The organism is Cyclobacterium salsum, assembly GCF_010119245.1.
Lineage (GTDB): Bacteria > Bacteroidota > Bacteroidia > Cytophagales > Cyclobacteriaceae > Cyclobacterium > Cyclobacterium salsum.
The window spans coordinates 633,474-715,737 of record NZ_WNKG01000002.1; the positions used below are offsets into that span (position 1 = coordinate 633,474).

The 82,264-nt window shown below is 44.9% G+C and carries 77 protein-coding genes (1 of these 77 running past the window's edge); 52 read left to right on the top strand and 25 right to left on the bottom strand.

The window, feature by feature from the left end; translation table 11 throughout:
• Window positions 1-645 carry the 5' portion of an NAD(P)/FAD-dependent oxidoreductase gene (locus tag GJS45_RS05240; protein ID WP_162340389.1) on the bottom strand. The gene continues 618 nt to the left of window position 1, outside the view, so only the first 645 of its 1,263 coding nucleotides appear in the window; the start codon lies at window positions 643-645; its stop codon lies off the left edge, out of view.
• A 158-nt stretch (window positions 646-803) separates the two neighbouring features.
• A complete protein-coding gene (locus GJS45_RS05245) occupies window positions 804-1,649 on the bottom strand; it encodes a 1,4-dihydroxy-2-naphthoyl-CoA synthase (RefSeq protein ID WP_262887930.1) in 846 nt (281 codons plus the stop codon).
• A 105-nt stretch (window positions 1,650-1,754) separates the two neighbouring features.
• On the opposite strand from GJS45_RS05245, the gene GJS45_RS05250 reads away from it, so the two are divergent.
• From GJS45_RS05250 to GJS45_RS05265, 4 genes are all read left to right on the top strand, one after another.
• Entirely contained in the window at window positions 1,755-2,828 is a 1,074-nt protein-coding gene (locus tag GJS45_RS05250) for an AMP-binding protein (protein ID WP_162340391.1), read from the top strand.
• A 50-nt stretch (window positions 2,829-2,878) separates the two neighbouring features.
• On the top strand, window positions 2,879-3,241 hold the full coding sequence (locus GJS45_RS05255; RefSeq protein ID WP_162340392.1) for a DUF2141 domain-containing protein: 363 nt from the start codon (window positions 2,879-2,881) through the stop codon (window positions 3,239-3,241).
• A 2-nt stretch (window positions 3,242-3,243) separates the two neighbouring features.
• Window positions 3,244-3,420: a hypothetical protein gene (locus GJS45_RS05260; RefSeq protein WP_162340393.1), complete on the top strand. Its 177-nt coding sequence runs from the start codon at window positions 3,244-3,246 to the stop codon at window positions 3,418-3,420.
• A gap of 153 nt (window positions 3,421-3,573) precedes the next feature.
• On the top strand, window positions 3,574-4,413 hold the full coding sequence (locus tag GJS45_RS05265; protein ID WP_162340394.1) for a universal stress protein: 840 nt from the start codon (window positions 3,574-3,576) through the stop codon (window positions 4,411-4,413).
• A gap of 59 nt (window positions 4,414-4,472) precedes the next feature.
• On the opposite strand, the gene GJS45_RS05270 is transcribed toward GJS45_RS05265, so the two are convergent.
• Window positions 4,473-6,200 carry a phospho-sugar mutase gene (locus GJS45_RS05270; RefSeq protein ID WP_162340395.1) on the bottom strand — a complete coding sequence of 576 codons (1,728 nt, stop codon included), beginning with the start codon at window positions 6,198-6,200 and terminating at the stop codon, window positions 4,473-4,475.
• 202 nt (window positions 6,201-6,402) lie between these two features.
• Between GJS45_RS05270 and GJS45_RS05275 the strand changes: the two genes are divergently transcribed.
• Together GJS45_RS05275 and GJS45_RS05280 are read left to right on the top strand one after the other, a co-directional pair.
• A complete protein-coding gene (locus tag GJS45_RS05275) occupies window positions 6,403-6,825 on the top strand; it encodes a hypothetical protein (RefSeq protein WP_162340396.1) in 423 nt (140 codons plus the stop codon).
• Window positions 6,826-6,986: 161 nt separating this feature from the next.
• A complete protein-coding gene (locus GJS45_RS05280) occupies window positions 6,987-8,453 on the top strand; it encodes a glycoside hydrolase family 99-like domain-containing protein (protein ID WP_235954611.1) in 1,467 nt (488 codons plus the stop codon).
• 54 nt (window positions 8,454-8,507) lie between these two features.
• Here GJS45_RS05280 and trpS read toward each other — a convergent pair whose 3' ends face one another.
• Complete coding sequence (trpS, locus tag GJS45_RS05285) at window positions 8,508-9,482, bottom strand: tryptophan--tRNA ligase (protein ID WP_162340398.1); 975 nt, start codon at window positions 9,480-9,482, stop codon at window positions 8,508-8,510.
• A gap of 69 nt (window positions 9,483-9,551) precedes the next feature.
• On the opposite strand from trpS, the gene GJS45_RS05290 reads away from it, so the two are divergent.
• The 4 genes from GJS45_RS05290 (at window position 9,552) to GJS45_RS05305 (ending at window position 13,793) form a co-directional block, all read left to right on the top strand.
• Entirely contained in the window at window positions 9,552-10,649 is a 1,098-nt protein-coding gene (locus tag GJS45_RS05290; RefSeq protein ID WP_162340399.1) for a DUF1573 domain-containing protein, read from the top strand.
• A 183-nt stretch (window positions 10,650-10,832) separates the two neighbouring features.
• Complete coding sequence (locus tag GJS45_RS05295) at window positions 10,833-11,804, top strand: tryptophan 2,3-dioxygenase family protein (RefSeq protein ID WP_162340400.1); 972 nt, start codon at window positions 10,833-10,835, stop codon at window positions 11,802-11,804.
• A gap of 3 nt (window positions 11,805-11,807) precedes the next feature.
• Window positions 11,808-13,397, top strand: a complete 1,590-nt coding sequence (locus GJS45_RS05300) for an NAD(P)/FAD-dependent oxidoreductase (protein ID WP_162340401.1) — start codon at window positions 11,808-11,810, stop codon at window positions 13,395-13,397.
• A gap of 21 nt (window positions 13,398-13,418) precedes the next feature.
• Window positions 13,419-13,793 carry a CoA-binding protein gene (locus tag GJS45_RS05305; protein WP_162340402.1) on the top strand — a complete coding sequence of 125 codons (375 nt, stop codon included), beginning with the start codon at window positions 13,419-13,421 and terminating at the stop codon, window positions 13,791-13,793.
• Here the strand turns inward: GJS45_RS05305 and GJS45_RS05310 are convergent.
• The 3 genes from GJS45_RS05310 to GJS45_RS05320 all read right to left on the bottom strand — a co-directional run bounded on the left by GJS45_RS05310 (window position 13,790) and on the right by GJS45_RS05320 (window position 16,651).
• Window positions 13,790-14,662, bottom strand: a complete 873-nt coding sequence (locus GJS45_RS05310) for a Brp/Blh family beta-carotene 15,15'-dioxygenase (RefSeq protein WP_162340403.1) — start codon at window positions 14,660-14,662, stop codon at window positions 13,790-13,792. The two genes, GJS45_RS05305 and GJS45_RS05310, sit on opposite strands and share 4 nt — an antisense overlap.
• Complete coding sequence (locus GJS45_RS05315) at window positions 14,649-15,815, bottom strand: lycopene cyclase family protein (protein WP_162340404.1); 1,167 nt, start codon at window positions 15,813-15,815, stop codon at window positions 14,649-14,651. The genes GJS45_RS05310 and GJS45_RS05315 overlap by 14 nt, the downstream gene beginning before the upstream one ends.
• Before the next feature lie 83 nt (window positions 15,816-15,898).
• On the bottom strand, window positions 15,899-16,651 hold the full coding sequence (locus GJS45_RS05320) for a bacteriorhodopsin (protein WP_162340405.1): 753 nt from the start codon (window positions 16,649-16,651) through the stop codon (window positions 15,899-15,901).
• 373 nt (window positions 16,652-17,024) lie between these two features.
• Between GJS45_RS05320 and gyrB the strand changes: the two genes are divergently transcribed.
• On the top strand, window positions 17,025-18,983 hold the full coding sequence (gyrB, locus tag GJS45_RS05325; protein WP_162340406.1) for a DNA topoisomerase (ATP-hydrolyzing) subunit B: 1,959 nt from the start codon (window positions 17,025-17,027) through the stop codon (window positions 18,981-18,983).
• A 113-nt stretch (window positions 18,984-19,096) separates the two neighbouring features.
• Window positions 19,097-21,223 (top strand): polyphosphate kinase 1, encoded by a 2,127-nt coding sequence (gene ppk1 / locus GJS45_RS05330; protein ID WP_162340407.1) that lies wholly within the window; start codon window positions 19,097-19,099, stop codon window positions 21,221-21,223.
• Window positions 21,224-21,230: 7 nt separating this feature from the next.
• On the opposite strand, the gene GJS45_RS05335 is transcribed toward ppk1, so the two are convergent.
• From GJS45_RS05335 to GJS45_RS05345, 3 genes are all read right to left on the bottom strand, one after another.
• Entirely contained in the window at window positions 21,231-22,133 is a 903-nt protein-coding gene (locus tag GJS45_RS05335) for a Ppx/GppA phosphatase family protein (RefSeq protein ID WP_162340408.1), read from the bottom strand.
• Window positions 22,134-22,275: 142 nt separating this feature from the next.
• Window positions 22,276-22,485, bottom strand: coding sequence for a hypothetical protein (locus GJS45_RS05340; protein ID WP_162340409.1), 210 nt, complete (start codon window positions 22,483-22,485; stop codon window positions 22,276-22,278).
• 81 nt (window positions 22,486-22,566) lie between these two features.
• Entirely contained in the window at window positions 22,567-22,842 is a 276-nt protein-coding gene (locus GJS45_RS05345; protein ID WP_162340410.1) for a DUF202 domain-containing protein, read from the bottom strand.
• Window positions 22,843-22,948: 106 nt separating this feature from the next.
• On the opposite strand from GJS45_RS05345, the gene GJS45_RS05350 reads away from it, so the two are divergent.
• The 10 genes from GJS45_RS05350 to nagA all read left to right on the top strand — a co-directional run bounded on the left by GJS45_RS05350 (window position 22,949) and on the right by nagA (window position 34,199).
• Window positions 22,949-23,845 carry a DUF3078 domain-containing protein gene (locus tag GJS45_RS05350; RefSeq protein WP_162340411.1) on the top strand — a complete coding sequence of 299 codons (897 nt, stop codon included), beginning with the start codon at window positions 22,949-22,951 and terminating at the stop codon, window positions 23,843-23,845.
• Between the two features lie 202 nt (window positions 23,846-24,047).
• Window positions 24,048-25,427: a TIGR00341 family protein gene (locus tag GJS45_RS05355; protein WP_162340412.1), complete on the top strand. Its 1,380-nt coding sequence runs from the start codon at window positions 24,048-24,050 to the stop codon at window positions 25,425-25,427.
• A gap of 567 nt (window positions 25,428-25,994) precedes the next feature.
• Entirely contained in the window at window positions 25,995-26,906 is a 912-nt protein-coding gene (locus tag GJS45_RS05360; RefSeq protein ID WP_235954613.1) for a helix-turn-helix domain-containing protein, read from the top strand.
• 150 nt (window positions 26,907-27,056) lie between these two features.
• Window positions 27,057-28,439: a glycoside hydrolase family 88 protein gene (locus GJS45_RS05365; protein ID WP_162340413.1), complete on the top strand. Its 1,383-nt coding sequence runs from the start codon at window positions 27,057-27,059 to the stop codon at window positions 28,437-28,439.
• Window positions 28,436-29,266, top strand: a complete 831-nt coding sequence (locus GJS45_RS05370; protein ID WP_162340414.1) for a sugar phosphate isomerase/epimerase family protein — start codon at window positions 28,436-28,438, stop codon at window positions 29,264-29,266. Before GJS45_RS05365 ends, GJS45_RS05370 begins: the two co-directional genes overlap by 4 nt.
• Window positions 29,267-29,282: 16 nt before the next feature.
• Window positions 29,283-30,425 (top strand): Gfo/Idh/MocA family protein, encoded by a 1,143-nt coding sequence (locus tag GJS45_RS05375; protein WP_162340415.1) that lies wholly within the window; start codon window positions 29,283-29,285, stop codon window positions 30,423-30,425.
• A gap of 12 nt (window positions 30,426-30,437) precedes the next feature.
• The gene (locus tag GJS45_RS05380; protein ID WP_162340416.1) at window positions 30,438-31,208 is read left to right on the top strand and encodes a 3-ketoacyl-ACP reductase; all 771 of its coding nucleotides are present in this window, start codon (window positions 30,438-30,440) and stop codon (window positions 31,206-31,208) included.
• A gap of 115 nt (window positions 31,209-31,323) precedes the next feature.
• Entirely contained in the window at window positions 31,324-31,551 is a 228-nt protein-coding gene (locus GJS45_RS05385; RefSeq protein WP_162340417.1) for a hypothetical protein, read from the top strand.
• Complete coding sequence (locus GJS45_RS05390) at window positions 31,548-32,969, top strand: sodium:solute symporter family protein (protein ID WP_162340418.1); 1,422 nt, start codon at window positions 31,548-31,550, stop codon at window positions 32,967-32,969. The genes GJS45_RS05385 and GJS45_RS05390 overlap by 4 nt, the downstream gene beginning before the upstream one ends.
• 21 nt (window positions 32,970-32,990) lie before the next feature.
• A complete protein-coding gene (gene nagA, locus GJS45_RS05395; protein WP_162340419.1) occupies window positions 32,991-34,199 on the top strand; it encodes an N-acetylglucosamine-6-phosphate deacetylase in 1,209 nt (402 codons plus the stop codon).
• On the opposite strand, the gene GJS45_RS05400 is transcribed toward nagA, so the two are convergent.
• Window positions 34,189-35,190 (bottom strand): Gfo/Idh/MocA family protein, encoded by a 1,002-nt coding sequence (locus GJS45_RS05400; protein ID WP_162340420.1) that lies wholly within the window; start codon window positions 35,188-35,190, stop codon window positions 34,189-34,191. The genes nagA and GJS45_RS05400 overlap by 11 nt on opposite strands.
• Window positions 35,191-35,599: 409 nt before the next feature.
• Here GJS45_RS05400 and GJS45_RS05405 point away from each other — a divergent pair, with 409 nt between their 5' ends.
• Window positions 35,600-37,000 carry a Gfo/Idh/MocA family oxidoreductase gene (locus GJS45_RS05405; RefSeq protein ID WP_162340421.1) on the top strand — a complete coding sequence of 467 codons (1,401 nt, stop codon included), beginning with the start codon at window positions 35,600-35,602 and terminating at the stop codon, window positions 36,998-37,000.
• 100 nt (window positions 37,001-37,100) lie between these two features.
• On the top strand, window positions 37,101-37,487 hold the full coding sequence (locus GJS45_RS05410; RefSeq protein ID WP_162340422.1) for a VOC family protein: 387 nt from the start codon (window positions 37,101-37,103) through the stop codon (window positions 37,485-37,487).
• 2 nt (window positions 37,488-37,489) lie between these two features.
• On the opposite strand, the gene GJS45_RS05415 is transcribed toward GJS45_RS05410, so the two are convergent.
• The 6 genes from GJS45_RS05415 to GJS45_RS05440 are packed head-to-tail and all read right to left on the bottom strand — an operon-like array spanning window position 37,490 to window position 41,507.
• Window positions 37,490-38,374 (bottom strand): DUF5777 family beta-barrel protein, encoded by an 885-nt coding sequence (locus GJS45_RS05415; protein ID WP_162340423.1) that lies wholly within the window; start codon window positions 38,372-38,374, stop codon window positions 37,490-37,492.
• Window positions 38,371-38,913 (bottom strand): YceI family protein, encoded by a 543-nt coding sequence (locus tag GJS45_RS05420; protein WP_162340424.1) that lies wholly within the window; start codon window positions 38,911-38,913, stop codon window positions 38,371-38,373. The genes GJS45_RS05415 and GJS45_RS05420 overlap by 4 nt, the downstream gene beginning before the upstream one ends.
• 6 nt (window positions 38,914-38,919) lie before the next feature.
• Window positions 38,920-39,291: a 2-polyprenyl-6-methoxyphenol hydroxylase gene (locus GJS45_RS05425; protein WP_235954614.1), complete on the bottom strand. Its 372-nt coding sequence runs from the start codon at window positions 39,289-39,291 to the stop codon at window positions 38,920-38,922.
• Entirely contained in the window at window positions 39,278-39,781 is a 504-nt protein-coding gene (locus tag GJS45_RS05430; protein ID WP_162340425.1) for a CHRD domain-containing protein, read from the bottom strand. Before GJS45_RS05430 ends, GJS45_RS05425 begins: the two co-directional genes overlap by 14 nt.
• A 9-nt stretch (window positions 39,782-39,790) precedes the next feature.
• Complete coding sequence (locus tag GJS45_RS05435) at window positions 39,791-40,984, bottom strand: outer membrane beta-barrel protein (protein WP_162340426.1); 1,194 nt, start codon at window positions 40,982-40,984, stop codon at window positions 39,791-39,793.
• On the bottom strand, window positions 40,956-41,507 hold the full coding sequence (locus GJS45_RS05440) for an RNA polymerase sigma factor (protein WP_235954615.1): 552 nt from the start codon (window positions 41,505-41,507) through the stop codon (window positions 40,956-40,958). Before GJS45_RS05440 ends, GJS45_RS05435 begins: the two co-directional genes overlap by 29 nt.
• Before the next feature lie 360 nt (window positions 41,508-41,867).
• On the opposite strand from GJS45_RS05440, the gene GJS45_RS05445 reads away from it, so the two are divergent.
• The 8 genes from GJS45_RS05445 to GJS45_RS05480 all read left to right on the top strand — a co-directional run bounded on the left by GJS45_RS05445 (window position 41,868) and on the right by GJS45_RS05480 (window position 51,676).
• Window positions 41,868-43,712: a rhamnogalacturonan lyase gene (locus GJS45_RS05445; RefSeq protein WP_162340427.1), complete on the top strand. Its 1,845-nt coding sequence runs from the start codon at window positions 41,868-41,870 to the stop codon at window positions 43,710-43,712.
• 68 nt (window positions 43,713-43,780) lie between these two features.
• Complete coding sequence (locus GJS45_RS05450) at window positions 43,781-44,029, top strand: hypothetical protein (protein WP_162340428.1); 249 nt, start codon at window positions 43,781-43,783, stop codon at window positions 44,027-44,029.
• 254 nt (window positions 44,030-44,283) lie between these two features.
• A complete protein-coding gene (locus tag GJS45_RS05455) occupies window positions 44,284-47,097 on the top strand; it encodes a DUF1553 domain-containing protein (protein ID WP_162340429.1) in 2,814 nt (937 codons plus the stop codon).
• Window positions 47,094-48,581 (top strand): DUF1501 domain-containing protein, encoded by a 1,488-nt coding sequence (locus GJS45_RS05460; protein ID WP_162340430.1) that lies wholly within the window; start codon window positions 47,094-47,096, stop codon window positions 48,579-48,581. The genes GJS45_RS05455 and GJS45_RS05460 overlap by 4 nt, the downstream gene beginning before the upstream one ends.
• Before the next feature lie 5 nt (window positions 48,582-48,586).
• The gene (locus GJS45_RS05465; protein WP_162340431.1) at window positions 48,587-50,038 is read left to right on the top strand and encodes a c-type cytochrome domain-containing protein; all 1,452 of its coding nucleotides are present in this window, start codon (window positions 48,587-48,589) and stop codon (window positions 50,036-50,038) included.
• A gap of 198 nt (window positions 50,039-50,236) precedes the next feature.
• Complete coding sequence (locus GJS45_RS05470; protein ID WP_162340432.1) at window positions 50,237-50,869, top strand: hypothetical protein; 633 nt, start codon at window positions 50,237-50,239, stop codon at window positions 50,867-50,869.
• A 116-nt stretch (window positions 50,870-50,985) separates the two neighbouring features.
• The gene (locus GJS45_RS05475; protein WP_235954616.1) at window positions 50,986-51,282 is read left to right on the top strand and encodes a hypothetical protein; all 297 of its coding nucleotides are present in this window, start codon (window positions 50,986-50,988) and stop codon (window positions 51,280-51,282) included.
• A 52-nt stretch (window positions 51,283-51,334) separates the two neighbouring features.
• Window positions 51,335-51,676, top strand: a complete 342-nt coding sequence (locus GJS45_RS05480) for a type II toxin-antitoxin system HicB family antitoxin (protein ID WP_162340433.1) — start codon at window positions 51,335-51,337, stop codon at window positions 51,674-51,676.
• 634 nt (window positions 51,677-52,310) lie between these two features.
• On the opposite strand, the gene GJS45_RS05485 is transcribed toward GJS45_RS05480, so the two are convergent.
• Window positions 52,311-52,496: a hypothetical protein gene (locus tag GJS45_RS05485; RefSeq protein WP_162340434.1), complete on the bottom strand. Its 186-nt coding sequence runs from the start codon at window positions 52,494-52,496 to the stop codon at window positions 52,311-52,313.
• A gap of 211 nt (window positions 52,497-52,707) precedes the next feature.
• Between GJS45_RS05485 and GJS45_RS05490 the strand changes: the two genes are divergently transcribed.
• The 8 genes from GJS45_RS05490 to GJS45_RS05520 all read left to right on the top strand — a co-directional run bounded on the left by GJS45_RS05490 (window position 52,708) and on the right by GJS45_RS05520 (window position 55,793).
• A complete protein-coding gene (locus GJS45_RS05490; protein ID WP_162340435.1) occupies window positions 52,708-52,929 on the top strand; it encodes an addiction module protein in 222 nt (73 codons plus the stop codon).
• The gene (locus GJS45_RS05495; RefSeq protein WP_162340436.1) at window positions 52,926-53,228 is read left to right on the top strand and encodes a type II toxin-antitoxin system RelE/ParE family toxin; all 303 of its coding nucleotides are present in this window, start codon (window positions 52,926-52,928) and stop codon (window positions 53,226-53,228) included. The genes GJS45_RS05490 and GJS45_RS05495 overlap by 4 nt, the downstream gene beginning before the upstream one ends.
• A gap of 117 nt (window positions 53,229-53,345) precedes the next feature.
• Window positions 53,346-53,615, top strand: a complete 270-nt coding sequence (locus tag GJS45_RS23800) for a hypothetical protein (RefSeq protein ID WP_235954617.1) — start codon at window positions 53,346-53,348, stop codon at window positions 53,613-53,615.
• A 26-nt stretch (window positions 53,616-53,641) separates the two neighbouring features.
• Window positions 53,642-53,905: a tyrosine-type recombinase/integrase gene (locus GJS45_RS24065; RefSeq protein ID WP_394366573.1), complete on the top strand. Its 264-nt coding sequence runs from the start codon at window positions 53,642-53,644 to the stop codon at window positions 53,903-53,905.
• 32 nt (window positions 53,906-53,937) lie between these two features.
• Window positions 53,938-54,192 (top strand): hypothetical protein, encoded by a 255-nt coding sequence (locus tag GJS45_RS05505; RefSeq protein ID WP_162340438.1) that lies wholly within the window; start codon window positions 53,938-53,940, stop codon window positions 54,190-54,192.
• Complete coding sequence (locus GJS45_RS05510) at window positions 54,183-54,482, top strand: type II toxin-antitoxin system RelE/ParE family toxin (RefSeq protein ID WP_162340439.1); 300 nt, start codon at window positions 54,183-54,185, stop codon at window positions 54,480-54,482. Before GJS45_RS05505 ends, GJS45_RS05510 begins: the two co-directional genes overlap by 10 nt.
• A 778-nt stretch (window positions 54,483-55,260) precedes the next feature.
• The gene (locus GJS45_RS05515) at window positions 55,261-55,494 is read left to right on the top strand and encodes a hypothetical protein (protein WP_162340440.1); all 234 of its coding nucleotides are present in this window, start codon (window positions 55,261-55,263) and stop codon (window positions 55,492-55,494) included.
• A gap of 2 nt (window positions 55,495-55,496) precedes the next feature.
• A complete protein-coding gene (locus tag GJS45_RS05520) occupies window positions 55,497-55,793 on the top strand; it encodes a type II toxin-antitoxin system RelE/ParE family toxin (protein WP_162340441.1) in 297 nt (98 codons plus the stop codon).
• A gap of 630 nt (window positions 55,794-56,423) precedes the next feature.
• Here the strand turns inward: GJS45_RS05520 and GJS45_RS05525 are convergent.
• From GJS45_RS05525 to GJS45_RS05535, 3 genes are all read right to left on the bottom strand, one after another.
• Entirely contained in the window at window positions 56,424-57,335 is a 912-nt protein-coding gene (locus tag GJS45_RS05525; RefSeq protein ID WP_235954619.1) for a serine hydrolase domain-containing protein, read from the bottom strand.
• Window positions 57,336-57,768: 433 nt separating this feature from the next.
• Window positions 57,769-58,914, bottom strand: a complete 1,146-nt coding sequence (locus tag GJS45_RS05530; protein ID WP_162340442.1) for a hypothetical protein — start codon at window positions 58,912-58,914, stop codon at window positions 57,769-57,771.
• A gap of 136 nt (window positions 58,915-59,050) precedes the next feature.
• Window positions 59,051-62,011 carry a DNA polymerase III subunit alpha gene (locus tag GJS45_RS05535; RefSeq protein WP_162340443.1) on the bottom strand — a complete coding sequence of 987 codons (2,961 nt, stop codon included), beginning with the start codon at window positions 62,009-62,011 and terminating at the stop codon, window positions 59,051-59,053.
• Window positions 62,012-62,650: 639 nt separating this feature from the next.
• Between GJS45_RS05535 and GJS45_RS05540 the strand changes: the two genes are divergently transcribed.
• Window positions 62,651-65,758, top strand: coding sequence for a SusC/RagA family TonB-linked outer membrane protein (locus GJS45_RS05540; RefSeq protein WP_162340444.1), 3,108 nt, complete (start codon window positions 62,651-62,653; stop codon window positions 65,756-65,758).
• A 20-nt stretch (window positions 65,759-65,778) separates the two neighbouring features.
• Window positions 65,779-67,311 carry a RagB/SusD family nutrient uptake outer membrane protein gene (locus GJS45_RS05545; protein WP_162340445.1) on the top strand — a complete coding sequence of 511 codons (1,533 nt, stop codon included), beginning with the start codon at window positions 65,779-65,781 and terminating at the stop codon, window positions 67,309-67,311.
• A 129-nt stretch (window positions 67,312-67,440) separates the two neighbouring features.
• Here the strand turns inward: GJS45_RS05545 and GJS45_RS05550 are convergent, their stop codons facing one another.
• On the bottom strand, window positions 67,441-68,319 hold the full coding sequence (locus GJS45_RS05550) for a ChaN family lipoprotein (protein ID WP_162340446.1): 879 nt from the start codon (window positions 68,317-68,319) through the stop codon (window positions 67,441-67,443).
• 130 nt (window positions 68,320-68,449) lie between these two features.
• Between GJS45_RS05550 and GJS45_RS05555 the strand changes: the two genes are divergently transcribed.
• Window positions 68,450-69,301, top strand: coding sequence for an oxygenase MpaB family protein (locus tag GJS45_RS05555; RefSeq protein ID WP_162340447.1), 852 nt, complete (start codon window positions 68,450-68,452; stop codon window positions 69,299-69,301).
• 6 nt (window positions 69,302-69,307) lie between these two features.
• On the opposite strand, the gene GJS45_RS05560 is transcribed toward GJS45_RS05555, so the two are convergent.
• Complete coding sequence (locus GJS45_RS05560; RefSeq protein WP_162340448.1) at window positions 69,308-70,039, bottom strand: SIMPL domain-containing protein; 732 nt, start codon at window positions 70,037-70,039, stop codon at window positions 69,308-69,310.
• A gap of 191 nt (window positions 70,040-70,230) precedes the next feature.
• On the opposite strand from GJS45_RS05560, the gene GJS45_RS05565 reads away from it, so the two are divergent.
• The 9 genes from GJS45_RS05565 (at window position 70,231) to GJS45_RS05605 (ending at window position 79,449) form a co-directional block, all read left to right on the top strand.
• Window positions 70,231-70,854 (top strand): hypothetical protein, encoded by a 624-nt coding sequence (locus GJS45_RS05565; RefSeq protein WP_162340449.1) that lies wholly within the window; start codon window positions 70,231-70,233, stop codon window positions 70,852-70,854.
• 63 nt (window positions 70,855-70,917) lie between these two features.
• Complete coding sequence (locus tag GJS45_RS05570) at window positions 70,918-73,371, top strand: heavy metal translocating P-type ATPase (RefSeq protein WP_162340450.1); 2,454 nt, start codon at window positions 70,918-70,920, stop codon at window positions 73,369-73,371.
• Window positions 73,362-73,544, top strand: coding sequence for a cbb3-type cytochrome oxidase assembly protein CcoS (gene ccoS, locus GJS45_RS05575; protein WP_162340451.1), 183 nt, complete (start codon window positions 73,362-73,364; stop codon window positions 73,542-73,544). Before GJS45_RS05570 ends, ccoS begins: the two co-directional genes overlap by 10 nt.
• 1 nt (window position 73,545) lies before the next feature.
• A complete protein-coding gene (ccoN, locus tag GJS45_RS05580; protein ID WP_162340452.1) occupies window positions 73,546-75,678 on the top strand; it encodes a cytochrome-c oxidase, cbb3-type subunit I in 2,133 nt (710 codons plus the stop codon).
• A 13-nt stretch (window positions 75,679-75,691) separates the two neighbouring features.
• Window positions 75,692-75,883, top strand: a complete 192-nt coding sequence (locus GJS45_RS05585; RefSeq protein WP_162340453.1) for a cbb3-type cytochrome c oxidase subunit 3 — start codon at window positions 75,692-75,694, stop codon at window positions 75,881-75,883.
• Complete coding sequence (locus tag GJS45_RS05590) at window positions 75,870-76,796, top strand: cbb3-type cytochrome c oxidase N-terminal domain-containing protein (RefSeq protein ID WP_162340454.1); 927 nt, start codon at window positions 75,870-75,872, stop codon at window positions 76,794-76,796. Before GJS45_RS05585 ends, GJS45_RS05590 begins: the two co-directional genes overlap by 14 nt.
• A 72-nt stretch (window positions 76,797-76,868) precedes the next feature.
• A complete protein-coding gene (gene ccoG / locus GJS45_RS05595) occupies window positions 76,869-78,284 on the top strand; it encodes a cytochrome c oxidase accessory protein CcoG (RefSeq protein WP_162340455.1) in 1,416 nt (471 codons plus the stop codon).
• 19 nt (window positions 78,285-78,303) lie between these two features.
• Entirely contained in the window at window positions 78,304-78,729 is a 426-nt protein-coding gene (locus GJS45_RS05600; RefSeq protein ID WP_162340456.1) for a FixH family protein, read from the top strand.
• A 6-nt stretch (window positions 78,730-78,735) separates the two neighbouring features.
• Window positions 78,736-79,449, top strand: coding sequence for a sulfite exporter TauE/SafE family protein (locus GJS45_RS05605; RefSeq protein ID WP_162340457.1), 714 nt, complete (start codon window positions 78,736-78,738; stop codon window positions 79,447-79,449).
• A gap of 19 nt (window positions 79,450-79,468) precedes the next feature.
• On the opposite strand, the gene GJS45_RS05610 is transcribed toward GJS45_RS05605, so the two are convergent.
• Both GJS45_RS05610 and GJS45_RS05615 read right to left on the bottom strand, forming a co-directional pair.
• A complete protein-coding gene (locus GJS45_RS05610) occupies window positions 79,469-80,440 on the bottom strand; it encodes a PorP/SprF family type IX secretion system membrane protein (RefSeq protein ID WP_162340458.1) in 972 nt (323 codons plus the stop codon).
• 10 nt (window positions 80,441-80,450) lie between these two features.
• Window positions 80,451-82,264: T9SS type B sorting domain-containing protein (locus GJS45_RS05615; protein ID WP_162340459.1), on the bottom strand; the 1,814-nt coding region annotated here is incomplete at its 5' end.

The following is an 82,264-nucleotide window of genomic DNA, read 5'->3' on the forward strand; positions in this document are numbered from 1 at the left end:
GAAGAAGATATCTCGCTCCTGTATGATTTTGTTTAGGGTGTCGGCAAAATCCTTCACCCCAAAAATCACCGTCCCGGGTGTGGCAAAGATGACGTTGGACTTTTTACGAAGTCCTTGCTTCCTCAGGTAATCCTCGGCCAGGTACATGATTTTTTGAGGGGCTCCTCCGCATTTGATGGGAGTGGCAGGCTGTGTGAATACAGCATTGCCTCCCTTGAAATTTCGCAGAACCTCCCAGGTATATTCCGGATCTACGTAATTGGAACAAACACCATCTTTTCCCAGGCTTTCTCTTAATCCTTCTATTCCATCCAGGTTCATGACCAGTCCGGGAGCGACCACCAGGTAATCGTAGGTGAACTGCCCGGAGGATTTGGTACCGACCGTTTTTTTCTCGGGATCAATCGATGTGGCGGCATCCTTTATCCAATCAACTCCTTCAGGAATGTACTCCGCTTCCTCCCGGATGGTCTTCTGCATATCAAAAGTGCCAGCACCTACCAAGGTCCAGGCAGGTTGGTAATAATGCTTGTCGGAGGGTTCGACGATTGCGATCTGTAGGTCCTTCTCTGCTCTTTTTAGCCGGGCAGCCACCATGATTCCTGCCGTACCTCCGCCTACAATTAAAATTTTATATTTCTTCATCAGTCTTTTTTGGTTAATTGTTGTCCCAAAAAACGAATAAATAGCGAATTATAATGTAATAAAGATCACAGAGGAATAAAGTAGCTGTAGCCGTCCTCACTGGAAACATTTACCGTCAAGCTATTAATTAGAGTAACTAGACCCATTTAAAACCGATACTAGGGGATCCATTTGATATGCTTGAAGTTGGGTTTTCTTTTTTCGAGGAAAGCGTCGCGCCCTTCTTTGGCTTCCTCTGTCATATAGGCCAGGCGGGTAGCCTCGCCCGCAAAAACCTGTTGGCCCACCATGCCATCGTCGGTGAGGTTAAATGCGAATTTCAACATTTTGATAGAGGTAGGAGATTTTGCCAGAATTTCCTGAGCCCATTCATAGGCCGTTTCCTCCAATGCTTCATGGGGAATGACCGCATTGACCATACCCATCTCATAGGCTTCCTGAGCGGTGTAGCTTCTACCCAAAAAGAAGATTTCCCGAGCTCTTTTCTGTCCCACCATTTTGGCCAGGTAGGCAGAGCCATATCCGCCGTCAAAACTGGTCACGTCTGCATCGGTTTGCTTAAAAAGGGCATGTTCTTTACTAGCCAGGGTAAGGTCACATATCACGTGCAAACTGTGGCCTCCTCCTACAGCCCAGCCAGGTACCACTGCTATTACGACCTTTGGCATAAACCGGATTAAGCGCTGTACTTCCAGAATATTTAGTCGGTGCATCCCGTCTTCGCCAACATATCCCTGTTTTCCCCGTGCCTTTTGATCCCCGCCACTACAGAAGGAATACACGCCGTCTTTGGGGGAAGGGCCTTCTGCAGATAGTAAAATCACGCCAATGCTGGTGTCTTCCCGGGCATCAAGAAAGGCATCATAAAGATCACTGGTCGTTTGAGGGCGAAACGCATTTCGTACTTCTGGCCGGTTAAATGCTATTCGGGCTACTCCTTCACATTTTCTATACGTAATGTCCTTGTATTCTTTTACAGTGGTCCAATGAGTCATTTTGAAGATGTTTTTTGTCTGCAAGATAACAGCCAATTGTCACATTTCAGAAAGAATTCCAGGTAGATTCTCGACCATGGGTGGATTTTTTAGTTATTTTACAAAAAAGCACTGATGATCATTTTTGGAAACAAAACCTATACTCCCGAGGAGATCAAGGCTGGCAAAAAAGGTAAGTTGGAACCTGAGTTTGTGACTGCTTTTGAATTTTGCCGGCAATGGCTGAATGGAACGCCCTGCTTTGATCTGCAAACTTCGGGATCCACAGGTGACCCAAAAACGGTACGGGTACACCGCAACCAAATGCTGGCAAGCGCTCAAGCTACCAGACGTTTTTTTGGTCTAAAAAAAGGGAGCCGAATGCTTTGCTGCCTGGATACAGGCAAAATTGCCGGAAAAATGATGTTGATTCGGGCATTGGAGTGGGAAGGCATACTAGTGGTTGTTCACCCAAAACAAAACCCTCTTGAAAATTTACTGGATTACCATTTTGATTTTGCTGCGATGGTCCCCCTGCAGGCGGAAGCCTGCTACGATCTTGCGGATAGCCGAAAAGCCCTAAATCAGATCGAGGTGTTGCTCGTTGGGGGAGCTCCGGTAAGTCCCGTACTTAGAGAAAAAATGAGGCAAATAAAGGGTAGGGTGTACCAAACCTACGGAATGACGGAGACGGTTTCGCATGTTGCCCTGGCGGATATGAAAGCCGATGGACCATTGGAATACCGGGCGCTTCCACAGGTAACGTTGAAGGTGGATAAGGAACAGAAGCTTGGTATTCAATCTCCCATGAGTGGCGAAGGCTGGCTTTTTACCAATGACCTGGTGGAAATGACATCTAGTCGCACCTTTATATGGAAGGGGAGGGCTGATTTTGTCATTAACTCCGGAGGAATAAAATTGTATCCGGAGTCGATTTTAGAGAAAATTAGCCCCCTGATTCAGGAGGTTTTTCCTAACAGAAATTCATTTCTTACCGGAATAGAGGATCCAAAACTCGGGCAGGCACTTACCCTGGTCATCGAAGGGGACGAGAATACTGAAAGCGCAAACCACCTGTTGAAAGCAGCAAAACGGCTATTACCCAGCTATCAAGACCCAAAATCCATCCTTTTTATACCCCACTTTTTGTTTACTTCTACTGGAAAAATAGATCAATTACGTACCTTAGCATTATGGGACAGGGATTGATTTGTTTGATTTTTGCATTCGGCATTCTAATGAATGGTGAAGGAAAAAAAATGGCGCTTCAAATCACAGTCCTTATCCCAGGCGAAACAGACGGATTGGTTCAGTTATTGGTTTTTGACTCCCCTTCCGGATTTCCGGATCGGCCATCCAAGGCCATTCGATCCACGTCAGAACGGATAAAATCTGGGAGGGCGGTATTTCGTTTTGAAGGGTTAAAGGAAGGTTTTTATGCCTTATCTGCCTTTCATGATACCGACGAAGACGGCAGGATGAGAAAATCACTTTTTGGCATTCCCCAAGATGCCTATGGCTTTTCCAATGATGCGCGCAAACCGTTTTCTGCGCCGACCTTCAAAGACGCTTCTTTTTACCTTCCGAAGACAGGAACTACGGTTGAATTTTCCCTTAAATGATTATGAATAAGTCCCTTCAAATTTCAGTTGCTTCTATTGGTCTGTTGGCAGCCCTCCTGTACATGCTTCATTTTTTCGGTGTGATTCATCACCCCTATATCCCTGCTATTAGTGGAGGCACCGTCATCGCTTCGTATTTGTTTGGCGTGTATGCCAGAAAGAAGCAGGAAAAGGAATAGAAAAGGGATGACAGGTCAGGAGCTAAAAATTGCTGCTGGAATCCTCTTTTATGACGTTTATCATATTCTTCATTGATCGAAGTAAGGAATAATACCCTTTCTGTTTCCTAACTTTAAACCATCAATCAATGCAAACCCTTCAACGAAACGGATATGAAAAAGCTATTGGTCCCCACAGATTTCTCGGCTTATGCCGACGCGGCCCTTGAGTTTGCCACACAACTGGCTAAAAAGCACGAAGCTGAAATTTTACTTCTGAATGTAGTTCTGACACCCGTAAACTGGACAAAATTGACCAAAGAGCAGGAAGCACTCTATCCGGATACGATGGAAGTTATCCATAAGGCAAAAAACGAATTGGCCGCTAGAGTGGCTAATGTGGAACAAGCGGGCGTAAAGATTAGCAAATCAATCCATTTTAGCGATGGAAAAGAACGGCTTATTCCGTTTTTGTCCTCCGAAAAAATCGACCTGGTAGTGATGGGTTCGCATGGTAAGTATGGTTTCAAAGCACATGTTTTGGGTTCCAATACCTACACTGTCCTGAGGAAGGCAGGCATACCGGTTTTTGTCGTAAAACCTGCTGAAGCCCCCTTTAGGTTTAAAAAGGTGGTATTGGCAACTGATTTCAAGGAAGCTTCAGGAAAGGCCTTCCAGACACTTGGAGATGCCATTCGTTTTATGGGGGCTACTCCCGAGGTATTATTTGTAAATACACCGGCCAATTTTATGGAAGATGCTCAAATAAAGCAATTAGGGGAAGAATTTTTAAAAAAATTCGCTTACTATTCCCATGATATTCATATCTATAGTGCATACAATGTAGAACGAGGAATCATACAGTTTGCACAGGCTGCAGAGGTAGATGCCGTGGCGGTGATTACTCATGGGAAAACAGATTTGCAGCAGTTGTTTTCACCTTCGGTAACCGAAAATCTAGTTACCTATTTGGATAAGCCTGTACTCAGCTTAAATGTAACAGCACTAGAATAATGAAAAGAGCCCCGTAAATTTTTAGGGGCTCTTTTCACAAGGGAACAGAATCGACTCGATTAGCCAAAAAACTGCTTTAGCGATTCAATTTTTTTGTCCAAAGAGGCTTCTGTAGCCCGGTAGGCTTCCCGGTTGGGCAGTTTTTCGTTTACAGAAATATAGTATTTAATTTTTGGTTCTGTACCGGAAGGACGTGCGGAAATTTTGCTTCCATCTTCCAGGAAAAACTGTATGACATTTGATTTTTCGAGGCCCAGCGGATGTTCCTTACCCGCTTTCATGTCATAGATTTTACTTTCCTGGACATCGACTATTTTAGCTACTTTGAGGCCATTAATGGAGGTAGGTTTGTTGGTTCGAAAGCCTTTCATCAATTCCTGAATTTGCTCCGCACCATCTTTCCCTTTTTTGGTAATGGAGATCAGAGATTCTTTATAGAAACCATATTTGACGTAAATCTCGGCCAAAACATCGATCAGACTCATTCCTTTTTGCCGGTAATAGGCCACGATTTCTGCCACCATGGCGCAGGCAGAGACACCATCTTTATCCCGAACAAAATCTCCAATCAGGAAACCATAACTCTCTTCGCCTCCCGCGATGAATTCTTTTTTCCCCTCGTTGGCCAGAATAATAGCCGCGATGTTTTTAAACCCGGTTAACACATCGTAGTAATCTACGTCAAAATCCCTGCTAATGACACCCAGTAAATCCGTGGTAACAATGGTACTTACGGTAAATTGCTTACCGGTAAGCCGGCCTTGTTCCCGATAAAGGTTCAGAAGATAATAGATGATAATGGCTCCGGTTTGGTTACCATTTAATAATTCAAATTCACCTTTTTCGTTGGGTATGACAGCGGCATACCGGTCACCATCCGGGTCACAAGCCAGCACCAATTCGGCTTTTACCTCCCTGGCCAGTTGGATGGACAGATCCAGTGCTTCCGCCTCTTCCGGATTCGGGTATTTTACGGTTGGAAAGGTGCCATCCGGTTCAATTTGTTCTTTGACTACATGTATGTTTTCAAAGCCAAATACCTTTAGTGCTGCCGGGACCATCTTGCCGGAAGCGCCGTGTATTGGGGAAAAGACAATGGTCATGTCTTTTTCAACAATGTTATTTTGAGGGGATAAACTGAGTTTCTTTACTTCATTCAGGTAAATTAAATCAAAATCCTCTTCGATATATTCTATGAGCTGGTCATTTTTGTCCCAGTTGACATCGTCTATGGATTTTATTTTCAGGACCTCGGTAATGATGTTCTTATCATGGGGAGCCACTACCTGTCCCCCGTCATCCCAGTACACTTTGTACCCATTGTATTCTTTAGGATTATGGGATGCGGTGACCATCACCCCACTTTTGCAGCCATAGTGTCGAATGGCGAAGGAAAGCATGGGGGTGGGGCGCATATCCCGGAAATAGCGTACGCCTATTCCATTTGCCGTGAGCACATTGGCTGTCGTTTCGGCAAACAACGTGTTATTGATGCGGGAATCATGGGTAATGGCAACCCGGATCTCCTCACTAGGAAAGTTATTTTTAAGGTAATTGGCCAATCCCTGTGTCGCCATTCCGATGGTATACACGTTTATGCGATTGGATCCAATGCCCATTACTCCTCTCAATCCTCCCGTGCCGAATTCCAAGTCCCGGTAAAAAGAATCAATCAACTCGGTAGGATCATCCGAATCGAGCAATGTTTGTATTTCTGCTTTACTCTGGGCATCCAGATTGCTATTAAGCCAGGATTGGGCCTTGCTGATGATGGCTGCATCTGTCATGGGTAAAAAAAGTTTTTTTGGTTTATAATTGAATGCCAAAATATAAGCATTAATATGGATTTCCGCCTACTTTGATTCCTGAATTTTGAATGGGAGTTGGTAGAAAATGGGGCCTTTCCAATTTTTAAATGCCCTTGTTGGAATATGTGCCCATATTCTCTACCTTCATATTTTCAAACACGCAAAACAGCTTTTAGCCTTTATGGATTTTGATAAACTTGACAAAGATCTTTCTACCATCGTAGAGTTACGCATTCGTTTGAGTAGTATCACTTATGCAGATCCGGATTATGATGAAATCGAAGAAGAACTTCACGATCTGGAGGACACGCTAAATGAGCAATATGGTGATGAACTGGAGAGTAAGTTAGAAGAGATCTACGCTACCCTGGCTTCTGACAATGACGTATTGCTGCCTTCGGCTTATCTAGCTAATAAATACATCCCCATGCAACCCGATGCCAGGGGAGTGGTCACCTACGATGTACAGGGTCCGGAAGGGGTGCCGGTCGAATCCGAGCAGTTTGACGGGCAGGATGTGAGAATCGCCCTGGTTCCCAACCCCGCCCGTTTCGTTATGGTAATCAATGGGCGTCCACTCAAAGACCTATGGCGGTCAAGATAGGGAAGGGCTCAAAAGCAGGCCATTTAACGTTTTGTTGAGGGTTTAGCAATTGTAAATTTACTCCTAATAAAATGCTTGCTACTGGCCGGGTTTTTATTCTATGTTTTTTTTTAATTCCGATTTTTTCCGGATGTCAGAGCTTTCTTAGTAATCGGAAAGGCATGGAAGCTTCATCGGTTGCTACCAACGAAGGACTGGAAACAGCGGCAATTCAAAATTCAGCTTCGTTTAATGTCGGTGTTTTTTATATGCCTTCCTGGAATGTATCCGGAAATGAAAAGCAAGATGTGGATAGTTTTTGGTCCTGTATACAGGGCAGGGAGAATTGTAGTTTTCTGACTGACAAAAGTGCCTGGGGTCCGCATGGGAGAATTTACACTTCTAGTTTTCCCTATGAAGGCCCCTACCTGGATAAAAAACCCATAGAAGCACTGAAGGGGTTTTACAAGAGAGATGATCCGGAAGTGGCACGAAAACAGTTGGATTATATGTATGATTATGGCATTGATTTTTTTGCCTATAATTGGTTTTTTGGCAGGCATTATTATTACCATAAAGACTTTGCTCCTCAGGCCGGGGTGTATTACCCTGAAGAGTGGCCGACGGACAAGTCACGGGATGGCAGGGTAGAAGTGCCCGGTGTGGAAGAATGGAATGACCAACTGGAGGTTTTATTGCAGGAGAATGCCAAAAGACCTAAAAATACGCAACTGAAATTTGCCTTAAACTGGTGTGACGATAGTGAGGACAGATGGACCCAATGGCTTCGCATGGCCTCTCCTCAAAACATTAACTCGCGTACTAATTATCCGGGAGAAACCCCTGATAAGGAATTGTACCTAAGAGTTCACGATAAAATTACCCTGCTTTGGATTGATAAGTATTTTCATAGGGATGATTACTTGAAGGACGAAACCGGAAGGCCTGTTGTCTACTTTTATTTTCCCCATGACACAGAAGCCAGGGCAAGTTATTACGGTATTGGGTTGGATGATTTAATCGAAAGGTCACAAGATTTGGTGAAAAAAGCGGGATTTCCCGGAGTGAAATTTATAGCAGTGACCTCTGGAGCCATGACCACTTCCCAAAAAGCCTATGCCATGCCGACCTCCTGGAAGCCACTGGATCCAAAGCAGCCCTGGCTGGGAGGAAAATATGCAGATCGCTTGCTTTTTCAGGATTATGTCCCTCGATTGAAAGCGTTGGGATTTGATGGGATGACGGCATATATGTATCATGATTTTTACGATCAGGATAATAAAAGTTATGCGGATATGCGGAAAACCTATCAGGGACACTGGGACAAATGGTCCAAGTATTATAAAAATGACGGTGAATTCGACTATCAGGTGCCGGTAGCAATGGGCTGGGACCGTAGACCGGCGGGAGGGACCTGGCCACAGCGGAGCGGTTTTCCAAGTGAGCCTTCCAAGGATAAGGTTATATCAGATAAATCATCCTTTAAGGTCAAACTTACAGCTGCCAAAAAGGTGTTAGTTGAAAATCAGGCAACAAATGGAAATACCTTGATGGTCTGTTGCTGGAACGAATACCTGGAGGGCAATCATATCGAGCCAACGGTGGGTCATGGGTTTGATTACCTGGAGGCGATTAGGGCGCTTTTTTAATTTTCGTAACGGGAGAGTGTTCCCCAAGTTGGAAGGCATGCTTCTTATGAATGCTTACTTGTATCCCAGGCGGTTTCTGATTTTATTTAATAATACCATCGCCGCAGAACGAGCCTTCTTTTCTCCTGCTTCTAGCTTGGCTTCCAGTTCGCGAGGGTGGCTCATGTAATAATTAAAAGTTTCTCTTTCTTTTTGGTATTTATCCAAAATTAATTCCATGAGTTCTTTTTTTGCATGGCCATAACCAAAATTCCCTCCAAGATAGCTATTTCTTAAGTTTTCAATTTGGGATTTTTCAGCGATCAAGCTATATAGGGCGAATACATTGCAGGTGTCAGGATTTTTTGGTTCTTCAAGCGGAGTACTATCTGTAACGATGGTGTTGATGTTTTTTTTCAGTAGTTTTTCAGGTAAAAAGATGTCAATGTAGTTATTATAGGATTTACTCATCTTTTGTCCGTCCGTACCTGGAATTGTTTTCACCTCTTCCGAGATTTTTGCTTCGGGTATGGTTAACAGGTCTTCCCCAATCCGGTGATTGAAGGTACTGGCAATATCTCGGGAAATTTCCAGGTGTTGGAGTTGATCTTTTCCTACCGGTACCAGATCTGCCTCGTAAAGCAAAATATCTGCTGCCATCAGAACCGGATAGGTAAATAGCCCCGCATTTACATCCGCCAGCCTGTCAGATTTGTCTTTGAAGCTATGGGCATTTGCTAACATGGGAAAGGGAGTAAAACAACTCAGGTACCAGGTAAGTTCGGTTACTTCCGGAATACGGGATTGGCGGTAAAAGACCGTCTTTTCGATATCCAAACCGAACGCCAGCCAGGCCGCAGCCACTGCATTGACATTTTCAATACGTTGTGCGGCATCCTTGATGGTGGTCAGGGAATGAAAATCCGCAATAAATATAAAAGACTCGTTATTATCTTTTCTGATAAGGTCTATAGCCGGCTGGATGGCGCCTAACACGTTACCCAAATGAGGTTTTCCCGAACTCTGAATTCCTGTCAATACTCTTGCCATTGCTGTATTTTTGGCGCAAATTAAGCAATTAAAGGAATAATATGTGGAAATTTAACGTTATTTGCAGGTATGAAGAGGACAATATTTTTATTGGGCATGTGCGGTTTTTTGTTTTCTTGTTCTGAGGATGTTAATAGTCAGGACGTTGCAGGAACTGGCTTGGCATGGGAAGAAAACCTTCAAACGCTGGGTGCTGTGTTGGCGGAAAACGGAGAGGCGACCGCAAATTTTTATTTTGTAAATAAAACCGATTCGTCGGCTTACATCAAGTCGGTAGAAACGGACTGCGGCTGCACCGTGGCGCAATATTCCAATGATACCCTTGCTCCGGGCAAGGTAGGATTGGTGAAAATCAACTATGATCCGCAATCCCGCGGTGGATCCTTCTCAAAAATGATCCTGGTTCGTACCAACGTGGATCCGCAAGGGGATTCCTTGTTCTTGGAAGGGGTTAATGTGCCTTATCCGCAAAATCCGGAAAACCACTATGAGGTTCGAAAAAATGGGCTTGGCTTCGTGTTTAAGGTAAATAATCTAGGCACCTTATTCACTGATGAGCCTAAAACGAAATACTTGGATTTTTTTAATTTCAATGATTTTCCGATTCAGCTAAATCAGATTCAAGAGCATCTTCCCGAATACATAGAGGCGCAAATGCATCCGAATATGGTGCAGGGTAACACCAGAGGAGTGCTGGCCATTACCTTCGATACCGCTAAAAAGAATGAGCTGGGCTTTATGGAAGAAGAATTTCGACTTGCTTTCCTTTCATCCGAGCGCTTCGAACTTCCCATCAGGCTGATGGCGACCGTACACGAGCACTTCGATCCGGTTCCGGTGGATCAGGTAGATCAGGTACCCAAATTAGACATTAGCGAGAGGGAGGTAGACTTGGGGAAAATCAGTTCAGGGAATACCCTTTCTAAAACGATTTCCCTACAGAATACAGGTTCCCAACCTCTAAATATCAGAAAGGTGGTATCCAATTGCGATTGCCTACGCTTTGAAATACCGGCCTACGACTTGAAAGCCGGAGCTGAAATCGAATTGAAGTTCACATTTGATCCGAAGGGAAGAAGAGGAATTGATCATAAGACCCTAACGTTTTTTAGCAATGATCCCTTGAACCCTACCCAAACGGTTGTCATAAAAAGCCGGATTGACTAAAATTTGGTTTGGTTTGCGGGTATCTGAAAAGGGTCAGATGGCCTGATCAATGGAAGTCTTGGGCTAATTTGGTGGTCAAATTTGTTATTTTGCAGATAATAGCAGAATTTTAACTCCCCGGAACCAAATCTTTTTTGGTTCCTCGCCAAGAATAATCAAAAGAAGCGTTACCGCCATACCTGCATGGAACAAGAGTATCCCAAAAAAGAAATCATAGAAAAAATTAAACTGCTGGAAGAGAAATTTCGATCTTCCGGTCAGGATTTATCTTCTTACCTGGAGGGGTTGCTTCACGCCGACTACCTAAACTACTGGGACTATATCAATCTGGATACCTTGCTTACCTTACAGCAGCCCCGTACCTCTTTCAGGGATGAAAAGATCTTTATTGTGTACCATCAGATTACGGAGTTGTACTTCAATCTCATTCTTTGGGAATTGGAACAAATGGCAGCAGAAAAAGAAATTAGCCTCTCTTTTTTCAAGGCCAGGCTGAAACGCGTGATCATGTATTTCGATTTGTTGATCGCTTCCTTTGCCGTGATGTGGAAGGGTATGGAGCGCGAGCAGTTTATGAAATTTCGCATGTCGCTGTTACCGGCCAGTGGGTTTCAAAGTGCCCAATACCGGATGATCGAAATCATGTGTACCGACATACAGAATTTAGTGTACCTGGAGGCCAGGGAGGATTACAAGGACATCAACCTGACCAGTATTGATTCACTTTTCGATATTCTGTATTGGCAATACGGTGCCAAGGAACTGGCTACCGGAGAAAAGACACTAACACTCAAATCGTTTGAACAAAAATACGGTCCCACACTCAAAGAGCTTATAGGCAAATTCAGGAAAAATAACCTTTGGAAAAAATACCTTTACCTATCTGAAAAGGATGAAGCCCTCACCGATCTAATGCGGGAACTGGATGAAAAGGCGAATGTTTACTGGCCCTTGGCGCATTATAAATCAGCGGTTAAATACCTCCAAAAAGATCCTATGGATATAGCCGCTACGGGTGGAACCAATTGGCAGAAATTTCTTCCTCCCCGATTTCAAAAGGTAATTTTTTATCCCGAACTATGGACGGACTCGGAAATGGATAACTGGGGGAAAAATTGGGTGGAAAAAGAGTTGTTGGGTGGTGTTTCCGGCTAAGTAATGAGAAAGGAACTAACGCTGGTACTCAGCCCGGAGGAAGCCTATCAGGACGCGGTTTTTCGTCAGGTAGTAGCCAAAGAAGCGGGTTTTGCTGATGATACGGAAGGGCTCATCATACGCCCCCTCCGAAGGTCCATTGATGCCAGAAGCCGAAGGGTGAAAATCAATGTGACGGTGGAAGTCTTTTCCGGAGAAAAGCCCCCTCCGATAATAGAAGCAGGAAAAACGTATCCCAATGTGCGAAACGCCGATCCGGTCGTGATCGTGGGAGCAGGACCGGCTGGCTTATTTGCAGCGTTGAGAGCCATTGAGCTGGGGGTGAAGCCCATCATTCTGGAACGGGGAAAAGATGTGCGTTCCCGAAGGCGGGATCTTGCCGCCCTGAACAAGCATCATTTGGTGGACCCCGATTCCAACTATTGTTTTGGAGAAGGAGGCGCAGGGACTTATTCAGATGGTAAGTTATACACCCGTTCAAAAAAGAGGGGGGATATCCGCAGAATCATGGAGATCCTCGTTTCCCATGGCGCCAAAGAAGAAATTCTCGTAGATGCCCACCCCCATATTGGTACCAATAAATTGCCTGCACTGGTGGTAAATCTTCGGCAAAGTATTCTGGATGCCGGAGGGGAAATTTATTTTGAGACCAAGGCATCGGATTTGATTCTGGAAAGGGATACCATTCGGGGGGTAGTTACCGCGGGCGGAGAAAAGGTTTTAGGCATAGGAGTCATTCTCGCCACCGGGCATTCCGCCCGAGACATTTTTCACCTGTTGGCAAAGCGGCAGGTATTTATTGAACCAAAGCCTTTTGCTTTGGGAGTAAGAGTGGAGCACGATCAAAATCTGATTGATAAAATTCAATACCATTGTCCGGTGGATAGGGGAAGTTTTTTACCCCCTGCGTCCTACAGCCTTGTCCAACAAACGATGTTGGAAGGAAAGCAGCGAGGGGTGTTCTCATTCTGCATGTGTCCCGGGGGATTTATTGTGCCGGCGGCAACCTCACCCGGTGAGATAGTAGTCAATGGAATGAGTCCCAGCCGTAGAGACGGGAAATTTGCGAACTCGGGTATGGTGGTAGCGGTAGAACTGGAGGATCTGGACGGGTACCATCAGCACGGACCGCTGGCAGCAATGGTTTTTCAGCAAGAAGTGGAGCAGGCTGCATGGGTCGCTGCCGGGAAAACGCAAGCGGCTCCGGCTCAGCGAATGGAAGATTTTGTGAGAAGTAAGGAAAGTAAGCAACTGTTGGCCAGCTCCTACCAGCCGGGTCTCCAAAGTACGGACATGCATGCGCTTCTACCGGCCTTCGTCAGCAAAAGGTTGAAAATGGCTTTACCATTAATGGATCAGCGGATGAAAGGGTATTTTACCAATGAAGCCCAGTTGATTGGGATTGAAAGCAGAACCTCTTCTCCGGTCAGGATTCCGCGGGATAAGCAGCTCTTAGAGCATCCCCAAATTCACCGCCTTTACCCTTGTGGTGAAGGTGCTGGCTACGCAGGAGGCATCGTCTCGGCAGCAATGGATGGCGAACGATGTGCGGAAATGCTTGTGGCCAAATACCACCGAACCAGGTTGGCCTGAATGTTGGGGTAAAAATAAGGTATGGAAGAAAATAAAAAGACAGTTATTCTCGGTGCCAGTCCGAATACCTCCCGGTATGCCTATGCGGCGGCCAGAATGCTTAGGGAAAACGAGGTTCCTTTTGTGCCTGTCGGTATCAAAAAAGGGCAGGTACTAGGTGAAGAAATTCTAAATATTCGGGAAAAGCCTAAAATAGAGGGTGTTCACACACTGACCTTGTATATCGGCCCCCAAAATCAACCAGAGTGGTACGACTACCTGATTTCCCTCCAACCGGAACGAATCATTTTTAATCCGGGAACAGAAAATCCGGAATTCTATGCCCTGGCGAAAAGCCAAGGGATCGAAGTATTGAATGCCTGTAATTTGGTAATGTTGAGCACGGGCCAATTTTAATCCTTATCGGATTCAAGGAATCGATTCATATACCAGACATGTGGGGCGGAAATAAGGGAGATTAAAACAAAAAACACGAAGATGATTTCCTCTACTTCGCTGCTTTTATAAAGGAAGGCGATTATCAATGCCATCCCTGCCAGGCTTAGCGTGGTAAACGGTATCATCCTGGAGATAAAACTTTTAAGTTTGTTTTTTCCAAAGTGTTTTTTCAAAGCTTGGAATTCTTCGCTCATACTGGGAAGGGCGTGCCAAAATCCAAAGTAGATTATAAAAGCCATCAGAAGGGGCAATTGGTAAAGTAATAGCCCCAGGCCCACCATTTCTACCGGAAAAAACAGCCATTTTCCTGACCTGTTCCGAAAAAACAGGAAGTTGCTTATCAGAAAACTTCCAGAGATGATATACCAACCAATGGATTTAAACGCCGCAATCGTTGCTATTTCCTCAAGGATTTTGCCCGTCTCATCGAAACTACCCCACAAGATCACACTTAGGTAAAAAAGACCGGTAAAAAAGTAGGTAGCTTTTTTATGGTACGTTAAGGGGGTTTGGATAAAATGACTTTGCCCAAAATGATACGCAGACATGATAATAAAAGCAATTAATGCCGGTAGGGGTAAAAGAATCCAAAGCGATAGATAAGCGAAAATGATCGCCAGGTATTTAAGGATGAAACGGATTAGGTTCTCTCTATTGATCCTGGGATTAGCAAGCAGATGATCCAAAGATCCATGGGGAATGCCCACCGTCACTAATACTAAGCCGATAAGAATCCATTCAAACGTCTCGTTTCCTTGAAAGAAAACCAGGTATGCCAAAGCAATAAAAACCCCCAGTACCTTACCGCTATTTTCAATGTTTCTCAAAACGAAGTAGGGATTTAATAAAAATGGAAAATTTTAACCTGGAAAGAAGCTTAAGTTCATGAATAAAACTGGTTTCTTCATTTAGAAATCGCAATATTTCGGGTCCGGAATTTTTTTCAAAAAGGTTGAAAAAAACTCGAGGGAGCTCATGGGGCCATTTTTTTGCAATGTTAAGAATGATATTATCGTAAAACGAGAATCTTATTTTCCTATTAAATAACAGGCTTGCTTGATCGGGTTTACTTTCAAGTGCTCTAACGATGGATGCACAGTGTTTTTGGATGGTATGAAAGGTGTAGCCGGTACTCGGTTTACTGCACCCCGCCAACGTTCCCAAATGGGTGATGTTTGGATGCTTGATTTTACTGAAAGCATAGGTGGTCATCGGAATACTTCCCGCTTCCTTGAAGGAAATTTCAATAGGTTCTTTACCCAATCGTTGTGAAATATAGCGTTGTAAAGCAAATTCCATCTTTTGAGCATCCAAATGCTCCGTTGTAAACACCGTGTACTCTATCAAAGCTTCCGTTGGTGAAAAGGGTAACAAATAAAAAAAATCGGTATCACCATTCGAATTGCCTAAAAAGTTCATCAACACAGCAGTGTCCGTTTCAAAGCAGGAGTTCTGGGTTTTTACTTGCCAACCCAGGAAAACCTGCCTGAGGATTCTGTTTTTTTCAGGTAATAGGGGACCATTAGGGATGCTATTAAAGATTTTTCTACCCAGGTAGGTTCCATTTTCCAAGGTGCTGACCGACACACTGGTAGCGTTATTTTCGGTAATAGAAGAAACCGAATCCAGTACGAAATGCACGTTGGGAAACAAACTGATTCGTTCCTTGATTTCCGAATAAAAGTCAGAAGATTTGATATGAAAGTAGTTGAGTGCACCGAGTTGTTTTTTCAACGTTTTTTTCCCCATACTGATACTGATATTTTGCCAGGAAACAATCGGAGAATTTTTCGGGTGAATGGAAAGCGGCTTTTCTGCCCAATAGCACCAGGTTCGGTCGTTGGTGTTTTTATTGGAACTGTCAATTACCAGGATCCGACTATTTTTGAGTTTACTTTCCAATAGGTGATAGACGAAACTCATTCCGGCACAGCCAAATCCTGTTATAATAAAATCGTAGGTTGAATTGGGAGTGATCATGAGTACGAACCTTAGGGTAGCTTATTTCAAGCTTATAAGAAAAAACAAACTGCCCCAATAGGTTAGGGCAGTTTGTAATACTTTTAGGCAGCTACTGCTTTCCTGTTCTTTGCCGTTTCAGCAATGGCGACAGAGTAGATCACCAATCCGAACCCGATTTTGTTAATGGCATCAGCCAGGTTATAAAACAAATCAATGCTGCTTACTTCAAAAGCTCCTGATAATAAGTTTCCTGGTAGTACCATGTACCCAATTGGATAAATAGACCATCCCAAGGTGATAAAAATTTTCAGAAGAAACATCGCATTGCTTAAAGCAGGGCTTTGAGACGTTTTAGCCAACTTTGCCACGTCCCCCGCAAATACTTCATAAACGATGTACAAATACCCCAATGTGGAAAGGATGCCCCACATGACGTTATTTTCGATCCCAGAAGTTTCCCCGATGAATCCCGTCACCAACATGATCAAAGAGGCGAGAATTAATTTAAACAAGGTGGATCCTTTTGCCCCGAAAGGCTTGGTAAGTAGATAAAACTCCACACACATCAAAGGGACCGTCAAGGTCCAGTCTACGTAGCGGAATGCCGTGGGACTCTGCCCTGTTTCGAGGTAGAAATCCCTCATGTAATAATAGTGGACGGCAGCAATACCCGTAATGAGTGCAGATACCAAAAGAGATGTTTTCCACTTTCCGTCCACTGATCCTCTTTCGACTAGGAAAAAGATAGCAGAAGCAAACATGGCCATGTAGCCGATGAAGAATGTGATGGCTACCGGGTCGCTGTTGATGATCTTTTCCAAACCGACCAATTCAGCTGTTAATACAACGTTCATAACTTTTCTTTAAGGTGAAATTTGATTAAAATGAATCCAATAAAATTCTAATGTGGACAACTTTTGCAGAATAATATTTGTTTAAATTTTAATCAGATACTCTAAACAAATGCGTGTAAAACACTGAAAAATAGTAGTGAACTGTTTAAAATAGTCATAGGGTTTTACAGGGGTAGGCTAATTTTTTTTCTGGTATTTTGGAATTTAATTTTTTGTTGGCCCTAAATAAAATAGGGGTGTTGTATTTCGTTTTAAGCTCAATTTACTTCTCCAAAAAGCTGGGTGCTATCGATTTTTTTTTGTAATATTGCAGGTTGATTATTGAATGAAAAAACTGCTTTTTAATTTAAAAAAAGGGCATTTGTAATAGGTTATGAGCGAAAAAAAAGAAGGAAATCGGAACGATTATTCGGCCCAAAATATTCAGGTTTTAGAGGGGTTGGAAGCGGTCAGGAAGAGGCCTGCCATGTACATTGGAGACATTGGGGTGAAGGGTCTTCATCATTTGATTTGGGAAGTAGTAGATAATTCCATTGATGAAGCCCTCGCCGGTCATTGCGATTCCATTTTTGTGACCATCGAGGAGGACAATTCGGTTACGGTAAAAGATAACGGTAGAGGAATTCCAACCGAGGTTCATACCAAAGAAAATCGCTCAGCTTTAGAAGTAGTAATGACGGTCCTTCATGCCGGAGGGAAATTTGACAAAGACACTTACAAAGTTTCCGGGGGACTGCACGGAGTGGGGGTTTCTTGCGTGAATGCACTATCGTCGTCATTGAAGGCCACTGTTCATAGAGAAGGTAAAATATTTGAGCAGGAATACATTCGGGGAGTACCCCAATACCCGGTACGAGAAAACGGAACGACTGAGAGCAGGGGAACACATATTCATTTCAAGCCGGATCACGAGATATTTCAAGTGCTTGATTTCAAGTACGATACGATTGCAACACGCTTAAGGGAAATGTCGTTTCTGAATGCGGGAATCCGTATTTATTTAAACGACCTGAGAGAAAAAGACGACGAGGGGAATTTTCGCTCAGACGAGTTCTTTTCGGAGGGAGGCCTGGTTGAATTTGTGGAATACCTGGACGAAAACAAGCAAAAAATCATCGATTCGCCGATTTACATTGAGACCGAAAAAAATGGAGTTCCGGTACAGGTGGCAATGGGGTATAACAATTCGTACACTGAAAATGTGGTGTCCTATGTAAATACCATCAACACCTATGAGGGCGGAACCCATGTGTCCGGATTCCGACGCGCCTTGACCCGAACCCTGAAGAGCTATGCCGATAAATCAGGCATGCTGGACAAGGTGAAGTTAGAAATTTCCGGAGACGATTTTAGGGAAGGCCTCACGGCGGTCATATCTGTCAAGGTAGCGGAGCCTCAGTTTGAGGGGCAGACCAAAACGAAGTTGGGAAACTCAGATGTAACCGGGGCGGTAGATGGCGCTGTTTCCGAAACCCTTCAATTTTGGTTGGAGGAGCACCCAAAGGAAGCCAAGATCATTGTTGGAAAAGTCGTTCTCGCGGCCCAGGCACGGCATGCTGCCAAAAAAGCCCGGGAAATGGTCCAACGGAAAAATGTACTTGGCGGAGGAGGCTTACCGGGTAAGCTGGCGGATTGCGCTAATTCGGACCCCACGGTTTGTGAACTCTACCTGGTGGAGGGCGACTCAGCCGGTGGTTCTGCCAAACAAGGTAGGGATCGGGACTTTCAAGCCATTTTACCATTAAAAGGAAAGATACTGAACGTGGAGAAAGCCCACGAACATAAGATTTATGATAATGAGGAGATAAAAAACATCCTGACAGCACTAGGCGTCAAGTTTGGGACCGTCAATGATGAAAAAGAGTTGGATTTGTCCCATCTGCGGTACCATAAGATCATCATTATGACGGATGCCGATATCGATGGATCGCATATCCGGACCCTGATACTTACCTTGTTTTTCAGGTACATGCGAAACCTAATAGAAAATGGGTACGTGTACATTGCCCTTCCTCCTTTGTATTTGCTAAAAAGAGGAAAGGAAGAAAAATATTGCTGGACTGAAGATGAGCGAAAACGGGTTACTCAGGAATTAGCCCCGGACGGCAAGGTAGATAGTGTGGGTATACAGCGATACAAGGGATTGGGAGAAATGAATCCAGAGCAGCTTTGGACCACCACTATGGATCCGGAGACACGAACGTTGAAGCAGGTGACCATTGATTCGGCTGCAGAGGCGGACCATTTGTTTAGCATGCTGATGGGCGATGAAGTGGCTCCAAGAAGAGAATTTATAGAGAAAAATGCGAAATACGCTAAGATTGATACCTAATCCGTTTCGGAATGCGTTGTGTCAATACAAAAAAGGGCGTTGTGCCCTTTTTTTATTCTTCGATTTATTTAGTATCATTGGCCTACTTTTTCCCTTAAAAAAATCAATTAATTATGAAGCTTATCCAACATGATAAAATAGAAGAAACCATTAACAATAGTGAACTTATCAGCCGTGACCTGAGCTGGCTTAAGTTCAACGAAAGGGTTTTTGATCAGATAAAAAAGGATAAACGCAATATTTTCGAGAAATTTAAATTTCTGGCCATTGCTGCATCCAATCTGGATGAGTTTTTTATGATTCGGGTAGGGTCCTTGTATAACTACCTGGACTATGATAAGGTACGGATTGATTACTCTGGCTTGAGAGAGGATGATTTCAAAAAGAAATTAATGATTGAGTCCCAGCATTTTCATAAACGGCTGCAGCGGCATTTCGTAAAGGAACTATTGTTTAAAACGCAGGAGGCTGGTTTTATTTTGAGCAATGTTCGTAATTTACAGGAGGAGGAGCAAAAAACCATTAAAGAGTACTTCTACAAAGCGGTATACCCCATGCTAACCCCCATGGTATTTGACGGGTACCATACTTTTCCCATTTTGATGAACAAGTTGCTTATTTTTGGGGTGGTGACAATTGGACCGGGGGAAAAAAAAGACAATAAGAAGCTTTCATTCGTTCAGATACCTTCCAATATTCCTCGTTTCTTCGAACTGGAAAGAGAGGACATGATGATTTATGTTCCGATAGAAGAAATGATTCGTGAGCATATCGTTTCCTTGTTCAGAAATGTAACCATCGAATCGATAAATTTATTTCGGATTACACGAAATGGTGATTTTACACTGGAGGAGAGTGAGGACATGGACAGCAATTTTTTAGAAGAGGTAAAACGAAAGCTAAACGAACGAAAAACGGGACGTGTCGTCCGTATAGAGATAGAAGAAGGCTACAGTAAGTGGATGGTCAATTTGCTTAAACAGCGATGGACGCTAAACGACGATAGTATTTTTAAAATTGAGAGAAAGAGCCTGATGGATTTTTCAGGACTTTGGCAAGTCATTGGTAACAAACGATTTAAAGATAAAATACCAGCTACGCCCCGGCCCGTTCCGCCGCTATCTTACCCCGAAGCCGCTTCGGAGGATATTTTTCAGGTTTTGAAACACAAAGACGTGCTGCTACACCACCCCTACAATGACATGGAACCCATTTTGGAGTTGTTGGATAAGGCTGCGGATGATACCCATGTGATGGCCATAAAAATGACTATCTACCGGCTTGCCAAAAACTCACGTATTGTGGGCGCGCTGCTAAAAGCGGTAGAAAATGGGAAACATGTCTCTGTTCTTTTTGAAGTCAAAGCGAGATTTGACGAAGAGAATAACATACGGGAAGCCAAGAAAATGCAAAAAGCAGGCTGCTTTGTTATATATGGGGTGAGTAATTTTAAGACGCATACCAAATTAATGCTCATCGTTAAAAAAGAAGAAAACAGGGTGACCCGTTACGTTCACGTGGGATCTGGTAACTACAATGAAGAAACCAGCCGGATATACACAGATATCGGTTTGCTGACTACCAATGAAATACTAGCAAATGACGTATCCGAATTTTTTAACGTTATCACAGGCCATTCAGCTCCTACCAACTATCAAAATCTGATCACCTCGCCCAGAGACATGCGGAACAAATTGATAGAATTTATTCAAATAGAGGCTGAAAATGCTAGTAAAGGCTTGCCTTCCGGTATATTTATTAAAATCAATTCCTTAGAGGATTCGGAGTTTATTTTCGCTTTGTATAAAGCTTCTCAGGCCGGCGTACCGATTAAATTGATTGTTCGTGGCATTTGCTGCCTGCGACCGGGAAGGAAGGGTTTGAGTGAAAATATTGAAGTGATCTCCATTGTGGGGGATTTTCTGGAACATTCCCGGATTTACCATTTTCATAACAATGAAAACTACCGGACCTATGTAGGTAGTGCCGATGCCATGGTCAGAAGCTTTGATAAGCGGCTTGAATCCCTATTCAAGGTGGAGAATGAATTTCTACAAAAACAACTGATGAATATCTTGCGGTATAATCTATGGGATAACGAAAATGCCTACGTCATGCAGGAAAATGGTCAGTACATCAGTAAGAAACCTGGCGAAGGAGAGGAGCCGTTTAATATTCATCAGAAATTTTTCGAATTAATGCCGGACATGATTGAAGAAGTCCGGTTAATCGAGGGATAGGCGGCCACTACTTGCCGGTGAAAATGGTATTTTCGGTTCCGCAGTTTTTCTCAAATAGTTCCAGAAGCATGCCGTCTTTCAATCCCAGGTCAGGCACCTTGATCTTTTGAATTTTAGCAGCATCCAATGCAATTAGATAGATCTTTGTCGCTGGGATAATCACGTCCGCCCGGTCCTCATTCAGGTGAAGCAGGTTTATTCTTTCTTCACCACTATGGCTTTCCAGCAGATGTAGAATTTCCCTGATTTTTTGAATATCCAGCAAGCTTCCCCGCTTCTGCAGGCGGGCCAATTCGAATATTTTATTTATGTTTCCACCTGTCCCGATTCCGGTAATGGTTTTTTCCAGCGAAAGATGGGTGGTAATGAATCTTTTAATTTGACGCAGAGCGGGCTCGGGAAGCGCCTTATCCAAGGTACGGACAGATCCGATTTTAAACGATTTTGAGCCGACTTTTAGGCCTTTCTTATAAACATTCAATTCTGTGCTTCCTCCTCCTACATCTATATGGAGGTATGTTTTATGGTCGATATGATTTCCCAATGATTTATTTATCAGGGCTGCTTCGGTATTTCCATCAATAATCCTGATTTTTAGGCCCAGGTCATTTTGAATTTCTTTAACGATTTCTTTTCCATTTTCTGATTCCCGCATGGCAGAAGTGGCACAAGCCATGTAATCATCTACTCCATAGAGGTTGATCAGGATCTGAAATGCTTTCATCAGTTCTTTAAACCTGATTTTGTTTTCCTGAGAAATTTCTTTTTTTAAAAACACGTCCCTTCCCAGGCGTAGGGGAAACCGGAGGTATTCCAGTTTTTTAAAGGTATACTTCCCACGAAAATAGTGCACTTGCGTCACTTGCAGGCGAACGGCGTTGGACCCAATATCTATAGCTGCTAATTTCACTTGAACATGATAATCAACTCAGAAAAAGAACTAGTTACAAAAAGGAGTTACTTGGTCGGTTAGATGATCGCCGAGCAAACAACTCCTGCCACATTACCATATCAGGTAATGAGGTTATAATGTTAGGTAATGAATTGGACGCCTATTTTTTTCTACCTACTGCCAGCAAAACAAAACCTGCGATGACAGCGATTCCTCCGGCATAAGGGGGCCAGTTGAGCGATTCCTCGCTTTCAGCATTGACTTCCAGCGGCCCGGCATCAATCACCGTTTCTTCCGTGGTATAGGAAATCCCGGTGACTAAAAACATACCGATTCCCGCAATAATAAGAATAATTCCTAATATTTTCATGATTTTAAAAGTTTGGTTCTAACTACTGTGCTACAAATAGCTTACCAATTTTATGGGTTATGCGAATGCTATTTTAGAAAATCACATTTTTTCATATTTTCCCTTATTTAATTTTCTTTTTAATCTAAAGAAATTAATAAATCCAAGGATTAGTAACACCAAACTTATCAGGAAGGAAAAATACCCCAACTCTTTCACATTTTCCAGATCGTTTACCTTAATCAGCGCGGTTCCGCTGACGATAAAATACAAGCTCGTTCGGATATAGGACAAAAGCGTTCGGTCATTTGCCAATTTGGTACGCTGTCTGGCCAAAAAATCCCGGACGATAAGTGTTTCTTCTGTTATTTTTTCCATAGACTTGCGGACTAATAATGATTTAAAGCACAAATTTAAAGGTATAACTTTGAAACAATTGTACAAATTGTCACTTTAAACTTTTAAACCAAATAAAAAATTTTCAATGAAAACCTATTTACTTATTTTAATCGCCACGGTAGTATCGTGCCGTTTAGTAATCGCTCAAGAGGCCGAAGCTACTTCAGCCGAAAAAGACACCACCTACTGGCAATCTGAATTTAGTGCTGGTCTAAATTTTAATCAAGCTGGTTTTAGTAGTAACTGGAAGGCGGGGGGTGTCAATTCCGTGGCTTTTGGAAGCTTGGTTGCAGGAAAGGCATCGTATAGCAAAGAAAAATTCTCCTGGGATAATGAATTGGAATTATTGTTTGGAATTGTCCGTAATGAAGGAGAGGAAACGCGAAAGTCCAATGACCGAATCTTTCTGGATTCAAAATTAGGCTACCAAATGTCTGACAGGTGGTCGGCTTACTTTTCCGCTAATTATCTTACCCAATTCGCAGAGGGCTATACATTTAATGACGATGGTACCAAATCGTTGATTTCAAAATTTATGGCTCCGGGTTTCCTGACCTCCTCTCTGGGAATGGAATACAAACCCAATGAAACCTTTTTTTTGCGGATAGGCCCCCTTTCGCCCCGTTTTACATTTGTCACTGATCAGGGAATTATTGCTAATGTGCCGTCGAATTACGGCGTACCAGCGGGGGAGACGGTTAGAATTGAATGGTTAGCCATGCAGGTTTTTGCCAGCCTGGATAAGGATTTGGCTGAAAATCTAAATCTCAAAACCCGCTACGCACTATTTGCCAATTACGAAACACTGGCATTCGATTCCATTGACCACCGTCTGGATCTTACCCTGACCGCGAAGATTACTGACATCATCAATGTCACCTTCACCGGTATCGCCCTGTACGATTTGGACCAGGATCCGGGGGTGCAGGTTAGCCAGGCATTGGCGTTGGGCATTCTCTACAAAGTGGGGGGTAAAAAATAAATTATTGTGTACTTTTTTTCCAGGAAATTTTGATTTCAATCAGTTATTATTAATTTTGTTTGTATTATGGTAGTTAAATAATAGTTGGTTTAGTTTTCAAAATAAAAAGCAGGAGAGGTTCTCCTGCTTTTTTGTTTCCATATTATTTTTTCCAGTAAAGGGTTTTTTAGATAACTTGCAGAGGTTTCTTTTGAGGGATTTGATGAAAAACGACCGACAGCAGCTAAACGCATTATCAGAAAAGATAGCGGGTTTCCTGACATTTATACGCGATAGATTTGATCTTCATGAAGGCAAGGAAGATGAAATTGAGACGATTGAATACATAAGAAAAAATGTGGAATTCCGGGGTGCTAACCTTTGGATCCTTATTTTTGCGATTTTGGTGGCTTCTGTAGGCCTGAATGTCAACTCCACCGCCGTGATAATAGGGGCCATGCTGATATCACCTTTGATGGGTCCTATCATGGGGATCGGTATGGCAGCAGGGATCAACGATTTTGAGTTGATAAAGAAATCCATGAAGAATCTGGGGATTGCGATTTTGATCAGTATCATGACCTCTACGCTTTATTTTTCGTTTACCCCGCTAAACGATGCCCAGTCTGAACTGCTTGCCAGAACAGAGCCCACCATTTGGGATGTTTTGATCGCGCTTTTTGGCGGATTGGCTGGGATTATCGCAGGTTCTCGAAAAGAAAAAAGCAACGCTATTCCGGGGGTGGCCATCGCCACGGCCTTGATGCCGCCCTTGTGTACCGCAGGGTATGGCTTGGCTACCTGGAATATCTATTATTTTTTAGGTGCCTTCTACCTGTTTTTTATCAATTCTGTATTTATAAGCTTATCGACCTACCTTATTGTCCGGTTTATGGGTTTTCCTAAAAAGGAGTTTATAGATAGTCAGCGGGAAAGGCGGGTACGCAATTACATTAGTATTTTTATTATGATTACGATTGTTCCCAGTATTTACCTGGCATATAATATCGTCAAAAGAACACTCTGGGAAAAGTCGGCCAAAGAGTTTGTTCAGGCAGAATTTGATTTCCCAAGCACGCAAATTATCACCAGCAATTTCCAGTATGAGCCGGACAGTAGTGTCATCGAGCTGGCCTTGGTAGGTAAGCGAATCGAGGAGGAGGAAATAGCCATGATCCAAAAAAAGACGGCAACATTTAAATTGGATAACACCTATCTGATAGTTAAACAAAGCGGTGATACCGGAATGGACCTCAACATGCTGCGCTCGGATGTGCTAAAAGACCTCTACGAGCGAAATGAAGCCATGATACAGGGGAAGGACCAAAAAATTGCTTTTTTAGAACGTGAGGTAGCAAAATATGCGGCCTCTACCGGTATGGTGGCTGACCTGGCACGAGAAGCCAAAATTCATCATGAAAACCTTGTAGCCTTTTCCGTAAACCGATCGGTGATCGCTAATCTTACCGAAAACAGACAGGACACGGTATTGATAGCTGTTGCCACCTTCTCTAAAATTCCTGAAGAGCAAGAAACAGAACGCCTATGGTCCTGGTTAAAAATTCGGACCAAAGCAGACTCTATTTCCCTTATACTGGATTGATTCCCTGGAAGCATCCGCAGGAACTATCCACGAGAAGGAGCTTAGGGCAAACGCCGAATGTCGCCTCCAATGGGGTCGGGTGCTTTTCCAGGTTTTCCGAATGGTGCGTTTTGGCAATAGGAACGAACGATTGAGTCAACTAGGGTAAAAATCGAAGTCAAGCGGTGATAAAATCAAAAAAGCTATGAAACAATGTCTCATAGCTTTAGTCAATTAACAATAAACCCAAAATAACCTGCTGTAGGAGAAGGAGTCGAACCTCCACGGGGCAGTTAGGCAAAATACGAGCTCGCTATTTGCTTTTTTCTGGATTCCCCACCCCCGAGACAGGAGGGCATGTCTGCCAATTTCATCATCCTACATTGTAAAAAGACCGTTTGTCTTTATTTGATATTTCAAAGGTAATACATGGGGTTATAAATTGAAAATAATTTAATAAATATTTTAAAAAAATACGTTATTTATAAAAATTTAACTTAAAAATTTAAATATCATTAAACAGAAACGAAATAGTATGGGTCTCTTTGAGGAATTGTAAATGCTGTTTTTTCCTTAACTTAGACTCTAATGCTGAAAATGTCTATGGGAGAGCCAATAAAAACGTATGAAATGCCGAAAATCACCAATCAGCGAGCATTTCAGATTTATGAAGTTCAGGGAAAGACGATTCGGAATAGTACCTACCCTCATGAAACAGATCGACCTCACCGGCATAAATACTATGAAATATGCGTTTTTATCACCGGGGCAGGGAGACATGAGATAGACTTTGAGTCACACCCGATTCACTCCAATAGTGTGCATTTTCTTTCACCGGGTCAAATCCACCTGATAAGCCGTGAAAATGACTACCATGGGTATCTAATGGTATTTTCAAGAGATTTTTACGGTTTAGAAGCCGGGCAGGAAGACATCTTATTTGCGTTGCCATTTTTCAATAATCCGACCCTGGTTCCAATTCTTAATCTTTCCAGGGATGATTTTGACGAGCTCTTGCACCTGATCCGGTCGATAAGAAAAGAATACTTACATTGGGATGGGTTTACGTCTGAGATTCTTCGTCATTTTTTGCAAATATTCCTGATTAAATGCAAACAATATTATCTGCGTTACTTCGCCGATAAAAATAAGACATTGGATCCGCATTTTGCATTGGTCCAACAATTCAATGCGCTCGTAGAACAACAATTTCGACAGGTACATCAGGTGCAGGATTATGCCGCCATGATGGCCATGTCGCCTTCGGTTTTAAATAAACATGTAAAAAACATCACAGGATTTACGGCTGGCGAAGTGATTCTCGACCGGCTAATGCTTCAGGCAAAGCGGTACCTGATCTATACCGATCTCTCCAATAAGGAAATCGCGTACCAGCTGAATTATCAGGACCCATCCTATTTTAGTCGGATTTTTAAAAGGAAAACGGGAAAATCCCCGTCAGACTTCAGAAAGTCTGAGAACGAAAAGTACCAGCTTTAAATTAAAAAATACCTTTATAATGACGATAAATAAAGATAGTTTTAAGCTTTAAAATAAAAAGTGCAAGGTTTCACGATTGAATTCCGATTAATATTTTGAATTAGACAGCTGGATGAGCTTATCCCAAACAAATTTAAACCCATTAAAAAAATGATAGCAATAGATTCTGAAATTCAAGCCCAAGATTTAAAAAAGAGACTGGAGCGGTTTTGGCAACTTTCTGCAGAGAAAATCAAAGCGATTGAAAAAGAATACCCCCAAAACCAGGGTTCACCGGTATTTACGGTAAATGGTAAATATACCACCCGGGGTTGGACAGAATGGACACAGGGCTTTCAATTTGGTTCTTCCATCTTGCAGTTCGATGCTACCGGGGAGATGGATTTTTTGGAAAAGGGTAAAATGAAGACCCTGCAACTGATGGCTCCCCATATCAGTCATACCGGTGTCCATGATCACGGCTTCAATAATGTAAGTACCTATGGCAACCTGCTGCGGTTAATGATGGAGGAAAAAATCCCCTACAATGAGTGGGAGAAGAATTTTTATGAATTAGCCCTGAAAATTTCTGGGGCAGTTCAAGCCAGCCGATGGACTCCTATTAAGGATGGAGGATTTATTCACTCCTTTAACGGTCCGCATTCACTTTTTGTAGATACCATCCGAACCGTCCGGATTTTGATGCTTAGCTATAGTCTGGGGCATGTACTGCAGGAGGAAAACGATAAGAAGGTAAATTTACTTGTCAGAGGACTACAACATGCCAAGGCCACGGCGGACTATTCGGTGTATTATGGAGAGGGTAGGGACCGGTACGATGTATGGGGCCGCACGGCGCACGAAAGTGTCTTCAATACGCGAGATGGCAATTACCGCTGCCCTAATACCCAGCAGGGATATACGGGGTTTTCTACCTGGACCAGGGGATTGGCCTGGGCTATGTGTGGTTTCGCAGAAGAATTGGAATACATAGACAATTTATCAGATGAATCCTTAAAGGCATATGGGTCACCGGTGGAGATTGAAGCATTTTTGTTAAAAGCTGCCACAGCTAGTTGTGATTTCTATATTGATCATACGCCAATAGACGGGGTACCCTATTGGGATACCGGGGCACCAAACCTGCATAAATTGGGAGATTACCTATCTAAGCCTGCAGATCCCTACAATGCGTATGAGCCGGTGGACAGCACGGCTGCAGCGATAGGTGCCCAGGGATTACTGCGATTGGGTCATTACCTGCAACGTAAGGGACAAACAGAGAAAGCCAAAAAATACTGGCAGGCAGGACTTACCGTCCTCCGCACCTTGCTGGAAGAACCTTACTTAAGTACGGACGAAAAACACCAGGGCATTTTATTGCATTCCATTTATCACCAGCCCAACGGTTGGGACAATGTGCCGAAAGGACAGAAAATTGCCTGCAATGAATCCAGCATGTGGGGAGATTATCACGCAAGGGAACTAGCCTTGTATGTTCAGCGAATCATTGATAAGGATCCTTATTATACGTTTTTTAATTGTCTATCATGAGTATACAACCCATCAAAGATTTAAGCAGGCTTTGCGTTCATACCATCACTACCAAACATTGGAGTCTGGAGGAGGCGGCGGAGAATTATGAAATGGCAGGAGTCAAAGGGATTTCTGTATGGAGACAATATTTAGGTGGCCGGGATATCAAAGCTGCCGGCGACCGGCTCCGAAGTCATGGGCTGGAAATTGTTTCCCTGGTTAGGGGAGGCTTCTTTCCCTCCGTTTCGGCGAAGGACAGGGACCTGGCCATTCAGGATAACCTCAAAGCAATTGACGAAGCGGCAGCGCTAGGGGCTCCCATGATCGTTTTGGTTTGTGGTGCCGACCCGGGACAATCGTTGGAAACCTCCAGAGAGCAGATCCGGGAGGGCATTGAAAAAGTATTGCCTCATGCCATGCAAAATGAAGTCAAATTGGCGATCGAACCATTGCATCCGATGTATGCAGACACCCGTTCGGCAGTTAATACCCTGCGTCAGGCCAATGAAATGGCGGAGGCGATCGGTTCGGACCATGTGGGTGTAGCAGCGGACGTGTACCATTTGTGGTGGGATCCCGATCTTAAAGAAGAACTTCTCCGTTGTGGCAGCCAGGGAAACCTTTTCGCTTTTCATATCTGTGACTGGATGAGTCCTACGGTAGACTTTCTCAATGACCGTGGATTGATGGGAGAGGGCTGTATCGATATCCCTACGATTCGCGGATGGGCTGAAGAGGCCGGTTTTTCCGGATTTAATGAAGTGGAAATCTTTTCGGACCGTCACTGGGCCCGAGACCAAAAGGAGTTTTTAAACGATATTGTAAAAAGTTATTATCATTGCTAGTAAAATAGGAATACATATGGAACATAAAGTAGGAATCATTATGAATGGTGTCACGGGTAGGATGGGCACCAACCAGCATTTGATGCGTAGCATCGTGGAAATTATCGATCAAGGAGGTGTCAAACTCGCAAATGGGGATACCATTATGCCTGACCCGGTGCTGGTGGGAAGAAATGAGGCCAAGTTGCAGGCACTCAGCAAAAGGTCCGGGGTGAAAAAGTATACCACCGACCTGGATGCGGTCATGCAGGACTCGCAGTACAGTATTTATTTTGATGCCCAGACCACCGGGCGAAGGGCGGATGCCGTCAAACAGGCAGTGAAAGCCGGGAAGCACATCTACTGTGAAAAGCCGGTAGCGGTCGATACTGACACCGCACTGGAACTTTATGAAATTTGCAATAAAGCCGGAGTGAAAAATGGGGTGGTTCAGGATAAATTGTGGCTGCCCGGCCTCCGTAAGTTGAAGCGTTTGATTGAGAACGATTTCTTTGGAGAGATTCTTTCTGTAAGAGGAGAGTTTGGATATTGGGTCTTTGAAGGCCACACGGTACCCGCACAACGTCCATCCTGGAACTACCGGAAAGAAGACGATGGCGGTATCATCGTGGACATGCTTTGCCATTGGCGCTATGTATTGGACAATATATTTGGAAAGGTAAAAGCTGTATCCTGTACAGGAGCAACGCATATTAAGGAACGGGTAGACGAACAAGGTAAACCCTATACCTGTACGGCGGATGATGCTGCTTACGCCACCTTTGAATTAGAAGGAGACATTATCGCCCATTTTAACTCCTCCTGGACGGTACGTGTCAGGAGAGATGATTTGTTGACCGTTCAGGTGGATGGCACCAAGGGATCGGCAGTAGCCGGGTTGAGAGAATGCTACATTCAACATTATGGCAACACCCCCAAGCCGGTTTGGAATCCGGATATCGTGCAGCCAATTGACTTCTATGAAGGTTGGTCGAAGGTACCTGAGCAAGAACCCATGGACAACGCTTTCAAGGTGCAGTGGGAGTTGTTTTTAAAACATGTTGTTGCTGATGAGCCCTTTCCCTGGGATATGAAAGCCGGTGCCAGGGGAGTACAGTTGGCTGAGAAAGGGCTGGAGAGCTGGGCTAAAAGAGCCTGGGTTGATATTCCCGAACTTTAAGAATATATGACTATGAAAAATGTAGCACTGGTTACCGGAGGATCAAGAGGCATCGGCCTGGGAATTGCCAGGTGCCTGGCGAAAGAAGGATATGATCTGGCGATCAACGGTATGCGGAAAGAGGAAGATACCGCAGACAGCCTGAATGAGTTAAGGGAGATGGGGGCAGAAGTGCTGTATTGCAGAGGAGATGTAGGAAGTGCTTCCGACAGGCAGGGAATTATGGATTCCATAGAAACTCATTTTGGAAGGCTACATGTGTTGGTAAACAACGCCGGAGTGGCTCCTAAAGAGCGAAAGGATATTTTGGAGGCTTCTGAAGAAAGTTTCGACTATGTCTTGAAAACGAATTTGCATTCTGCCTATTTCCTTTCGCAGTTGGCCGCGAATCGGATGATTGCTCAGAAAAAGGAGAATCCGGACTTTAAAGGTTCCATCATAAACGTATCCTCCATTTCTGCCACGGTGGCTTCAGTGAATCGGGGAGAATATTGTATCGCAAAGGCCGGTATGAGTATGGCTACTCAGCTCTTTGCCGTGCGCCTTGGAGAATTCAATATTCCGGTATTTGAAGTCCGACCGGGAATCATCGCGACGGATATGACTTCCGGAGTACAAGAAAAGTACGACAAACTTCTTGCTGAGGGGCTTTGTGTGCAGGCCAGGTGGGGCTTGCCAGAGGATGTGGGCCTGGCGGTGGCTGCCCTGGCCAAAGGGGATTTCCCCTATTCCACAGGCCAGGTGATCATGGTTGACGGTGGCCTGACCATCCCCAGATTATAATAGCCAGGCAATTGGCAGTGGCTTGCTTGCTGCCAATTGCCTGTTTTAATAAATTTTCGTACTATTTCAGTCAACAATTGTATATTGTCAATTAAAAGACCTAAACCCAATTCAAATGGAAAAAAAGAGACTCTATTGGAAAATATGTTGCATCGCTGCGATTTTCCTGTGCATCCTTACCTTTACGCCTTTGGTCATACCGCAGGGAATTGCCACGCCTGAATTAGCTGGCGTACCCTACAGTTTATGGACCAGTTTTATTATCACGGTACTTTTGGTTGTCCTTACCTACATCGGTACGCGGGTACATCCAGGTATGCAAAATGAGGAGGAGGACGTATGATATTCTGGGTATGGGTATTTGGCCTCATCTATGCAGGCCTTTTGGTTTTCGCTTCTTTAAAATCCTATAAGAAAAACAGATCCTCCGAAGAGTTTATGATGGCGGGGTCTAATATAGGATTGACCCTTGGTGTACTGACCTTTGCGGCAGCACTTTTCAGTACCTTTACTTTTTTAGGCATGCCGGATTTCTTCCGGATCAATGGGGTAGGGGCCTGGATATTTCTGGCCGTATCCGATGGTGCCATGGTATTTTTACTCTTATGGTTCGGATACCATATCCGGAATAAGGTTAAAGGCATGGAGTTTAGAGGGGTTTCAGGCTTGATCACCAGGTGCTATGAAAACAAGCTTGCCGGATACGTATTCTTTCTCAGCGCATTTTTATTTCTGATTCCGTATGTGGGCATACAGATACAAGGCATTGCGATCTTTATGGATGCGGCTTTTCCCGGTTCCTTTCCAGCCTGGGGTTGGTCAGCCGGTATTGTTTTGATCATGTTGATATACAGTGAAATCGGTGGTCTGAAAGCAATCATTTTTAGCGATGCCATTCAGGGATTACTCTTATTGGTAGTTATCTGGATTATCGGATGGGCTTGTCTCAATCATTTTGGCGGGATTGGCCCCATGTTCGATAAAATTGGCACCGTACAGGAAGACCTGTTATCCACTCCCGGACCTCAAGGGCTGTTGACGCCTCAATTTTTGATTGCTTCCCTGATAGCCATTTTGATGATTCCCGTTACGCAACCTCAATTTACGACGCGGATTGTGGTGATGAAAAGCATGAAGACCATGCAGCTTATGGCGGTATCGCTGGGTGCCTTTGCCATTTTGGTTATTTTACCGACTATTTTCATAGGAATGTATGGCGCGGATTTGTACTCGGAGTATGGAAGAGACGAATTCTTTGCCAATGCCTTTCTTTATGACCAACCGGATGCCGTCGCGGCCCTCGCCATCATCGGTTTGATTGCCGCAGGATTGTCCACCACCAATGCGCAAATATTTGCGTTGGGTTCGGAATTAAGAGGCTTGCTGCGTGGAAATGAAAAAAGCATCATGCGGAATACGAAGATTGGCATTTTCGTTTTTTCCGTCATCGCTTTCTTTTTTTCCATTATTGTTTTTGACCAATTAGTGTTACTGGCCCGGGTAAGTTTTGCCGGGACAGGTATCATGGGGCCCATGATCATCCTGGGGATCCTCAGTGATCGAAAAGTTTCTCCGGCCATTATTTACCTTTCGCTTGTAGGATTAATAGTTTTCCTAAGTTCGTTGGCAGGTTTTATTCCTGATATGTATTTCGGCTTGAGGTTGGACTTGATACTGTTTATAATACTTGGTCTGGTGGCCGTTATCAGTCATCTTACCGGGAAAAAACTGCAATTGATTTCTCCTGAAACAGATCAGTAAGTTGATATTGAAATAAAGCGGATGCAAACTGGATTCCTTCAAATAGTCAATGGCAATGTAATCACCCCATTTGCCATACACTATCAAGCCTCTGTGCTGGTAAAAAACGGACGTATTGAGGGTGTTTTTCCCGATAACCATTCGCTTCCGGAGGTAGAAACGATTGATGCCCGGGGGAGATTCGTTTCTCCCGGGTTTATTGACTTGCACGTGCATGGAGGGGGAGGGCATGATTTTATGGACGGCGATCTGGAAGGGTTTTTGGAAATTGCCCGTATGCATGCGAGGCATGGGACCACGTCTATGGTCCCTACTTCACTCACCAGCACCCGGGAGCAGTTATTGGCATTGCTTAGTACCTATGAGAAAGCAAATCAGGCAAATGACCGGGGGGCAGTGTTTTTAGGGATGCACCTGGAGGGTCCCTACTTTGCCATGAACCAGCGGGGTGCCCAGGATCCGCGATACATTCGGGATCCCGATCCGGAGGAGTACGAGGAAATTTTACATTATTCCCATCTTATTGCACGATGGAGTGCCGCTCCGGAAAGAAAAGGAGCCTTGGAATTTGGGAGAAGGCTGCGGGAAAAAGGCGTTTTAGCGGCCATGGCGCATACGGATGCCATATACGAGGAAGTCCTTGCCGCTGTCGAAGCGGGTTACACCCTTTCAACGCATTTGTACTCCGGGATGTCTGGCGTTACCCGAAAAAATGCCTTTCGATATGCCGGGGTGATTGAAAGCAGCTTGCTTTTAGAAGCGCTGGACGTAGAAATTATCGCAGACGGGATCCACCTGCCTGCTCCCTTGTTAAAACTTATTTACAAAATAAAAGGTCCTGACAAGATTGCATTGATTACCGATGCCATGCGGGGTGCAGGGATGCCGGAAGGTGAAAGCATGCTCGGTCACAAAGAAGATGGATTGAAAGTGATTATAGAAGACGATGTGGCCAAGTTGCCGGATCGAAGTTCCTTTGCTGGAAGTGTGGCCACAACGGACCGATTGGTCCGAACGATGCTTCGACAGGCAGATGTGCCAATGTTGGAGGCGGTGAAAATGATAAGCCTAACACCTGCTCGGATTATGGGGATTGAAAATAAAAAAGGCGCCATTCAGGAAGGAATGGACGCCGATTTGCTTTTGTTTGATTCCAATATCATGGTAAGTATGACCATGGTGGAGGGAAAAGTTATCCATCGCACGGATACGGAAGCGATTAGTCAATAGCGACCCATTTTTCGTATTGATCTGACTCAAATATGGCCTGAAGCACACGGGTGTTTGCCCGGGCATTTTCCAGGGAAACGGGAACCGCTGTATTTTCCAGTATGGCTCGGGAAAAGTCATCCGCCTGAGCCGTATATTGATTGCTGGCAGGTAACACAATTCGCTCAGGATTGGGGTTCAGAAAATTGCCATCGTGAATAAACAATTCATTGCCCTGGTCTGCAGGTGCATTGAATGGTATCCGGACCTCCATTATTTTTTCCTCCCCGTAGAAAAGCATGCGCTGGTAAGGCGTAAGCTGGGTGCTGACGGTGAAAGTCATCTGAATTTCATGGTAATCGATCAGAACGGATCCGAGTTTATCTGTTCTGAATCGGGGGTCGTATTCCAGCATGGATACCAGCCTTCCAGGCTCCTTTTCCAAAACGAAACGGGAAGTAAATACCGGGTAGCAGCCAATATCCCAGATGCCTCCGCCGCCTTTTTCCTGTATGTTACGGATATTATCCTCCTGAAGGTTGAAATAGCTAAAAAATCCGTGAACGGCCTTTAGTTTTCCGAGATACCCTTTTCGTACCAATTCCCTTGCTTTGATCCATTGAGGATTGGAGGCGACCATAAACGCTTCCCCTACTTTTACGCCTTGTTTATCCCGAGCGCTGATGAGTTCATCGATTTCTTCTGCATCCAGGGCCAGTGGCTTTTCACAAAGAACGTGCTTGCCGGCATTGATGCATTGGAGGGTGTAGGGTACGTGGAGGTCATTGGGAAGCGGGTTGTATATGACATCAATATCGGGATCCTGGATCAATTCCTCATAGGATCCGTAAATTTTGGGAATTCCCAGCTCATTGGCCACGGACCTGGCTCTTTCCGGGTCTCTGGATGCCAGTCCGTAAATTTCGTAGAGATCACTGTTTTGCATGGCGGGGATCACTTTTTCCCGGGCTATTTTCGCAGCGCCTAAAACGCCCCATTTAAGTTTTTTCATGGAGATGGTTAAATTGGTGAAAAAAGACTGCCGTCAACTTTTGGCGGCAGGAAATTATTGGAAAAAGCAATTTAAGAGTAATGTCGACCAATCCAAACCCGCATGGCCCCAATCAATGTATAATCATTATAAATTAGAACGAAAGCGGAACACCGTGACCTGGATGAGTTTAAGAATATAATTTGAAATATATAAAATAACGGAATTTTATTCCTTTGGAATTAGATTTATATATTATTAACCCTATAAAATGATTTTTTCTTTTTATAGGGTAACCGCCTGTATTTTTCTGTATGAAAGTTAATAGTTGTCAATTTCTTAATTTTTATTTATAATGCAATCGATTGCGCAAAAAGCAATAACACAGAGCTAGTAGGCTCTTAAAACAAACCTTAACCAATTATTAGCCATGGAAAATAAATTTTCAAGAAGGTCTTTTCTGCATGCCGTAAGTTTGCTGGCTGCCGGAACAGCCGTGAGTACGCCCCTGACAGGCTTTGGAATGAAAAGAAAGCTTAGAGTAGCGCTGGTGGGTACCGGTGTAAGAGGGACATCGTTTTGGGGAAGAAGACTGGTTGAGCAATACTCGGATATTCTGGAATTCGTGGGGCTGAGCGATATCAATCCCGGAAGGTTGGATTATGCGCTGGAATACATGAAAGTAAATTGCCCCACATTTGTTGATTTTGACGAAATGATGGCCAGCACCAAGCCGGATTTGCTGATCGTCACGACCATGGATTCAACGCACCATGAATTTATAATCAAGGGACTGGAAGCGGGAAGCGATGTGCTTACTGAAAAGCCGCTCACCACCGATGAAAACAAGTGCCAGCAAATCCTTGAGGCAGAAGAAAATTCCAATAAAAACCTGATTGTAGGTTTTAATTACCGATGGAGTCCTTACATCACCAAAATCAAAGAACTGCTTCAAAATAAAGAAATCGGGGAAGTTACCTCGGTCGATTTTCATTGGTACCTTAATATTCACCACGGTGCTTCCTATTTTCGCCGCTGGCATGGAGTGACCGAAAATGGTGGGTCGCTTTGGGTGCATAAGGCGACGCACCATTTTGATCTTCTCAACTGGTGGCTGGATTCAGACCCTTCCGAAGTATTTGCTTACGGGGACCTGGAGCATTACGGTAGCAACGGGCCTTTCAGGGGTAAAAACTGTCGCGCTTGTCCCCACAAAGACGATTGCACGTATTATTGGGACATCACCAAAAGCCCAAGGGATATGAAATTGTATGCAGAAAACGAGCATCACGATGGTTATTTCCGGGATGGCTGCGTCTATCGGCATGAAATAGATATCTACGATAAAATGTCTGCCAATATCAAATATGCCAATAATGCTGTGGTGAACTATTCACTGACTACTTACAGTCCGTACGAAGGGTGGAAGATAGCATTCAACGGGCAGAAGGGTAGAATTGATGCCTGGTTAGATATACCATTTATGAGTAACGAAACCATGGACCAGGAAGCACTGCATGCGGCCGAGATGAATCAGAATGCCGGTGAAGACATGCACCGGGAGCCGCTGGTATTACATAAAAACTGGGAAAAGCCCCAGATTATTCAAGTGGTAAGTGAACGCGGAGGCCACGGGGGGGGAGATAAAAGGCTCCATGACAAAATTTTCAAAAACCCGGAAGCCGCAGACCCCTACAAACATGCTGCAGGCATAAGAGATGGGGTCATGTCGGTACTTATCGGTGTGGCAGCACGAAATAGTATTAATAGTAAGGGCCCCGTTAAAATAGCCGACCTTACCAGCATCAAGCCAAGCCCAAATCGAGCTTAAATCATTAGTTTTTCCCCTCCATGCAGGCCGTATCGACCTATGGAGGGGTTTTTTGTATTTGTCACGAAAATCATCCGATTAATAAGTCAAGTTTACGAGTATGAAAATTGAACACATTGCATTAAACGTACAACACCCACAAGCCGTTTCCGATTGGTATGAGAAAAACCTGGGCTTGAAGGTGGTTAAAAAAATGGCCAACGCCCCTTTCATGACCTTTTTGGCCGATGATAGTGGCAAGGTGATGATCGAACTGTATCAAAATTCCAAGGCTCCGGTCTTGGAATATGCTACGTTAGACCCGTTGATGCTTCATCTGGCATTTGTATCGGAAAACCCGGAGGAGGAAAAAAAGCGCATGGTAGCAGCAGGTGCGGAACTCGTGAGTGATGATACCTTAGAGGACGGAACCCGCTTGCTAATGCTCCGAGACCCCTGGGGCCTGGCCATTCAGTTTTGCAAAAGGGCTAAACCCATGCTGAAATAACCTTAGTCAGGTTTAATCAACTGGAAATTTCGGGTGATATTGAAACCAAAATGGATGTCACCTTTAAAAAAATCACCCGTAGTGGAAGGAATATATCCGGTTTCTGTCATTTGTTGGCTATTGGTCAGGTGTAGCTGAAAAACATGGCCACCCGTCTCGATATCCACACCAAAAGAAAGGGGATTAGTGCTGCCGTTATTCTCGTTGGTAAAACGATGGTAATATTCCATGGTTAGGTGAACACTTCTGGTAATTCTATAGCTTGCACCAGCTCCCAGAGCGAAAAGGCCATTTTCTCCGCTTCTTTCGCTAACGAGGTTTTGATGAACGTAGGTAGGCATCAACTGAATGGCCGCCAGCTGATTCAATTTGCTTGCTAAAAGAAATTGATGGGAATAGCGTAATCTTCGTTCCAGGTTCATAGGTAACTCTGGTCTGCGTAACGTATTGACGGATGTATTCGAAACCCAGACTATGGAGATCGGAAGGTTTGTTTTAGACTGACCCTGGCGGTGAATGCCGATTTTGACGAATCCATCATATAGTTTGTTAAACGAATTTCTTCCAATCCCCAGCGTAAGCCAATCCTCCAATGAATAGTCGAGGCCCAACCTCATGTTTGCCTGGTCCATACCGAAAAATTGATAGGCTCCGGTATTGACTCTTCCGAAACGATGTGAAATCAGGAATTCCAAATTCCCTTTTCTTCGGGTTTCCACTGTGTGACCATTGATTAGCCTGACGGCTTTGAACGTAGAGGTAGGACGCTTCCAATCGGAATCGGTTTTACTTTCTGACTTCAGTTGATCCAATAGATTCTCCTGGGCTCCAGCAGGAAGGAAAAAATTAGACATTAAGAAGAAAAGGAGTAGGGCTTTGCGTATCATTTTTTTATTTCTTCAAATACAAAATTGGCAGTTACTTCTACCTCCTCTGCGATATTGTAAAACAGAACGGAGGGAATCTGAATATCATGGTCTTCCAGCTTAACCGGGAACACCGCTTCCATTTTAATTTGGTCACCCTCGATTAGAAGCGTACCCGAAATGTCGTAATTAACCGTGACACCATGAATCGTCAGTTTTCCTTTGGCGCGAGCATCCTGAGATCCGGTTTCGGATTGGCTGTAGCCGGTTAGCTTTCCGTCGAATGTAGCTTCAGGATACGTATCGGAATCCATAAATTTTTCGTTGAAGTGTTCCTGCATCAGGGATTTTGGAAAGCGGAAAGCTTTTATAGGAACCAGGAAGGCAAGACTTCCCGTTTCCGTGTTGAACAACCCAGTTACCGCATTGTTTTTTGCCGTAATGTCCTCTACAGGGGCACTGCTAAAGAATACAACCTCTCCTGTTTCCGTTTTGTAATCCTGCGCCCTGGCCGTAACCAGGGTAAGCAGGCAAAAGATCGTTAAAATTATATTTTTCATAGAAGTTTAATTATCCAAGGCACCTTGATCTACCCAACAAAAGATGCTTTCTTTTTGAGATTCGCTAAGTTGTTTTCCGGATCCCTCAGGTGGCATGTAATCACTTTGGGTAAAGTTTTTGATCTGTTCTGCGTGTTGGAGAATATTTTCTTTCAGTGTTAGGTTTACGCGATTGGTTCCTGACACATGGCATCCTGAAATGGCGCAGTTTTGATTGATAATCGGAATGATGTCATTTGATAGTGATACCGATTCGACGCACCGTTCCTCCTGGTCATCAGGTTCTATATCCTCCTCATTTTCACTCGTACAGGCTTGAAAAGAATACGAAAGGATCACCAGGAAACCCGGTAAAAGGTAGTTTTTAATAGTCATCATTGGTGGTATTGTTAGGGTTAGAATCATTGTTTTCCTGGCTATTACTGCCAATATCGCCACGAGCAATTAACGTCGACATGGAGGTAGCACTTAGATGCACGTTAACATGACCGTCAAAATTCAACAGCTCCTCATAATTAATTGGCGTACCATCACCCATTTGGGTGACCACTGTTTCGCTGACACCCGTTTCGCCTGCGACATCATTTAGTCCAATGGCAATCCCACCACCATCACTGGCCGCATTTCGGTGAACATGGGCAGGATGAGCATCTCCCGCAGTTGTTCCATCCAATTCAATGCGGATCAGGGTACTCGTCTCGCTTTCTTTGGTGAACGTGACGGTCCCCTGAATGGAAGGATCCGACACCGAATTCAGTACATACTCTTTCTGGATCACCCGAGGACTTTCATCCTCCTTCTCACAGGCTATTGAGAAAAAAGCAAAAACTAATAACAGGATTATGTTTGATTGTACGGTTTTCATCATTTCTATTGTTTAGAATTTTAAGATTTGATTTGATGGGTAATAGTTGATACCGAAGAAAATGCCCATGCTTTTTAGATCCAGGTTTCCTTCGCCTATACCCACCAGGGGTATCCGGAAATAGGGCTCTGCCTGAATCGTGAATTTTTTACTTAACTTATGTTCGTAGCCCATTCCAATATTCCACACGCCAAAGACATGCTGGTTATCACCATTTATTTCCATTTCCTGTGTGTAGCTATTTCCACTATAGTTTTCATAGGTTAGCGAATATTTTTCTTTCAACATGATATAAGAGGACAAGCCTGAGCTAATAAACCATCGGTTTTTTGATCTGCTGATGGGGTAATATTTCAGGTTTACGGGGATTTCTATTAGCCAGCAATCTCCGATCATTTCCTGATGGGAAGTGTCATACCCCTCCCAATACCCTTCACCGCCCCGATACCTTTTTTGCCCATGAAGCGCGCCTACTGAAAATCCCCATCTACGACTGATTGGATAATCCAGGCGAACACCGATGCTTCTTCCGAAAGCCGGAAAATGGTCGAATTGTATGGCACTGAAATCTGGTGAAAGCATTATTCCCAGTGCCATATTTTGGTGGTGAATGAATGGTTCGCTTGGTGCAAACTGAATGCCTGAGCCCTTATGAATTGCGATATTATTCTCTATCGGGGAAATGCGATTAAATTTTTCAAACAGGTTCCATTTCGAATCTGATTCCCATTTTAGGTAAGTGGGTTGAGCTGTGCCATCCGGTAAGTCCTCTTTCGGGAAAGAGTCAGAGGTTAGGACTTGACTGCGATGTTTTTTGGATGCATCTGCAGCCTGTTCGTTGTTATTCTTAACATTCTTCATTGACGGCATTTTTTTCGCCAGGATTTTTATCCGATAATTGTCATATGAATCTAATTCCGTTAGCATCAAGGTAGATGCTGACAATAGCGGAGTTTCGTCTCCTGTTTTAAAGGGACCGTCTGAAACCGCCATCCAAACTGTGAAAAGAAGCCCTACGATAAAAAGAGGGCCTATCAAATACCACTTAAACCCATTGACAGGGCGAGCTACGTTTTTATTGGCAGCGATCCTTTTTTCAAACCGATCCCAGTCCTGAGAATTGTAGGGGATTTCAGGATCAGATGATAATTTTCTAAAGAAATCATCCAGCTCTTTATCAGTCATTTTTGACACCTGCTTTTTCATGATTTCTAACAGTTAACATGGCTCTTAGCTTTTGTCTTGCCCGGTGGAGATTGGATTTCGAGGTTCCAGTGGAAATACCTAATAGTTCCGAAATTTCCTGGTGCTCGTAGCCTTCGATCACATATAAATTAAACACGGTTCTATATTGCATCGGCAGCGCCTGTATTAATTGGATCATGTCCATGTATTTCAGATCGTCTGAGGCAGTTTTACCGTGATCTGGGATTTCCGAAACATTCTCCAGACCTATATTTTGGGAATGGTTTTGATTTTTTTTGTAGTAATTGATGGCTCCGTTTATCAATATTCTTCTAAACCAAAGGGTAAAAGGACGCTTGGGATCGTATCGATCAAAATGGTGAAATACCTTCAGATAGCCGTCGTGAAGTATTTCCACGCTTTCTTCCCTGTTTGCCGAATAACGAAGGCAAATGCTCATCCCATAGCTGTAAAATTGCTTATATAGCTCTTCCTGACTCTTTCGGTCTTCTTTGGAAATCCCGTTTATAAGCTTATTTGACAAGTATTTTTCCACATTTGCTGGGGTTGCTGGGTCGGTATTCGTCTATACACCAAGGTGAGTTAAATGGTTGCGTGGCAAAAAGTAATTTACATATTAGTAATGGTTACTCACTACATTTCCATCCAAATAATATTTTGACGTTAGTGATTAAAGCCGTTTTTCCTGGAATTCGTATCTGCAATTGCGGATTGAGGAGCGATTTGCCATCGTCAATTTCAACGCACTGTAAAGCAATCAAGGTTTCAGAGTTCTTGGGAGGGAACCATTGGTCAGATTTTACTCCCTTTATCCCTGTTATTACCTTATTTTTATTGAAATTATTACCCCTATTCGAAAAAATCAGGACCTTAAAAGAAACAAATGAGCCTTTTACATGGATTCAGTATCACCTGCTTCCTATTCGTTGGCACACTAAGTATCTCTCTTTTTGGACAGCGGCAAATGGAGTACCTCGACCGTGGATTGGTCGCCCTCAAAGACGGAAATGGGGGTGTTTTCCTGAGCTGGCGGTTGTTGGGAGACGAATCCGTAGATACTGGGTTTGACCTCTACAGGAAATACGAAGGGAAACCTGCAGAGAAAATAAACAATGTTCCCGTAAATCAGACCACCAGCTTTTACGATCCGGAGGCCGATCTAAGCCAGCATCCCCGGTATTCGGTTAGGAATGCTAGCCATGGACTTAGTAAACCAACACCGGTTTGGGATCAGAATTTTTTGGAAATCCCCCTGCAAACGCCGGAGGGCTACCGTCCAAATGATACTTCCGTTGGAGATTTAAACGGTGATGGGCAGTACGAGTTGGTGATACATATGACCGGCAGGTCCAAAGACAATTCTCAGAATGGCTTTACCGATCCACCCATACTTCAAGCCTATACCCTGGAAGGAAAGCGGCTGTGGGAAATCAATTTGGGAATAAATATTCGGGAGGGAGCTCATTACACCCAATTTATGGTATACGATTTGGATGGGGATGGCATCGCCGAAATTGCCTGTAAAACGGCGGATGGCAGTAAGGACGGATTAGGAACGGTAATAGGAAATGCTAGCAAAGATTGGAGAAATGAAGAGGGTAAAATTCTGGACGGCCCGGAGTATTTGACGGTTTTCTCCGGACAGACGGGGCAGGCCTTGTCCACCGTGGACTACATCCCAGGCAGAGGGGATGTGTGCGGATGGGGAGGAGAAGGTGGAAACGGTGGAAATGACTGCAACGGAAACCGGGTGGACCGGTTTTTGGCGGGCATTGCTCATCTGGATGGCAAAAGGCCGTCCTTACTTATGGCAAGGGGTTATTACGGTAGATCGGTTATTGCTGCCTGGGATTTTGATGGCAAAACGCTTCAATCGCGGTGGGTGTTTGATTCGGAAGGCCGGGAAAACCCCTATTCCGGACAGGGAAACCACAGTTTAAGCATCAATGATATTGATGGAGATGGGAAGGATGAAATTGTTTACGGGGCGATGGCCATAGACGATGATGGTAGGGGTATTTATAGCACGGGTCTTAGGCATGGCGATGCCCTGCACGTCAGTCGTTTTCACCCGGACTATCCGGATCAACTGGTTTGGGGTATTCATGAAAACGAAACCAACGAGACCGGATTTGGGGCTGCCCTTTTCAATGCCAGAACGGGGCAGATTCTTTGGGGTGCCGCTGAGGGAACAGACGTAGGAAGGGGGCTGGCGGCGGATATTGATCCCCGGCATGAGGGAGCCGAATTTTGGTGGAACGGAGCCGAAGGATTGTACAATTTTCAGGGAGAAGAAATTGGAAAAAAACCGAATAGCATCAATTTTGTCCTTTGGTGGGATGGGGATCTACTCAGGGAGTTGTTGGATAAAAATCGCATTGATAAATGGGATTACGAGGAAGAGCGGCTTCGTAATTTACTGACGGCAACGGGATCTGAATCAAATAATGGCTCCAAGGCGACTCCTGCGCTGTCCGCTGATTTGTTTGGAGATTGGCGGGAGGAAGTGATCTTCAGAACGGAGGATAACCAGTCATTGAGAATTTACACCACTACAGAAGCTACGGCGCACCGGTTTACGACGCTGATGCACAACCCCCAATACCGTCTCAGTATTGCCTGGCAAAACGTAGGTTACAATCAACCTCCTCACACGGATTTTTATTTAGGAGTGGGAATGGAGGCCCCTAGTCCGCTTGACATTGAAATCGTAAAGAAAAGGGAATAAATTTTTTACGTTTTTCAGGACACTTTTCCTGAACCGTCCGTATAGGGTAAAAAGCCAAACGATTAAGGATGAAAAGTAAATGGTTGTTTTTGCCAGATGTTTTTCTGGTTTTGCTGGTATGCCTGACTTGTGAGCGGCATGAGATACCGCATTCGGGGGAGAGGAGCCATTCGCCCCTTGCTAATGAGCCTGTTCAACACTCCGGGGAAAACCGCACGATGTTACAGGAACATGAAAAGCAAAAAAGCTTGAGAAAATTTATTCAGGCTGCCAATAAGTCATCCGGCAATTTGATAAGGCAATACATTAAAGAGTAAGTTGGTGATTTTTTAATTATTCTTTTTGGAAAAGGTAGGTGCTCATGCGCTTACCTTTTTTTGTTTGCCTCGCATTCAACTTGAAAAGGAGTTGGGGCAACCGGCAAGCGACGTTGCTGAAATAGAATGACCAAGGCTGATTCGGTTGTTGTGCCGAAAATAGCATAAAATGGACCGTCGGTAAGGGTACTGTTTGAAATCAAGCTATTTTTAATTACTTTGTTTCGGATATTGACGCTGTTGGCAATACTTATATGCGCACCCAAAAAAAGTACATTACCTATACCTTCTCCGTGCTATTTCTGCTAGGCCTTTTGGTTTGGATGATGCGCGTGGTACCCTTTGAAAACAAGCACCGAATCGTTCCAGGGATTGTGTTGGGAGAACGGGTCGATTACAACCGTGACATCCGTCCCATTGTCAACAACAAATGCATTGCCTGCCACGGAGGCGTAAAAAAATCAGGGGGATTCAGCCTGCTTTTCGAAGAAGAAGCCCTGGCGGTCAACGAATCCGGAGAGCGAGCCATCGTACCCGGAAATGTCTGGAAAAGTGAACTTATCAACCGGATCAATCACACAAATCCGGAATACCGGATGCCGTTAGAAGAAGAGCCCCTTTCCGAAAAGGAGATAGCATTATTTACCCGGTGGATCAATCAGGGTGCTGTTTGGGATGACCATTGGGCCTACAAACCACCACTGGCGCAGCAAGTACCGGACACAGGTAACCCATGGGTAATCAATGATATCGATCGATTTGTCATGCAGACCCTGGAGGAGAAGGAATTACAACCCAACCCCTTATCGGACCGGTATTCGCTGATCCGAAGGCTTAGCTTTGATACCCGGGGTTTGCCTCCCGATTTGGATGAGGTTCAGGCTTATTTGGCCGACAGTTCTGAAAAGGCCTATGAAAAATGGGTGGATCAATTCTTGGATTCCCCTGCCTACGGGGAAAGGTGGGCGGCCATGTGGATGGATTTGGCCAGGTATGCCGATTCCAAAGGATACGAGGCAGATCGGCCCCGAAAGATCTGGAAATACAGGGATTGGCTGATCCAGGCATTTAACGATAACATGCCTTACGACCAGTTTGTCACCGAACAGCTTGCAGGAGACTTATTACCCAATCCTACCGACGAAAACTACATTGCTACCGCCTTTCACCGGAATACCATGAACAACGACGAAGGGGGCACCGATAATGAGGAATTCCGTGTGGCGGCGGTGCTGGACAGGGTAAATACTACCTGGACGGTATTGCAGGGAACAACGATGGAATGCGTACAATGTCACAGCCATCCTTATGATCCGATTCGACACGAAGATTACTACCGTAGCCTGGCATTTTTTAATCAGACTGCGGATGCCGATATTCCCAGTGAGGCTCCGGTCCTGATCGATTTTAAGTCGGAAGAAGACCAGGAAAAGTTAAAAAGAATTCAAACCTGGGTCAGTGAAGAAGGAAGTCAACAACAGGAACAACATCCGGATTACTTTACCCGGCTGATCCGTTTGGGAGAAGGCAAGATCCATCCCCATTATTTCGAACAAATGGACAAGGGCATTCCCGTGAAAGGCACGGCCACCTTTAAGGTGGAGCCTGATATTTATTCGAGGACCCGGAATTTACCCTTTGTTGGCGAGGACCGGATCCTGTTTAAGGTTAGAGCCCAAAAAGGGAAAGGGAAAATTAGCTTTCGGCTGGATAGCCTGAAAGGAAGGGAAATTGGATCCTGGAATGTGAAGCCTAAAACCAAAACACGGTTTAACGAAGACACAAAGGAGGATGAAACGTATTCGGTGATGGAGGTGATATCGGTCCCGGTAAAACCAACGAAGGGAACCCACGATTTGTACCTGGCCTATGAAGGAGTAGAAGGAGAGGAGCTCACCTGTACCTTCGAATGGGTCATGTTGCACCATGCACTTCCGGGGGAGGAACAGGCCGGATACGAGGAAATAGCGCAAGCCTTTCTGGAGCTTTATAATTCGGAAGCGGAAAAAGAAACCACCCCTGTGATGGTTTCCCTACCGGACCGGTACCAGCGTGAAAGCCGGATATTTGAAAAAGGAAGCTGGATTGTACCAGGTGAGCTGGTTTCTCCGGGCCTGCCTGCCATTTGGAATCCCTTTGAAGGAAACTATGATCCGGACCGCCTTGGATTTAGCCAGTGGCTTTTTAGCCCGGAAAATCCGCTAACGGCACGGGTAATGGTCAATAGACTCTGGGAACAATTATTTGGCAGGGGATTGGTCTCGTCGTTGGAGGATTTTGGTTCGCAGGGATATGCACCTACTCATCCTGAATTATTGGATTGGCTGGCCTTGCGGTTTTCTCATGACCTGGACTGGGATATCAAAAAACTACTCAAGGAAATACTGATGTCTGCCACCTACCGCCAATCCTCTCATTTTAAAGATCAAAAGGATGACCCGGACCCCTTAAACGAGTGGCTGTCAAGAGGGCCCCGGCTTAGATTGACTGCCGAGCAGATTAGGGACCAGGCACTGGCCGTTTCCGGTCTGTTGAGCAAAAAAATGAGGGGACCCAGCGTGATGCCCGAACAGCCCGACGGCATCTGGCAGGTGGTATATAGTGGCGACGAGTGGCTCACCAGCAAAGGGGAAGACAAGCACCGCAGAGCACTTTATACCTTTTGGAGGCGAACCAGTCCTTACCCTTCCATCATTGCCTTTGATGCACCAAGCAGGGAATTTTGCCTGCCCAAACGCATTGATACCAATACACCGCTTCAGGCCCTGGTAACCTTAAATGATCCGGTGTACCTGGAGGCCGCAATTGCAATAGGGCGAAAAGTGCTGGAGAATTACACGGAGGACGAGAAGCGACTCGGGCTATTATATAGCCTGGCGATGAGGAGAGGGATCGATCCCGATAAATTGGGCGATTTGCGTAGCTTGCTTCAGCAAAGCCAGGCCTATTTTGATGCCCAGCCCGATGCCGTTTGCCAGTTGATAGGGGAGGAGAATAAAGCATTGGCCGTATACACCATTGTGGCAAATGCCGTAATGAATCTGGACGAATTTCTAATGAAGTCATGAGTAAGCGAATCAGTTTAGCCGACGAACAACGATACCGATACCTGCAGAGTAAAACCCGCAGGCACTTTCTGAAACAATGCACCACCGGATTAGGGGCATTGGCCCTTGGTGGTATGGTGGGTTGTCAAAAGTCCGGAGAGGAGCAAGCCCTGGAATCTCAGGTGGATAGCCTGCTCCGGCAAGTACCCCATTTTGCTCCAAAGGCAAAACGCATCATTTACCTGCACATGGCAGGTGCGCCCTCGCAGTTGGAATTGTTTGACTACAAACCGGAACTGGCAAAACTGGATGGAAAAGACTGTCCCCAATCCCTATTGGAGGGAAAAAAGTTTGCCTTTATTCAGGGCGTACCCAAAATGCTGGGGCCTCAGGCTGTTTTCAGGCCCAGGGGAGAATCAGGAATGATGGTGTCCGATAATTTACCCCATTTTTCAACGATTGTGGATGACGTTGCCTTGATCAAAACCATGCATACGGATGAGTTTAACCACGCGCCGGCACAATTGCTGTTGCAGACGGGCTCACCAAGATTGGGCCGGCCCAGTATGGGAAGCTGGGTAACCTATGGGCTGGGGTCTGAAAACGAGGATTTGCCGGGTTTTATGGTGTTGGTATCCGGAGGAAATACGCCCGACGCGGGCAAATCCGTCTGGGGCAGTGGCTTTTTACCTTCCGTGTACCAGGGGGTCCAATGCCGGTCCGAAGGCGACCCGGTCCTTTATGTTTCCAATCCTTCCGGCATGGATGGGTCTTTGCGGAAGCAGACCATTGATGCCATTAACCGGATCAATGAGAAAGAACACCAGGAATTTGGCGATCCGGAGACCTTGACCCGTATCTCCCAATACGAAATGGCCTACCGCATGCAAACTTCCGTGCCCGACGTCATGGATATAGAGGATGAACCGGCATACATTCACGAGATGTACGGTACGGAGCCAGGGAAAACGTCTTTTGCCAATAACTGCCTGTTGGCCAGAAGGCTGGTAGAGAAAGGCGTTCGCTTTGTGCAGTTATTTGACTGGGGCTGGGACATGCACGGGGTAGCGGAACGCGAATCCCTTGACGAGGGACTACCCATTAAGTGCAAGCCCGTGGACCAGGCCATGACGGCATTGGTCAAGGATTTAAAGCAGCGGGGCTTGCTGGACGAGACGCTTGTGGTATGGGGAGGAGAATTTGGCCGTACCCCCATGCAGGAAAACCGAGGAGGCATGGAATGGCCTTTTAAAGGAAGGGATCACCACACAGAAGCTTTTCCGATTTGGATGGCCGGTGGAGGCGTAAAAGGAGGGTTGACGTATGGTGAAACCGACGAAATAGGCTATTATGGCATAAAAGATAAAGTGCATGTCCATGATTTACAGGCAAGTATTTTGCATCTGATGGGTATGGATCACGAAAAATTTACCTATTTTGCCCAGGGAAGGGATTTTAGGTTGACGGACGTGTCAGGAAAAGTAATACATAAATTATTCGCATAAATTACATGGAGCTATCATCAGACATCATCATCTTCTTCGGAAGGTTTCACCCCTTGTTTTTACACCTTCCCATTGGCTTTTTAGCCCTGGGATTCTTGATGGAATTTCTTTCCCGCAGGGAAAAGTTTGCCTACCTGAAACCGGCGATAGGCTTTGTGCTGGGCCTGGGAGCCCTTTCCGCTCTGGTGACAGCCATACTGGGCTTGATGCTGGCGCAGGCAGGCGACTATGGAGAAGATTTACTGTTTATCCATCAGTGGTCCGGAATTCTTTTGGTGCTCTTTGCCTTCGGTACCTGGTGGCTCTACGGCCAAAAGCAGAAAAAGGCAACGCTGAAATTTAACCGGGCTTACCTGGGCTCCTTCTCCCTGATGATGGTATTCTTAGCCGTGGCCGGCCATTACGGCGGATCCCTGACCCACGGGGCAAACTACCTCACCCAATACCTGCCCGATGGAATAAAACAGCTCGCAGGGATGCCGGTAGAACAAAAAGGACCCCAGTTAATAGAAAATCTGGATGAGGCCGTGGTGTATACCGAAATTATCCATCCCATCATGGAAATTCGCTGCAATTCCTGTCACAACGCCAGCAAGAAGAAGGGTGATTTGCAAATGCATACGAGAGAAGCCCTGATGAAAGGAGGGGAAAATGGCCCCATCTTTCAGGCAGGAAAGGCGGCCGAAAGCGAAATGATCAAACGGATTCACCTGGACCAAAATCACGACGACCACATGCCCCCAAAAGGCAAATCGCAATTATCGGACGAACAAGTATTGCTACTGGAATGGTGGATTAACGAAGGAGCTCCCTTCGATAAGAAAGTGCCCGAACTCGAAGCGAATCAGGAGATACAATCAGTATTGCTAACCCTTACCGATCCCAATGCGAATAAGTCCGAAGTGGAGATCCTGCTGGCGGAAGGCACCACCCCACCGGATCCGGAAAAGCTAAAGGCTTATACCGAGCAGGGAATTGCGGTAAAGTCCCTTTCCAACGATTCCAACTGGCTGCAGGTGACCTTGTCTGCAAAAGATTCCGTCGATGTAGTATTGCAGCGGTTGGCGACCGACTTCCCCGAGCAAATTACCTGGCTGGATGTCAAGGACACGCCGTTGACGGATGAGGGGCTGGTCGCAGTGGGGAAAATGAAAAACCTCACCCGCCTACGAGTAGAAAAAACAAGCATTACGGATGCTGGCTTGGCCCATTTAGCGGAACTGGAATACCTGGAATCCCTAAACCTTTATGGGACCGAAGTCAGTGATGCCGGCCTGGAGCAGCTGGCAGGGCTCCCCAATCTGAGGCGTCTTTACGCCTGGGAGACCCAAATCAGTCCGGAAGGGGCCGCAGCGTTTAGTAAAGAGGGAAGTCAGGTTGAAATCAATTTGGGGTATGAAGTCAATGTAATTGATTCCCTTAACGTGGAGGTGAAGCCGGTGGCAAATTTAGAGTAAAACGAGAGCGGTACGACCGGGGAGAATGGTGAAAGTATCGTTATGGGTTTAACGGGAAGGAAGAGGATTCAGCCTGAAAATCGGGTAGACAATGCTATTACGAATATTGATTTAGGACAAATTATCCGAATGGCTAGTATCGCAAGCAATTTACCTGGCTTATCAAAAAAGTGAAAGGAAATTTTAAACATCATCCGAATGATTGGAAGGTCAATGATTTTATTAGTAGTCATTTTTTTTACGATGATCGCTTTTATTAAGGCACAAGAGCAAAAAAAAATTGAATTCAACCACAAGAGATATCAAACGGTCTCAAGAACTATAAGTCACAAGGATATATGTATAGATTTTATTAATAGTGTTCATTCTAACGACTTTGAAAAAAGTAAAAAGTTGCGACCGGATTTTTTTTTAATAGACGTGTCATCAGCGATGATCAGGATACCGGGAAAAGAACCATTTTTAGCAGGGCTGGGGGATTATCTAGATGCATATTCTTCAGATAGTTATGATATATTAGCTTTAAGTGTTTTTTTGAGAGAAAAGCACAACGTAAGAAAGGATTTGTTTGATAAAATGTTGAGAGGCAGTCTAAGGTTAGACCCTAATAATGTCTCAGCCTTATATTTGTTAGCTAAATTTCGTTATGAAAATGATATTGAAAATGATGCATATTATTTAGTTAAAAAGCTGTATACAATTGATAAAAGTTCAAAAGAAATAATAAGATTATATTCCTTATTTGAAGAAGCATATGGTGAAATAGAGGGGGAGTTGCCTTCTCTGGACGATTTTTTAAAATATGATGTGTCCTATTATGAAGAAGAATAAATCTTGTTGGGAGGAGTTCTGGGATCACCCCCGATTGGGTGTAGAATCCGCTACACCCCACTGGGTTAGGATTAAAAAGTTTGGAAAATGCAACTAAATAAAGTTACTTTGAGTTTATGTCCAAGAAGGAAAAACTGATCGCCAGGTTTTTGGGCATGCCATCCGACTTTCATTATGACGAGATGGTAAAACTGCTTGGATTCTTTGGTTTTGAGGAAGTAAAGAAAGGCAAGACCTCATGTTCGAGGGTGAAATTCGAGAACGGTGTGGGTACCTGTCATGCTCCACAAGCCCCACCCAAGCGGGATTATGAAGCAATACCAAATGAAACAGGTCAGAGAACTATTGGAGTTATGAAATCGAGCCTGCCTGAGGCAGACAGGCATGGCGAAAAACGTCACAAAAAGGAATGATCATAATCCATGCGAGATTCCATATGGCCTTTAAAAAACAAATTATAATCATATGAAATATCTGGAATACAAAGGTTATACGGGTAGTATTGAGTACAGTCCTGAGTACAGTCTGCTCTATGGAAAAGTATTGGGAATCAAGGGTTTGGTCTCCTATGAAGGAGAGACTGGAAAACTTCTGGAAGCGGATTTTAGAGAAGCCATTGATGCTTATCTGGCTGATTGTAAGGAAGGAGGGAAATCTCCTGAGAAGCCGTTTAAAGGGAGTTTCAATGTAAGGATACCGGCCACATTGCATCAAAGGGCGGCTCTATTGGCCATGGAGGCCAAAACCTCCCTGAACAACTTTGTGGCCGAAGCGATCCGGGATAGGGTCGACAAAGAACCTGCCTGATTATTTTATTTTGCAGGAATGGGGAGCCGTTCCGAAAAGACACTCGGATACACTTCCTTTTTCATGCCTATCGGCAGAAAAATTTAAGGGGTGAAACGTTCTATGTCTACCTGCCGCAAGGCCCGGAAAAAGGGAATGAGGGGCTTGTAAAAGGCCCGACTGGGTGTAAAATCCGCTACACCCTATTATTCCTAACCTCGTTTAAAATTGTAATCTATTACAAGCTAGTTGCAATGGCTCACTAAAGAACCTCTTAGTAAACAAGTGTCCAAAATTTTGAACAATGTCTGGCTGAGGTTTGAAAAAATATCCAGGCCATCCATTCCTTGGTTCATTAAATTCATTTGTAATTGCTGTTCGGATAAACTATTTTTAGTGATGGGAGAGGGTCACCAAATAAGAGATCACTGCGGTTAAAAAATAATAATGATTTTTATAGGGTTATTGATTTTCATTTTGGGCGTATATCTCTACTTTCGGATTATCCGGAGAGATGAAGTAGGTGTCCATAAATTTAATGCAGGTCATAAGATTAGAAGAAACCTGTTTATTTACGCTCTAATATTAGTAGGATTTATAACGGTAATGAGGGAGCTGATTGTATGGTTGGCACCCTAAAAGGTAGAGCAAGTTTCTAAAAGAAAAATCCGGTGGTTCGTCCTTGCTTTTTTGATTTCCAATGCCGCGACATTTTTCTGGAAGAAGCCTTTGAATTTTCGTTAGTGAACATTTTGTCGTTGCGTTTGAAGACAGCCTGCCGGTCCTCGTCTTCGAGTTGCTGAATTAGCCTGAGTTGTCCGTTCGTGGTTTTGTCCTCCATGAAGACCTCGGATGAGATATTATCGAAGAAACTGAGCGCCTGAATACGGGGCCTATTGAAGCGCTTTGGGGCTTTTTACAGCTTTTTAACGGTAATGGACTTGTTTAGCTAATCCATTGCTACGCTATCAAATCGCCATCAGCATGTATTGGAGAAACTAAAATAAACATAAAAATCGTTAACTTTAGGGATTAAATAAAAAATGATCATTATGGATACTCAATCAATAAAAGTCGAACTTATCCACTGGCTCACCGAGCTACAGGACCCGAAAATACTGGAACAGCTGCAGGCTTTCAAACACAGGCAGGAGGGAGGGTTAAGCGATGCCCACAAGGGGTTATTGGATGAGCGGATAGCTTCCTATGAAAAGGATCCCGGCAAAGCGTTGGACTGGGATGACGTAATGAAAGAGCTTGAAAAGGATTTATGACCTACCGGATTAAGCTGCTCCCGGAAGCCAGTTTCGACGTCAAGGAAATAATGGAATGGTACGATGAAGAAAAGCCGGGTTTAGGCGATCGGTTTTTTGAATCCTTAAAATCAGGGCTAAATTACATAAAAAAGTATCCATTGCATTGTCAGGTTCGGTATCGGGACGTAAGAAATTTATTAGTGGAAAAATTCCCCTACCAGATTCATTACCGGGTAGAAGAACCGGACAGATCAGTCATTGTTTTTGCTGTTACACATACCAGTAGGAACCCAAGGGTCTGGAAAAACAAAAGATAATCCCCGACAGGGTGTAGAATCCTCTACACCCTATTATTCCTACCCTCCTTTAAAGTTGTAATCCATTACGTGCCATTTGCAATGGTTCATTAAAGAATCTCCAAGGCGGCCGGGGCCATGCACAAGGACATCGCCGATTACCTCGGGGCTTTGCGCAAGCGCTACGGTAACCCGGCCACACTGAACCGGATACTTTGCAGCATCAAAGCCTATTACGGTTACCTGCATGCCAGCGGGAGAAGAAAAGACAACCCGCCCGGCTCGGTCAGGCGGCGGGACAGGCAGGGCAGGGACATACAGCTACAGGACCTCTTTACCCCGGAAGAACTGGAAAAGCTGCTGGACCGCAAAGAACGGTACGCTGTACTGACTTACCGGAACTCCTAAAGGACAATGAAAGAGAAGCACTACTGATCGGCAGCCGTCAGAATCCGGTAACTGCGGAAGATATCACCAAGCAGGTTACAAGGAGCTTTAAGGGGTTTTATGCACCCAGGAAGGTAAACTGCCGGACGATCAGGCAGAGTGTCATCACGAACCTTTTAAGGTCGGGGCGCGACCTGAGGATTGTCCAGGTGTTTGTCGGTCATAAATACCCGTCTTCTACGGAGAAATACAAACAATCGGGAATGGAGGAACTCAAGGCCGCGGCGCAGAAATTTCATCCGTTGGGTTGAAAACAAATGTGAAACTTAAAAAAGGACGAAAAATGTTATCTTTGGAAAAAGGCAGTATTATGGACATCCAGACAGAGAAATTACGCTTGATCGAATGGCTTGCGGGGCTAAATGATACCGAGATACTCAATGAGTTCATTACTTTGAAAAAAAGGAAAGAAGTGGACTGGTGGGACGGTATCAGTGCTGAAGAGCGGTCCGAAATAGAAGAGGGGCTTGCCCAGGCGGACAGGGGTGAGGTGGTTCCCCATGAGGAGGCCATGGAGAAGTATAAAAAATGGCTTTAGAAATCGTTTGGACCAGGCGTGCCCAAGCAGGTTACGCCAGGATAATCGAGTACCTGGAGACCCATTTTACAGAAAAGGAAATCCGAGACTTTGTCCGTCAGTCCTATGAATTTTTTGAATTGCTCGGTCAGTATCCCGAAATGCTGGCGGGCACAAAAAAGCAAAAACATGTCCACCGGGGGCCGATCAACAAGCACACCATTTTAACCTACCGTATCAGGCCACGGAAGGGGCAAATAGAACTGATCAACGTCCGTTCTTCCAGACAAAGGCCACTGAAAAGGCAATAGCCGATCAAGAAATATATACTTTCTGCTCAATGGCTTCGGACCAAGTTCCGGTTTAGCGATGGGATTTACAGCAAAAGGGCGTTCATCTTCAAAAATAGTCAAACAGCAATTTTGTCCATATTGGCCAGATCAGGGCTTTCTTTTACTTCCTTTCCTTTTAGGGAGAGTCATTAAAAGTAGAAATATACGCTCCCCTTCTTTTTTAAGCTGAAAACTTTTCAACTGAAAGAAAAAAACTATCTTTATGGTTGTCCAAAGGGGCGAAACGTTCTATGTCTACCTGCCACAAGGCCCGGAAAAAGGGAATGAGGGGCTTGTAAAAGCCCCGACTGGGTGTAGAATTCGCTACACCCTATTATTCCTAACCTCCTTTAAAATCGTAATCCATTAGAAGCCATTTGCAATGGCTTACTAAAGAATTTCTAGGTAAACAGATGTCCAAAATTTTAAACAGTGTCTGGCTGGGGTTTGAAAAAGGAAACATGAAAACTATGCGATTGAAATTTATCGAACCGAAATGATCGAATGGAGCATGTTTTATATTCATGAGAATCCGGTAGGGGCAGGAATCGTAGAGAAATCGGAAGCTTGTCGGTGTTCAGATGCAAGGAATTATACTGGATTGGTAGGTTTGATAGGGGTGGATTAGTGGTGATTCCGTCCAATTTCCAATTACAAATTGGTGTTGATAGAAGGGTGTAGTTGCAAACCACATCCAGCGAAGGATTAAAATAAGTCTAAAATTTATTAACTTTATGGGATAATTAAAAACCATCAAATGGATAATTCGGTAAAATACAGGATCATATCGGAAATCATCAATACCAATGATGATCGTGTTTTAAACGCCGTCAAATCGCTTTTAAAAATTGATGATGATGGGGATTTTTGGGAAGCGTTAAGTGAGGAAGACCGGGCGGCCATAGATGAGGGCCTTGAGCAGTTGGATAAAGGGCAACACCTGTCCCATGAATCCGTCCGTGAGGAAATCAAAAACCGATTCAACTTTTAGGTTTGGCATTGGCGATCCGCTATTCCCTTCGTGCCAGGCATGAGGAAATTGAATTGTTGGAATACGTAGTTCGGAAGTTCGGACAACAGAAAGCAAAAGAAATATATGTCAATATCGAAAAAACCTTGGGCCTGCTATCGGAATCGCCGGAGATGTACCGCGAATCCGATATAAGAAAAGGCCTGAGAAAATGCGCTTTCAGTAAACAGACGAGTATTTATTATCGCATCAAAGAAGATCATCTAGAGGTCGTGAGTTTTAGGCCTAATCGGAAGGATCCGAAAAAATTTAAAGTATGAATGACCACCGTTCAAGACATGAAACCCTGCTCCGAAAGGTATTTTGAAGAAACCTAAATAGCCCCGACCGGGTGTAGAATCCGCTACACCCTATTATTCCTAATCTCCTTTAAATTCATCATCCATTAAAAGCCATTTGCAGTGGCTCACAAAAGAATTTCTTGGTAAACAGATGTCCAAAATTTTAAACAGTGTCTGGCTGAGATTTGAAAAAGTACACATGAAAACCATGCCATTGAAATTTATCGAACTGAAATGATCGAATGGAGCATGTTTTATATCCATGAGAATTCGGTACGGGCAGGAATCGTTGAAAAATCGGAAGTTAGTAGTTGTTCAGATGCAAGGAATTATACTGGATTGGTAGGTTTGATAGGGGTGGATTAGTGGTGATTCCGTCCAATTTCCAATTACAAATTGGTATTGAAAGAAGGGTGTAGTTGCAAACTACACCTAGAAGGGGCACCCTTCCAAAAAACCGAAAAGGAATAAATAGCAACCCTTCAATCCAAAAATGCATTGCTCAGAACTAAGCTGTTTCATAGGTTTATAATTGTCTTTAAACAGCTCGTTCCGTTTTAGAATGTCCTCAAGCAGTTACCTAATCACTGAGTACTTCCCATATGGCATCTAAAAACCGGAAAGGGATCCGGCTTTGATCCGGATTTTCGCCCAGCCGCACCAATACCAGCTTTTCAGAAGGAACCACACACAGGAATTGCCCATCCCTGCCCATGCCACAAACCATATCATATCCGAGGGGCCATTGGGAATAAAGCTTCCCGGAAGGGGATTTTGAATCCCGGGAAGCATATACCTTTCCTGGCCATTTAGCCACCAAAGGTAGCCATAGCTTTTGTTCAAAGCTTGAGAGGGAGTCACCATGGCCTGAAGGTAGTGCTGGTCGCTGATGATTTCTTTGTTTTCCCAAATTCCTTCCGCTAATACCAGCAGCCCAAAACGGGCCATGGAGCGGGCATCGCTGAAAAAGACGCGGTTATGGCCTATTTCCTGCCAAAACCCGGTCATGCCTATTTTTGATCCTATTTTTTGTTGAAAGTAGGTGGCTATGTCCGATCCGGTAGCTCCTTCAAGTACATTATCCAAAAGGGTATAGGGAGCATTGTGGTAGGCCCAGCGCTGTCCGGGATCAGCCAGGTAGTGCAGGTTTTCCGGGGAATAATCATCGGCATTGTCCACCCCGTCATCCAGCCCGGTGGTCATACTCAGGTGGTGTCGGATTTGGATGAGATTTTCCTTTTCAGGCGGCAGGTTGCTCCATCCGGAGCCCAGGATTTCAGAGGTGGGCTGGTCCAAAGAAAGCTGCCCCTCCTCCTGAGCGATGCCCACCAATGTTGCGGTTAGTGTTTTTCCGGCCGAGGCCCAGTACCAGGCTGAGTTTTCCTGGAAGGGTTGATTACCGGCCAGCCTGTTGCCAAAGTAGTACTCCAGGGCTATCTTTCCATCCTTCAGAAGGATAAAAGCCCGGGTGCCGTTTTGGGCGAGCAATTGCTCCAGCTCCTGTAACTTTTCTTCCTCCAATCCCGATCTGGTAGTTTCCCAATTTTCCGATTGGAGAGGCGGAAAGTAAAGGTCAGCAGTGAGGATAGGTTCTGGTGATGAGGCTTGTTTGCAGCTACAAAAAGCAATAGCGGAAAAAATAAAAAAGAATGGATAATATTTCATATCAAACTCTAATGGTTCCCATAAAAGTAAAGACTTTTTTGTGGAATTGATATCCTGTAACAAAGACATCAAGTCAGCTGGACAGGGACCTGATATAAAATTTCGGGTGAAAGGTATGGCAACATTGGTTTAGTAGTGGGTGCAGGAGTAGGGTTAACAAAGCGGACTTGACAGTTCGCAATATTTGAGAATAGTTAAATAAGGAAAAGGAATGAATCCCGATTTTTCAATTATTGCCATTTCAACCCCAACAATCAATCATAGTCCAATATACTGCCAGGTATTGGTTTTATTGTGCGACCAACGCTACCTGATAGAAGGTGAAAAATTCAGGCTCCTGATCCAAAATCTCAACATTTTGTCGTGCCCACAAACGATTTTTTTCATCCACATGGGTAATGGTGAAAAGTGGTGGGCAGTAGCCTACTTTACTGTAGACCCCTTCCGCTTCTCTTACCAGAAATTTTAGGGGATTCAACCTTGCGTTAATTTCGTTCCATACCTCCCGGGGCGTTCCCTGTGCAGGCTTATCTTCAAGAGGCAGACCAGACTGGTAGAGGATTAAATCTTTTTTATTGATGTTAAAATAACCTTTTATCACACCTTCTGTAGGTTTTGGCTTGTCATAATCTTCCCTTCCCCCAAGTGGGTATCCGGGATTGAGAATAAACTGATCAAAGGGAATGCCTTCGATGGACAACTCATTCCCCTGTCGGCTCAGATCATAGGTATGAAACAAAGTGTCTGTGGCAAAAACAAATTGAATCAGGTCTTCATTTACCTGAAACACCGGCCGAATAAAATTAAAAGCCTCTCCCTGAAAGTACCTGCTTTTGGGATGCAGGGCCGTAATGGGTGTGAAACCTCCGGTATCCGTATGGATCAGGTCAAAAGTGTTGAAATGGGTATAATAGGCTTCCTGATTGGTAGCAGCGGGATGTTGGGGACCACCCGTAAATGCAACCAAATAGATTTCGTCGTTTACCTCGGCCTTCTGTAGATGGTCATATCCAGAGTAAAGCATTCCTTTGCCCGCATAAGGTTTTTGATGGCTCTTGATAAAATTAAAATCAAGGTCATAAATCACCAATTTTTGTGGCCCCAATACGGCAATATGGTCTCCTACAAAAGTAGCGGCACAAGCGGTATTGCCATAAGAGGTGGGGGCGTCGCTCGGGTGGTCGAAGGTGGAAAGGAGCTCACCCTTTCGATCCGTCAGGATCAGTTTGTTTTGCCGGTACTCATGGAAAATAAATAAGTCCTTAGCGGAATGGACCGCAATAAGTTGTGGATTTCCCAGAAAATCCACCTGTACCGAGTCTACTATTTCTAACGTGTAGGAATTAACCGCTGCCGTATCTCTGGTGGTGGGACCACAGGAAATGAGACAATGGAGCAGCCATAGCTGGAAAAGGATTATCAAAACGTTTTTCATAAGTAGACCCTATAGCTTTCAATATATTAATAAATTCGTTTTGAACCAATTTAAGCAGGATTGATTTATTTCAGGGAAGTTTCGATCCTACCGAAAGATGGATAGAGGAAAGGCTTGTGATTTATGTCCCACAAAATCAATCATCCGCATTCCAGTACGCCATCCGCTCACAGCTGCTGACTTCGACGCTGTAGAAGCCGAATTCCTCGGTGACCATTCCCCTGATCAGGTAGATGCCGCGGCCCTTGAAGGGTGTCTTTTTCACCACCGGGGGGAAATGCACCGTATCGATCCAGTGCCCTTCCCGGTCAATAAAGGTGCCGAAGTTCATCACCTCCCCCTTTACCGTCCGGGTGTATTTGACGGTAACCAGGTAGCCGACCAGCTGTACCCGTTTGCCCAGAAACTGTGCCATTTCCCTGGCTGCTATGCCCCGGACTTGTTGGTCTTTTACCAGCAGGAAGGGGGATTCCAGTGGGAATTCGAGGATTTCAATCTGGTCGGTGATCTCTTGCCTCACATCTGCCGCTTCCAGAACAGGAGGCTGCAGCTCCCGGAAGCCTGCCTGTGCAAACAGCCGCTGGCTTCCGCCGGCCGGTTTTTTTTTGCGGTGCAGGATAAAATGCGCTTCCCACAGTGTCTCCTGCTTGCTCTTGCCGGTAAAGCGGAAGCAGCCGATCCGTACCAGGATCAGCAATTGCTCCAGGCTGATGTCCACGCGGGAGACAAAGTCCACCAGGCCAGTAAACCTTCCTCCCTGCTGTCTTTCCTGCAGGATTTGGGCGACGGTTTCTTTTTGGAGAAATTTCATGTGTACAAATCCCAGGTAGACGGTTTTGCCCCGGATGCAGGTCAGGTTTTCGCTTTCATTGATATGTGGGGCCTGAACATCTGCTCCATTCATGCGGAGTTCGTGAATGTAAAACTCGGTAGGATAAAAGCCCCCGAAATTATTGATGACCCCCACCATAAATTCCAGGGGGTAATGGGCCTTTAGATAAAGACTTTGGTAGCTCTCCACGGCAAAAGAGGCAGAATGGCCCTTTGCAAAGGAGTAACCGGCAAAGCTTTCGATCTGATGCCAGACCGCTTCCGCCACTTTTGGCTCACGCCCTTTTTTCCTGCAGTTGGCAAAAAAGAGGTCCTTTACCCGCTGAAATTCGTCTTTGGAGCGGGATTTGCCGCTCATGCCCCGTCGCAGTACGTCGGCCTCGCTCAGCGAAAGGCCTGCAAAGTAATGGGCCACCTTGATCACATCTTCCTGGTATACCATGATGCCATAGGTTTCGGGCATGATGTCCTGAAGCACCGGATGGGCCATTTTCCTTCTGCCGGGATCTACGTGCCGGAGGATGTATTCCCGCATCATACCGGAGCGGGCCACACCCGGCCGGATGATGGAGCTGGCAGCTACCAATTCCAGGTACTCGTCCGCTTTCAATTTTGCCAGCAGCATGCGCATGGCCGGAGATTCTACGTAGAAGGCACCAATGGTACGCCCCTCCCGCAGGTGCTGCTTGATTTTTGGGTCTTTTTTGAAGGCCGCCACCTGGCGGATATCCACTTCCTTGCCCTGGTTTTGATGGATGATTTCCAGGCTGCTCTTGATGTGTCCCAGTCCCCTTTGGCTGAGGATGTCAAATTTGTGCAGGCCGATGTCCTCTGCTACGTGCATGTCGAATTGGGAAATGGGGAAGCCTTTGGGCGGCAGCTCGGTGGCGGTATAGTAATGGATGGGTTTGTGGGAGATCAACACTCCTCCCGCATGGATGCTGAGGTGGGAGGGCATGTCCCGAATCACCTCGCTGTAGCGATAAATCAGCTTGCCATACTGGTCTGGCCGATAGTTGCTGCTTTCCAGCTTGTCGCCGTGGTAGATCAGGGACTCTATTTCGGACTTGGGCAGACCGAAGACCTTTCCAAGTTCCCGCAGCACTGAATTGTACTGAAAGGTATTGAACGTCGCCAGCAGGCAGACATGTTCGCTTTCCGGGCGGTTGTATTTGGTGAAGATATAACGGGTTAGTTCGTCCCGGTCTTTCCAGGAAAAGTCCAGATCGAAGTCAGGGGGATTTTCCCGGTACAGGTTGATAAAACGCTCAAAGTACAGGTCCAGCTCAATGGGATCTACGTCGGTAATGGCCAGGCAATAGGCCACAATGCTGTTGGCCCCACTGCCCCTGCCCACGTAGAAGAAGTTTTTTTGCTGGGCAAAGTTGACGATGTCATAATTGATCAGAAAATAGGAGACAAATCCCTTTTGCTGGATCATTTCCAATTCTTTTCCAATCCGATTTTCGATGGTATCGTCCAGCCTGCCATAGCGTAGTAGGGCACCTTTAAAGGTTTCCTGCCGCAGGTAGTCAAAATCCTCCCAGTCAGAACCCAGAATGTCCCGCCTGTTTTTAACGGCCTGAAAGTAGAAGGAAAACTGGCACTGTTCCAGAAGTTTTTGGGCGTTGTAAATCAGGTAGCTATGGTTTTCACAGCGGGCCACCAAATCGGCATAGCCATAAAATTGCTCTGAAGGATCCCCTTGCTCGGATACAGGTAGTTTGCTAAGCAGGGTATTCTGATCCATACAGCGCAAGAGGCGGTGGGCATTGAAGGCTACTTTACTGGCAAATGTCACTGGTTGGAGCAAGACCAGCCGGTCTTTTTGCCGGGCCCAGGGACTGTAGGGAAGTTTCTTCAATTGCGAGGGTTGTACCCCGATGTATTCATTGTCACGTAGGGGAAAAGAGGTATCGGAAAAGGGATAAATGATAAAGGCATGGTTAATGGCGGGAGCGTCGGAAGTAAACGGTAGCTTACGAGTCAGGTGATGAGAGAGGTGAAGGTTTAGCTCGCAGAAGCCTTCCTGATTTTTGGCCAGACCGATGTATTGCCGGGTAGTGTCATTGCGGAAGTCAATGCCGACCACCGGGTGAATCCCATTTTTTTGGGCTTCCCTGATAAATGGAAATATTCCGGAAACGCTATTGATGTCCGTCAGGGACAGCGCATCCAGTTTTTGCTTTTTAGCTTCCGCTACCAATGCTTCCACGGAAAGCGTGCCGTACTTGAAACTGTAATGACTGTGGCAGTTGAGATACATTTTGTTTATTTAATTAACATTAATTGGTTAATAATATAAACATTAAAAGGTATTATTATGGATTGGAAAGCTATTTTTTTGATAAGGGTAAAGTTGGGTGATCTGCTATCGGTAGATTTAAAACGGACCAATTGACAATAATAGGACAACAGAAATCCTTGTTCGGAAAGACCTGGTGTTTTAAAATTAATATACAGAATAGCCCTTTAATAAGTAATAAAAATATTTTTTTAAATCGATATAGTATTATTTTTAGTATTTTATATTTAAAATAACAAAATAATATTGCCATTTAAGTAGGTTGTTTTTTAATATACAATAAATAAAGTATTTAATTCTGTTTTATAGTTTAAGTTCATTATAAAAGGTTATATTAATGGTTATAATATTTGTTAAATTTTATTTACATTAATAGACCAGAATAAAGTAAATTCTGATCAAACCTATACAGCTGGGATTTACATAAGACCAACAGCTTCATTTATCCCGCAGTCCCATTTTAACGTTCCGAAAAATCAAATGAATTCGATCTGAGCAAGGATGCCCTGGTATTTCATTTCGGCGTTTCCGGCTGAAATCAAATCTGGAGTGCTTTGGCTGGGATTTCAAAATTAACATCAACCTAAACCCACAAAAATCATGAAAACAACTGTATTCAGGCAATTAGATTTGCGGTTAAAAACGCTGTCATTGCTGCTACTTCACTTATTTTTTATTGGATGCACATGGGCCCATGGAGCGATTCCTCCGGGAAAAGGCGCAAACATGGATATTGCTGTATCAGGTACCGTTACAGACGCAAATGAGGTTCCCCTCCCGGGGGTTACCGTAACCGTTCTGGGCACCAATAGGGGTACTGTTACCAATCTGGATGGTAAGTATTCCATAACGGTTCCGGACAACGCCGAACTGGTATTTTCCTTCATTGGTTTTACTTCCCAAACCATACAGGTTGGCAACCAAAGTACCATTAATGTGGTATTGGCAGAAGACCTGGCCTCCCTGGACGAAGTGGTAGTGGTGGGATATGGTACCCAGAAAAAAGCCAACATGACCGGGTCAGTAGCTACTGTGGGGGCAGATGAAATCATCAAGCGACCTTTGACCAATGTGGCAGGACTACTGCAGGGTAAAGTAGCCGGTCTGCAGGTTTCTTCCCATTCCGGAAAACCCGGAAGTGAAAATAATTCATTGCGGATCAGGGGCCTTGGTACTTTTAGCTCTGCTGGAAGTGAACCACTTGTTCTCATCAACGGTATTGCCGGTGATATGACCAATTTGGATCCCAATGATGTGGAATCGGTCTCTGTTTTGAAAGATGCAGCATCAAGTGCTATCTATGGTGCCAGGGCTGCCAATGGCGTTATTTTGATTACTACCAAAAGAGGTACTGAAGGTGCTCTCAGTATCGATATACATAGCAATGTGCAGGTGCATCAGCCTACCAGGTTGCCCAGGTTGCTGAGCAATTCTGCCGATTACATGATGTATTGGAATCAGGGAAGGCAAAGAGCCGGAGGTCAGGCACCCTATTTCAGTCAGGAGGAGATTGATGCCTTCAGAAACAATCCGAACGATCCCATCAATTATCCCAACTTTGATTGGATAGATCATTCTTTCAACACGGCGGTTGCCAATATGCAATCGGTTCGGGTGAGTGGTGGCACAGAAAAAACGACGGTTGGATTATCTCTGGGCTATTTTGATCAACCTGGTTTGACCAGTCTGTATGAATTCAAAAAATACAATGCAAGGTTGACCGTGGATTCCAAAATCAATGATTGGATTACGGTAGGCGGCGACATTCAACTGGTCAACAAAGATATTCAACGCAGCAATTGGGATAATGGAAACGTTGATTACCAGATCCTGGCCATCTATGGTGCGGGTCCCAATTATACACCTACCATGACCTTACCTGACGGGTCTACTGGCTACGTGGCAAGGTACAGTTCAAATATAGGCGAATGGACCGTTAGGAACCCGGATGCGCAAGATGCCAGTGGCATTCAAACGGATATCAATTACAATGTTTTGCCCCAATTCTATGTGGAAATCAAACCTACCGAGCACCTGACCTGGTACACCAAAGGAGCTGTATCTTACGACAACCGCGCACTGAAAAATCATGAAACGCCGGTGGATAATTATTTTTTCAAGGATGGCTCCTATGCCCACAATAACTCCACCTGGCAATTGGGGGTCAGGGAAACCTGGAATACCGGTTTATGGACCACCTTTTATTCCACTTTGAATTACCGAAGGCTTTTCAATGAAACCCACAATGTCAATATTTTGGCCGGCTACAATCAGGAATACAGTTCCAACCGGCAGCTTAGGGGTTCCAGGGTACATTTCCCTACCAATACATTGATGGAATTGGATGCGGGAGCACCGCTGGACCAAACCACCGGGGGATATTTGCAGGAATGGGCCATCATGTCCTTGTTTGGACGCGCCATGTACGATTATAAGGAGAAATACCTGGTAGAGGCCAATATCCGTTACGATGGAACCTCCAGGATTTCTCCGGATAACCGTTGGGGAGTATTTCCTTCTGTCTCTGCGGGATGGAGGGTCTCCCAAGAACAATTTTTGCAACTAAATTCTTGGATAGATGAGTTTAAAATCAGGGGATCCTGGGGGCAATTGGGCAACCAGAATGTTGGCTTATATCCTTTTCAAGAAGTTTTGACCACGACTTCTTATCCATTTAATACGGCCCATCCCGGGGCGTATGTTAACCGCCTGGTAGATCCCAATTTGAGATGGGAAACCACCACCATGGCTGACATTGGGTTCGATCTTTCCTTAAAAGAGGGCTTGATCAATGTTACCTTCGATTGGTTTGATAAGGTAACGGATGATATCCTGTACAATGTGCCTATTCCGGCCAGTGTGGGACTTTCCCCGCCCACTGTGAATTATGGCAAGATGAGAAACACCGGCATCGAGCTGGAATTGGGATCCATGAAACGATTTGGGGAATTTGGCTATAATGTCAGCGTCAATTTCTCCACCTTCAGAAATGAAGTATTGCGGATCCTTTCCCCGGTTTATGGCAATTTCACCATTCAGGAGGGGCTTCCTTTTAATTCTCATTTTATGGTGGAGTGGGATGGTATTTTCCAAAATGAGGAAGAAATAGCGAATAGTCCCCAGCACCAATTTAACCCCAAACCCGGCGACTTGAAATTTGTAGACCAAAATGGAGATGGAGTAATCAATGCGGATGACAGGGTAGTCATGGACGGTGCTTACCCCAGGTTTCATTACGGAAGTACCATCAATCTTTCCTGGAGAAATTTTGATTTAAATGCATTTTTCCAGGGTTTGGAAGGCTACAAGCAGAGTACCCAGGGATTATCCTGGGGATTGGTGCCTTATATTCAGGGTTCACCCCCTCCAGTGGATTTTATCGAAAATATGTGGACCGGGGAGGGATCTACCAATGAACACCCTGCCATGTATATTTCTGGCTATGCCCCTGTGACAGGTACCCGAAACTCCTATTGGTTACTGGATGCATCTTATCTGAGATTGAAAAACCTGGCGATAGGATACAATTTGCCTGATCGTTTAAATGAAAAATTAGGGCTAAGGTTTTCCAGGGTTTACATGTCCGGTGACAATTTATTCACCATCACCGACTGGCCGGGATCAGATCCCGAAAGAGCCAATACCAACTGGTTTCAGGCTTATCCGCAGATCACCAGTTACACTTTGGGCCTGAAAGTTTCTCTTTAAATCATTAAACAGTTACCAAGATGAAATATTTAAAACTATCATATATTCACCACATGCTAATAGGCTTGCTGGTCTTGTTGGCAGTATCCTGTACGGATTTTCTGGAAAGAAACCCTACAACCCAAATTTCAGGCCCTACCTTCTGGACCTCACAGAAGGATGCCGATCTGGCCCTGGCGGGAGTATATTCCAGGCTCAATACCAATACCTTTAACCATGAAGGGGTCTATTCCCTGGCCATCATGGCAGGTGATGCGAATGAAGGAGGGCAGAGTTTGGGTGCGGCCTCTACCGGAACCTTTGCTATGGGTATAATGGAAGCGGTTTCAGGAGGGCTTCTCGCCAATGTTTACAACCATTGTTATCAGGGGATAGCTACCTGTAATTATTTTTTGGAGAACATTGACCGGGTAGACATGCCTGCAGAAAGGATCACCCGGTATAAGGGAGAAGTGCTCTTTTTGCGTGCTTTCTTCTATTTTACCCTGGCAGACTTTTACGGAGGAGTGCCGCTTTATACTTCCACTGTATCTGCTGATGAGGCAAAGGTGGCCCAAAGTTCCCGGGATCAGGTGATCGATCAGGTGTTGGCGGATTTAGATGTGGCCATCGCCAGCCTCCCCAATACTGATTATAGTTCCAGCGGGCATGCTGTAAGAGGTTCTGCCATGGCCCTTAAGAGCCGTGTACACCTATTTGAATCCGATTGGACTGCTGCTGCACAAGCGGCTTCCCAGGTAATGGCTGATGGGCAGTTTGGCCTTTATACAGAAGAATGGCAAAACATGTTTTTGGCTGAAGGGCAGAGTAACAATCCGGAAATCATGTTTTCCACAAAGTATTTGAATCCTGATAATTTTAGTAATCAGGATATCCGTATTCTCTGGCATGGCATTTGGAATCCCAGGGCCGAATTGAGAGATGCTTTTGAATGCGTCGATGGTTTATCCATTGCTGAATCGCCCTTGTATGACCCGGATAACTGGAAAGAAAACAGGGATCCGCGTTTGGGCAAGACAATGCGGGATTTTAATGATCCTGCGGTCAAAGAATCAGGTGAAGTGGTGGAGTTTGCGTACAATGGGGTTTCCATGACCGGATTGATGCCGGCCAAGGGAGGCAATGTGGAAACTTTACCTATTGATTACTCCACCAAGAGTGAACAGGATTGGGTTTTGATCCGCTATGCAGAGGTTCTATTGAATTTTGCCGAAGCCACCAATGAATTGAACGGTCCTACGCAGGCGGTTTATGATGCGGTAAACGCCGTTAGATCCCGCCCGGGGGTGGATATGCCAGCTCTTCCCGAAGGTTTGAATCAGGATGAAATGCGGGATAGGATCTGGAACGAAAGAAGGGTGGAATTTGCCTTTGAGGGCATGCGTTACAGGGACATCAAAAGGTGGAGATATGCCGAAGAATACATACCAACCCTTGTTGAACCGGGGTCTGGTATACAGCGGCAATTTGATCCTGCCAAACATTATTTGTTTCCCTTTCCCCAATCCGAAATTGACATCAACCCTAACCTGGAACAGAATCCGGGTTATTGATAGAAGCATATAAATAACACATGAAGGCCTGTGGCTTTCATGTGTTATTGCTTTTTTTGAGTATTATTGGATCACAAAATAGCGGAATCTCTATGCCATCCATTCCACCCTTTCACCTCGGTTTTCCGGTCAGAAATTTTTTGTGCTTTTTGGATTGGTAAGAATAATTATCTCGGCCAGATCCCGGTATGCTGCCCAGTTGGGTGCCGCAAAGTCTTCCGCAGGAAAGCAGGATAGGGTAAGCAGGCGAAGTTTTTTCTTTCTGCTGCTGAGCTCGGAAACCGTTCCCAATCCCTCATCGCTGTGAAATCTTCCAGTTAGGTGCAGAATAATACTGTTTCTATTTTTTTTCCAGGCCTTTAGGATACTTTCTGCCATGGTGGCATCGCGGAGAAGTTGCGCATGAAAAACGGAAGGCCCCATTTGATGTCCATGGCTTCCCATGGCGGCATCGAATTTTTTGCGGTAGGGGTCGTTTTCTCCAGGAGGCTCAAATATACTGAAGTAGGAACTGACTTTCTTATCCAGGAGTTTAAGGGTTCCGATTCCTTTTCTGCTAACCATGCTAGCGTACCGGGTCGGGACATTTGCCGCAATCACCTGTTGGTTATTTTTTTTAGCCAGGTTTACCAAAGGGGCGTAATCTAAGTAGTTATTCCAGGCCCTGCCTTCTTTGATCAGGCTGGATTCACTGATCAGGCCTGCCAGGTACTCGTTAAGGACCAGCTGAACGTCCCGCTCAAACATTTCCATGGAGAGAATCACCTTCCGGCGGGTGGTAAGTAAGTCCTCGTAAAGCTGCCGCTGAAGGGCATGGGCCAGGCTATCGTTGTGTTCTTCACCAAAGAGGATTACGTCTGCCTGGTCAGAAAGGCTAATGATGTCCGAAATCTCCAACGTCTGTTCGGTGGGGCTGTGGTATATTTTATAACCGGGTTCTTGGTTATCCTGTGCCCGGGTGTGAAAAATGATTCCCATCAGGATCAGCGTTTGAATCGATTTATACATATTCGGAAGTTTTAGTGGGAAATAAGGGAATTTTTTTCCCGTAGTCAAATTCCCTTTACAATTTACCGATTTTCGGCTTTCATGCATGAAGTAAAGCAGCTAACTTGCTTTCCTGTCACTTGCGTCAAAGATGAATTTCAAATCGTACACGAAGGAAATTGCCGGTCTGGATCCGAAACGGGATTACGAAAGAATTGCTTATTTGCTGACCTTTCATTGTTTTCCCTGGGACATGGAAAAAGCATTGGAGTTTGCACTTTTCAGGACGTTTGCCGTGCCCTCCGTATCCCGGTTATTGGTAGTCACCGGAGAATTTGTAAACCGGACCCGTAAGCGCTATGACGACACCGAATTGATCCTGTATGAAATTCTTGAAAATGGGATGGACAGCGAGCGAGGTAAGGCTGCAATAGCACGTATGAACGACATGCATGGGCGATTCAAAATTTCCAATGAGGATTACTTGTACGTACTGTCTACCTTTATTTTTGAGCCGATTCGCTGGATGGCTAGGTGGGGCTGGCGGCCCTTTACCGCCTTGGAAAAAGAAGCCATACTGATCAATTATCAGGAGTTGGCCCTAAGGATGCGCATCAAACAGGTACCCGATTCGTTACAATCCTTTGAAGCCTTTAACCTGGAATATGAGCACTCCCATTTTTCCTTTCATCAGGCAAACAAAAAAATAGGCGATAAAACCCTGGATTTGTTAATTGGCTTTTATTTGCCGGAGAGATTGATCTCTCTGGGCAGACCCCTGGCCTATTGTCTGATGGATGATCCCCTTAGAAAGGCAATGGGACTACCCAGTCCACCAAACTCCATGGCTCTGATGGTAGCGAAATCCATGCGGCTGAAGGCGTTTTTACAGGCTACACTTCCGGAGCGGAAGAAGCCTGCCCTGGGAACAAAAAGAAAGCGTGCTACTTATCCCGAAGGGTACCGGATTGAAGAATTGGGAACCTTCAATCTCCGAAAATAGGTAGATTTACTTGATTTGGTAGTCCAGTTTCATGGTGATGGAAGCTGTTTTTGCTTTGGAGGAAGTATTGAAAGTGCCTCCCCAGGAGTAATCTTCTCCGGAATTTTGACCGGTTATCTGAAATATCCCCATATTGGCAGTGATCAGCTTGCCAAGATTTGCTCCTGAATTTTCAGCGATCGTTTCTGCCCTGAGTCGGGCATCTTCGGTGGCCTTAGATATGAGTTCTATTTTCAAGTCGGCTAGCTGGGTGAAATAATAGCGGGGTGCCTGGGAGTAAAACTGGATTTCTTTGTTAAGTAATTCTGTGATTTCACGAGCTATTTTCTCTACTTTTTCCACTTCTTTGGATTCAATGCTTATGTTTTGACTTAGGATATACCCGAGAAACGTATCTCCCATGAATCGGCCTTCTTCATTGTAATCAGCCCGCGTATTTCGACGTGATTGCACTGCACTAAAGACGATTTCCTCTTGGGCGATTCCTTTGGCAGTGAGGTATTCCATTACCACCGTTCTGTCCTTTTCCAGGCCCGTATAGGCTTCTCCCAAATAATACGCTTGTTTTTCAAAATGCCCATCCCAAACGATCAGGTCCGAAATAAAGTCAGTTTCTCCCAGACCAGTGACGGAAATTTTGGATTGGGCAAGACTTCTTTTCCAAAAGGAATTGCCTAAAATAATGGCTGAACTAACAATGGCCAGGGCAAAAATGACGGCAGTAAGGTGTTGTTTCATCGAAATAAATTTGTTGCTGTTAATTTCGTCATTATTGACTACATAACTCCGAAAGGGTGGAAATAAAGTTTTTCCCTACTCTTCAGGAAAAGCCCTGTGGATAAAACATGACATTAATCATGTTCGGGCCTTCCCAATATCACTGTCTCTAGTCACCACTGCTGCTAGCTTTGTAAAAAAAAGATTGGCTTATGCAGCGCAAATTGGATGTACATTTTGCCTTTCCCGATGACCTGGTTACCGCACATTACCGGTTTCCCTCACCGAAAGGTTTCACCACTGCCATCGTGAGTGAAAATCAGCGGCTATTGGAAAACGGACCGGCGCAACTCTATACAGCCCGCTTGCCAAAGGTGCTGGATTGGTTGCATGGATTGGATTACCCCAAGGCCATGGAGAGTGAACCCTGTGAGGTCCCGGTGTTGCTGTACGACCGGGAGCTATCTTTCGAACGATTGCTTTTTCATTACGACGGCACACCGGCTTCGGCTAAGATTATCAAGCAATTTCTGGAATTGTTTTCAGAGAATATTTCAAACAGCAAGGCTACCATAATCTCTCCGGCATTTATACCCAAATCGAAATTAAAGGAGGAGCATGAGATCATTCAAGAGGTGCGGAATCGTACGGCAGAAACTTCGTTTATCAAATTTAATTTTAACAGAATCGGGGATTTCTGGTCCTATGCAGTTAAACATCAGTGTACTTTGCTAGTCACCACCAAAAATAATCAGGCCGATCTGGCCAAAGTGCTTTTTCATTTTTACAAGGGAGGCATGTGGTACGAGCGGCTTTCTTTTTATTTGGCTTTATAAATCAGTATATTTAATGACTTTCGTCATACTTTCGACTTTTTAGCTGATGTAACTTGCTGCCAAATGGAAAAGACTTCGACCCGCTTTCATGATGAAACCCGCACCACCTGCTTCCACTGTGGGGAACTTTGTGACGAGGAAATAATTCTGCACGATGACAAGGATTTTTGCTGCACCGGTTGCAAGACGGTTTACGAGGTGTTGAATGAAAATGATCTTTGCGACTACTACGATATCTCTGATTCACCTGGAAGTAATCAGAAAAAGGAAAATAACCGCTTTAATCGCTTCGATTACCTGGATGATCCGGAAGTTTTGGATAATCTGGTCGATTTTAAGGATGAAAAAAATATCCACGTTACCTTTTATGTGCCCTTGATCCATTGTGCTTCCTGCATTTGGCTATTGGAAAACCTACACCGGTTGCACGAAGGCATTTTTTATTCAAGGGTAGATTTTATCAATAAAAAAGTACAGGTTAAATTTTCAAGAGAAAAAATTGGCTTAAAGCATCTGGTATCCCTGATGGCGGGTATTGGTTACGAACCGCAAATCCACTTGTCGGACATGGTTCATCCAAAAAAGCCAGCCGTAGATAGGAAATTGATTTACAAATTGGCTGTGGCGGGCTTTTGTTTTGGCAACATGATGTTTTTCAGTTTGCCGGAGTATTTTTCAGAGGCGGAATTACTTGGGGATGGTTTCAGGGAGTTGTTTCATTACCTGAACGTCCTGTTGGCATTGCCCGTGGTTTTTTATTCAGCGACCGACTATTTTAGAAACGCATGGATGTCCTTGAAAAACAAGTCAGTGAGTATGGAGGTACCCATTGCGATTGGCATAGTCACCTTGTTTTTGTATAGCCTGTATGAAATTTTCGTGATGGGCCGGGAGGGATACCTGGATACGATGGGGGGGCTGTTATTTTTCTTACTTGTAGGCAAATGGTACCAGCAAAAAACCTTTGATACCTTATCCTTTGACAGGGATTATACTTCTTATTTTCCCATTGCGGTGAGCCGGATGGTGAAAGACAGGGAAGAAGTGATCCCATTGACGAAAATTCAGGTCGGAGATAGAATCAGTGTCAGAAATGAGGAGTTGGTACCTGCTGATAGTAAATTGCTGGATGAAGCGGCGCTGATTGATTATAGCTTCGTGACTGGCGAGGAGGTCCCGGTACGGGTTCGAAAAGGAGCTTTGGTCTATGCCGGAGGAAGGTTGAAAGGCTCGTCCGTTCAATTACTGGTTCAGAAATCACCCTCTCAGGGCTACCTCACCGACTTATGGAATCAGGAAACCTTTAATAAGGAAGATCAGGAAGATTCCCTTGCCTCCCTCGCTACCCGCATTAGTGGTAAATTCACCCTTACCGTGCTGTTGATTGCCTTTGGAGCGCTGTTTTATTGGAGTTTTTATGATTTGCCCATGGGAGTCCGTGCGTTCACGGCTGTTTTAATTATCACATGTCCCTGCGCCCTGGCCATGTCCACGCCCTTTACATTGGGTAATGTGATGCGGAGTTTTGGAAAACGAGGGTTTTTTCTGAAAAACTCCCAGGTTATCGAAAAGCTGGCCATGGTGGATACCCTTGTATTTGACAAAACGGGTACCCTTACCTCCCCTTCTAAAGCGAAGATACATTACGAAGGCGAAGCACTCTCGGAGGAAACCCTTTCCGTATTGAAGGCACTGGTAAATCATTCCATTCATCCCTTGAGTAACCGGATAAATCGCTGGTTGGGAGATATACCAGCTGCCATGTTAGCGCAAGCGGAGGAAGTTCCAGGCAAAGGACTAAAGGCCATTTACAAATCGCAGAACGTGTTTTTGGGAGCAGCATCCATTTCCGGGATGAATGATGAGCTCGGTACGAAAAGCAGGGGAAATAAAGTGCATCTACTCATTGAAGGGGTCCATTTGGGTACTTTCTATATTGAAAGCGGTATGCGGGAAGGGATGGCGGAAATGATACAGGCACTGGGTAAATCTCATTCCCTTCACCTGCTTTCAGGAGATCAGGATCATGAAAGACCTTACCTGGAGGAAAAATTTGGTCCCGGTATGCACATGCATTTTCAGCAAAGTCCAAAAGATAAATTGAATCAAATTCACCGGCTTCGGGAAGAGGGAAAGCAGGTACTGATGGTCGGCGATGGACTAAATGATTCAGGAGCATTGAAAGCGGGGCAGGTGGGTATTGCGGTGACGGAAAACATATCTCATTTTAGCCCGGCAAGTGATGCCCTCCTGGATGGAGAAAAACTACGCTATTTACCCGCCTATATTGAATTTGCGCGGCTGGGAAGGAGAATCATCAAAAGCAGTTTTGGACTCAGTTTTACGTATAATGGCCTCGGCGTTTTCTTTGCTGTTCAAGGGTTGATAAGTCCAGTCTTTTGCGCTATTTTAATGCCTGCAAGTAGTATTTCAGTTGTATTGTTTACGACGTTGGCCACGAATTATTTTGCTCGTCAAAAGGGCATGAACGAAAAACCCACATCAGGATGGAAGTGATATTTGTATTAATTGGAGTGAGTCTGGTCATGGCCGGTGGCTTTTTATGGCTGTTTTTTAAGGCAGTAAAAAGCGGCCAATATGACGATCAGCACACCCCTGCAATGAGAATACTATTTGATCAAAAAGCCAAAAATAAAACGATTAAAAAAACACCTAAAAAAACGAAGTGATATGTCAGGACCATTACTTGAACAGTTTAGTTACGATAATAAGATCGTAAAATACTTTGGTGCAGCCACCATTATCTGGGGGATAGCCGGTATGCTGATCGGGGTGATTGCTGCGACGCAGCTTTTTCTTCCCGAGGCCAACATGGGCAATCCGTATACTACTTTTGGCAGGTTACGACCATTACACACCAATGCCGTAATCTTTGCCTTTGTGGGCAATGCCATTTTTGCCGGGGTTTATTACTCCATGCCCCGCTTGCTGAAAGCACCTATGTGGAACAAAACGCTAAGTTGGTTTCATTTCTGGGGCTGGCAGATCATTATCCTTTCTGCTGTCATCACCCTTCCTTTGGGTTTGACTTCCTCCAAAGAATATGCAGAGTTGGAATGGCCCATTGACATAGCCATTACCATTGTATGGGTGGCTTTTGGAGCGAATATGATAGGTACGCTAATCAAGCGTAGGGAAAAGCACATGTACGTGGCCATTTGGTTTTACCTGGCTTCCTTTGTGACCGTGGCGGTCCTTCACATATTCAATTCGCTCGCCTTGCCGGTATCGCTTTTTAAGAGTTATTCAGCCTATGCGGGCGTTCAGGATGCGTTGGTACAATGGTGGTATGGACACAATGCGGTGGCCTTTTTTCTCACCACACCATTCTTGGGCCTGATGTATTATTACCTGCCCAAGGCCGCTAACCGGCCGGTATATTCCTACAAGCTTTCCATTATCCACTTCTGGTCCCTGATCTTTATCTACATCTGGGCAGGACCGCATCATTTGCTGTACACCGCCTTGCCGGAATGGGCTCAGGTGCTGGGCGTGGCTTTTTCAATCATGCTTATCGCTCCCTCCTGGGGAGGAATGGTGAATGGCCTGCTGACGCTTCGCGGGGCCTGGGACAAGGTAAGGGTAGACCCGGTACTGAAATTTATGGTAGTAGCGGTTACTGCCTATGGCATGGCTACCTTTGAGGGCCCTTTACTCTCCTTGAAAAACGTTAATGCCATCGCCCACTACACCGATTGGATCGTGGCACACGTTCACATCGGCGGTTTGGGATGGAATGGCTTCCTGACCTTTTCCATGCTCTATTGGTTGTGGCCAAAAATGTGGAGAACCAATTTGTATTCTGTAAAATTGGCCAATACCCACTTCTGGTTGGGTACCTTGGGTATTCTTTTCTATGCCTTGCCCATGTACGTAGCGGCGCTTACCCAGAGTTTGATGTGGAAGGAATTCGGAGATGCGGGAAGGTTGGCCTATCCCAACTTTTTGGAAACAGTCATTCAGATCGTCCCCATGTACATGCTGCGGGCATTCGGTGGCCTTTTATACCTGTCAGGAGCCATTATCATGGTTTATAATCTGGTGAAAACGGCTGCTGCCGGATCGTTCCTCGAAGAAGAAGCCGATGAAGCCCCCGCGCTGGCCAAGCATGTGTCTACCAAGGGCGAATTCTGGCACCGGGCATGGGAACGAAAACCCGTATTCTTCACCATTCTGGCCACGGTAGCCATTTTGATTGGAGGCGTTGTCGAAATTATTCCTACCATTTTGATTAAATCCAACGTGCCCACCATCAGCAGCGTAGAGCCCTATACTCCACTTGAATTGCAGGGAAGGGATCTTTACATTTCCAATGGATGTGTCGGATGCCATTCTCAAATGATTCGGCCATTCCGATCCGAGACGGAACGCTATGGCGAATACTCCAAAGCAGGCGAATACGTTTACGACAGGCCATTCCTGTGGGGATCTAAACGTACCGGACCGGATCTGCACCGGGTAGGAGGCAAATATCCCGATAGCTGGCATTACCACCATATGGTGGATCCCCGGACCATGTCTCCGGGGTCACTGATGCCTCCTTATCCCTGGATGACGACCAATCTGATGGATCACAGTAATATAGGAGCAAAGATCCGGACCATGCAGAAACTAGGGGTTCCCTATCCGGAGGGATATGATGAAGCAGCCATCAACGATTTGAACGCACAGGCAGAATCCATTGTGGCAGGGCTGAAAGAATCAGGCGTAGAAGTCCTGCCTGAATCCGAGATAGTTGCGTTGATTGCCTACCTTCAGCGACTAGGTACCGATATCAGTAAAACCACCAGTTCCAACCCATAAAACGGAAACGACCATGCAAAAGGAAATATTAAGATCTATAGAAAACATTGAAATTTATCCCATCATCTCCCTGCTGATTTTTGTAATCTTCTTTGTGGGGATGTTTTGGTGGGTCGTTCGTGTAGATAAGAATTACATTGACCACATGAAAGAAATGCCTTTGAAAGATGAACCTCAAAAAGATGATTCCTATGAAAACGTTTAAACTGATTGGAGCTTCCTTATTGTCCCTGTTTTTGGTAATCCCTGGCCTTGCTCAGGAGAGTGAGGAAAGCTGGACCGCCCAACTGCAGCAACTGGATAGCGGCCAGGCAGCCTTGTTGATGATCATTGGGGTAGTATTGCTCTTAATCGTGGTCATCATGGGGTTGATGCTGTATTTATTATCTTTTCTGATGACGGTGATCCGCAAGGATAATCCGGCCCTGGCGGAGAAGCCTTCCTGGTGGGAAGAATTCAAAGTGAAATTTGTAACGGGTAAAATGAAACCTATTGAACAGGAAAAAGACATCCAGTTGGACCATAGCTACGATGGTATCGTGGAACTCGATAATTTCATGCCTCCCTGGTTGAAATACGTTTTTTATATGAGTATCGCTTTTGCTATACTCTACTTTGTTAATTATTCGATCCTGGGAATCGGAAAGACCCAATACGAGGAATATGAAGAGGAATTGGCGATTGCCGCTATGGAGGAGGAATCCAGAGGGGAATCCATGTTGGCATCTATAGATGAAACGTCCGTTGAATTTGATTCTTCAACTCCGGCTATTGAGGCAGGCATGGAATTGTACGCAGGAAACTGTGCCGCCTGTCATGCCATGGATGGGGGCGGCGGCGTTGGGCCTAACCTTACCGATGAATACTGGATTCACGGAGCAGACATTAAGGATGTCTTTTCGGTGGTTAAATACGGAGTAATCGAAAAGGGGATGATTCCCTGGCAAGATCAACTTAGTCCGGAGCAAATGCAGCAGGTTTCCAGCTACGTGCTTACCCTTCAGGGAACCACCCCTGCCAACCCCAAAGAGCCGCAGGGAGAAAAATACGAACCTGAGGTAGAAGATCCTGTCGATGCGCTGGGAGAAGATGAGCTGGGTTTAGAGCCGGTGGAGTAATCTATTTGGGTCGGGACACACTGTCCCGACCTTCCATTACCCGCCTTTACCTATTTAAAGTAAAATATAGTTATGGCAATAAAAAATGAAAACCTTGACCCTGATAAATTCCGGGATTCCATGGGAACCGTCACGAAAGACGGAGGGAGAAATTGGGTGTATCCCAAGAAGGTTTCTGGAAAATTTTACAAGTGGAGAACCTATTTTTCATGGATTTTACTTGCCATTTTGTTTGCCGGACCCTTCATCCGAATAGACGGTCGCCCTTGGTTGTTATTCAATATTTTTGAGCGCAAGTTTATAATTTTCGGGGCCGTATTCTGGCCACAAGATACCCATTTGCTTATTTTTTTACTCCTGATTTTTGTCGTGTTTATTATCTTGTTTACCGTGGTCTTTGGAAGGGTTTTTTGTGGCTGGGCCTGTCCGCAGACCCTTTTTATGGAAATGGTTTTCCGTAAAATTGAATATTGGATTGAGGGGGATGCCAACCAGCAGCGGAAACTAAATGCCATGCCCTGGAATGGAGAAAAAATGCAAAAGAAAGGACTGAAGATGACGATCTTTGTTCTCATTTCCTTACTAATTTCACACACGGTGATGGCCTACCTGATTGGGGTAGATCAAGTAAAGGAAATTGTCCAGCAATCTCCTGCTGAAAACCCGGCCGGATTTTTAGGTTTGATCGCCTTCACCGGTATCTTTTTGTTTGTCTTTTCCTGGTTTAGGGAACAAGCCTGCATTGTGGTTTGTCCCTATGGAAGATTACAGGGAGTTCTACTGGATAATCAATCCATCAATGTAAGTTACGACTACGTGAGGGGAGAGCCCAGGGGTCCCATTCGGAAAAATAAGGTGGAAGATAAGGCCTTGGGAGACTGCGTGGATTGCACCCTTTGCGTGCAGGTGTGTCCAACGGGTATTGATATCCGAAATGGAGTGCAGATGGAATGCGTCAATTGTACAGCTTGTATGGATGCCTGTGATGAGGTCATGGAAAAGGTAGATCGCCCGAAAGGCCTGATCCGCTATGCTTCGGAAACGAGCATCGTCACCGGAACGTCTAAATTGATTACCGGCAGGGTAAAAGCTTATTCTTCCATACTTCTGTTGTTAATTGCTGGATTCGTAGCCTTGTTGGTTACCAGAGATGATCTGGCGGCAACCGTGACCCGGTTTCGGGGAATGACCTATCAGGAGCGAGAGGGTGGTCAGATTAGTAACTTGTATGAGGTAACATTGATCAACAAGACCTTTGAGGCGCAGGAGGTAAGTATTGTGCCAGAGGATCCTACTATTCGCATGGAAAAAGTGGGGGACACGGATTGGAACCTGACCGGGCAGTCTAAATTTGAAGGGCGCTTTTTTCTGGTAAAGGACCAGGATGACATGGTCGTGCCGCAGGAAAACATCGTCCTTCTTCTGAAGCAAAATGGCGAAACCATTGACAAAATGGCCACCAGTTTTATGGGGCCGGTAAAAAATTGAACGCATTAAAAATAACACTATGAATTGGGGAAATGGAATAGTAGTAGTTTTTGTCGTATTCGTAGCCTTAATGGCTACCATGGTCACCATTTGTATGAAACAGGATGACCTGCATCTGGTGACGGATAATTATTATGAAGAGGAAATCAGGTATCAGGAACATATTGATAAGGTCAGCAATTCGTTTGAGTCTGAAAGAAAAGCCTTGCGGTTTGATGTCGGGAAAAAGGTGTTGACGCTCAACCTTCCCATTGGGGCTAAGGGAGAATTGCATTTGTTCCGGCCATCGGATGCCAGAATGGATCGAAAGATCGATGTGGACATTACAGAAAAGGATGTCAATACGGTCAACCTCAATGATCTTGAGACAGGGTATTGGCGAGTAAAACTTACCTGGAAAGAAAATGGAAAAGGTTTCTTTGAAGAGAAAAAGATTGATTTATAATTAACGATGCTCTGGACGGCCTTTATATGGGGATTTTTGGGATCTTTCCACTGCATTGGAATGTGTGGTCCCATTGCGCTGGCACTGGCAGGAAAGGATAAAAACAAATACCTGGTAAATAAGCTTCTGTACAATTCTGGGAGAACCCTTACCTACTCCCTGTTAGGGGGGCTGGTGGGCTTACTTGGCTTTTCCCTGGCGATGGCTGGCATTCAACAGTGGCTTTCCATTTTGACAGGAGGGGTCCTGCTGATGATGGCTTTTTCCTACCGCAAATCCGAAACCTGGGCTTCCAATTCCTTTTTGTCGGCTGCATTGGCCAAATTAAAATCCCGTTTGGGACGTACTATCAAACCCGGTGGTACCCGGGCGTTTGCTTTATCTGGAATATTAAACGGCTTTCTGCCCTGTGGAATGGTCTACATGGCGTTGATGGCTTCGTTGGGACTGCAAGGCCCCATACAAGGAATGGCTTACATGTTCTTCTTTGGTTTGGGGACGTTTCCGGTAATGATCCTTTTGATGATCTCCGGAAATGCCTTCTCTGCTGGCCTCCGGCTGAGAGTAAATCGATTACTACCCTATTTTGCCTTGGTAGTGGGTACCTTATTTATCATTAGAGGGATGGGCTGGGGGATACCTTACCTGAGTCCTTCCCTTTCCTTTCCTGCTTCACAGGCCACGGAACTACTGGATGGAAACATCACCCATTGTGAATAAGTAAAGGGCTTACATCTCCTTACCAGATTACTAACTCATTATTGGTTGATTGATCGTTACTTCCAAATAGGTGGTAGACCAGCGCAAATTCGTGGGTCTGACCTGGCAACAGGTAGCTACGGTTTGACGGAAATTCATAGATGTAACCCAATCTAAACTTGTCGAACAACACCCCAAATTGAAGGTTGCTGGCATAATCAAACCGATGCCCCCCACCAATCCATAGCTTGTTTCCCAGTAGGGTTTTTAAATTGAATTCGATGTTATCAGGCAATCCTTCTTGATTCCGGTAAAAACCATTGACAATCAAAGCAACCTGTGGAGAGAGGGTTTCTCTGAAGCCAGCTTGCGCAATGTAGGTAACAGGCCTACCATCCATGAATTCTTCTCCGCTAACTATCCGTCCTTTATTTACGTTGTTCATGGCATAGGAAAAATAATAGGATTTATGGGTAAGTGCCAGTCCGATGTTAAAATCAAAAATTTGCATGTCCGAAAAGCTGCCCAGGTATTGACCAATAAGGGGATCCCCAGCTTGTTCACTGGATAGGGCATTTCCATCCAGCCTAATGGTTTGGTAATTTAGGGCAGCCCCCAATCGTAATTGGTGCTCGCTAGTCAAGCGAACCCTGCTGGCATAAGCAAGCAAAAGCTCCGTTTCTTTAAAGGCTCCATAGGTATCATGCATCAGGTTAATGCTGTAGGCATTTTTCCCCATCAGAGCAGGGTCTTCCAGTCCTTTCGCTTCGGCAAAATCCATTTCGGCACCGATAAAATAGGTTTTGGGAGCCCCCTCCATCCCGGACCATTGATTTCTTACAAAACCTCGTAAAGTACTCCCTTCATAACCCGTTAGGCCAGGGTTGAAATAACTTTGGAAATGGCTGAACTGACTGATGTATTTTCTTGACTGTGCCTGTAGATTACCGGTTTGAAAAGCCAGTATCAGTAGAACGAGGCAGGCTGTTATGGGTGCATTGCTGATTTTCATGTTCCTTTGATTAATCGTTAAAAATAGTGAGTACTCCCCGTCGGATTTCATCCGTTTCTCCCAAACTGATCACCCAGAAATAGGTTCCGGTAGGCAATTCATTACCAAAATAAGTTCCATCCCACCGTTCATTCGGGTTTTCTGTGTAGAAGATGCGCTTGCCGCTTCTTTCATAGACTGCGATTTTACTATCCTGATAATATCGGAGATCATTTACACCCCAATCATCGTTGACGCCATCCCCATTGGGCGTAAACGAATTGGGTACAAAAATAGCATCCAGATCGGCCCTGCTCCTGTTCAGGGTGAAGGTTTGGAAAATGGTATTCCCAGCCCTATCCGTGCTGCTTACTTGCAGGCTAAACGAGGTTTTTCCCGGCAGGGCTTCCTGACTGTTCCAAAATAAGTCACTGCCTGAAATCCCGAAATAGCGGTTATCCATTGTTGATCCGGTTAGCTCATATCGGTGAATATTGTCTGCCGGATCCAATGTGTTCAAGGAGCCGATAACCGTCCCGGGATCACTATCAGCAGCAAACTCATCGGTAGATAGCGTGATTCCTTCCGGAAGGGCTTTGTCTTCAACTAAGATACTTAGAATAGGTTCCAACCCATCCGGATTTTGAATGTTGCCAACGTCCGGAGTGCCTTTGTATTGATACAAACCAGCAACTTTGGTATCCAATACAGGAATCGTCCAACTAACCGGAATGCTGCTTTCCTGTCCATTACTGAGCCGTACGGTAATTTTATCCGGGAAGGAAACGGATTCTAGTGGAGTATTCCAGGGGATAGTGACTAACTCTGGATCTTCTATGGCTACCAGGTTTAGGTTTACCAACGTTATTTCGAATGAAGCAGTTTTATCATTACCGTCTGTATCGGTAGCCGTTAATTGCACAAGAATGGTTTCGGCATCGGAATACTGTGTTCCCGGAGCCGGAAGCTGAACGAACCGGGATAATTCACAATTGTCCCGTGCCACTGCCACCTCGGTGAAGTCAGGCAATTCATAGCTGCCATTCAAATAAATGGTTTGGTCCGCCGGAATGGATTCGATCACCGGCGCAGTGACATCCGCGATGACTACTTCCTGCGTCTGGGTGCTGCTGTTTCCATTCGAATCAGTAAATGTCCAGGTAATCAGCGTATTTTCCTGAATAGGAAGGTTTTTATCGGGTACTCCAACAATACTTCCATCACAATTGTCACTCGCTGTGGGAGGCTCCCAGGATTCCAAAGCACACTCCGCTCTTAATACGGGAAGGCTGGCGAGGGAGGGTAGAGGAGCGGATTGGTCTTCCACATTCACCAGTGCATTTGAATTAAATGCGTTTCCATTTTTATCCAAAACACTCACCTCAATTTCCTGTTCGCCTAAAGTCGTGCAATCAAAATCAACCCTGTCAAGAATGACGAGTTGACCGGCCGCCAGCGGTTGATCAAGCAGACTCACAGGTTCCAAGGTTGCTTTTCCCGATTCATCAAGGACCAGTGTGCTGTTTTTGACACGAGGAAGAATTTGGAAAGTGTCTCCGGAAAATTGAATTTGATAATTAGTGCCTGCACTCAGGCTTCCCTGATTGATTGCATAAGCGCCCACATCTTCCCCAATTTCCCTGTTTAGAGATCCGGAAAGTAGTGATTCGTCCTCTCCGTTTACGAAACCGCTGCTCGTAAAGGTAAGGGCAGGGTCATTCTCCCCGTAAACTTTATTTTGTCCGGAATTGGCGTTCAGAACCAATGTTTGTGGATTGATAGAAAAGTCGGCTGCTGTAAAGTCCAGTGTATAATTGGCACCCGCACTAAGGTTCCCTTGACGAA

Bases quoted from the DNA above. Each gene is read 5' to 3' on its own strand.
- GJS45_RS05250 (WP_162340391.1), top strand. From the start codon at position 1,755: ATGATCATTTTTGGAAACAAAACCTATACTCCCGAGGAGATCAAGGCT.
- GJS45_RS05255 (WP_162340392.1), top strand. From the start codon at position 2,879: ATGGCGCTTCAAATCACAGTCCTTATCCCAGGCGAAACAGACGGATTG.
- GJS45_RS05260 (WP_162340393.1), top strand. From the start codon at position 3,244: ATGAATAAGTCCCTTCAAATTTCAGTTGCTTCTATTGGTCTGTTGGCA.
- GJS45_RS05265 (WP_162340394.1), top strand. From the start codon at position 3,574: ATGAAAAAGCTATTGGTCCCCACAGATTTCTCGGCTTATGCCGACGCG.
- GJS45_RS05270 (WP_162340395.1), bottom strand. From the start codon at position 6,200: ATGACAGATGCAGCCATCATCAGCAAGGCCCAATCCTGGCTTAATAGC.
- GJS45_RS05275 (WP_162340396.1), top strand. From the start codon at position 6,403: ATGGATTTTGATAAACTTGACAAAGATCTTTCTACCATCGTAGAGTTA.
- GJS45_RS05280 (WP_235954611.1), top strand. From the start codon at position 6,987: ATGGAAGCTTCATCGGTTGCTACCAACGAAGGACTGGAAACAGCGGCA.
- trpS (WP_162340398.1), bottom strand. From the start codon at position 9,482: ATGGCAAGAGTATTGACAGGAATTCAGAGTTCGGGAAAACCTCATTTG.
- GJS45_RS05290 (WP_162340399.1), top strand. From the start codon at position 9,552: ATGAAGAGGACAATATTTTTATTGGGCATGTGCGGTTTTTTGTTTTCT.
- GJS45_RS05295 (WP_162340400.1), top strand. From the start codon at position 10,833: ATGGAACAAGAGTATCCCAAAAAAGAAATCATAGAAAAAATTAAACTG.
- GJS45_RS05300 (WP_162340401.1), top strand. From the start codon at position 11,808: ATGAGAAAGGAACTAACGCTGGTACTCAGCCCGGAGGAAGCCTATCAG.
- GJS45_RS05305 (WP_162340402.1), top strand. From the start codon at position 13,419: ATGGAAGAAAATAAAAAGACAGTTATTCTCGGTGCCAGTCCGAATACC.
- GJS45_RS05315 (WP_162340404.1), bottom strand. From the start codon at position 15,815: ATGATCACTCCCAATTCAACCTACGATTTTATTATAACAGGATTTGGC.
- GJS45_RS05320 (WP_162340405.1), bottom strand. From the start codon at position 16,651: ATGAACGTTGTATTAACAGCTGAATTGGTCGGTTTGGAAAAGATCATC.
- gyrB (WP_162340406.1), top strand. From the start codon at position 17,025: ATGAGCGAAAAAAAAGAAGGAAATCGGAACGATTATTCGGCCCAAAAT.
- ppk1 (WP_162340407.1), top strand. From the start codon at position 19,097: ATGAAGCTTATCCAACATGATAAAATAGAAGAAACCATTAACAATAGT.
- GJS45_RS05340 (WP_162340409.1), bottom strand. From the start codon at position 22,485: ATGAAAATATTAGGAATTATTCTTATTATTGCGGGAATCGGTATGTTT.
- GJS45_RS05345 (WP_162340410.1), bottom strand. From the start codon at position 22,842: ATGGAAAAAATAACAGAAGAAACACTTATCGTCCGGGATTTTTTGGCC.
- GJS45_RS05350 (WP_162340411.1), top strand. From the start codon at position 22,949: ATGAAAACCTATTTACTTATTTTAATCGCCACGGTAGTATCGTGCCGT.
- GJS45_RS05355 (WP_162340412.1), top strand. From the start codon at position 24,048: ATGAAAAACGACCGACAGCAGCTAAACGCATTATCAGAAAAGATAGCG.
- GJS45_RS05360 (WP_235954613.1), top strand. From the start codon at position 25,995: ATGCTGAAAATGTCTATGGGAGAGCCAATAAAAACGTATGAAATGCCG.
- GJS45_RS05365 (WP_162340413.1), top strand. From the start codon at position 27,057: ATGATAGCAATAGATTCTGAAATTCAAGCCCAAGATTTAAAAAAGAGA.
- GJS45_RS05370 (WP_162340414.1), top strand. From the start codon at position 28,436: ATGAGTATACAACCCATCAAAGATTTAAGCAGGCTTTGCGTTCATACC.
- GJS45_RS05375 (WP_162340415.1), top strand. From the start codon at position 29,283: ATGGAACATAAAGTAGGAATCATTATGAATGGTGTCACGGGTAGGATG.
- GJS45_RS05380 (WP_162340416.1), top strand. From the start codon at position 30,438: ATGAAAAATGTAGCACTGGTTACCGGAGGATCAAGAGGCATCGGCCTG.
- GJS45_RS05385 (WP_162340417.1), top strand. From the start codon at position 31,324: ATGGAAAAAAAGAGACTCTATTGGAAAATATGTTGCATCGCTGCGATT.
- GJS45_RS05390 (WP_162340418.1), top strand. From the start codon at position 31,548: ATGATATTCTGGGTATGGGTATTTGGCCTCATCTATGCAGGCCTTTTG.
- nagA (WP_162340419.1), top strand. From the start codon at position 32,991: ATGCAAACTGGATTCCTTCAAATAGTCAATGGCAATGTAATCACCCCA.
- GJS45_RS05400 (WP_162340420.1), bottom strand. From the start codon at position 35,190: ATGAAAAAACTTAAATGGGGCGTTTTAGGCGCTGCGAAAATAGCCCGG.
- GJS45_RS05405 (WP_162340421.1), top strand. From the start codon at position 35,600: ATGGAAAATAAATTTTCAAGAAGGTCTTTTCTGCATGCCGTAAGTTTG.
- GJS45_RS05410 (WP_162340422.1), top strand. From the start codon at position 37,101: ATGAAAATTGAACACATTGCATTAAACGTACAACACCCACAAGCCGTT.
- GJS45_RS05415 (WP_162340423.1), bottom strand. From the start codon at position 38,374: ATGATACGCAAAGCCCTACTCCTTTTCTTCTTAATGTCTAATTTTTTC.
- GJS45_RS05420 (WP_162340424.1), bottom strand. From the start codon at position 38,913: ATGAAAAATATAATTTTAACGATCTTTTGCCTGCTTACCCTGGTTACG.
- GJS45_RS05425 (WP_235954614.1), bottom strand. From the start codon at position 39,291: ATGATGACTATTAAAAACTACCTTTTACCGGGTTTCCTGGTGATCCTT.
- GJS45_RS05430 (WP_162340425.1), bottom strand. From the start codon at position 39,781: ATGATGAAAACCGTACAATCAAACATAATCCTGTTATTAGTTTTTGCT.
- GJS45_RS05435 (WP_162340426.1), bottom strand. From the start codon at position 40,984: ATGAAAAAGCAGGTGTCAAAAATGACTGATAAAGAGCTGGATGATTTC.
- GJS45_RS05445 (WP_162340427.1), top strand. From the start codon at position 41,868: ATGAGCCTTTTACATGGATTCAGTATCACCTGCTTCCTATTCGTTGGC.
- GJS45_RS05450 (WP_162340428.1), top strand. From the start codon at position 43,781: ATGAAAAGTAAATGGTTGTTTTTGCCAGATGTTTTTCTGGTTTTGCTG.
- GJS45_RS05455 (WP_162340429.1), top strand. From the start codon at position 44,284: ATGCGCACCCAAAAAAAGTACATTACCTATACCTTCTCCGTGCTATTT.
- GJS45_RS05460 (WP_162340430.1), top strand. From the start codon at position 47,094: ATGAGTAAGCGAATCAGTTTAGCCGACGAACAACGATACCGATACCTG.
- GJS45_RS05465 (WP_162340431.1), top strand. From the start codon at position 48,587: ATGGAGCTATCATCAGACATCATCATCTTCTTCGGAAGGTTTCACCCC.
- GJS45_RS05470 (WP_162340432.1), top strand. From the start codon at position 50,237: ATGATTGGAAGGTCAATGATTTTATTAGTAGTCATTTTTTTTACGATG.
- GJS45_RS05475 (WP_235954616.1), top strand. From the start codon at position 50,986: ATGTCCAAGAAGGAAAAACTGATCGCCAGGTTTTTGGGCATGCCATCC.
- GJS45_RS05480 (WP_162340433.1), top strand. From the start codon at position 51,335: ATGAAATATCTGGAATACAAAGGTTATACGGGTAGTATTGAGTACAGT.
- GJS45_RS05485 (WP_162340434.1), bottom strand. From the start codon at position 52,496: ATGGAGGACAAAACCACGAACGGACAACTCAGGCTAATTCAGCAACTC.
- GJS45_RS05490 (WP_162340435.1), top strand. From the start codon at position 52,708: ATGGATACTCAATCAATAAAAGTCGAACTTATCCACTGGCTCACCGAG.
- GJS45_RS05495 (WP_162340436.1), top strand. From the start codon at position 52,926: ATGACCTACCGGATTAAGCTGCTCCCGGAAGCCAGTTTCGACGTCAAG.
- GJS45_RS23800 (WP_235954617.1), top strand. From the start codon at position 53,346: ATGCACAAGGACATCGCCGATTACCTCGGGGCTTTGCGCAAGCGCTAC.
- GJS45_RS05505 (WP_162340438.1), top strand. From the start codon at position 53,938: ATGTTATCTTTGGAAAAAGGCAGTATTATGGACATCCAGACAGAGAAA.
- GJS45_RS05510 (WP_162340439.1), top strand. From the start codon at position 54,183: ATGGCTTTAGAAATCGTTTGGACCAGGCGTGCCCAAGCAGGTTACGCC.
- GJS45_RS05515 (WP_162340440.1), top strand. From the start codon at position 55,261: ATGGATAATTCGGTAAAATACAGGATCATATCGGAAATCATCAATACC.
- GJS45_RS05530 (WP_162340442.1), bottom strand. From the start codon at position 58,914: ATGAAAAACGTTTTGATAATCCTTTTCCAGCTATGGCTGCTCCATTGT.
- GJS45_RS05535 (WP_162340443.1), bottom strand. From the start codon at position 62,011: ATGTATCTCAACTGCCACAGTCATTACAGTTTCAAGTACGGCACGCTT.
- GJS45_RS05540 (WP_162340444.1), top strand. From the start codon at position 62,651: ATGAAAACAACTGTATTCAGGCAATTAGATTTGCGGTTAAAAACGCTG.
- GJS45_RS05545 (WP_162340445.1), top strand. From the start codon at position 65,779: ATGAAATATTTAAAACTATCATATATTCACCACATGCTAATAGGCTTG.
- GJS45_RS05550 (WP_162340446.1), bottom strand. From the start codon at position 68,319: ATGTATAAATCGATTCAAACGCTGATCCTGATGGGAATCATTTTTCAC.
- GJS45_RS05555 (WP_162340447.1), top strand. From the start codon at position 68,450: ATGAATTTCAAATCGTACACGAAGGAAATTGCCGGTCTGGATCCGAAA.
- GJS45_RS05560 (WP_162340448.1), bottom strand. From the start codon at position 70,039: ATGAAACAACACCTTACTGCCGTCATTTTTGCCCTGGCCATTGTTAGT.
- GJS45_RS05565 (WP_162340449.1), top strand. From the start codon at position 70,231: ATGCAGCGCAAATTGGATGTACATTTTGCCTTTCCCGATGACCTGGTT.
- GJS45_RS05570 (WP_162340450.1), top strand. From the start codon at position 70,918: ATGGAAAAGACTTCGACCCGCTTTCATGATGAAACCCGCACCACCTGC.
- ccoS (WP_162340451.1), top strand. From the start codon at position 73,362: ATGGAAGTGATATTTGTATTAATTGGAGTGAGTCTGGTCATGGCCGGT.
- ccoN (WP_162340452.1), top strand. From the start codon at position 73,546: ATGTCAGGACCATTACTTGAACAGTTTAGTTACGATAATAAGATCGTA.
- GJS45_RS05585 (WP_162340453.1), top strand. From the start codon at position 75,692: ATGCAAAAGGAAATATTAAGATCTATAGAAAACATTGAAATTTATCCC.
- GJS45_RS05590 (WP_162340454.1), top strand. From the start codon at position 75,870: ATGAAAACGTTTAAACTGATTGGAGCTTCCTTATTGTCCCTGTTTTTG.
- ccoG (WP_162340455.1), top strand. From the start codon at position 76,869: ATGGCAATAAAAAATGAAAACCTTGACCCTGATAAATTCCGGGATTCC.
- GJS45_RS05600 (WP_162340456.1), top strand. From the start codon at position 78,304: ATGAATTGGGGAAATGGAATAGTAGTAGTTTTTGTCGTATTCGTAGCC.
- GJS45_RS05605 (WP_162340457.1), top strand. From the start codon at position 78,736: ATGCTCTGGACGGCCTTTATATGGGGATTTTTGGGATCTTTCCACTGC.
- GJS45_RS05610 (WP_162340458.1), bottom strand. From the start codon at position 80,440: ATGAAAATCAGCAATGCACCCATAACAGCCTGCCTCGTTCTACTGATA.